This window comes from Microbacterium sp. CFBP9034, assembly GCF_034045255.1.
Lineage (GTDB): Bacteria > Actinomycetota > Actinomycetes > Actinomycetales > Microbacteriaceae > Microbacterium.
In genome coordinates this window covers 2,190,676-2,302,313 of record NZ_JAXCWC010000001.1, presented here as the reverse complement: position 1 = coordinate 2,302,313, position 111,638 = coordinate 2,190,676, and the positions used below count along the sequence as shown (strand labels likewise).

114 protein-coding genes and 1 tRNA gene (1 of these 115 running past the window's edge) are annotated in these 111,638 nt (G+C 70.2%); 76 read left to right on the top strand and 39 right to left on the bottom strand.

The annotated features are described in order from the left end of the window. Positions 1–192: 192 nt before the first annotated feature. The 4 genes from rpsA (at position 193) to SOM19_RS10605 (ending at position 5,196) form a co-directional block, all read left to right on the top strand. Positions 193–1,641: a 30S ribosomal protein S1 gene (rpsA, locus tag SOM19_RS10620; RefSeq protein WP_320486483.1), complete on the top strand. Its 1,449-nt coding sequence runs from the start codon at positions 193–195 to the stop codon at positions 1,639–1,641. Between the two features lie 123 nt (positions 1,642–1,764). Beyond that, positions 1,765–2,295: a GIY-YIG nuclease family protein gene (locus SOM19_RS10615; protein ID WP_320486711.1), complete on the top strand. Its 531-nt coding sequence runs from the start codon at positions 1,765–1,767 to the stop codon at positions 2,293–2,295. A gap of 55 nt (positions 2,296–2,350) precedes the next feature. Continuing rightward, the gene (locus SOM19_RS10610; RefSeq protein ID WP_320486482.1) at positions 2,351–4,033 is read left to right on the top strand and encodes a sensor histidine kinase; all 1,683 of its coding nucleotides are present in this window, start codon (positions 2,351–2,353) and stop codon (positions 4,031–4,033) included. After that, a complete protein-coding gene (locus SOM19_RS10605) occupies positions 4,030–5,196 on the top strand; it encodes a hypothetical protein (RefSeq protein WP_320486481.1) in 1,167 nt (388 codons plus the stop codon). Before SOM19_RS10610 ends, SOM19_RS10605 begins: the two co-directional genes overlap by 4 nt. A 17-nt stretch (positions 5,197–5,213) precedes the next feature. Here SOM19_RS10605 and SOM19_RS10600 read toward each other — a convergent pair whose 3' ends face one another. Further along, positions 5,214–6,056 carry a response regulator transcription factor gene (locus SOM19_RS10600; RefSeq protein ID WP_320486480.1) on the bottom strand — a complete coding sequence of 281 codons (843 nt, stop codon included), beginning with the start codon at positions 6,054–6,056 and terminating at the stop codon, positions 5,214–5,216. Positions 6,057–6,423: 367 nt separating this feature from the next. On the opposite strand from SOM19_RS10600, the gene coaE reads away from it, so the two are divergent. From coaE to uvrB, 3 genes are all read left to right on the top strand, one after another. Further along, positions 6,424–7,041 (top strand): dephospho-CoA kinase, encoded by a 618-nt coding sequence (coaE, locus tag SOM19_RS10595; protein WP_320486479.1) that lies wholly within the window; start codon positions 6,424–6,426, stop codon positions 7,039–7,041. A 47-nt stretch (positions 7,042–7,088) separates the two neighbouring features. Continuing rightward, entirely contained in the window at positions 7,089–7,709 is a 621-nt protein-coding gene (locus SOM19_RS10590) for a hypothetical protein (protein ID WP_320486478.1), read from the top strand. A 62-nt stretch (positions 7,710–7,771) separates the two neighbouring features. Continuing rightward, positions 7,772–9,853, top strand: coding sequence for an excinuclease ABC subunit UvrB (gene uvrB / locus SOM19_RS10585; RefSeq protein ID WP_320486477.1), 2,082 nt, complete (start codon positions 7,772–7,774; stop codon positions 9,851–9,853). Positions 9,854–9,915: 62 nt separating this feature from the next. Here the strand turns inward: uvrB and SOM19_RS10580 are convergent, their stop codons facing one another. Next, positions 9,916–10,170 (bottom strand): hypothetical protein, encoded by a 255-nt coding sequence (locus SOM19_RS10580; RefSeq protein WP_320486476.1) that lies wholly within the window; start codon positions 10,168–10,170, stop codon positions 9,916–9,918. 39 nt (positions 10,171–10,209) lie between these two features. On the opposite strand from SOM19_RS10580, the gene SOM19_RS10575 reads away from it, so the two are divergent. From SOM19_RS10575 to whiA, 6 genes are all read left to right on the top strand, one after another. Beyond that, the gene (locus tag SOM19_RS10575; RefSeq protein ID WP_320486475.1) at positions 10,210–10,659 is read left to right on the top strand and encodes a MarR family winged helix-turn-helix transcriptional regulator; all 450 of its coding nucleotides are present in this window, start codon (positions 10,210–10,212) and stop codon (positions 10,657–10,659) included. A gap of 160 nt (positions 10,660–10,819) precedes the next feature. Further along, complete coding sequence (locus tag SOM19_RS10570) at positions 10,820–13,153, top strand: 5'-nucleotidase C-terminal domain-containing protein (RefSeq protein WP_320486474.1); 2,334 nt, start codon at positions 10,820–10,822, stop codon at positions 13,151–13,153. 138 nt (positions 13,154–13,291) lie between these two features. Further along, complete coding sequence (uvrA, locus tag SOM19_RS10565) at positions 13,292–16,192, top strand: excinuclease ABC subunit UvrA (protein WP_320486473.1); 2,901 nt, start codon at positions 13,292–13,294, stop codon at positions 16,190–16,192. Between the two features lie 4 nt (positions 16,193–16,196). Further along, positions 16,197–18,104 carry an excinuclease ABC subunit UvrC gene (uvrC, locus tag SOM19_RS10560; protein WP_320486472.1) on the top strand — a complete coding sequence of 636 codons (1,908 nt, stop codon included), beginning with the start codon at positions 16,197–16,199 and terminating at the stop codon, positions 18,102–18,104. 25 nt (positions 18,105–18,129) lie between these two features. After that, positions 18,130–19,011, top strand: a complete 882-nt coding sequence (gene rapZ, locus SOM19_RS10555) for an RNase adapter RapZ (RefSeq protein WP_320486471.1) — start codon at positions 18,130–18,132, stop codon at positions 19,009–19,011. 71 nt (positions 19,012–19,082) lie between these two features. Next, a complete protein-coding gene (whiA, locus tag SOM19_RS10550) occupies positions 19,083–20,060 on the top strand; it encodes a DNA-binding protein WhiA (protein WP_320486470.1) in 978 nt (325 codons plus the stop codon). 6 nt (positions 20,061–20,066) lie between these two features. Here whiA and SOM19_RS10545 read toward each other — a convergent pair whose 3' ends face one another. Next, complete coding sequence (locus tag SOM19_RS10545; protein ID WP_320486469.1) at positions 20,067–20,906, bottom strand: PhzF family phenazine biosynthesis protein; 840 nt, start codon at positions 20,904–20,906, stop codon at positions 20,067–20,069. A 163-nt stretch (positions 20,907–21,069) separates the two neighbouring features. Here SOM19_RS10545 and SOM19_RS10540 point away from each other — a divergent pair, with 163 nt between their 5' ends. The 6 genes from SOM19_RS10540 (at position 21,070) to SOM19_RS10515 (ending at position 25,525) form a co-directional block, all read left to right on the top strand. Further along, a complete protein-coding gene (locus SOM19_RS10540) occupies positions 21,070–21,696 on the top strand; it encodes a superoxide dismutase (RefSeq protein WP_320486468.1) in 627 nt (208 codons plus the stop codon). A gap of 105 nt (positions 21,697–21,801) precedes the next feature. After that, positions 21,802–22,812: a type I glyceraldehyde-3-phosphate dehydrogenase gene (gene gap / locus SOM19_RS10535; protein WP_320486467.1), complete on the top strand. Its 1,011-nt coding sequence runs from the start codon at positions 21,802–21,804 to the stop codon at positions 22,810–22,812. A gap of 10 nt (positions 22,813–22,822) precedes the next feature. Then, a complete protein-coding gene (locus tag SOM19_RS10530; RefSeq protein WP_320486466.1) occupies positions 22,823–24,049 on the top strand; it encodes a phosphoglycerate kinase in 1,227 nt (408 codons plus the stop codon). Further along, complete coding sequence (gene tpiA / locus SOM19_RS10525) at positions 24,040–24,861, top strand: triose-phosphate isomerase (RefSeq protein ID WP_320486465.1); 822 nt, start codon at positions 24,040–24,042, stop codon at positions 24,859–24,861. Before SOM19_RS10530 ends, tpiA begins: the two co-directional genes overlap by 10 nt. Positions 24,862–24,920: 59 nt before the next feature. Then, positions 24,921–25,169, top strand: coding sequence for a preprotein translocase subunit SecG (secG, locus tag SOM19_RS10520; protein ID WP_127475335.1), 249 nt, complete (start codon positions 24,921–24,923; stop codon positions 25,167–25,169). Continuing rightward, complete coding sequence (locus tag SOM19_RS10515; RefSeq protein ID WP_320486464.1) at positions 25,169–25,525, top strand: RNA polymerase-binding protein RbpA; 357 nt, start codon at positions 25,169–25,171, stop codon at positions 25,523–25,525. Before secG ends, SOM19_RS10515 begins: the two co-directional genes overlap by 1 nt. Before the next feature lie 61 nt (positions 25,526–25,586). Here SOM19_RS10515 and pgl read toward each other — a convergent pair whose 3' ends face one another. The 6 genes from pgl to tkt are packed head-to-tail and all read right to left on the bottom strand — an operon-like array spanning position 25,587 to position 33,762. Next, positions 25,587–26,366: a 6-phosphogluconolactonase gene (gene pgl / locus SOM19_RS10510; RefSeq protein WP_320486463.1), complete on the bottom strand. Its 780-nt coding sequence runs from the start codon at positions 26,364–26,366 to the stop codon at positions 25,587–25,589. A 25-nt stretch (positions 26,367–26,391) separates the two neighbouring features. After that, positions 26,392–27,351: a glucose-6-phosphate dehydrogenase assembly protein OpcA gene (locus tag SOM19_RS10505; RefSeq protein ID WP_320486462.1), complete on the bottom strand. Its 960-nt coding sequence runs from the start codon at positions 27,349–27,351 to the stop codon at positions 26,392–26,394. Next, the gene (gene zwf / locus SOM19_RS10500; protein WP_320486461.1) at positions 27,348–28,898 is read right to left on the bottom strand and encodes a glucose-6-phosphate dehydrogenase; all 1,551 of its coding nucleotides are present in this window, start codon (positions 28,896–28,898) and stop codon (positions 27,348–27,350) included. Before zwf ends, SOM19_RS10505 begins: the two co-directional genes overlap by 4 nt. Before the next feature lie 15 nt (positions 28,899–28,913). Then, complete coding sequence (locus tag SOM19_RS10495) at positions 28,914–30,536, bottom strand: phosphoglucose isomerase-related protein (protein ID WP_320486460.1); 1,623 nt, start codon at positions 30,534–30,536, stop codon at positions 28,914–28,916. Next, entirely contained in the window at positions 30,533–31,651 is a 1,119-nt protein-coding gene (tal, locus tag SOM19_RS10490; RefSeq protein ID WP_320486459.1) for a transaldolase, read from the bottom strand. The genes SOM19_RS10495 and tal overlap by 4 nt, the downstream gene beginning before the upstream one ends. Next, entirely contained in the window at positions 31,648–33,762 is a 2,115-nt protein-coding gene (tkt, locus tag SOM19_RS10485; RefSeq protein WP_320486458.1) for a transketolase, read from the bottom strand. The genes tal and tkt overlap by 4 nt, the downstream gene beginning before the upstream one ends. Before the next feature lie 315 nt (positions 33,763–34,077). On the opposite strand from tkt, the gene SOM19_RS10480 reads away from it, so the two are divergent. After that, positions 34,078–35,019 (top strand): heme o synthase, encoded by a 942-nt coding sequence (locus SOM19_RS10480; RefSeq protein ID WP_320486457.1) that lies wholly within the window; start codon positions 34,078–34,080, stop codon positions 35,017–35,019. Positions 35,020–35,041: 22 nt separating this feature from the next. Here the strand turns inward: SOM19_RS10480 and SOM19_RS10475 are convergent, their stop codons facing one another. From SOM19_RS10475 to SOM19_RS10465, 3 genes are all read right to left on the bottom strand, one after another. Continuing rightward, entirely contained in the window at positions 35,042–36,616 is a 1,575-nt protein-coding gene (locus tag SOM19_RS10475) for a Na+/H+ antiporter (protein ID WP_320486456.1), read from the bottom strand. Between the two features lie 94 nt (positions 36,617–36,710). Continuing rightward, the gene (locus SOM19_RS10470) at positions 36,711–37,118 is read right to left on the bottom strand and encodes a dinucleotide-utilizing enzyme (protein ID WP_320486455.1); all 408 of its coding nucleotides are present in this window, start codon (positions 37,116–37,118) and stop codon (positions 36,711–36,713) included. Between the two features lie 110 nt (positions 37,119–37,228). Further along, the gene (locus SOM19_RS10465) at positions 37,229–38,248 is read right to left on the bottom strand and encodes a COX15/CtaA family protein (RefSeq protein ID WP_320486454.1); all 1,020 of its coding nucleotides are present in this window, start codon (positions 38,246–38,248) and stop codon (positions 37,229–37,231) included. Between the two features lie 254 nt (positions 38,249–38,502). Here SOM19_RS10465 and sufB point away from each other — a divergent pair, with 254 nt between their 5' ends. The 13 genes from sufB (at position 38,503) to SOM19_RS10400 (ending at position 51,839) form a co-directional block, all read left to right on the top strand. Further along, positions 38,503–39,921: a Fe-S cluster assembly protein SufB gene (gene sufB / locus SOM19_RS10460; RefSeq protein ID WP_320486453.1), complete on the top strand. Its 1,419-nt coding sequence runs from the start codon at positions 38,503–38,505 to the stop codon at positions 39,919–39,921. Next, positions 39,921–41,111: a Fe-S cluster assembly protein SufD gene (gene sufD, locus SOM19_RS10455; protein WP_320486452.1), complete on the top strand. Its 1,191-nt coding sequence runs from the start codon at positions 39,921–39,923 to the stop codon at positions 41,109–41,111. The genes sufB and sufD overlap by 1 nt, the downstream gene beginning before the upstream one ends. After that, positions 41,108–41,434, top strand: a complete 327-nt coding sequence (locus tag SOM19_RS10450) for a non-heme iron oxygenase ferredoxin subunit (protein ID WP_320486451.1) — start codon at positions 41,108–41,110, stop codon at positions 41,432–41,434. The genes sufD and SOM19_RS10450 overlap by 4 nt, the downstream gene beginning before the upstream one ends. Beyond that, complete coding sequence (gene sufC, locus SOM19_RS10445; RefSeq protein ID WP_320486450.1) at positions 41,435–42,229, top strand: Fe-S cluster assembly ATPase SufC; 795 nt, start codon at positions 41,435–41,437, stop codon at positions 42,227–42,229. 9 nt (positions 42,230–42,238) lie between these two features. Next, positions 42,239–42,568, top strand: coding sequence for a metal-sulfur cluster assembly factor (locus tag SOM19_RS10440; RefSeq protein WP_320486449.1), 330 nt, complete (start codon positions 42,239–42,241; stop codon positions 42,566–42,568). 69 nt (positions 42,569–42,637) lie between these two features. Then, the gene (locus SOM19_RS10435; RefSeq protein WP_320486448.1) at positions 42,638–43,795 is read left to right on the top strand and encodes a MalY/PatB family protein; all 1,158 of its coding nucleotides are present in this window, start codon (positions 42,638–42,640) and stop codon (positions 43,793–43,795) included. Then, complete coding sequence (locus tag SOM19_RS10430; protein ID WP_320486447.1) at positions 43,792–45,183, top strand: MFS transporter; 1,392 nt, start codon at positions 43,792–43,794, stop codon at positions 45,181–45,183. The genes SOM19_RS10435 and SOM19_RS10430 overlap by 4 nt, the downstream gene beginning before the upstream one ends. A gap of 32 nt (positions 45,184–45,215) precedes the next feature. Beyond that, positions 45,216–46,160, top strand: coding sequence for a siderophore-interacting protein (locus SOM19_RS10425; RefSeq protein WP_320486446.1), 945 nt, complete (start codon positions 45,216–45,218; stop codon positions 46,158–46,160). Continuing rightward, a complete protein-coding gene (locus SOM19_RS10420; protein ID WP_320486445.1) occupies positions 46,157–47,167 on the top strand; it encodes a FecCD family ABC transporter permease in 1,011 nt (336 codons plus the stop codon). Before SOM19_RS10425 ends, SOM19_RS10420 begins: the two co-directional genes overlap by 4 nt. After that, positions 47,164–48,183, top strand: a complete 1,020-nt coding sequence (locus tag SOM19_RS10415) for a FecCD family ABC transporter permease (RefSeq protein ID WP_320486444.1) — start codon at positions 47,164–47,166, stop codon at positions 48,181–48,183. Before SOM19_RS10420 ends, SOM19_RS10415 begins: the two co-directional genes overlap by 4 nt. Further along, positions 48,180–49,001 (top strand): ABC transporter ATP-binding protein, encoded by an 822-nt coding sequence (locus tag SOM19_RS10410; RefSeq protein WP_320486443.1) that lies wholly within the window; start codon positions 48,180–48,182, stop codon positions 48,999–49,001. Before SOM19_RS10415 ends, SOM19_RS10410 begins: the two co-directional genes overlap by 4 nt. 24 nt (positions 49,002–49,025) lie before the next feature. Continuing rightward, positions 49,026–50,066 carry an ABC transporter substrate-binding protein gene (locus SOM19_RS10405; protein WP_320486442.1) on the top strand — a complete coding sequence of 347 codons (1,041 nt, stop codon included), beginning with the start codon at positions 49,026–49,028 and terminating at the stop codon, positions 50,064–50,066. A gap of 174 nt (positions 50,067–50,240) precedes the next feature. Next, a complete protein-coding gene (locus SOM19_RS10400) occupies positions 50,241–51,839 on the top strand; it encodes an ABC-F family ATP-binding cassette domain-containing protein (RefSeq protein WP_320486441.1) in 1,599 nt (532 codons plus the stop codon). 27 nt (positions 51,840–51,866) lie between these two features. Here SOM19_RS10400 and SOM19_RS10395 read toward each other — a convergent pair whose 3' ends face one another. From SOM19_RS10395 to SOM19_RS10380, 4 genes are all read right to left on the bottom strand, one after another. Next, a complete protein-coding gene (locus SOM19_RS10395; RefSeq protein ID WP_320486440.1) occupies positions 51,867–52,748 on the bottom strand; it encodes an SURF1 family cytochrome oxidase biogenesis protein in 882 nt (293 codons plus the stop codon). Beyond that, positions 52,745–52,981 (bottom strand): hypothetical protein, encoded by a 237-nt coding sequence (locus SOM19_RS10390; RefSeq protein WP_320486439.1) that lies wholly within the window; start codon positions 52,979–52,981, stop codon positions 52,745–52,747. Before SOM19_RS10390 ends, SOM19_RS10395 begins: the two co-directional genes overlap by 4 nt. After that, positions 52,978–53,343 (bottom strand): DUF3099 domain-containing protein, encoded by a 366-nt coding sequence (locus tag SOM19_RS10385; protein ID WP_320486438.1) that lies wholly within the window; start codon positions 53,341–53,343, stop codon positions 52,978–52,980. The genes SOM19_RS10390 and SOM19_RS10385 overlap by 4 nt, the downstream gene beginning before the upstream one ends. A gap of 92 nt (positions 53,344–53,435) precedes the next feature. Next, positions 53,436–53,969 (bottom strand): DUF4190 domain-containing protein, encoded by a 534-nt coding sequence (locus SOM19_RS10380; protein ID WP_320486437.1) that lies wholly within the window; start codon positions 53,967–53,969, stop codon positions 53,436–53,438. A gap of 112 nt (positions 53,970–54,081) precedes the next feature. Here SOM19_RS10380 and fabG point away from each other — a divergent pair, with 112 nt between their 5' ends. Beyond that, positions 54,082–54,792 (top strand): 3-oxoacyl-ACP reductase FabG, encoded by a 711-nt coding sequence (gene fabG, locus SOM19_RS10375; RefSeq protein ID WP_320486436.1) that lies wholly within the window; start codon positions 54,082–54,084, stop codon positions 54,790–54,792. A 13-nt stretch (positions 54,793–54,805) separates the two neighbouring features. Here fabG and SOM19_RS10370 read toward each other — a convergent pair whose 3' ends face one another. Genes SOM19_RS10370 through SOM19_RS10360 form a run of 3 tightly spaced genes read right to left on the bottom strand, consistent with a single transcriptional unit; the run spans position 54,806 to position 57,464 of the window. After that, a complete protein-coding gene (locus SOM19_RS10370) occupies positions 54,806–55,498 on the bottom strand; it encodes an alpha/beta fold hydrolase (protein ID WP_320486435.1) in 693 nt (230 codons plus the stop codon). A 35-nt stretch (positions 55,499–55,533) separates the two neighbouring features. Continuing rightward, on the bottom strand, positions 55,534–56,175 hold the full coding sequence (gene serB, locus SOM19_RS10365) for a phosphoserine phosphatase SerB (protein ID WP_320486434.1): 642 nt from the start codon (positions 56,173–56,175) through the stop codon (positions 55,534–55,536). 44 nt (positions 56,176–56,219) lie between these two features. Further along, on the bottom strand, positions 56,220–57,464 hold the full coding sequence (locus SOM19_RS10360; RefSeq protein ID WP_320486433.1) for a glucose-1-phosphate adenylyltransferase: 1,245 nt from the start codon (positions 57,462–57,464) through the stop codon (positions 56,220–56,222). Positions 57,465–57,541: 77 nt separating this feature from the next. Between SOM19_RS10360 and glgA the strand changes: the two genes are divergently transcribed. The 3 genes from glgA to SOM19_RS10345 all read left to right on the top strand — a co-directional run bounded on the left by glgA (position 57,542) and on the right by SOM19_RS10345 (position 59,908). After that, a complete protein-coding gene (glgA, locus tag SOM19_RS10355; RefSeq protein ID WP_320486432.1) occupies positions 57,542–58,735 on the top strand; it encodes a glycogen synthase in 1,194 nt (397 codons plus the stop codon). A 10-nt stretch (positions 58,736–58,745) separates the two neighbouring features. Further along, complete coding sequence (locus tag SOM19_RS10350) at positions 58,746–59,531, top strand: ABC transporter ATP-binding protein (RefSeq protein WP_320486431.1); 786 nt, start codon at positions 58,746–58,748, stop codon at positions 59,529–59,531. Positions 59,532–59,656: 125 nt separating this feature from the next. After that, positions 59,657–59,908, top strand: a complete 252-nt coding sequence (locus tag SOM19_RS10345; RefSeq protein WP_320486430.1) for a type B 50S ribosomal protein L31 — start codon at positions 59,657–59,659, stop codon at positions 59,906–59,908. A 61-nt stretch (positions 59,909–59,969) separates the two neighbouring features. On the opposite strand, the gene SOM19_RS10340 is transcribed toward SOM19_RS10345, so the two are convergent. Continuing rightward, positions 59,970–60,701 carry an exonuclease domain-containing protein gene (locus tag SOM19_RS10340; protein ID WP_320486429.1) on the bottom strand — a complete coding sequence of 244 codons (732 nt, stop codon included), beginning with the start codon at positions 60,699–60,701 and terminating at the stop codon, positions 59,970–59,972. Positions 60,702–60,775: 74 nt separating this feature from the next. On the opposite strand from SOM19_RS10340, the gene SOM19_RS10335 reads away from it, so the two are divergent. Further along, positions 60,776–61,675 carry an alpha/beta fold hydrolase gene (locus SOM19_RS10335; protein WP_320486428.1) on the top strand — a complete coding sequence of 300 codons (900 nt, stop codon included), beginning with the start codon at positions 60,776–60,778 and terminating at the stop codon, positions 61,673–61,675. On the opposite strand, the gene SOM19_RS10330 is transcribed toward SOM19_RS10335, so the two are convergent. Then, positions 61,635–62,189, bottom strand: a complete 555-nt coding sequence (locus SOM19_RS10330) for a CGNR zinc finger domain-containing protein (protein ID WP_320486427.1) — start codon at positions 62,187–62,189, stop codon at positions 61,635–61,637. The two genes, SOM19_RS10335 and SOM19_RS10330, sit on opposite strands and share 41 nt — an antisense overlap. 74 nt (positions 62,190–62,263) lie before the next feature. Between SOM19_RS10330 and SOM19_RS10325 the strand changes: the two genes are divergently transcribed. After that, a complete protein-coding gene (locus SOM19_RS10325) occupies positions 62,264–63,301 on the top strand; it encodes an EamA family transporter (RefSeq protein WP_320486426.1) in 1,038 nt (345 codons plus the stop codon). Here the strand turns inward: SOM19_RS10325 and SOM19_RS10320 are convergent. After that, complete coding sequence (locus SOM19_RS10320) at positions 63,273–63,746, bottom strand: Lrp/AsnC family transcriptional regulator (RefSeq protein WP_320486425.1); 474 nt, start codon at positions 63,744–63,746, stop codon at positions 63,273–63,275. The genes SOM19_RS10325 and SOM19_RS10320 overlap by 29 nt on opposite strands. A 168-nt stretch (positions 63,747–63,914) precedes the next feature. Here SOM19_RS10320 and pdhA point away from each other — a divergent pair, with 168 nt between their 5' ends. From pdhA to SOM19_RS10305, 3 genes are read left to right on the top strand one after another with little or no spacing between them, the layout of a single operon-like run. Beyond that, a complete protein-coding gene (gene pdhA / locus SOM19_RS10315) occupies positions 63,915–65,048 on the top strand; it encodes a pyruvate dehydrogenase (acetyl-transferring) E1 component subunit alpha (protein ID WP_320486424.1) in 1,134 nt (377 codons plus the stop codon). After that, complete coding sequence (locus SOM19_RS10310) at positions 65,045–66,055, top strand: alpha-ketoacid dehydrogenase subunit beta (protein WP_320486423.1); 1,011 nt, start codon at positions 65,045–65,047, stop codon at positions 66,053–66,055. The genes pdhA and SOM19_RS10310 overlap by 4 nt, the downstream gene beginning before the upstream one ends. Continuing rightward, a complete protein-coding gene (locus tag SOM19_RS10305) occupies positions 66,052–67,431 on the top strand; it encodes a dihydrolipoamide acetyltransferase family protein (protein WP_320486422.1) in 1,380 nt (459 codons plus the stop codon). The genes SOM19_RS10310 and SOM19_RS10305 overlap by 4 nt, the downstream gene beginning before the upstream one ends. 65 nt (positions 67,432–67,496) lie before the next feature. Here SOM19_RS10305 and SOM19_RS10300 read toward each other — a convergent pair whose 3' ends face one another. Further along, positions 67,497–68,093: an SACE_7040 family transcriptional regulator gene (locus tag SOM19_RS10300; protein ID WP_320486421.1), complete on the bottom strand. Its 597-nt coding sequence runs from the start codon at positions 68,091–68,093 to the stop codon at positions 67,497–67,499. Positions 68,094–68,197: 104 nt separating this feature from the next. Between SOM19_RS10300 and SOM19_RS10295 the strand changes: the two genes are divergently transcribed. From SOM19_RS10295 to SOM19_RS10270, 6 genes are read left to right on the top strand one after another with little or no spacing between them, the layout of a single operon-like run. Then, complete coding sequence (locus SOM19_RS10295; protein ID WP_320486420.1) at positions 68,198–69,802, top strand: carboxyl transferase domain-containing protein; 1,605 nt, start codon at positions 68,198–68,200, stop codon at positions 69,800–69,802. A gap of 5 nt (positions 69,803–69,807) precedes the next feature. After that, positions 69,808–71,859 carry an acetyl/propionyl/methylcrotonyl-CoA carboxylase subunit alpha gene (locus SOM19_RS10290; RefSeq protein ID WP_320486419.1) on the top strand — a complete coding sequence of 684 codons (2,052 nt, stop codon included), beginning with the start codon at positions 69,808–69,810 and terminating at the stop codon, positions 71,857–71,859. 17 nt (positions 71,860–71,876) lie between these two features. Further along, positions 71,877–73,028 carry an acyl-CoA dehydrogenase family protein gene (locus SOM19_RS10285; RefSeq protein WP_320486418.1) on the top strand — a complete coding sequence of 384 codons (1,152 nt, stop codon included), beginning with the start codon at positions 71,877–71,879 and terminating at the stop codon, positions 73,026–73,028. Between the two features lie 5 nt (positions 73,029–73,033). After that, positions 73,034–73,564: a MaoC family dehydratase gene (locus tag SOM19_RS10280; protein ID WP_320486417.1), complete on the top strand. Its 531-nt coding sequence runs from the start codon at positions 73,034–73,036 to the stop codon at positions 73,562–73,564. Next, positions 73,561–74,385, top strand: a complete 825-nt coding sequence (locus SOM19_RS10275) for an HpcH/HpaI aldolase/citrate lyase family protein (RefSeq protein ID WP_320486416.1) — start codon at positions 73,561–73,563, stop codon at positions 74,383–74,385. The genes SOM19_RS10280 and SOM19_RS10275 overlap by 4 nt, the downstream gene beginning before the upstream one ends. After that, positions 74,382–74,585 carry a helix-hairpin-helix domain-containing protein gene (locus tag SOM19_RS10270; RefSeq protein ID WP_320486415.1) on the top strand — a complete coding sequence of 68 codons (204 nt, stop codon included), beginning with the start codon at positions 74,382–74,384 and terminating at the stop codon, positions 74,583–74,585. Before SOM19_RS10275 ends, SOM19_RS10270 begins: the two co-directional genes overlap by 4 nt. Here SOM19_RS10270 and SOM19_RS10265 read toward each other — a convergent pair. From SOM19_RS10265 to SOM19_RS10255, 3 genes are read right to left on the bottom strand one after another with little or no spacing between them, the layout of a single operon-like run. Continuing rightward, positions 74,561–74,935 carry an iron chaperone gene (locus SOM19_RS10265; protein ID WP_320486414.1) on the bottom strand — a complete coding sequence of 125 codons (375 nt, stop codon included), beginning with the start codon at positions 74,933–74,935 and terminating at the stop codon, positions 74,561–74,563. The genes SOM19_RS10270 and SOM19_RS10265 overlap by 25 nt on opposite strands. A gap of 10 nt (positions 74,936–74,945) precedes the next feature. Further along, positions 74,946–75,551 (bottom strand): histidine phosphatase family protein, encoded by a 606-nt coding sequence (locus tag SOM19_RS10260; protein WP_320486413.1) that lies wholly within the window; start codon positions 75,549–75,551, stop codon positions 74,946–74,948. A 26-nt stretch (positions 75,552–75,577) separates the two neighbouring features. Next, the gene (locus SOM19_RS10255) at positions 75,578–76,429 is read right to left on the bottom strand and encodes a Sir2 family NAD-dependent protein deacetylase (RefSeq protein ID WP_414683641.1); all 852 of its coding nucleotides are present in this window, start codon (positions 76,427–76,429) and stop codon (positions 75,578–75,580) included. Positions 76,430–76,488: 59 nt separating this feature from the next. Between SOM19_RS10255 and SOM19_RS10250 the strand changes: the two genes are divergently transcribed. Further along, entirely contained in the window at positions 76,489–77,304 is an 816-nt protein-coding gene (locus tag SOM19_RS10250; protein WP_320486412.1) for a TrmH family RNA methyltransferase, read from the top strand. A 2-nt stretch (positions 77,305–77,306) separates the two neighbouring features. On the opposite strand, the gene SOM19_RS10245 is transcribed toward SOM19_RS10250, so the two are convergent. Then, on the bottom strand, positions 77,307–78,167 hold the full coding sequence (locus tag SOM19_RS10245) for an SGNH/GDSL hydrolase family protein (RefSeq protein WP_320486411.1): 861 nt from the start codon (positions 78,165–78,167) through the stop codon (positions 77,307–77,309). A gap of 143 nt (positions 78,168–78,310) precedes the next feature. Here SOM19_RS10245 and SOM19_RS10240 point away from each other — a divergent pair, with 143 nt between their 5' ends. The 6 genes from SOM19_RS10240 to SOM19_RS10215 all read left to right on the top strand — a co-directional run bounded on the left by SOM19_RS10240 (position 78,311) and on the right by SOM19_RS10215 (position 84,274). Then, the gene (locus tag SOM19_RS10240; protein WP_320486410.1) at positions 78,311–80,161 is read left to right on the top strand and encodes a DEAD/DEAH box helicase; all 1,851 of its coding nucleotides are present in this window, start codon (positions 78,311–78,313) and stop codon (positions 80,159–80,161) included. 36 nt (positions 80,162–80,197) lie between these two features. Next, a complete protein-coding gene (locus tag SOM19_RS10235) occupies positions 80,198–80,695 on the top strand; it encodes an SRPBCC family protein (RefSeq protein WP_320486409.1) in 498 nt (165 codons plus the stop codon). 107 nt (positions 80,696–80,802) lie between these two features. Further along, the gene (locus SOM19_RS10230) at positions 80,803–81,891 is read left to right on the top strand and encodes a VIT1/CCC1 transporter family protein (RefSeq protein WP_320486408.1); all 1,089 of its coding nucleotides are present in this window, start codon (positions 80,803–80,805) and stop codon (positions 81,889–81,891) included. 69 nt (positions 81,892–81,960) lie between these two features. Continuing rightward, positions 81,961–82,046, top strand: a tRNA-Leu gene (locus SOM19_RS10225). 59 nt (positions 82,047–82,105) lie between these two features. After that, positions 82,106–83,407, top strand: coding sequence for a M20/M25/M40 family metallo-hydrolase (locus SOM19_RS10220; protein WP_320486407.1), 1,302 nt, complete (start codon positions 82,106–82,108; stop codon positions 83,405–83,407). A 45-nt stretch (positions 83,408–83,452) separates the two neighbouring features. Beyond that, positions 83,453–84,274 (top strand): undecaprenyl-diphosphate phosphatase, encoded by an 822-nt coding sequence (locus tag SOM19_RS10215; RefSeq protein ID WP_320486406.1) that lies wholly within the window; start codon positions 83,453–83,455, stop codon positions 84,272–84,274. A 13-nt stretch (positions 84,275–84,287) separates the two neighbouring features. On the opposite strand, the gene SOM19_RS10210 is transcribed toward SOM19_RS10215, so the two are convergent. After that, positions 84,288–85,154 (bottom strand): PAC2 family protein, encoded by an 867-nt coding sequence (locus SOM19_RS10210; RefSeq protein WP_320486405.1) that lies wholly within the window; start codon positions 85,152–85,154, stop codon positions 84,288–84,290. Between the two features lie 137 nt (positions 85,155–85,291). On the opposite strand from SOM19_RS10210, the gene SOM19_RS10205 reads away from it, so the two are divergent. The 9 genes from SOM19_RS10205 to lnt all read left to right on the top strand — a co-directional run bounded on the left by SOM19_RS10205 (position 85,292) and on the right by lnt (position 95,210). Beyond that, positions 85,292–85,975: an HAD family hydrolase gene (locus SOM19_RS10205; RefSeq protein WP_320486404.1), complete on the top strand. Its 684-nt coding sequence runs from the start codon at positions 85,292–85,294 to the stop codon at positions 85,973–85,975. Further along, on the top strand, positions 85,972–86,979 hold the full coding sequence (locus SOM19_RS10200; protein WP_320486403.1) for a tRNA (adenine-N1)-methyltransferase: 1,008 nt from the start codon (positions 85,972–85,974) through the stop codon (positions 86,977–86,979). Before SOM19_RS10205 ends, SOM19_RS10200 begins: the two co-directional genes overlap by 4 nt. 9 nt (positions 86,980–86,988) lie before the next feature. Next, the gene (locus SOM19_RS10195) at positions 86,989–87,921 is read left to right on the top strand and encodes an FKBP-type peptidyl-prolyl cis-trans isomerase (protein WP_320486402.1); all 933 of its coding nucleotides are present in this window, start codon (positions 86,989–86,991) and stop codon (positions 87,919–87,921) included. Positions 87,922–87,973: 52 nt separating this feature from the next. Beyond that, positions 87,974–88,969: a helix-turn-helix transcriptional regulator gene (locus SOM19_RS10190; protein WP_320486401.1), complete on the top strand. Its 996-nt coding sequence runs from the start codon at positions 87,974–87,976 to the stop codon at positions 88,967–88,969. Continuing rightward, positions 88,966–89,928, top strand: coding sequence for a helix-turn-helix transcriptional regulator (locus tag SOM19_RS10185; RefSeq protein ID WP_320486400.1), 963 nt, complete (start codon positions 88,966–88,968; stop codon positions 89,926–89,928). Before SOM19_RS10190 ends, SOM19_RS10185 begins: the two co-directional genes overlap by 4 nt. Before the next feature lie 90 nt (positions 89,929–90,018). Further along, on the top strand, positions 90,019–90,273 hold the full coding sequence (tatA, locus tag SOM19_RS10180) for a Sec-independent protein translocase subunit TatA (protein WP_320486399.1): 255 nt from the start codon (positions 90,019–90,021) through the stop codon (positions 90,271–90,273). A gap of 65 nt (positions 90,274–90,338) precedes the next feature. Next, complete coding sequence (tatC, locus tag SOM19_RS10175; protein ID WP_320486709.1) at positions 90,339–91,100, top strand: twin-arginine translocase subunit TatC; 762 nt, start codon at positions 90,339–90,341, stop codon at positions 91,098–91,100. Further along, entirely contained in the window at positions 91,097–93,595 is a 2,499-nt protein-coding gene (locus SOM19_RS10170) for a DEAD/DEAH box helicase (protein WP_320486398.1), read from the top strand. Before tatC ends, SOM19_RS10170 begins: the two co-directional genes overlap by 4 nt. A 37-nt stretch (positions 93,596–93,632) precedes the next feature. Further along, positions 93,633–95,210, top strand: a complete 1,578-nt coding sequence (gene lnt / locus SOM19_RS10165) for an apolipoprotein N-acyltransferase (RefSeq protein ID WP_320486397.1) — start codon at positions 93,633–93,635, stop codon at positions 95,208–95,210. A gap of 3 nt (positions 95,211–95,213) precedes the next feature. Here the strand turns inward: lnt and SOM19_RS10160 are convergent, their stop codons facing one another. The 4 genes from SOM19_RS10160 to SOM19_RS10145 all read right to left on the bottom strand — a co-directional run bounded on the left by SOM19_RS10160 (position 95,214) and on the right by SOM19_RS10145 (position 97,957). Further along, positions 95,214–95,597, bottom strand: coding sequence for an RNA polymerase-binding protein RbpA (locus SOM19_RS10160; RefSeq protein ID WP_320486396.1), 384 nt, complete (start codon positions 95,595–95,597; stop codon positions 95,214–95,216). Positions 95,598–95,733: 136 nt separating this feature from the next. Continuing rightward, on the bottom strand, positions 95,734–96,510 hold the full coding sequence (locus tag SOM19_RS10155) for a glycerophosphodiester phosphodiesterase family protein (RefSeq protein WP_320486395.1): 777 nt from the start codon (positions 96,508–96,510) through the stop codon (positions 95,734–95,736). Beyond that, the gene (locus SOM19_RS10150; RefSeq protein WP_414683649.1) at positions 96,507–97,463 is read right to left on the bottom strand and encodes an SPFH domain-containing protein; all 957 of its coding nucleotides are present in this window, start codon (positions 97,461–97,463) and stop codon (positions 96,507–96,509) included. The genes SOM19_RS10155 and SOM19_RS10150 overlap by 4 nt, the downstream gene beginning before the upstream one ends. Before the next feature lie 5 nt (positions 97,464–97,468). Then, entirely contained in the window at positions 97,469–97,957 is a 489-nt protein-coding gene (locus SOM19_RS10145; RefSeq protein ID WP_320486393.1) for an NfeD family protein, read from the bottom strand. A gap of 44 nt (positions 97,958–98,001) precedes the next feature. Here SOM19_RS10145 and SOM19_RS10140 point away from each other — a divergent pair, with 44 nt between their 5' ends. Together SOM19_RS10140 and SOM19_RS10135 are read left to right on the top strand one after the other, a co-directional pair. Beyond that, on the top strand, positions 98,002–98,775 hold the full coding sequence (locus tag SOM19_RS10140) for an SDR family oxidoreductase (protein ID WP_320486392.1): 774 nt from the start codon (positions 98,002–98,004) through the stop codon (positions 98,773–98,775). Between the two features lie 2 nt (positions 98,776–98,777). Beyond that, a complete protein-coding gene (locus SOM19_RS10135) occupies positions 98,778–100,760 on the top strand; it encodes a S9 family peptidase (protein ID WP_320486391.1) in 1,983 nt (660 codons plus the stop codon). 66 nt (positions 100,761–100,826) lie between these two features. Here SOM19_RS10135 and SOM19_RS10130 read toward each other — a convergent pair whose 3' ends face one another. After that, positions 100,827–101,387 (bottom strand): HdeD family acid-resistance protein, encoded by a 561-nt coding sequence (locus tag SOM19_RS10130; RefSeq protein ID WP_320486390.1) that lies wholly within the window; start codon positions 101,385–101,387, stop codon positions 100,827–100,829. A 185-nt stretch (positions 101,388–101,572) separates the two neighbouring features. Between SOM19_RS10130 and SOM19_RS10125 the strand changes: the two genes are divergently transcribed. From SOM19_RS10125 to SOM19_RS10115, 3 genes are read left to right on the top strand one after another with little or no spacing between them, the layout of a single operon-like run. After that, positions 101,573–102,166, top strand: coding sequence for a sulfite oxidase-like oxidoreductase (locus SOM19_RS10125; protein ID WP_320486389.1), 594 nt, complete (start codon positions 101,573–101,575; stop codon positions 102,164–102,166). Further along, positions 102,163–102,888, top strand: coding sequence for a ferredoxin reductase (locus SOM19_RS10120; RefSeq protein ID WP_320486388.1), 726 nt, complete (start codon positions 102,163–102,165; stop codon positions 102,886–102,888). Before SOM19_RS10125 ends, SOM19_RS10120 begins: the two co-directional genes overlap by 4 nt. Then, complete coding sequence (locus SOM19_RS10115) at positions 102,885–103,157, top strand: DUF6510 family protein (protein ID WP_320486387.1); 273 nt, start codon at positions 102,885–102,887, stop codon at positions 103,155–103,157. Before SOM19_RS10120 ends, SOM19_RS10115 begins: the two co-directional genes overlap by 4 nt. Positions 103,158–103,165: 8 nt before the next feature. Here SOM19_RS10115 and SOM19_RS10110 read toward each other — a convergent pair whose 3' ends face one another. Beyond that, the gene (locus tag SOM19_RS10110; protein WP_320486386.1) at positions 103,166–104,086 is read right to left on the bottom strand and encodes an AEC family transporter; all 921 of its coding nucleotides are present in this window, start codon (positions 104,084–104,086) and stop codon (positions 103,166–103,168) included. Positions 104,087–104,333: 247 nt separating this feature from the next. Here SOM19_RS10110 and SOM19_RS10105 point away from each other — a divergent pair, with 247 nt between their 5' ends. Further along, complete coding sequence (locus SOM19_RS10105) at positions 104,334–105,065, top strand: phosphotransferase (protein WP_320486385.1); 732 nt, start codon at positions 104,334–104,336, stop codon at positions 105,063–105,065. A gap of 102 nt (positions 105,066–105,167) precedes the next feature. On the opposite strand, the gene SOM19_RS10100 is transcribed toward SOM19_RS10105, so the two are convergent. Continuing rightward, positions 105,168–105,788 (bottom strand): GNAT family N-acetyltransferase, encoded by a 621-nt coding sequence (locus SOM19_RS10100; protein WP_320486384.1) that lies wholly within the window; start codon positions 105,786–105,788, stop codon positions 105,168–105,170. Positions 105,789–105,940: 152 nt separating this feature from the next. Here SOM19_RS10100 and SOM19_RS10095 point away from each other — a divergent pair, with 152 nt between their 5' ends. Both SOM19_RS10095 and SOM19_RS10090 read left to right on the top strand, forming a co-directional pair. Next, positions 105,941–106,612, top strand: a complete 672-nt coding sequence (locus tag SOM19_RS10095; protein WP_320486383.1) for a GAP family protein — start codon at positions 105,941–105,943, stop codon at positions 106,610–106,612. A 60-nt stretch (positions 106,613–106,672) separates the two neighbouring features. Beyond that, positions 106,673–107,353: a GNAT family N-acetyltransferase gene (locus tag SOM19_RS10090; RefSeq protein ID WP_320486382.1), complete on the top strand. Its 681-nt coding sequence runs from the start codon at positions 106,673–106,675 to the stop codon at positions 107,351–107,353. A 65-nt stretch (positions 107,354–107,418) separates the two neighbouring features. On the opposite strand, the gene SOM19_RS10085 is transcribed toward SOM19_RS10090, so the two are convergent. Continuing rightward, complete coding sequence (locus SOM19_RS10085) at positions 107,419–107,682, bottom strand: DUF6458 family protein (RefSeq protein WP_320486381.1); 264 nt, start codon at positions 107,680–107,682, stop codon at positions 107,419–107,421. A gap of 224 nt (positions 107,683–107,906) precedes the next feature. Here SOM19_RS10085 and SOM19_RS10080 point away from each other — a divergent pair, with 224 nt between their 5' ends. Together SOM19_RS10080 and SOM19_RS10075 are read left to right on the top strand one after the other, a co-directional pair. Beyond that, positions 107,907–108,821, top strand: a complete 915-nt coding sequence (locus SOM19_RS10080; protein WP_320486380.1) for a pseudouridine-5'-phosphate glycosidase — start codon at positions 107,907–107,909, stop codon at positions 108,819–108,821. Next, positions 108,821–109,660, top strand: coding sequence for a carbohydrate kinase family protein (locus tag SOM19_RS10075; RefSeq protein ID WP_320486379.1), 840 nt, complete (start codon positions 108,821–108,823; stop codon positions 109,658–109,660). The genes SOM19_RS10080 and SOM19_RS10075 overlap by 1 nt, the downstream gene beginning before the upstream one ends. A 4-nt stretch (positions 109,661–109,664) precedes the next feature. On the opposite strand, the gene SOM19_RS10070 is transcribed toward SOM19_RS10075, so the two are convergent. Further along, positions 109,665–110,111, bottom strand: coding sequence for an SRPBCC family protein (locus SOM19_RS10070; protein WP_320486378.1), 447 nt, complete (start codon positions 110,109–110,111; stop codon positions 109,665–109,667). Then, positions 110,104–110,469 carry an ArsR/SmtB family transcription factor gene (locus SOM19_RS10065; RefSeq protein ID WP_320486377.1) on the bottom strand — a complete coding sequence of 122 codons (366 nt, stop codon included), beginning with the start codon at positions 110,467–110,469 and terminating at the stop codon, positions 110,104–110,106. The genes SOM19_RS10070 and SOM19_RS10065 overlap by 8 nt, the downstream gene beginning before the upstream one ends. Positions 110,470–110,564: 95 nt before the next feature. Here SOM19_RS10065 and SOM19_RS10060 point away from each other — a divergent pair, with 95 nt between their 5' ends. Together SOM19_RS10060 and SOM19_RS10055 are read left to right on the top strand one after the other, a co-directional pair. Then, positions 110,565–111,122, top strand: a complete 558-nt coding sequence (locus SOM19_RS10060) for a dihydrofolate reductase family protein (RefSeq protein WP_320486376.1) — start codon at positions 110,565–110,567, stop codon at positions 111,120–111,122. Further along, positions 111,119–111,616, top strand: coding sequence for a DUF2087 domain-containing protein (locus SOM19_RS10055; RefSeq protein ID WP_320486375.1), 498 nt, complete (start codon positions 111,119–111,121; stop codon positions 111,614–111,616). Before SOM19_RS10060 ends, SOM19_RS10055 begins: the two co-directional genes overlap by 4 nt. 21 nt (positions 111,617–111,637) lie before the next feature. Here SOM19_RS10055 and SOM19_RS10050 read toward each other — a convergent pair whose 3' ends face one another. After that, a protein-coding gene (locus SOM19_RS10050) for an SGNH/GDSL hydrolase family protein (protein WP_320486374.1) crosses the window boundary here: on the bottom strand, position 111,638 shows a 1-nt sliver of it. It continues 761 nt past the right edge of the window; only 1 of the gene's 762 nt is visible here; its start codon lies beyond the right edge, outside the window; only part of the stop codon is in view: it crosses the right edge, with 1 base visible at position 111,638.

Sequence of the window (111,638 nt, the reverse complement as noted above, 5' to 3'; positions counted from 1 at the left end):
TGGTACCCTGGACTGTCACTCGTGTGGCTGTATCGCCACGCCCTGGATCCGGCACGCGCCGGACCGGGTGACAACGCACCACAACAATCCGCTCCGCTTCGGCTCGAGGCATCCGTTCGCGATTTTCGCGTGTGGAGGCCGGTCTGTACGAGCCGGGCCCGATACCCCAACCCAACAAGGACAACCCACTACATGACTACCGCAACGGCCGCTCCGGCCACCAAGCAGGTCGCGATCAATGACATCGGATCTGCTGAAGACATCCTCGCGGCGATCGAACTGACGCTCAAGTCGTTCAACGACGGAGACCTCATCGAAGGCACCGTCGTCAAGATCGACCGCGACGAGGTCCTCCTCGATGTCGGCTACAAGACCGAGGGCGTCATCCCCTCGCGCGAGCTCTCCATCAAGCACGACGTCGACCCCAACGAGGTCGTCAAGGTCGGCGACGAGGTCGAAGCTCTTGTCCTCCAGAAGGAGGACAAGGAAGGCCGCCTCATCCTGTCCAAGAAGCGCGCGCAGTACGAGCGTGCGTGGGGCGATGTCGAGAAGATCAAGGAGAACGACGGAGTCGTCACCGGATCGGTCATCGAGGTCGTCAAGGGCGGGCTCATCGTCGACATCGGCCTCCGCGGCTTCCTCCCGGCCTCGCTCATCGAGCTGCGCCGCGTCCGCGACCTCACGCCCTACCTGGGTCAGGAGATCGAGGCCAAGATCCTCGAGCTCGACAAGAACCGCAACAACGTCGTGCTCTCGCGCCGTGCGCTGCTCGAGCAGACGCAGTCGGAGTCGCGCACCACGTTCCTGAACAACCTGCACAAGGGTCAGGTCCGCAAGGGCGTCGTCTCGTCGATCGTCAACTTCGGCGCGTTCGTCGACCTGGGCGGCGTGGACGGCCTCGTGCACGTCTCGGAGCTCTCGTGGAAGCACATCGAGCACGCCTCCGAGGTCGTCGAGGTGGGTCAGGAAGTCACCGTCGAGATCCTCGAGGTCGACCTCGATCGCGAGCGCGTGTCGCTCTCGCTCAAGGCGACGCAGGAGGACCCGTGGCAGGTCTTCGCCCGCACCCACGCCATCGGCCAGGTTGCTCCGGGCAAGGTCACCAAGCTCGTTCCGTTCGGTGCATTCGTGCGCGTCGCGGACGGCATCGAGGGCCTCGTGCACATCTCGGAGCTGTCGGGCAAGCACGTCGAACTCGCCGAGCAGGTCGTGTCGGTCGGCGAAGAGGTCTTCGTCAAGATCATCGACATCGACCTCGAGCGTCGCCGCATCTCGCTCTCGCTCAAGCAGGCGAACGAGTCGGTCGACCCCAACGGCACCGAGTTCGACCCGGCCCTCTACGGCATGGTCACCGAGTACGACGAGAACGGCGAGTACAAGTACCCCGAGGGGTTCGACTCGGTGTCCGGTGTCTGGCTCGAGGGCTTCGACGCCCAGCGCGAGAAGTGGGAGCTCGAGTACGCGGCTGCCCAGGCTCGCTGGGAGCAGCACAAGGCTGCCGTCGCCAAGGCCCTCGAGGCCGAGGCGAACGCGCCGGCCGACACCGGCTCGTCCAGCTTCTCCTCCGAGAGCAGCACCGGCGGCACTCTGGCCGACGACGAGGCGCTCGCGGCTCTGCGCGAGAAGCTCTCCGGTCGTTGATCTGAGCTGAACCGTCTGGTTCGAAAGGGCCGGGACCTTCGGGTTCCGGCCCTTTCGCGTACCCGCCCGCGGCTGTCCGAGCCCGCTCGTAGACTTCGGGGCGTGTCCCGCCGGTGTCTTGTGATGAGCGGATGCCGCGGCCCGGTGCCCGACGATTCGCCCCTCCCGCTCTGCGAGTGGCATCTCGCCGTGGCGTCGGAGTGGGGCGAGCGCCATCACGGCGTCACCGACGTGCTTCCCTCCTCGTGCGTGCTGTGCGGATCGCGCGTCGGCGTGCGCTTCGCGTCCGGCTGGATCTGCGCGGTGTGCGAGTGGCCGCACGGCGACCTCGTCGACGCCGAGCTCCCGCCGCCGCGCGTCGACGTCGTGTACTACCTGCGCTACGACGACAGGGTCAAGATCGGCACGACGGCCAATCCGCGCCAGCGCCTCTCCGCCATCTGGCACGACGAGCTGCTGGCGTTCGAGCGGGGCGACCGCACGGTCGAGCGTCGCCGGCACGAGCAGTTCGCGGCCGACCGGTTCCCGCGAACGGAGTGGTTCCGCCCCTCCTCGGCCCTGATGGCGCATGTCGCCGGGCTGAGGGCCGGAGTCGACGACCCGTGGCTGCTTCACGCCCGCTGGGTGAGCGAGGCCGTCGCCCGGGCCGGCTGAGCCCGGCGTCGCGCGCCCCGCGCGCGAGCGTCGCGGCATCCGTTACCGTCACGGTATGGTCGGCGATTCGCAGGACGATCCGCGCCACCACGCGCGCGGTTCCTCCGAGCGCGCTCGTGCGGCGTGGCTGCGCGGCGACTTCGTCGATCGCACGCGCGAGCGGACCGCCACGCTCAACCAGCTCCTGCTGGCGTCGGTCGTGTTCGTCCTGGGGGTGCTGGTGGCGATCGGACCCTTCACCGGGAACGCGGCGGTCTTCTTCATGGGCGTCGTCATCGTGGTGATCGTCACGGGCGCCACCTTCGTCATCCCGTGGAATCGACTGCCGTACGGCTGGGTCGCGGTGGTTCCGGCCATCGACATCGCCGCCGTCACGCTCATGCAGCTCGCCGCACCGCGCACGGCGATGGGGCTGCTCTGGATCTTCCCGACGACGTGGCTGGCAGCCGGATTCGGGCTCCTGGGGCTGTTCGCGGTCATCGTGGCCATCGCGGGGATCATCAGCGTGCTCACGGTCGTCAGCGCCCAGCAGGTGACCTACACCACCTTCCTGCTGCCGCTTGTGCTGTTCGCGGTCGCGGCGACCAGTCACCTGACCGCGCGCCGCTCGGATGCCCAGCGCACTCTGCTCGCCAAGCAGGCCCAGCTTCTCCGCCGGGTGCTGGAGGGTTCGCGGCGCGAGGAGCAGATGGTCACCGAGGTGCTCGACGCCGTCGACTTCGGAGTCATCCGCATCGACGCCGACGGGCGCGTCGCGGTGACGAACGAGGCGCACGGCCGACTGCAGCAGGCGATCAGGGCCCAGGAGAACGACGACGTCCCCGCCTTCCGCGACGACGGCGACACGCGGCTCCCCGCCGACGAGCTGCCGGTCGAGCGGGCGCTCCGCGGCGAGGCGTTCGACGGCCAGGTGGTGTGGTTCGGCGAGGAGCCCGGACCACGGCAGGCGCTGAGCGTCACGGCGCGGCGACTCATCGATCCCGACGGCGAGGACGCCGGGGCCGTGGTCATCTCGCGCGACGTGACGGCCGAGCTCGACGCGCTGCGTGCCCGCGACGAGCTGGTCGCGTCCGTGTCGCACGAGCTGCGGACTCCGCTCACCTCGATCCTCGGCTATCTCGACCTGGCGATCGAGGACCCGGCGATCCCCGACCACGTCCGGGCGAACCTCGACATCGCCGAACGCAATGCCGAGCGACTGCTCCGGATCGTCGCCGACATCCTGGCCGCGTCGAGCTCGTCGTCGTCGTCCGTCGAGGCGACGATGGCACCTCAGTCCGTCGATGCGCGCGAGGTCGTGCGTGCGGCGGGGGAGGCGCTCACCCCTCGCGCGGCGAGTCGGGCGGTGACGATCGACACGACGGGCCTCGAACCGGCGACGGCGTGGGCGGATCCGGTGCGCCTGCGACAGGTGGTGGACAACCTCGTCGCGAACGCGATCTCGTACAACAGGGACGGCGGCACCGTCTTCCTGGGCACGACCACCGACGGCGCATCCACGTGGATCCTGGTGCGCGACACCGGCGTCGGGATCAGCGAGGCCGACCGGGCCCGGCTCTTCCAGCGGTTCTACAAGGCGGGTGCCGAACGACGCGCCGGAACCGGACTCGGCCTCGCCATCACCCGCGACATCGTGCGCGCCCACGGCGGCGAGATCGGCCTGCACAGCTCACCCGGGGTGGGGTCGACCTTCATCGTCAAACTCCCCGCGACCGCTCCCGAAGGGACCACCGCATGATCCTCGACCTCGCGAGCGTGCACGTCATGACTGCTCTCGTCGTGAACGTCAGCGGCATCCTGTTCATCGTCGAGACGATGCTGCGGCGCGACGAGGGGGCAGGTCGCGTGTGGGCGCTCGGCTTCCTGGCCGCGATGCTGACGACGCTCGCGTACATGGTCTGGGCGCAGTCTCCGGAGTCGTGGTGGGCCGTTGCCGTCGGCAACGCCTCGTTCGTCGCCGGCACCGGCTGCATGTGGCTCGGATGCCGTCGGTTCAACAGGCACCGGATGGGCTGGCCGTCGGCGCTCGTCGTGGCCGGCGTGCTCGGGGCGGGCGCCGCCGTGGTGGTCGCCGGGCCCCGCGGGGGCGACTGGGCGGGCGCCCTGTGGATGTTCGTGCCACTGATGCTCTTCGCCGGCGCCGGCGCGGTGGAATGCGTCCGCGGTGCCCTTCGCGACTCGCGTACGGCGTGGGTGCTCGCGGCGGTGCTGGGCTTCCAGTCGCTCTTCTACGTCTCCCGTACCACGGCTTTCGTGATCGCCGGGCCCGAGAGCGCGCTCTTCCAGAACGCCTTCGGCACGATCCCGACGAGCTTCCTCACCGTCATCCTCACCATCGTCGCGGTGGTGGTGACCTCGGTGCTGCGCGCCTCGCGCGCGCCCATGCGCGGCTACCTGCGGCACCCGGGCGCGGCCCCGTCCGACGACGGTGTCCTCGCGCACGACGTGTTCGACTCGGCGCTCACGGAGCTGGGTCGCCGCGCCTCATGGCGATCGGAGATCGTCGGTGTCATCGCCGTCCGCATCGACGACCTCGAGCAGATCTCGACGGCGTTCGGCAGCGAGGTCGCCCGATCCGTCACGGACGCCTGGCGCACCGCCGTGCGGCGCTACGCCCCCTCCGACGCCCTCGTCGCCGAGGACGGACCGACGGGGCTCCTCATCGCAGCGATCGTCGATTCGCCGGAACAGGCGAGGAGACAGGCGGGTGCCATCTACCGCGGGCTCTTCGACGCGCTGGGCAAGGTCGGCGGGGGAGTGATCCCCGTGGTCGGCGTCGGGGTCGCGCTCAGCGACACGTCTGGCTACGACGCCGGCGCGCTCCAGCGGGTGGCCCGCGAGGCGGCGAGCACGGCGGCGGCGAGCGTCGAGACGTCGGTGCTGATGGGCGACGCCCCGTAGGGCATCCCGACCGTCGCTCAGGGAGCGGTCAGCCGGTACCCGACGCCGCGCACCGTTTCGATCCAGCGCGGGCTGGACGGCGACTCGCCGAGCTTGCGGCGGAGGTTCGCGACGTGCACCTCGATGGCGCGCGCGTCGCTGTCGCTGACGAACTCCGCACCGGTGAACTGCTCGCCCCGCAGCATGAGGGCGAGGTCGGACTTGCCGCGGACCCGGCGCCCGGCGGCCAGCAGGTCGCCGAGGATGTCGAACTCGCTGCGCGTCAGCTCGAGGTCGATGCCGTCGATGGTGACGATGCGCATCTCGGGATTCAGCCGCAGTCCCTGGTGCTCGAGCCACACGGCGGACGAATCGGATGCCGCGACCGCGGTCGTGGCCGCCGCGATGTGGTGGCGCGGCCGCCGCAGCATGGCGTCGATCCGCGCCCGCAGCTCGCGCGGCCGGAACGGCTTCGCGACATAGTCGTCGGCGCCGGCCTCGAGTCCCTGCAGGGCGTCGATCTCCTCGGTGCGCGCGCTCAGCATGACGATGTAGGTGCCGCTCACGGCGCGGATGCGCTTGGCGGTCTCGAACCCGTCCATGCCGGGCATGTTCACGTCGAGCGTGGTGACGAGCGGCTGGTGCTCGCGCACCAGATCGAGGCCGTCCTGCCCGTTGGCGGCGCCGTGCACCTGGAAGCCGGCCTGGGCCAGCACGGTCGACAGCAGGGATCGGATGTCTTCCTCATCCTCGATCACGACCGCTACGCGTAGTTCTTCCACCGATGCACCTTCCGGCGACGGCGAATCGATCGCCGGCTCCTGGACGTCCGTCAGGATATCCCAGAACGCGGTCTGAAACAGGCGCTCGGTGTCGGCCATCAGCGGATGCTCTCGCGGCGACGCGCCGGGAGGTGCCGGGCGGCGCGGCCCGCCCCCGTGCTGTGGCGCGAGGTGGCGATCCCCCCCAGGACCGCCACCTCACCGCACCGAAGCCGGACCGCGCCGCTTGTGCGGTGCGAGCGGGTAGATGGGTGCAGGTCCGACGTCACAGCGTCACGCCGTCGCTTCACATCCCATCCTCCCCAGAGACCGCTCGCGCGGGTCCGTCATCTATCGGGTTGAGTCGACGCTAACGCCGGGCCCTCAGGCCGCCCTCAACGCCGCCTCAGGACCCGCCAAGGTTCGGCGCCGACGGCCGCGGCCTCGTGAGCGCCCGGCGGGGCACCGGGCGTGGCATCCTCGATGCATGCCACTCGTCGCCCTCACCGGAGGCATCGCCTCGGGGAAGTCCACGATCGCCCGTCGCCTCGCAGAGCACGGAGCCGTCATCGTCGATGCCGACCAGATCGTGCGCGACGTGCAGCAGCCCGGCTCCGCCGTCCTCGACGGGATCGCTGCCGCGTTCGGGACCGCGATGCTGCGCCCCGACGGCTCGCTGGACCGCGCCGCACTGGGCGCGCGGGTGTTCGGCGAACCCGAGGCGGTGGCGGAGCTCAATGCGCTGGTCCACCCGGCGGTTCGCGCGGAGTCGGCGCGGCGCTTCGCGGCCGCGTTCGCCGCCGACGTGCAGGCGGTGGTGGTCTATGACGTGCCGCTGCTGGTGGAGGCGCGCGTCGACGACCCGTGGGAGCTCATCGTGGTGGCCCATGCGCCTGCCGACGTGCGCCGGGGGCGGCTCGTGGCCCTGCGCGGCATGAGCGATGGCGACGCCGCGGCGCGCATCGCCTCGCAGGTCCCCGACGAGGCGCGCCTCGCGATCGCCGACGTCGTCATCGACACGGCGGGGACGATCGAGGACACCCTGCGGCAGACGGATGAGCTGTGGGCATCGCTTCCCGAGCGGATCGCAGCGAGGGGCGCCTAGCCCGCCGAACTCGTCGCGAGTAATCTGTGCGGTGGGGGAGGTGGACCATGGGAGTGCTCTCGATCTTCGGAAGGCGCAGGCGCCGCTCCGAGCAGGTCACCGACGAGGAGCGCATCGCGCGGTACGTGTATCTCCTCAACACGCTGCCCGCCGCCGTGATCGAGCGGGCGCACGCGGCCGCCTTCCGCGACCTCCCGGTCGAGGAACGTCGTGAGCTGTTCGAGCAGCTGCGTCCCTTCATGTCCGATGAAGAGCGCGCGGCGCCCGCGGACGACCCGACCGTGCTCGCCGCCCTCGTGCGGCGGGCTGAGGGCCGCCGCAGCCTGCGTGCCGATGCCGGCGGGGGAGACGGCGGCGATCCCCGCGATGCCGTGGACAGCCGCACGCTCCTGCTGACCAGCGGCGTCGCCGTCGTCGTCGCGCAGAACTTCCTGACCTCCGCCGCGGTGATGACCTACTTCACGGCAGGCGCGGGATCGCTAGGCCTCGCGGGGCAGCCGGCGTGGATCGGGGACTCGTTCGATCCCGGCGCGGGCGGGTACAGCGGCATCGACGGCGGAGGAGGCGACTACGGCGGTGGCGGAGGCTACGACGGCGGCGGCTTCGGCGGCGGGTTCGACGGCGGCGGGTTCGGCGGAGGAGGAGACGGCGGCGGCGGCTTCGGCTGAGCACCCGCCGTGATGTCCTGAGCGCCAGCCCTGATGTCGTCGGCCCCGCCTACGCTTGAAGGGTGCAGCCCACGCGATCCGTACGTCCCTTCGAGGTCATCAGCGAGTTCGAGCCGTCCGGAGACCAGCCGCAGGCGATCGCCGACCTCGCCGCCCGCATCAACGCGGGCGAAACCGACGTCGTGCTGCTCGGCGCTACCGGAACGGGCAAGTCCGCGACTACGGCGTGGCTCGTCGAAGCCGTGCAGCGCCCGACGCTCGTCCTCGCGCACAACAAGACCCTCGCGGCCCAGCTCGCCAACGAGTTCCGCGAGCTCATGCCCAACAACGCGGTCGAGTACTTCGTCAGCTACTACGACTACTACCAGCCCGAGGCGTACGTCCCGCAGACCGACACCTTCATCGAGAAGGACTCGTCGATCAACGCCGAGGTCGAGCGTCTCCGCCACTCCACGACGAACTCGCTGCTGAGCCGGCGCGACGTGGTCGTGGTGAGCACCGTGTCGTGCATCTACGGTCTCGGCGCCCCCGAGGAGTACATGCGCGCGATGGTGGCGCTCCAGGTGGGCGAGACCTACGACCGCGACGCGCTCATCCGCAAGTTCATCGCGATGCAGTACAACCGCAACGACGTCGACTTCTCGCGCGGCAACTTCCGGGTGCGCGGCGACACCATCGAGATCATCCCCGTGTACGAGGAGTTCGCGATCCGCATCGAGCTGTTCGGCGACGAGATCGAGGCGCTGTACATGCTGCACCCGCTCACCGGCGACGTCGTGCAGCGGCTCGACGCCGTGCCGATCTTCCCGGCGTCGCACTACGTCGCGGGCACCGAGACGGTGCACCGGGCCATCGGCACGATCGAGGAGGAGCTCGGCGGCCGGCTGAAAGAGCTCGAGTCGCAGAACAAGCTCCTCGAGGCGCAGCGGCTGCGCATGCGCACGACCTTCGACCTCGAGATGCTGCAGCAGCTCGGCTTCTGCTCGGGCATTGAGAACTACTCGCGTCATCTCGACGGTCGCTCGCCCGGAGAACCGCCGCACACGCTGCTCGACTTCTTCCCCGACGACTTCCTCATGGTGATCGACGAGTCCCACGTCACCGTCCCGCAGATCGGGGCGATGTACGAGGGAGATGCCTCGCGCAAGCGCACCCTCGTCGAGCACGGCTTCCGGCTGCCCAGTGCACTCGACAACCGGCCGCTGCGATTCGACGAGTTCAAGAACCGCATCGGCCAGACGGTCTACCTGTCGGCGACGCCGGGTCGGTACGAGATGGGCATCGCCGACGGCGTCGTGGAGCAGATCATCCGCCCGACGGGTCTCATCGACCCGCAGATCATCGTCAAGCCGTCCAAGGGCCAGATCGACGACCTGCTCGAGGAGATCCGGCTGCGCGCGGGCCGCGACGAGCGCGTGCTCGTCACGACGCTCACCAAGAAGATGGCCGAGGAGCTCACCGACTTCCTGGGGGAGCACGGCGTGCGCGTGCGCTACCTGCACTCCGATGTCGACACCCTTCGTCGGGTCGAGCTGCTCAGCGAGCTCCGCGCCGGCGTCTACGACGTGCTCGTCGGGATCAACCTGCTGCGTGAAGGTCTCGACCTTCCCGAGGTCTCCCTCGTGTCGATCCTCGACGCCGACAAGGAGGGGTTCCTCCGCAGTGGCACGTCTCTCATCCAGACGATCGGTCGCGCGGCCCGCAACGTGTCGGGCGAGGTCCACATGTACGCCGACAAGGTGACGGATTCGATGGCCAAGGCGATCGAGGAGACCGATCGGCGCCGTGAGAAGCAGGTCGCCTACAACACCGCCAACGGCATCGATCCGCAGCCGCTGCGCAAACGGATCGCCGACATCACCGAGGTGCTGGCGCGCGAGGCCTCCGACACGAACGCGATGCTCTCGCGCAAGGACTCCGCGCGGCTCAAGTCCGGCAAGGGCAAGTCGCCCACCCCGCAGCTGCGGCGCGTGGGCATCGCCGCCGAGGGCGCCGAGCAGCTCGAGGCGACGATCGGCGACCTCAGCAGCCAGATGCTCGCGGCCGCCGGAGAGCTGAAGTTCGAGCTCGCCGCGCGGCTCCGCGACGAGGTCCAGGACCTCAAGAAGGAGCTGCGCGCCATGGAGCGCGCCGGTCACGCCTGATCAGGCGCCGGTGACGCCCGATCCGGCCGCGTCTGCCATCTCTGATCCAGGGGCGTCCGGACTCACGGGCAGTGCATGAGCGGCTTCGGACCCGAGCGGTCGAAGGTGTGCTGCGTGAGGGGCTTACCGCAGAGCGGACATGCCTGCTCGGCGCGCTCGGCCGCCGTGGGCGCAGGCTCCGTCTCGTAGGGACCGACCGCCGCAGGGCCGGCTGCGCGGATCAGCGTGGCGTTGATCCACGCGTACCAGCCTCCGGCTTCGCGGACGCGAACCCGCAGGGGCGGGCGGGCGGGGGAGGAGGCATCCTGATCGGGCATGATCATTAGTGTACTAACGATTCGCGATAGGATCCGTGCGTGACCGATTCCGCCTCACTCAGCGAAGATCTGCTGGCCCTCGACAATCAGGTGTGCTTCGCTCTCGTGACCGCGGCGCGCAACGTGGTGTCGATCTATCGCCCGATCCTCGAGCCGCTCGGTCTCACGCACCCGCAGTACCTCGTGATGCTCGCGCTGTGGGAGCGGTCGCCCCGCTCGCTGCGTGATCTGTCGGACGAGCTCGCACTCGAACCGGCCACCCTCTCGCCGCTCCTGAAGCGCCTGGACGCCCAGGATCTGGTCACCCGATCCCGCCGCGAGAACGACGAGCGCGTGCTCGATGTGAAGCTCACCCCGGCGGGGGAGCGGCTCCGTGAGCGGGCTCTCGAGGTGCCGCCCCAGGTGATGGAGAGCGTCGGGACGGATGCCGCGGCACTGCTCGCGCTGCGCGACGCGCTGGCTCCGTTCGCCGGGCGTCGCCGGCCCTGATGGCGCCCCGGTCACGGGCCTGTATCGAGACAGTGAACTCTTTCTCATTCCCCTATGTGCATCGGGTTCGCGATCCTAGGCTCGGAGACGGCGTGTCCGTCGCGGTGAACCCGCGTGTCAGCGCGCCGGCAGCTCCCGACCCAGCAAGAGGAACCCATACATGCGCATCAGGTCACATCCCGACCGTTCCACCCCCCGGCGGCTGATCGCGGTCGTCACCGCGGGCGCGCTCGCGCTCGGCGGCGCGGCCTTCGTCGCCGCCCCGGCACGGGCCGCCGACGAGCCCGTCGAGATCAACCTCGTCACCGTCAACGACTTCCATGGTCGGATCGAGGCGTCCTCGCCCCCGGCCATCCCCGGAGTGCTGGGCGGCGTGGCCGCGCTGGCACAGGCGGTGAATCAGATTCGGACGGCGAACCCGAACACCGTGTTCGCCGCGGCCGGCGACCTCATCGGGGCGTCGACGTTCACGTCGTTCATCCAGGAGGACGTCCCCACCATCGAGGGCCTCAACGCTGCCGGACTCGAGGTCAGCGCCGCAGGAAACCACGAGTTCGACAAGGGCTGGGACGACCTCCGGGGCCGCGTGCAGGATCTCGCCGACTGGGAGTACATCGCGGCCAACGTCTACGAGCAGTCGACGGGCACCCCGGCCCTCGCCGAGTCGTGGGTCAAGGAGATGGACGGCATCAAGGTCGGCTTCATCGGCGCGGTCACCGAGGAGCTCCCGGCGCTCGTGAGCCCCGCGGGCATCGAGGGTCTCGAGGTCCGAGACATCGTCGACAGCGTCAACGCCGTCGCCGACACGCTCACCGACGGTGTGGCCACCACCGACAACCTCGAGGCCGACGTGCTCGTGCTCCTCATCCACGAGGGCGCCGGCAACACCTCGGAGGCAGCGGCGACCGATGCCTCGACTCCCTTCGGCTGGATCGTGAACAACGTCACTCCCAAGGTCAACGCGATCGTCTCGGGGCACACCCACCTGGCCTACAACCACGAGGTCGCCTACGCCGGCGACACCGGACTGCGTCCGGTCATCTCGTCCGGTCAGTACGGCGAGAAGTTCAGCAACATGGTCATCAAGGTCGATCCCGCCACCAAGCAGGTGCTGTCGATGGACAACGCGACGATCGACATGTGGTGGGACCACGACGCCAACCCCGCGACCGCCACGGTTCCGCGGTACACCGTGCCGGCCGATGACCCGATCGCGGCCCTGGTCGCGCAGGCCAAGGCGACGGCGGACATCGAGGGTGCGGTCCCGCTCGGCACCATCACGGGCGATCTCAACCGCGCCAAGCAGGCCAGCGGGGCCGAGAACCGCGGCGGCGAGTCGACGCTCGGCAACTTCGTCGCCGACGCGCAGCTGTGGTCGGCGAAGCGGACGGATGCCGACACCCAGATCGCCTTCATGAACCCGGGAGGTCTGCGCGCGGACATGACGGTGAGCCCCGACGGCATCCTGACCTACAAGGAGGCCGCCGAGGTCCAGTCGTTCGCGAACACGCTCGTCACGATGGACCTGACCGGCGACCAGATCCGAGCCGTGCTGGAGCAGCAGTGGCAGCCCGCGACCGCCTCGCGCCCGTTCCTGAAGCTCGGGCTCTCGGAGGGCTTCGAGTACGTCTACGACCCGGCGGCGCCGGCCGGCTCGCGGATCCTCGGCATGACGCTCGACGGCCTGGACATCGACCCGCTGGGGTCGTACCGGGTCGTCGCGAACTCGTTCCTGGCGTCCGGGGGCGACAACTTCTTCGCGCTCGGCCAGGGCACGGACAAGCGCGACACCGGCCAGGTCGACCTCGAGTCGATGGTCGCCTACATGGCCGAGATCAAGGTCGCGGCCCCGGACTACGCGCAGCGCTCGATCGGAGTGACGCTGCCCGCGGCAGGTGCTTCGGGCTATGAGGTCGGCAGCACGTTCGACGTCGCCCTCTCGTCGCTCGACTTCAGCACGACCGAGCCGCGGGTGCAGACCGTCGACGTCGCGCTCGGCGGTGAGGCTGCCGGATCCGGTGCGGTCAGTCCGTCGATCCCCGCCGCTCATGCCGACGGCAGCGGCACGGCCACCGTCGCCGTGACGGTCCCGGAGGGGATCACCGGCGACGCGCCGTCCGGAACGCCGGTCGTGGTGCCGCTCACCGTGACGACGACCCAGGGCACCGAGATCGAGATTCCGGTCACCGTGTTCGACCGTGCCGACAGCGTGACCATCGGCTTCCCCAACAAGCTGATCGCCAAGGCCAAGGCGGCGATCCAGTTCCGCACGATCGTCCTGGCCGAGGACGGCGTTCCCGTCACGGGCGAGATCACGATCTACGACGGCGGCAAGGCGATCGCCACGGCGACCCTCGACCCCGAGGATGGCGGCACCGTCAAGGTCAAGCTGCCGGCCCTCTCCAAGGGCGTGCACAAGCTGTCGGTCTCCTACGCCGGGAGCGACACGGTGAGCCCGTCCAAGAGCCCCACCGTGCCGGTGCTCGTCTGGTGATCGCACCGACCAGCTGACGGCGAGCGGATGCCGCGGGGCCACGTGCCCCGCGGCATCCGTCGTCGTCACGGCCCGTCGCAGACGTCCGCCGGCCGCGAACCCCGAGCCCATGTCCGAGGCCCCGCCTAAACTTGTCTGGTGCCCATCGTCCCTGTCGCCCTGCCCGGAAACACCAGCGGAAAACTCAGTGTCCGCGGTGCCCGCGTGCACAATCTCAAGAACGTCGACCTCGACATCCCGCGCGACTCCCTCGTCGTGTTCACGGGACTCTCCGGATCGGGCAAGTCCAGCCTCGCCTTCGACACGATCTTCGCCGAGGGCCAGCGCCGCTACGTCGAGTCGCTGAGCGCGTACGCGCGCCAGTTCCTCGGCCAGGTCGACCGTCCCGATGTCGACTTCATCGAAGGGCTCAGCCCGGCGGTGTCGATCGACCAGAAGTCGACGAACCGCAATCCGCGCTCGACCGTCGGCACGATCACCGAGATCCACGACTACATGCGCCTCCTGTGGGCGCGCATCGGCGTGCCGCACTGTCCCGAGTGCGGCGAGGTCATCCAGCGCCAGACCGTGCAGCAGATCGCGGACCAGCTCATCGAGCTGCCCGACCGCACCCGGTACCAGATCGTCGCGCCCGTCGTCACGCAGAAGAAGGGCGAGTTCGTCGACCTCTTCAAAGAGCTGTCGGCCAAGGGCTACGCCCGCGCGGTGGTCGACGGCGACCTGATCCAGCTCGCCGAGCCGCCCACGCTCAAGAAGAGCTACAAGCACGACATCGCCGTCGTGGTCGATCGCCTGGTCGCGGGTCCCGACATCCTGAGCCGCGTGACCGACTCGGTCGAGACGGCGCTGGGGCTCGCCGGCGGCGTGATGCAGGTCAACTTCGTCGACGCCTCGGGCGACGAGGCCTGGCAGTCCTTCTCCGAGAAGCTCGCCTGCCCCAACGGCCACCCGCTGCAGCTGACCGAGATCGAGCCGCGCACCTTCTCGTTCAACGCCCCGTTCGGCGCGTGCCCGGCGTGCTCCGGTCTCGGCACCCGCATGTCGGTGGACGTCGACCTCATGATCGGCGACGAGGAGCTCTCGATCCGCGAGGGCGTGCTCATCCCGTGGACGACCCAGGGCAAGGGACTCTTCCAGTACTACGAGCGCCTGCTCGAAGGACTCTCCAACGACCTCGACTTCTCGCTCGACACCCCGTGGCGCAAGCTCCGGGCCGACGTCCGCGAGGCGGTGCTCCGCGGTGAGAACTACAAGGTCACGGTCAAGTGGAAGAACCGCTACGGCCGTGAGATGCGCTACTCGTCCGGCTTCGAGGGCGTGGTGCCCTACATCGAGCGTCAGTACCTGCAGGCCGAGACCGACACGCAGCGCCAGCGGTGGTCGGAGTTCCTCCGCGAGGTGCCGTGTCCGGTCTGCGACGGCGCGCGGCTCAAGCCCGAGGTGCTCGCGGTGCTCGTCCACGGTCATTCCATCGCGGATGCCTCGCGTCTGAGCCTCGCCGACGCGCAGCAGTACTTCGCCGGCCTCCAGCTCACCGACCGCGAAGCCAAGATCGCCGCCCAGGTGCTGCGCGAGATCCGGCTGCGCCTGGACTTCCTGATCCAGGTCGGTCTCACCTACCTGAACCTCAGCCGATCGGCCGGTTCCCTCTCGGGCGGAGAGGCGCAGCGCATCAGGCTGGCGACGCAGATCGGCTCGGGGCTCACCGGCGTCCTCTACGTGCTCGACGAGCCGTCCATCGGGCTGCACCAGCGCGACAACCGCCGGCTCATCGAGACGCTGCTCACGCTGCGCGACCTCGGCAACACGCTCATCGTCGTCGAGCACGATGAGGAGACCATCCACGCCGCCGACTGGATCGTCGACATCGGACCCCGTGCCGGCGTCGACGGCGGTCGCGTCGTGCACTCCGGACCCCTCGAGCAGCTGCTGGCCGAGCGCGAATCCATCACGGGGGACTACCTCGCCGGCAGGCGCGAGATTCCCGCGCCCACCAAGCGGCGCAAGATCGACAAGAGCCGCAAGGTGACCGTCGTCGGCGCGCGCGAGAACAACCTCCAGAACGTGACGGTCGACTTCCCGCTCGGCGTGCTCACCGCCGTCACCGGCGTCAGCGGATCCGGAAAGTCCTCGCTCGTCAACGACATCCTGTACGAGGTGCTCGCGACCCGGCTGAACGGAGCTCGCCGCGTGGCGGGAAAGCACACCCGGGTCACCGGCACCGAGGAGCTCGACAAGGTCGTGCACGTCGACCAGGGGCCGATCGGCCGCACCCCGCGGTCGAACCCCGCCACCTACACGGGGGTCTTCGACCGCATCCGCACGCTCTTCAGCGAGACGCCCGAAGCCAAGGTGCGGGGCTATCAGCCCGGTCGCTTCAGCTTCAACGTCAAGGGCGGTCGCTGCGAGGCCTGCTCGGGCGACGGCACGATCAAGATCGAGATGAACTTCCTCCCCGACGTCTACGTCGACTGCGAGGTCTGCCACGGCAAGCGCTACAACCGCGACACGCTGGCGGTGCACTACAAGGGCAAGAACATCGCCGAGGTGCTCGAGATGCCGATCTCCGAGGCGGCCGAGTTCTTCGAGCCGATCCAGGCGATCCACCGGTATCTCCGCACGCTGGTCGATGTCGGCCTCGGGTATGTGCGCCTCGGGCAGTCGGCGACGACGCTGTCGGGCGGCGAGGCGCAGCGCGTCAAGCTCGCGACCGAGCTGCAGCGGCGGTCGAACGGGCGATCGATCTACGTGCTCGACGAGCCCACGACGGGTCTGCACTTCGAGGACGTGCGGCGCCTGCTCGAGGTGCTGGGCGGACTGGTCGACAAGGGCAACACGGTCATCGTGATCGAGCACAACCTGGACGTCATCAAGAGCGCCGACTGGATCATCGACCTCGGACCGGAGGGCGGCTCCGGCGGTGGCCAGGTCATCGCAACCGGCACCCCCGAGCAGGTCGCGCGCGTCGAGGCCAGTCACACCGGCGGATTCCTCGCCGAGGCGCTGGGCGTCTCCCAGGCGGTCCGCAAGGCCGGCTGACCCGATGGCCCGCTCCGCACCCACTGTCGCCTACAAGCCGAAGCCGGGGGAAATCCCCACCAACCCCGGGGTGTACCGCTTCCGTGACGCGGACGGGCGCGTGCTGTACGTCGGCAAGGCGAAGAACCTGCGTGCCCGGCTGTCGAACTACTTCGCACCGCTGCACACGCTGCACGAGCGCACCCGGCGCATGGTCACGACGGCGGCGTCGGTGGAGTGGACGGTCGTCGACAGCGACGTCGATTCGCTGCAGCTCGAGTACATGTGGATCAAGGAATTCGATCCGCCGTTCAACGTGCGCTACCGGGACGACAAGTCGTACCCGTTCATGGCGATCACCCTGGGCGACGAGGCGCCGCGCGTCATCGTGACGCGCAATCGCCGCATCCCCGGCGCGAAGTACTTCGGCCCGTACCCCAAGGTGTGGGCCGTCCACGACACGATCGACCTGATGATCAAGGTCTTCCCCATCCGCACGTGCAGCGACTCGTCGTACAAGAAGGCGATGACGTCGGGCCGCCCGTGCTTCCCGGGTCAGATCGGCCGCTGCGGCGGCCCGTGCTCCATGAAGGTGTCGATCGAGGAGCACCGCGCGATCGTCGACGACTTCGTCGCGTTCATGTCGGGCGGCGACCAGCGCTTCACCAAGGAGCTGACGGCGCGCATGCGCGAGTCGTCGGCCGCGATGGACTACGAGGCCGCGGCGCTCTACCGCGATCGGCTGCAGGCCATCGACGCGGTGCTGAACAAGAGCGCGCTCGTGCTCGCGCCCGACACCGACGCCGACCTGTTCGGAATCGCGGAGGACGAGCTCGCGGCCGCCGTGCAGCACTTCGTCATCCGCGGCGGACGCGTGCGCGGTGTGCGCGCGACCACGATCGAGAAGGAGCTCGACATCGCCGGGGGCGATCTCGTCGACCAGGTGCTGCAGCGCACCTACGGGAACGCGGCGGGCGCCGACATCCCGCGGCAGGTGCTCGTCCCGGCCATGCCCGAGGACGCCGCCGATCTCGAGGAGTGGCTCCGCGGACGACGCGGCAAGACGGTCACGATCCAGGTCGCCCAGCGCGGACGCAAGGCCGATCTGATGCGGACGGCGTCGCTCAACGCGCAGCAGGCGCTCATGCTGCACAAGACGCGGCGCACGAGCGACTACCTGGCGCGGACGCAGGCCCTCACCGACTTGCAGGAGGCCCTCGACCTCGCCGAGGCGCCCCTGCGCATCGAGTGCTTCGACGTCTCGCACCTCGGCGGCACCAACGTGGTGGCGTCGATGGTGGTCTTCGAAGACGGCCTGCCGCGAAAGGACCAGTACCGCTCGTTCGGCGTCCCCGAGACCACCGACGACACCGACTCGATCTACCAGGTGCTCCGGCGCCGGCTCGCCTACCTCGACCGTCCGGAGGAGAAGGAGCCCGAGCAGGTCGAGCCGACCGCCGACGGCGAGGTCGTCACCGAACGCCGTCGCGCGCGCTTCGCCTACCGGCCGCAGCTGCTGGTCGTGGACGGCGGCAAGCCGCAGGTCGAGGCGGCCGCCCGCGCCCTGCGCGACGCCGGGCACGAAGAGGTCGCGCTGTGCGGCATCGCGAAGCGCCTGGAAGAGGTGTGGCTTCCCGGTGAGGAGTACCCGGTCATCCTGCCGCGCACGTCCGAGGCGCTCTACCTTCTCCAGCGGCTGCGCGACGAGGCGCACCGGTTCGCGATCACGCACCAGCGCAAGCGCCGTCGCCGCGACATCCAGAGCGTGCTCGCCGAGATTCCCGGTCTGGGCGACGCGCGGATCAAGGCGCTGCTGCGCCACTTCGGCTCCGTCTCGGCGCTGAAGCAGGCCACACCCGACGAGATCGCCGCCCTCCCCGGCGTCGGTCCCAAGCTGGCTGCCGCGATCCATGGGCACCTCTCCGGTGGGTAGGGTGGTCTCGACGACGGGGGTGGTCATGACCGAGGCAGAACGCCAGGACGCAGGCGAGGTCTTGATCGTGACCGGCATGTCCGGCGCCGGCCGCTCGACGGCCGCGAATGCGCTCGAAGACCTCGGCTGGTACGTCGTCGACAACCTTCCGCCGCAGATGCTCAAGCCGCTCCTCGAGCTCACCGAGCTCGCCGCCGGGGTGCTGCCGCGTGTCGCGGTCGTCGTCGACGTGCGAGGTCGCGACCTCTTCTCCGATCTTCCCGACGCGATGCGGGCGCTCCGTGAGCGGCGCCAGATCCGGGTGATGTTCCTGGATGCCGCCGATGACGCGCTCGTGCGACGGTTCGAGGCGGTGCGGCGGCCGCACCCGCTGCAGGGCGACGGCACCATCCTCGACGGCATCCGCACCGAGCGCGGACGCCTGGCCGCGATGCGCGAGAGCGCCGACATCATCATCGACACGTCGAACTACAACATCCACCAGCTCGCGACGAACGTCAATGAGCTGTTCAGCGAGGCCAACGCCGCCCGGCACACGCTCACCATCCTGAGCTTCGGGTTCAAGTACGGGCTGCCCACCGACGCCGATCTCGTCGCCGACATGCGGTTCCTGCCGAATCCCTTCTGGAACGAGGAGCTCCGTGCCCTCACCGGCGAGGATGCGGAGGTGCGGGAGTTCGTCCTCGAGCAGCGTGGTGCCGCGGAGTTCATCGACGCCTACGCCGCCGCGCTGCGACCGGTGCTCGAGGGGTATCAGCGCGAGAACAAGCGCCATTCCGTGGTCGCGATCGGGTGCACCGGCGGGAAGCACCGCTCGGTCGCCATGTCCCACGAGCTGGCGGACCGTCTCGCCTCGGTGCCGGGGGTCAAGGTGCGCGTGAAGCACCGCGATCTCGGCCGTGAGTAGATCGCACCACGATCTGTACGACGCACGGGTAGGCTGGACCGTCGTCCCGAACCCATCCGCGAAGGAGTCCCGTGTCGTTGACCGCTGACGTGAAGGCCGAGCTGATCACCGTACGCGATCCGCGTCCGACTGCCCGGGTGGCCGAGCTCACGTCCCTGCTGCGGTTCTCGGGCGGCCTGCATTCGATCGCCAACCGCGTCGCGGTCGAGGCCGAGCTCGACTCCGACATCCTCGCCCGCCGCACGGCGCGCGACCTCATGGAGCTCTACGGGGTGCGCCCCGAGCTCGTGCACGTGCAGGGCTCCGGCGCGCGCGCCGGCAGTCACTACGCGGTCCGCGTCATCGAGGGCGGCGAGACGCTCGCCCGCCAGACCGGACTGCTCGACCAGCGGCGTCGCCCGGTACGCGGCCTCCCCAACAAGCTCACCACCGGCTCGCGCGGCGACCTGGCCGCCATCTGGCGGGGCGCGTTCCTCGCCTCCGGATCCCTCAGCGAGCCCGGCCGGTCGGCCGCCCTCGAGATCACGTGCCCGTCGCCCGAGGCCGCGATGGCTCTCGTCGGAGCGGCGCACCGCCTCGGCATCCCCGGCAAGGCCCGCGAAGTCCGCGGCGTGCCGCGCGTCGTCGTGCGCGAGGGCGAGGCGATCCGTGCGGCACTGGCTGCGATGGGCGCCGAGAAGGCCGCGGCCGAATGGGACCAGCTGCGTCAGCGGCGCGAGGTGCGCGCGGGCGTCAACCGCCTCGTGAACTTCGACGACGCCAACCTGCGGCGCTCCGCCCAGGCCGCGGTCGCGGCGTGCGCCCGCGTGCAGCGCGCGCTCGAGATCCTCGGCGACGAGGTGCCCGAGCACCTGCGCGAGGCGGGGGAGCTGCGGCTCGCCCACCGCGACGCCAGCCTCGACGAGCTCGGCCACCACGCCGACCCGCCGCTCACCAAGGACGCGGTCGCCGGTCGCATCCGGCGGCTGCTCGCGATGGCCGACAAGAAGGCCGACGTCGACGGCGTGCCCGGCACCGAGTCGGCCGTTCCCGCCGGCATGGAGGACTGAAGCCGGTCAGTCGATCGGCACGGCCCCGCCCGACACGGTGATGCCGCCCGCCGCCGGGATGTCCACCGTGAGGAGTCCGGGCCGGCCCACATGGCGGCCCTGCTCGATCACGATCCGCGCGGGCGGACCGACGGCTCCGATCGCCCGCAGGTAGGCGCCGGTGGCGGCGGCCGCGGCACCGGTCGCCGGATCCTCGGTGATCGCGCCCACGGGGAAGATGTTGCGCGCCTCCCAGCGGTCGTGCCCGAGCGCGTGGAGCACGATGATCGTGGCGGGCCAGGCCTCGGCATCCATCAGCGTCCGTGCCCCAGAGGGATCGAACGTGAACGTGTCGAACACGACGCGATCCGCCAGCACGACGAGCGGATGCCTGTTGCCGGCGTAGGCGAGGCGCGGCGGATGTGCGGGGTCGAGGTCGGCGGCATCGAGTCCGATCAGATCCAGGACCGCGCCGAGCGCGGCATCCGTCAGCGAATCGACCCAGGGCTCGACGCTCGTGAACGCGGCCGACCGGCGCCCGGACTCGGATCGCGCGACGATCTCGACCGCGCCGACCGGTGTGTCGAACGTCAGCAGCCCGTCGCCGAGGTCCCCGGCCAGCGCCACCGCCGACGCGACGGTGGCATGACCGCAGAACGGCACCTCGGCGACGGGGGAGAAATAGCGGATGCCGCGCCGGCGGCCCGTGCCGCTGATGAACGCGGTCTCGGCGTACCCAACGTCGGCGGCGATGCGCTGCATCTCGGGAGCGTCGAGCTCGTCGGCGCCGATCACCACGCCGGCGGGATTGCCGCCGTCCGGGCGGTCGGTGAAGGCCGCCCATCGCTGCACCTCGGGTCGAGTCATCCCGCGATCGTAGCGCCGGGCGAGCGGAGGCGGCCGAACCGCCTAATCGGCGTCACGAAGGGAAGCAACCCCCTCGGTGCGGTGTTGGTCCTCAGTAGGATGAACCAGTCACCCTTGCCGCGCCGGGGGAGCCTCGGCGCCGCGCCGACAGGAAGAAGAGAACATGGCGAAGTACACCTTGCCCGACCTCCCCTATGACTTCGCGGCACTCGAACCGCACATCAGCGGCAAGATCATGCAGCTGCACCACGACAAGCACCATCAGGCGTATGTCACCGGTGCGAACACCGCTCTCGACCAGCTCGCAGAGGCCCGTGAGACGGGCTCACTCGCGAACGTCAACAAGCTCGAGAAGGACCTCGCGTTCAACCTCGGCGGTCACGTCAACCACTCGATCTTCTGGACGAACCTGTCGCCCGAGGGCGGCGGCGAGCCCGAGGGCGAGCTGCGGGCTGCGATCGATGAGTTCTTCGGCGGCTTCGACAAGTTCCAGGCGCACTTCACCGCCGCGGCCACGGGCATCCAGGGCTCCGGCTGGGCGGTCCTGAGCTGGGACGTCCTCGGCGAGCAGCTCATCATCCAGCAGCTGTTCGACCAGCAGAGCAACACGGCCCAGGGCACCATCCCGGTCTTCCAGCTCGACATGTGGGAGCACGCCTTCTACCTCGACTACCTCAACGTCAAGGCCGACTACGTCAAGGCCGTCTGGAACATCGCGAACTGGCAGAACGTGGCCCAGCGCCTCGACGCCGCCCGCGAGAAGAGCACGGGCCTGCTGGTACTGTCATAGCAGGCGCGGCGTCCCGGCGGGACTGCCCGCTGGGACGCCGTTGTCCTTACGTCTGAACGCATCACACCCGCGCATTCGCGCACGACACTTCTCAGGAGAACCTCCGTGGCTGTCAAGATCGGCATCAACGGCTTCGGCCGTATCGGACGCAACTACCTCCGCGCGGCTCTCGCGCAGGGCAGCGACCTCGAAATCGTGGCGGTGAACGACCTCACCGACAACAAGTCGCTGGCTCACCTGCTCAAGTACGACTCGGTGGGCGGCCCGCTCGGCGTGGACGTCTCGTACACCGAAGACTCCATCACCGTCGGCGACAAGACCATCAAGGTCTTCGAAGAGCGCGACCCGGCCAACCTCCCCTGGGGCGAGCTCGGCGTCGACATCGTCATCGAGTCCACCGGACGCTTCACGAACGCGGCCGACGCCAAGAAGCACATCGAGGGCGGCGCGAAGAAGGTCCTCATCTCGGCACCGGCCACCGGTGACGACGTGACGATCGTCATGGGCGTCAACGAGGGCGATTACAACCCCGAGACCGACGTCATCATCTCGAACGCGTCGTGCACCACCAACTGCCTGGCGCCCCTCGCCAAGGTCTTCAATGACGCCTTCGGCATCGAGCGCGGCTTCATGATGACCGCTCACGCCTACACGGCCGACCAGAACCTGCAGGACGGCCCGCACAGCGACCTCCGCCGTGCCCGTGGTGCCGCGATCAACATCGTGCCGGCCTCGACCGGCGCCGCCAAGGCGATCGGCCACGTGCTCCCCGAGCTGAACGGCAAGCTGAGCGGCTCGTCCTACCGCGTGCCCGTCCCCACCGGCTCCATCGTCGACCTGACCATCGTCACGCCGACCGAGGGCCTCACGGTCGACCAGGTCAACGCCGCCTACAAGGCCGCGGCGGCCGAGGGTCGCCTGGCCGGCTACCTCGAGTACACCGAGGACCCGATCGTCTCGAGCGACATCCAGGGCAACCCTCACTCGTCGATCTTCGACTCGGAGCTGACCAACGTCAGCGGCAACCTGGTCAAGGTCTCGGCCTGGTACGACAACGAGTGGGGTTACTCCAACCGTCTCGTCGACCTCACCGAGTACGTGGCCGACCGCCTCTAAGCGATCACCCATGGCTCTGCGCACCCTCGACTCGCTTCAGCAGTCGGTGGGCACGCTCGCAGGCAAGCGCGTCATCGTCCGTTGTGACCTGAACGTCCCCCTCAAGGACGGCGTCATCACGGACGATGGCCGCGTGCGCGCGTCGCTGCCCACGCTCAACGCCCTGATCAACCAGGGCGCACGCGTCGTCGTCTCGTCTCACCTCGGTCGTCCCGACGGTGCGCCGGACGCGAAGTACAGCCTCGAGCCGGTCGCGCAGCGACTGTCCGAGCTGCTCGGCAAGCCGGTCGCGTTCGCCCGCGACACGGTCGGCGAATCCGCCCACGAGGCCGTCGCGGCGCTCGAGGACGGCGAGGTCGCGGTCATCGAGAACCTGCGCTTCAACCCCGGCGAGACGGCGAAGGACGAGGCCGAGCGCCGCGCCTTCGCCGAACAGCTGGCGGGGCTCGGCGACGCCCTCGTCTCGGACGGGTTCGGTGTCGTGCACCGCAAGCAGGCCTCGGTCTACGAACTGGCCGAGATCCTGCCGTCCGCGGCGGGGCTGCTCATCGCCGCAGAGCTCGACGTGCTCGACCGGCTGACCGAGAACCCGGAGCGGCCGTACACGGTCGTGCTCGGCGGGTCGAAGGTCAGCGACAAGCTCGGCGTGATCTCGCACCTGCTGCCGCGCGTCGACCGCATCCTGGTCGGGGGCGGCATGCTGTTCACCTTCCTCGCCGCGCAGGGCCACAAGGTGGGGTCCAGCCTTCTCGAGGCCGATCAGCTCGAGACGGTGTCGCAGTACATGCGCACCGCCGAGGAGACCGGCGTCGAGATCGTGCTGCCGACCGATGTCGTGGTTGCCTCGAAGTTCGGCGCCGACGCGGAGCACGTCGTCACGCCGGCGGACGGGATCGAGAGCACGCCCTTCGGCGCCTCCGGCCTCGGGCTCGACATCGGCCCCGACACGGCCGCTCGGTTCGCCGAGGCGATCCGCACGAGCCGCACGGTGTTCTGGAACGGGCCGATGGGCGTGTTCGAGCTCGCTCCGTTCGCGGCCGGCACCGAAGCCGTCGCGAAGGCGCTGACCGAGGTCGACGGCCTCTCCGTCGTCGGCGGTGGCGATTCCGCTGCGGCCGTCCGCCAGCTCGGCTTCTCCGACGACGAGTTCGGCCACATCTCAACGGGCGGGGGCGCCAGCCTCGAGTTCCTCGAAGGCAAGAAGCTCCCCGGACTGGAGGTCCTCGGATGGCAGTAGACAGCGCTGGTTCAACGGCAGCTGCGCAGACCAGGCGCACCCCGCTCATCGCAGGCAACTGGAAGATGAACCTCGACCACCTTCAGGCGGTCGCGTTCGTCCAGAAGCTGCACTGGACGCTCAAGGATGCCAAGCACGAGGACGGCTCGGTCGAGGTCGCGGTGTTCCCGCCCTTCACCGACATCCGTACGGTGCAGACGCTCCTCGACGCCGACAAGATCCCCTTCGCGCTGGGAGCGCAGGACATCTCGTCCCACGACTCCGGCGCCTACACGGGTGAGGTGTCGGGTGCGTTCCTGGCGAAGCTCGACAACCGCTACGTCATCATCGGCCACTCCGAGCGGCGTCAGTACCACGCCGAGACGGACGAGGTCGTGGGCTCGAAGGTCCAGGCGGCGCTCCGTCACGGGCTGGTGCCGGTGATCTGCGTGGGGGAGACCTCGGAGGACCTCGAGAAGTTCGGCGCGAGCGCCGTTCCCGTCTCGCAGCTCCAGGTCGCGCTGGACGGGGTCAAGGCCGATGCGGACATCGTCGTGGCGTACGAGCCCGTGTGGGCGATCGGCTCCGGCCTGGCGGCGACGCCCGAGCAGGCGCAGGACGTGTGCGCCAAGCTCCGCGACGTCATTGCCGAGAAGCTGGGGGCGGATGCCGCGGCCCGCACGCGTGTTCTCTACGGCGGATCCGTGAAGTCGACGAACATCGCGAGCTACATGCGCGAGCCGGATGTCGACGGCGCTCTGGTGGGTGGAGCGAGCCTCGTCGTGGACGAGTTCGCGGCGATCATCCGGTACCAGAAGCACGTCGGCGTCTGACCCGTATACTTGTCCCTTGTGCGATCGGCGACTGATCGCGGCGAAAGGCTTCAACGACTGTGCAGATCCTCGAGTTCGTCCTGCAGGTGCTCCTCGGAATCACGAGCCTCCTGCTGACCCTCCTCATCCTGCTCCACAAGGGGCGCGGCGGCGGCCTGTCCGACATGTTCGGCGGCGGCATGACGTCCGCGCTGGGCTCGTCCGGGCTTGCTGAGCGCAACCTCAACCGCTTCACGGTGATTCTCGCCCTGACGTGGTTCGTCGCCATCGTGGCGCTGGGGCTCATCACGAAGTTCCAGAGTCTCTGATGGCCAGCGGAGGAAACGCGATCCGCGGCACCCGTGTCGGTGCCGGGCCGATGGGCGAGCAGGACCACGGATTCCACGCCGAGCGCGTGGCCATCTCGTACTGGGACGCCTTGGGCAACGAGACCGTCCGGTACTTCGCGGCGGGCATCACCGAAGAGGAGATCCCCGACACGATCGACTCCCCGCACTCGGGGCTGCCGGCCGGTCGCGACAAGGAGAATCCTCCCGCGCTCGCCAAGACCGAGCCCTACAAGACGCATCTGGCCTACGTGAAGGAGCGCCGGACCGAGGAAGAGGCCGACGCCCTCCTCGACGACGCGCTGCAGCAGCTGCGCGACCGTCGCGGTCAGGGCTGACCACGCGTCTGAACACAGAAGAGCGGATGCCGAGGCATCCGCTCTTCTTGTGTGTACGGGGTCAGTACTCGCGGTCGATGAGCTCGGGCGGCACCTGGGCGGCCGCGGCCTCGTCGACGAAGAAGATCGTCCGCTTGCGTCCCTTGGCTCCTGCAGCGGGCACGCTCGCGTAGCTGGCGCCGGCGAGCGCCAGACCCAGAGCGGATGCCTTGTCGGCTCCGGAGAGCACCATCCAGACGCGCTGCGAGCTGTTGATGACGGGCCTCGTCATGGTGACGCGCTCGGGCGGCGGCTTGGGGGAGTTGCGCACGGGGACCACCGACCGATCGGTGATGAGGATCTCGGGGCGGTCCGGGAAGAGCGAGGCGATGTGGGCGTCGGGGCCGACGCCGAGGAAGCAGACGTCGAACGACGGCCACGGCCCGTGCTCGCCCGCGAACCCGGCGAGCTCGTCGGCGTACGCGGCGGCGGCGGCATCGAGGTCGATCCCGTCGTCACTCGCGGCCGCGGCGTGGATGTTCGCCGCCGGCAGGTCGATTGCGTCGAGGAGCGCGGCGCGCGCCTGCTTCTCGTTGCGCTCTTCGTCGGCGCGGGGCACGAACCGCTCGTCGCTCCACCAGAAGTGGACGCGCGACCAGTCGACGCGATCGAGCCGCGGGCTGCGGGCAGCGGCGGCCAGCACGGCGGATCCCATCGACCCTCCGGTCAGTGAGACGTGGGCCAGCTCACCCTGATCGACGCGCTTGGTCACGCGGTTGAGAAACCGTGCGGCGACCGACTCGGCCAGTGCCGAGGGGTCGGGCGTGATGACCACGCGCTTCTCGGCCCATCCCTCAACCATGCCGCTCACTCACCACGCGACTCACTCATGCGTCCTGCGTCTCCCTGATCGACGGCGGGTCGAGAAGCTCCCAGCCCTCGGTGATCACTCGACCATACAGGACGTCCGGATCGAGGCGACGGAGCTCCTCGGCCAGGCATTCGCGCAGGGTGCGACGGGGGAAGGCGAGCTCGTGGCTCGGCTGCCCGGGCTGGGTGAGGATCGCCGAACCGGCATTCGGCCGCTCGAGAAGCACCTCGCCGCTCTCGCGGACGAGCGTGACCGACTTGATGCCGTGCGGCCACTCCTCGGGCCCGAGGTAGGCCCAGTCGACGGGCACGCCGAGCGCGAGCCGCAGCCAGGCGGCGAGCAGCGCGGTCGACGGCGAGTCCGAGGCTCCGCGCACGCGCACCGAGAGCACCGGCTCGTACGGCGGCTGGTCGAGGATGGCGGCGAGCTGCTCGCGCCAGCGGGTGAGGCGCGTCCACGCCAGATCGGTGTCACCCGGGGCGTACTGCCCGCCGAGCGCGGCGACCCACGCCGACGGGTCGGACTTGGTCGCGGCATCCGTGATGCGTCGCTGTGCGATACGGCCGATCGACGTCTTCGACGGGTCCTGGGGTGTGCGGTTGGGCCACCAGACGACGACGGGCGCATCGGGCAGCAGCAGTCCGGTGACGAGCGACTCGAGGTTCGAGCTGCCGGCCTCGCCGGCGACACGGAGGGTGATGACCTCGCTCGCACCGGCGTCGCCGCCGACGCGGATCTGCGCGTCGAGCCGGGGGTCCGCATCCTGACCGTCGCCGATGATCAGCACGATGACGCGCATCGGGTGCTCGCGGGACGCGTCGTTGGCGGCTTCGATGACCTCCTCCATCGCGCCTTCGCGCGTGAGGATGATGAGAGTCAGCACTCGGCCGAGCGCGACCGCGCCGCCCTCTTCGCGCACGCTGACGAGCGCCCGCGAGATCTTGCTGACGGTGGTGTCGGGCAGATCGACGATCATGGGCGCCTCCAGGTACGGCCGTCGCGGGCGAGCATCTCGTCCGCGGATGCCGGGCCCCACGACCCGGATGAATACTGTTCGAGGGGTCCGCCCTGCTCCGTCCAGAACTTCTCGATCGGGTCGAGGATCTTCCAGGAGAGCTCGACCTCCTCGTGGCGGGGGAACAGCGGCGGGTCGCCGAGGAGCACGTCGAGGATGAGTCGCTCGTACGCCTCGGGGCTGGCCTCGGTGAAGGCGTGGCCGTAGCCGAAGTCCATCGTCACGTCGCGCACCTGCGCACCCGCGCCGGGCACCTTCGAGCCGAACCGGATCGTTACGCCTTCGTCGGGCTGCACGCGGATCACGAGGGCGTTCTGCCCCTGACCCGACGTCTGGCTCCGCGAGAACAGCAGCTCGGGCGCCCGCTTGAAGACGACGGCGATCTCGGTGACGCGACGCCCCAGTCGCTTGCCGGTGCGGAGATAGAACGGCACTCCGGCCCAGCGACGGGTGTTCACCTCGAGGGTGATGGCCGCATAGGTCTCGGTGGTGGACTTCGGGTTCATCCCGTCCTCTTCGAGGAAGCCGAGCACCTTCTCGCCGCCCTGCCATCCGCCGGCGTACTGACCGCGCGCCGTCGAGCGGGCGAGGTCGGCGGGCAGCGTGACCGCGGCCAGGACCTTCTCCTTCTCGGCGCGCAGCTCCTTCGCGTCGAAAGAGATGGGCTCCTCCATCGCGGTGAGCGCCATCAGCTGCAGCAGGTGGTTCTGGATGACGTCGCGTGCCGCGCCGATGCCGTCGTAGTAGCCCGCGCGACCGCCCACGCCGATGTCCTCGGCCATCGTGATCTGCACGTGGTCCACGTAGTTGCGGTTCCACAGCGGCTCGTACAGCTCGTTCGCGAAGCGCAGCGCCAGGATGTTCTGGACCGTCTCCTTGCCGAGGTAGTGGTCGATGCGGAAGATCGAGTCGGTCGGGAACGCCGAGCGTAGCGCGCTGTTGAGCGACTGCGCGGACTCCAGGTCGTGGCCGAACGGCTTCTCGATGACAACGCGGCGCCAGCGGTCGGGCTGGTCCGCGGTGTCGTCGACGAGGCCGGACGCCTTGAGCTGCTCCGCCACCAGCGGGAAGTCCTTCGGCGGGATCGACAGGTAGTAGGCGTGGTTGCCCATCGTGCCGCGCTCGGTGTCGAGCTTCTCGACGGTCTCGCGCAGGCGGCGGAACGCGTCGGGGTCGCCGAACTCGCCCGACACGAACCGGATGCCCTGCAGCAGCTGCTGCCAGGTCTCGTCGCGGAACTCGGTACGGGCGTGCTGGCGCACGGCGTCGTAGACGACCTTCGCGAAGTCCTGGTCCTCCCAGTCGCGCCGTGCGAAGCCGACGAGGGCGAACCCCGGTGGCAGCAGACCGCGGTTGGCGAGGTCGTAGACGGCGGGCATGAGCTTCTTGCGGGAGAGGTCTCCCGTCACGCCGAAGATGACGAGCGCGCTCGGACCGGCGATCCGGTTGAGGCGTCGGTCCTCGGGGTCGCGCAGCGGATTGCTTCCGCGCGAGATCTCGACAGTCATAGGGGAGCGGTTCTCCTACTGGGCGGCCTCGAAGAGCGACAGCACTTCGATCCGGGGGTCGGTGAGCGTGATCGTGACGACCGGCCGGCCGTGTCCGTCGGCGAGGACGGAGGCATCGCCTGCCGCCTGCGCCTGGATGAGCTGGCCGAACGTGAACGGACGGGCGGGGATCTCGAGATCGACATCGGTCTGCTCGAGGATCTGGAGGAACACCCCGTTCGCGGGTCCGCCCTTGTGGAACTGTCCGGTCGAGTGCAGGAACCGGGGTCCCCAGCCGAACGTCGTCGGTCGACCGGAGTCGGCGGCGACGAGCTCGCGGAGCCCCTGGAGCTGGTCGAGCTCGAGGCGGTTGACGTACGCCTGGATGGCGACGTACCCGTCCTCCGGCAGCCGTGCCCACAGGGCGTCGAGGACGCCGGCGACGGTTCCGGATGCGGCGAGTGCAGGATCGGAGACCCGCACCTCCACGCCCGCGACCGCGAAGGCCGGGGCGGTGGGCTCGGGGCGGGCGTCCAGCAGGCCACGCGTCGCGATCTTGGCCGACTCGACGTCGGGCTGATCGAAGGGGTTGATGCCGAGCATCCGGCCCGCGATCACGGTCGCGTACTCCCACACGACGAACTGCGCGCCGAGCGATCCGCTGACGAGCACCTCGTCCTCGTGGTGCTCGAAGAAGTGGAACTTCTTCGCCTCGTCGACGAGCCGCACGATCTGCAGGTCGGCGGGCCGGTTCTCCACCTCGGGCGAGACGGGGAGCAGGACGACCGGGAGGATGCCGGTGCCCTCCTTGCCCGTCGACTCGGCGACGAGCTGCTCGATCCAGTCGGGAAGCCCGACGATGTGCGTGCCGTCGGTGATGAGTCCCAGCTTGTCGCGACGCGGGTCGCCGCCGGCGATGGCCGCGGCCAGCACGAGCGCCGGGTTGTCGGGACTGTCGATCGCGACTTCGAGGAGCGTGGCCTCGGCCTCATCGAGGATCTCCGCGATGTCGACGCCCGCGAGACCGGTGGGGACCAGGCCGAACGCGGTCAGGGCCGAGTACCGCCCGCCGACGGTCGGGTCGGCGTTGAACACCGTGTAGCCGTCCGCTCGCGCGGCCTGATCCAGCGGCGAGCCGGGATCGGTCACGACGACGATCCGCTCGAGCGGATCGATGCCGAGGTCGCGGAAGGCGGCCTCGAACGCGCGCTTGGCCGAGTCGGTCTCGACGGTCGAGCCCGACTTCGACGACACCACGAGGACCGTCTTGGTGAGGTCCCCCTGCTGCGCATCGCCGTCGATCGCCGCCAGCACCTGGCCGGGCGCGGTCGAGTCGAGGATCACCAGCGGAACACCGGCGGTCTGCGCGATGACCTCGGGTGCGAGCGACGAGCCGCCCATGCCCGCGAGCACCACCCGGGTGACGCCCTTGGCGGCGAGCTGCTGGCGCAGGGCCTCGATCTGCGGGACGAGCGGGCGTGAGACGGTGACCGCCTGCACCCACCCGAGACGCTGGGATGCCTCGGCCTCGGCCTCGGGGCCCCACAGCGACCCGTCGCCTGCCGTGACGCCCGACGCCACGAGGCCGGCCACCAGGCCGGGCAGCGTCTCGTCGACGACGGACTTGACGTGGCCGCTCAGGTGGATGTCGAAGCTCATCGCGCGACCTTGGCGTTCTCCAGGGCGGTGGCGACGGTCTGCTGCAGGTCGTGCCACGAGGCGATGAACTTGTCGACGCCCTCGTCCTCGAGCACCTGGGTGACGTCGGCGAAGTCGACACCGACGGCGGCGAGGTCGGCGAAGACCTTGTGCGCGGCCTCATAGGTGCCGGTGACGGTGTCGCCCGCGACCTCGCCGTGGTCGAACGTCGCCTCGAGCGTCTTCTCCGGCATGGTGTTGACGGTGTCGGGAGCGACGAGCTCGGTCACGTAGAGCGTGTCGGGAAGCGACGGGTCCTTGACGCCGGTGGAGGCCCACAGCGGGCGCTGGCGGTTGGCGCCGGCATTCGTGAGCGCGGTGGCGCGGCTGGAGCCGAACTCCTGCTCGTAGAGCTCGTAGGCGAGACGGGCGTTGGCCACGCCGGCGAGCGACTTCAGCCCGAGAGCCTCGTCCGTTCCGATCGCGGTGAGGCGCTTGTCGACCTCGGAGTCCACGCGCGAGACGAAGAACGACGCGACCGAGTGGATCTGCGAGAGGTCGTGACCGGCGTCCTTCGCCTGTTCGATGCCGGAGAGGTACGCGTCGATGACCGCCGCGTAGCGCTCGAGGCTGAAGATCAGGGTGACGTTGACCGAGATGCCCTCGGCGAGCACCGCCGTGATGGCCGGGAGTCCCGCCTTCGTCGCGGGGATCTTGATGTGCACGTTCGGGCGGCCGACCGTGGCCCACAGCTCCTTGGCCTGGGCGATGGTGGCCGTGGTGTCGTGCGCCAGGTCGGGGGAGACCTCGATCGAGACGCGTCCGTCGACGCCCTTGGTGGCGTCGTAGACGGGACGGAAGATGTCGGCGGCGTCGCGCACGTCGTCGGTGGTCGCGGCGAAGATCGCCTCGTCGACGCTTGCGCCGCTGCTCGCCAGCTCGGCGATCTGAGCGTCGTAGGAATCTCCGCCGCCGCCGATCGCGCCCTGGAAGATGGTCGGGTTCGTCGTCACGCCGCTGACGTTGCGGGTGCTGATGAGCTCCGTCAGGTTGCCGGACGTGATGCGCTGGCGCGACAGGTCGTCGAGCCAGATGCTGACGCCCTGGGCGGCGAGCTGTTCGGTGGGGGTGCTCATGCGTTCTCCTTGAGGGTCTCGCGCGCCGCCTGGACGACGGCCTCGGCAGTGATGCCGAACTTCTGGAAGAGGGTCTTGTAATCGGCGGATGCGCCGAAGTGCTCGATCGACACCGAGCGACCGCGATCGCCGACGATGTCGCGCCAGGTGAGGCCTATGCCGGCCTCCACCGACACGCGGGCCGTCACGGCCTTGGGCAGCACCGACTCGCGGTATGCCTCGTCCTGCTCGGCGAACCACTCCAGCGAGGGCGCCGACACGACGCGGGCGTTGACGCCCTCGGCCGCGAGGGTCTCGCGCGCGGCCACCGCGAGCTGCACCTCGGAGCCGGTGGCGACGAGGATCACATCCGGCGTGCCGTTCGGAGCCTCGGCGAGGACGTAGGCGCCCTTGGCGACGAACTCTGCCGACGCGAAGGTGTCTCCGGATGCCTCGCCACCGTTTTCGTCATCGGCACTGGCGCGCGGGAACACCGGGATGTTCTGGCGGGTCAGCGCGATGCCGGCGGGTCCGCCGTTGCGGCGGAGGATCTCGAGCCACGCGACCGCGGTCTCATTGGCGTCCGCGGGGCGGACGACGTTGAAGTTGGGGATGGCGCGCAGGGTCGCGAGCTGCTCGATCGGCTGGTGCGTGGGGCCGTCCTCGCCGAGCGCGACGGAGTCGTGCGTCCACACGAAGATCGACGGGATGTCCATCAGCGCGGCCAGACGCACCGACGGGCGCATGTAGTCGCTGAAGATGAGGAACGTGCCGCCGAACGCCCGCGTCGGGCCGTGGAGCACGATGCCGTTGACGATCGCGCCCATGGCGTGCTCGCGGATGCCGAAGTGCAGCACACGGCCGTAGGGGTCGCCGGACCACTCGTGCGTCGACCACTCGGACGGGATGAACGAGCTGGAGTCCTTGATCGTGGTGAGGTTCGACTCGGCGAGGTCGGCGGAGCCGCCCCACAGCTCGGGGAGCTCGGCGGCGAGGGCGTTGATGACCACACCGGATGCAGCGCGCGTGGACACCTCCTTGCCCGCCTCGAACGTCGGCAGCGCCTCGGCGATGCCTTCGGGCAGCTCGCGAGCGGCGAGCCGGTCGAACAGCGCCTTGCGCTCCGGGTTCGCGGCGGCCCAGGCGTCGAACTGCTCCTGCCAGGCCGCGTGGGCCTCGGCCGCGCGGTCCTTGAGGCTCCGCGAGTGGGCGAGGACGTCGTCGGCGACGACGAAGCTCTGCTCGGGGTCGAAGCCGAGAACCTTCTTGGTGGCGGCGAGCTCATCGGCGCCGAGCGCCGAGCCGTGGATCTTTCCGGTGTTCTGCTTGCCGGGGGACGGCCAGCCGATGATGGTGCGCAGCACGATCAGGGACGGCTTGGACGTCTCGCCCTTGGCCGCCTCGATGGCGGCGTGGAGCTCGGCGACGTCCTCGACGTACTCGCCGGTCTTCTTCCAGTCCACCGTCTGCACGTGCCAGCCGTAGGACTCGTAGCGCTTCGCGACATCCTCGGTGAAGGCGACGTTGGTGTCGTCCTCGATCGAGATCTGATTGGAGTCGTAGATCGCGATGAGGTTGCCGAGCTGCTGGTGGCCGGCGAGCGAGGACGCCTCGCTCGTGATGCCCTCCTGCAGGTCGCCGTCGCCGGCGATCACGTAGATGTGGTGGTCGAACGGCGACTCGCCGGCCGCGGCATCCGGATCGAAGAGACCGCGCTCGTAGCGGGCGGCGTAGGCGAAGCCGACCGACGAGGCGAGCCCCTGGCCCAGGGGGCCGGTGGTGATCTCGACGCCGTCGGTGTGTCCGAACTCGGGGTGACCCGGTGTCAGCGAACCCCACGTGCGGAGTGCCTTGAGGTCATCGAGCTCGAGCCCGAAGCCGCCCAGGTACAGCTGCACGTACTGCGTCAGCGAGGAGTGCCCCGCCGAGAGGATGAACCGGTCTCGCCCCGGCCAGTGCACATCCGACGGATCGTGGCGGAGCACGTGCTGGTAGAGCAGGTAGGCCGCGGGGGCGAGGCTCATGGCCGTGCCCGGGTGGCCGTTGCCCACCTTCTCCACGGCGTCTGCTGCCAGCACGCGAGCGGTGTCCACCGCGCGCCGATCGATCTCATCCCAACGCAGTTCCGACACGGGACCGCCTCTCTCATGAAGGTGCGCCCAGACAGGGCCGGTCCGCGTCCTTGTCCGGATGGAGAAGGGGGTCGGCTCGGGGCGCGCGTGTGTTTTCAGCATAGCGAAGGGGCATGCCACCCCGGCCATGTGAGCCGCTGTGTGACAGAGTCTTGCGGAGCTCCGCTCGGGTTCCGTGTCAGCCCCGTGTCGCCGGGGTGACGTTCTGCTCACGCGCGGGCGAACGGGATTGTGAGCGGTATACGGCGCGCCCCGGGCGGCCGGCGCCGATGCCATAGACTTAAGCGATTTCTGAACGCGGCGATAGCGGGGGCGATGGACATCACGACGACAGCACGGGCCGGGGCAACCGCTCAGGCGACCGGCGGGTCCCGCCAGCCGTTCGGCCGCACTGTCCGGGCCTACATCGCGCTCATGAAGCCGCGGGTGCTCGAGCTGCTGCTCGTGACGACCGTCCCGGTGATGATCCTCGCGCAGGGCGGCCTGCCCGACCTGTGGCTCGTGCTCGCCACGGTGATCGGCGGAACGGCCAGCGCCGGATCGGCCGCGGCGTTCAACATGTACCTCGATCGCGACATCGACGCGCACATGCAGCGCACCGTCAACCGGCCGCTCGTCACGGGTGAGGTGTCGCCCCGCGGCGCACTGATCTTCGCGTGGTCCCTCGCGGTGGGATCGACCGTCTGGCTGTGGCTCACGACGAACTGGCTCGCGGCCACGCTGTCGGCGGCCGCGATCTTCTTCTACGTCGTGATCTACACGATGATCCTCAAGCGCCGCACCGAGCAGAACATCGTGTGGGGCGGCATCGCGGGGTGCTTCCCGGTGCTCATCGGCTGGACCGCCGTGACCGGCTCCCTCGCCTGGCCGCCGGTGATCCTCTTCGCCCTCGTCTTCCTCTGGACGCCGCCGCACTACTGGCCGCTCTCGATGAAGTACAAGGAGCAGTACGAAGAGGTCAACGTCCCGATGCTCGGCGCCACCCGCAACGGGTCGCAGGTCGGCCTCCAGGTCATCCTCTACGCGTGGGCGACCGTCGCGTGCTCGCTGCTGCTGATCCCCGTCGCCGACATGGGGCTCGTCTACATCGTGTCGGCCGTCGTCTTCGGCGGGTGGTTCATCTACGAGTCGCACCGCCTGTACAACCGCGCCGTGCGGGGCACCGAGCCGCGCCCCATGCGCGTGTTCCACGCGTCGATCACGTACCTCACGCTCATCTTCGTCGCGATCGCCGTCGACCCGCTGCTGCCCTTCTGAGCCCGGCCGGCTCGCGGCCGGCTCACTCCGCCCGAGGGTACTGAGCTCGCAGCGCGGTCTCCTCGGCGTCGATCGCCTGTAGCGCGGCCACGATCGCGGGCTCCTGGTAGCGACCCTCCCGGCGCGCCAGCAGCACCGCGCCGCGCTCGGCCTCGAGCATGGCCCGGCGCAGCCGGAGCTTCGACTCGAGCTGGGGGATCGAGGCATCCGGCCCGTACAGCTCGAGCGTCTCGCCGAGGAACCCCGCCTCGGTGCGGAGCAGCTCGACGATGCGGGGCTCGTCCGAGGCGGTGACCTCGTCGTCGAGCGTGCGAAGCCCAGCCCGGCGCGCTTCCGCCATGAGCAGGCGGCGCTCGGTGAGCTCCTGCATGCGACTCGGCCGCGGCAGGTGCAGGCGCCGGATGATCCAGGGCAGCGCCAGGCCGCCGATCAGGCTCGCCACGACCACCACGAACGCGAGGAACTGGAGGTACTCGCGCTCGGGCGTCTCGGGCGGCAGCAGGAACACGGCGGCGAGGGTGACCACGCCTCGCACTCCTGCGGATGACACGGCGATGCCGTTTCCCCACGCCCAGCTGCGCTCTCGCAGGCGCTGCGGGCCCTTGCGGTAGAGGAGCGTGGTCGCCATCACCCAGGCGAACCGCGACACGACGAGCACGAGCAGGATGCCGAGGCATATGACCACGGTCTGCCAGACGCCCGGTCCGGTGCGGACCGCGCCGGCGAGGATCCCGCTGAGGTTCAGGCCGATGAACAGGAACACGGCGTTCTCGAGGAGGAACTGGATCGTCTTCCAGTTCACCCGCTCGGCCACCCGAGCCTCGGCGGAGGCCACCGACGGCGCGCGGAACCCCATGTAGAGACCGGCGACGACCACGGCGAGCACGCCGGACCCGTGGACGAGCTCGGCGAGCAGGAAGGTCGCGAACGGCGTGACCAGGATGAGGCTCGTGTCGAGCACCGGGGAGTGCAGCTGCGCCCGCACGAGCGAGACGAGCCAGCCGACGCCGAACCCGATGGCGACCCCGGCCAGCACCGCCACGACGAACTCGATCGCGATGTCGGCAGGAGTGACGACGCTCACGATCGCGGCGATCGACGCGTTGAGGGCGACGAGCGCCGTCGCGTCGTTGAGCAGGCTCTCGCCCTCGAGGATCGTGACGACCCGGCGCGGGAGGCCCAGCCGCCCGGCGATCGCGGTGACGGCGATGGCGTCGGTCGGCGCCACGACGGCGGCGAAGGCGAACGCGGCCGCAAGCGTGATCGCCGGCACCAGGAGGTACGTGGCGAACCCGACGGTGACGACCGTGAACGCGACCAGTCCCACCGAGAGGAGCAGGATGCTGTCGCGGCGAGCCCGCACGTCGATCACGGACGTGCGGATCGCCGCGGCGAACAGCAGCGGCGGCAGGATGCCGTAGAGGATCAGGTCCGGCTCGACGGTCACCTGCGGGATGCCGGGGACGAAGGAGACGATTCCGCCGACCGCGACGAGTGCGACGGGCGCCGACCAGCCCATGCGGCCGACCAGGCCGGTGACGGTCACGGTGGTCAGGACGAAGAGGACGATCCAGGTGATCGATGCGACAGGGTCCACGGAGTCAGTATCGGGCCTTCCGCACGCAGAAGGCCCGCTCCCCGCACGATCGGATGATCGGGCGGGGGAGCGGGCCTGTGTCAGCGCGCGGGGATCAGCGGGCCGGAGCGACGCCCGGCTCGGCGGCGGCGGGCTCGTCGACAGCGGGGGCAACGACGGCGGGCGCGTCGACGGGGGCGACGTCGTCCTGCACGTCGGCCTCGGTCCAGTCGAGGGGCTCGACGACCTCGACGGGCGCGTGCGGGCGGAGCGTGGACACGGCCGCGACTGCGAGCGCCAGCAGTACGCCGATCACGCCGGCGCCGAGCAGGATGCCGCCGACGATGGCGGTCGTCTGGCCGACGTAAACGGTCACGTTCGTCGCGGTGCCGTCGGTGAGCTCGGTGGTCATGGTCCCGAGCTTGTCGACGAGGAGGAAGGCTCCGGTGGCGGCGGTCGCCGCCGATCCGGCCAGGAGCGCCCAGAACGGGATGCTGCGGACGAGGCTGGGGCGGGTGTTCATGTGAGATGACTCCTCGGTTGGGTGGCCGGTGCGGCCGGGGCATCCATCACCCTCGCAACGTGTTCCGTGCGAGACCGATGGCTGGGCTATGGATCTCCTGTGTGCCGGCGTCAGGCCCGGCGGGCGTCCGCCGCAGGAGCGATGTGCGGGTCGAGGGGCGCCGAGACCGGTGCCTTCAGGTTCATCACCACGACGGTCATCGCGGCGACGAGCATCACCGCCAGGACCATGTGGATGTTCACCAGCCAGATCGGGAGGCCGGTGCGCGCCTGCCAGAGGCCCACCACGATCTGCGTCAGCTCGACGGCGAGGAGGAGCCCGGTCCACAGTCGGAGACGCAGGACCGGGTCGGTGCGCTGCGCGCCGACGACCAGCGCGATCGTGAGCGCGAAGGTGATGTAGGCGGGCCACGAGTGCACGTGCTGCATGAACTCCGGGTTCAGCCCGTTGCGTGCGGCGCCCCCGTCGCCGGCGTGCGGACCGGATCCGGTGACCAGAATGCCCACGACGACCGTCACGAGGACGAGCGCCGTCGTGACGTGCGTGGTGACCGCGTACCACCGCGGGACGGCCAGCTCGCGCGGCCCGGGCGTCGCGTAGACGCGGACGACCAGGACCGCCGCGAGGGCCACCAGGACGACGGACGCGAAGTAGTGCAGCCCCACGACGTACGGGTTGAGGTTCGTGAGGACCGTGATGCCGCCGATGATCGCCTGCAGCGGCACGTACAGGCCGATCGCGAGGGAGAGCCAGAACAGGTCGGGGCGCTCCCGGCGCATGCGCACCACGAACAGGAACATGAGGATCGCGACGGCGACCAGCACGAACGTCAGCAGGCGGTTGCCGAACTCGATGACACCGTGGATGCCCATCTCCGGCGTGTTGACGAGCGAACCGGGCGTGCACTGGGGCCAGGTCGGGCAGCCGAGCCCCGATCCGGTGAGGCGCACCAGCCCGCCCGTTCCGACGATGCCGATCTGCACGACGAGCGTCGCCCACGCCAGCGCGACGACGCGGCGATCGATCGTCGCCGGCAGCCAGTTCCAGAAGCGACGCCACAGCGCGGCTCCGTAACGGGCGGCACGCTGCCCGAATCCCGTGTCGGCGGTGGTCGTCGGTGGCACGGACATGCGGGGGGTCGCCTCCTGGGGCCGGTTCCGCACGCCAGGGCCGCGACATGCGGGGCCCGGTGCCGGGGTGGAACCTGTAGAATCAAGGGGTCGGTTGCGCGCGCCCTCGGCGCTGCGCACCACTGACAGTCTAGGCGCGATGGCCAGCGCCACTTGAGAGGGCCCACGAGCGGCATTCCCCCTCCGGTAACTCCACCGGAGGAGCCGGAATGCCGGGGCGGATGAACCGCCAGGACCCGGAGGAGAACGTGACGATGTCTGATGTGCTGATCGATCGCCCAGAGCTGAACAGCCTGGGTGTGTACGAGTTCGGGTGGCATGACGCCGATGCCGCGGGTGCCGTCGCCAAACGAGGCATCGACGAGGGCGTCGTGCGCGGCATCTCCGCGCTCAAGAGCGAGCCCGAATGGATGCTGAAGACGCGCCTCAAGGGCCATCAGCTCTTCGGCCGCAAGCCGATGCCGACGTGGGGCGCCGACCTCAGCGAGATCGACTTCGACAACATCAAGTACTTCGTGCGGTCCACCGAGAAGCAGGCGGGCTCGTGGGAGGAACTCCCCGAGGACATCCGCAACACGTACGAGCGTCTCGGCATCCCCGAGGCCGAGCGCCAGCGTCTCGTCTCCGGCGTCGCCGCGCAGTACGAGTCCGAGGTCGTGTACCACCAGATCAACGAGCAGCTCGAGGCTCAGGGCGTCATCTTCATGGACACCGACACCGCGCTGCGCGAGCACCCCGAGTTCTTCGAGGAGTACTTCGGCACGGTCATCCCGGCCGGCGACAACAAGTTCGCGGCGCTCAACACCGCCGTCTGGTCGGGCGGCTCCTTCGTCTACGTGCCCCCGGGCGTGCACGTCGAGATCCCGCTGCAGGCCTACTTCCGCATCAACACCGAGAACATGGGCCAGTTCGAGCGGACGCTCATCATCGCCGACGAGGGCTCGTACGTGCACTACATCGAGGGCTGCACGGCTCCCATCTACAAGAGCGACTCGCTGCACTCCGCGGTCGTCGAGATCATCGTCAAGAAGAACGCCCGCGTGCGCTACACGACGATCCAGAACTGGTCGAACAACGTCTACAACCTGGTCACCAAGCGGGCCATCGCCCACGAGGGCGCCACCATGGAGTGGATCGACGGCAACATCGGATCCAAGGTCACGATGAAGTACCCGTCGATCTTCCTCGTCGGCGAGCACGCCAAGGGCGAGACCCTGTCCGTGGCGTTCGCCGGTCCCGGCCAGCACCAGGACGCGGGCGCCAAGATGGTCCACATGGCGCCGTACACCCAGTCGTCGATCGTCTCGAAGTCGATCGCGCGGGGCGGCGGCCGTGCCGGGTACCGCGGCGAGGTGAGGGTGGAGGCCAATGCGCACCACTCCGCCAACACCGTGCGGTGCGACGCGCTGCTGGTCGACTCGATCTCACGGTCCGACACGTATCCCGCGATCGACATCCGCGTCGACGACGTGCAGCTCGGTCACGAGGCCACTGTCTCCAAGGTCAGCGAAGAGCAGCTCTTCTACCTCCAGTCCCGCGGCATGCCCGAGGACGAGGCGATGGCCATGATCGTGCGCGGCTTCATCGAGCCGATCGCCCGGGAGCTGCCGATGGAGTACGCGCTCGAACTCAACAAGCTCATCGAGATGGGCATGGAAGGATCCGTCGGCTAGTGAGCTCCGTGACTCAGGCCCCCGCCACCATTCCCGGAGCGAAGGGCCACACCGACGGTGCCGGCGCCTTCGTGCCGGTGCAGACCCGTGACGAGCGACTCCGCTCGTACGATCCCTCCGACTTCGACGCCCCGACGGGTCGCGAGGTCAACTGGAAGCACACGCCGATCGACAAGCTCGCGGCTCTCTTCGTCGACGAGGCCGGTCCGCACGGCGTGATCGAGGTCGACGTGCACGCTCCCGACGGGCTCGTGCAGCAGCGGCTCACCGCAGGCACCGCCCCGCGGGGGGAGGTGTTCCAGCCCGACGATCTCGCCAGTGCCATCGCCTGGAAGCAGGAGACCGAGGCGCCCCTGCTCCGGATCCCGGCCGGTGCCGAGTTCGCCGAGCCGATCGTGGTGAACCTCAAGGGCACGGGCGGCCTGGCGCATGCCCACGTCGTGATCGAGGCCGAGGCGAACGCGCATGCGACCGTGGTCCTTCGCCATGCCGGTGCCGCGATCCACGCGCAGAACGTCGAGATCATCGTGCGCGACGGCGCTCACCTCACGGTGGTGTCGGTGCAGAACTGGGACGACGAGTCCGTGCACGCGGCATCCCATCAGGCACGCGTCGCGCGCGATGCGACCCTTCGCCATGTCGTGGTCAGCTTCGGCGGCGGCGTCGTGCGCGTGAATCCCAGTGTCGAGCTCGCCGGCACCGGCTCACGCGCCGAGCTCTACGGTCTCAGCTACTCCGACGCCGGCCAGCACCTCGAGAGCCAGGTGTACCTGCACCACAAGGGCACCGACACCACCGGCGACGTGCTCTACAAGGGCGCCCTGCAGGGCGCGGGGGCTCGAAGCGTCTGGATCGGCGACGTGCTCATCGGACCGGATGCCGTGGGCACCGACTCGTACGAGGCGAACCGCAACCTCGTCCTCACCGACGGCGCCCGCGCCGAGTCGATCCCGAACCTCGAGATCCAGACCGGCGACATCCGCGGCGCCGGCCACGCGAGCGCGACGGGTCGCTTCGATGACGAGCAGCTCTTCTACCTGCAGGCCCGGGGTATCGAGGAGGCGGAGGCGCGACGCCTCGTGGTCCTCGGCTTCCTGGCCGAGATCGTGCAGAAGATCGGCGTTCCCTCGCTCGAGGCGGAGCTCTTCGCCGCCATCGAGGACGAGCTCGCCCGGGAGGTCGCCCGATGAGCGCCCAGCGCGTCTGCGCGCTCAGCGAGCTCGAGCAGGACACGGCCATCCGCGTGGAAGTCGACGGCGTGCCGATGGCCGTCGTGCTCGACTCGGCCGGCGAGGTGCACGCGATCGGCGACACCTGCACGCACGGCGACATCTCCCTCGCCGAGGGCTTCGTCGACGGCGACACGCTGGAATGCTGGGCCCACGGGTCGGCGTTCTCGCTGAGCACCGGCAAGCCCCTCAATCTCCCCGCGTACGAGCCGGTCCCGGTGTTCGCGGTCACCATCGACGGCGATGACGTTCTCATCGATCCCGCCATCAAGAAGGAAGTCTGAATGCCTGTCCTCGAGATCCGCGACCTGCACGTGACGGTCGAGACGGATGCCGGAACCACTCCCATCCTCAACGGTGTGACGCTCACGATCCGCACCGGTGAGACCCACGCCATCATGGGCCCCAACGGCTCGGGCAAGTCGACGCTCGCGTACACGATCGCCGGCCACCCGAAGTACACGGTGACCAGCGGTTCGATCTCGCTCGACGGCGAGGACGTCCTGGCGATGACCGTCGACGAGCGCGCTCGGGCAGGCCTCTTCCTGGCGATGCAGTATCCGGTGGAGATCCCCGGCGTCACGGTCACCAACTTCCTGCGCACCGCGAAGACTGCGATCGAGGGCGAAGCCCCGCCGATCCGCACGTGGACGAAGGATGTCAAGCAGTCCATGAAGAACCTGCGGATGGACCCGAAGTTCGCGCAGCGCAACGTCAACGAGGGCTTCTCGGGCGGTGAGAAGAAGCGTCACGAGATCCTTCAGCTCGAACTGCTGCGTCCGCAGCTGGCCATTCTCGACGAGACGGACTCCGGCCTCGATGTCGACGCGCTCAAGATCGTCTCCGAGGGCGTCAACCGCGCCAAGGAGCAGACCGATCTGGGCGTGCTCCTCATCACGCACTACACGCGCATCCTCCGCTACATCCGTCCCGACTACGTCCACGTCATGGTGGGCGGTCGCATCGTCGAGGAAGGCGGCCCCGAACTCGCCGACCGCCTCGAGGACGAGGGCTACGACCGCTACCTCCCCTCGGGTGAGGAAGAGCCCGCTGATGCCCCCGTCGGCAGCGAAGCGTAGAATCGTTACATGACCGCAACGCTCACACCCGAGAAGTACGACGAGGTCACCGAAGCTCTCAAGGACGTGATGGACCCCGAGCTCGGGATCAACGTCGTCGACCTCGGCCTCATCTACGATCTCGGCTGGGACGATGAGAACGACGCGCTGGTCATCCACATGACCCTCACGTCCGCGGGGTGCCCGCTCACCGACGTGCTCGAGGAGCAGACCGCTCAGTCGCTCGACGAGGTCGTGGACCGCTTCCGCATCAACTGGGTCTGGATGCCGCCGTGGGGCCCGGAGCGCATCACCGACGACGGACGCGACATGATGCGCGCCCTCGGCTTCGCGATCTGACCACCGGCTCTCATGTCGTCCGGTGACGCCGGACACGAGTCGCCGAGGCCGTATGGCTAGGCTCGTCGAGTGAGCGTCGTCCCCCTTCAGGCCCTTCCGATCGAGCAGCTGAGACAGCGTTCCAGCACGAAGTGGCGCAAGTACGGGGACGACGTGCTCCCGTTCTTCGTGGCCGAGACCGACTATCCCGCGGCGCCCGCGATCGCCGCGGCGCTGTCGCGCGCGGTCGACCTCGGCGACACCGGCTACACGCCCCCCGACCCCGGAGTCGCAGACGCCTACGCCGGGTTCGCCGCGCGTCGCTTCGGCTGGGAGGTGGATCCCGCCCGGATCCGGACGACGTGCGACGTGATGATGGCGATCGTCGAGATCCTGCGCCGGGTGACCGAGCCGGCGGATCGCGTCATCGTCACCACGCCGGTCTATCCGCCGTTCTTCGAGTGCATCCCGGAGGCGGGCGCCGTCGTCGAGCGCGTGCCCCTGGTCGACACGGGCACCGGCTGGGAGCTCGATCTCCTGGGCATCGAAGCAGCGCTTGCGGGCGGGGCACGAGCGGTCCTGCTGTGCAACCCGCACAATCCGACCGGCACGGTGCACTCACGCGAAACCCTCGCCGCCCTCGCGGACCTCGCGGCCGCATTCGGCGCGGTGGTCATCAGCGACGAGATCCACGCACCGCTCATCCATCGTGGGGCGACCTTCACGCCGTTCCTCGATGCTTCCCCGGTCGCCGCCCGCGTGGGCTACGCGGTGGTGAGCGCGAGCAAGGCTTTCAACCTCGCCGGCCTCAAGTGCGCGCTGATGGTGACGGCCGACGACCACACCTCGAAGGTCGTGCGGTCGCTTCCGGCGGAGGTGGAGTGGCGCACCGGCCTGTTCGGGGCGATCGCGGCGGTGGCGGCGTTCTCTGCGGAGAGCGACGCGTGGCTGGATGCCCAGCTGGCGGCCCTCGACGAGAACCGCGTGCTGCTGGGTGCCCTGCTCGCCGAGCATGTCCCTGCCGCGCGCTATCGCGTCCCGGACGCCGGGTTCCTCGCCTGGGTCGACCTGTCCGAGCTGGGCTGGGGCGACAATCCCGCGGTGAGGATCCGGCGGGAGGTCGACGTCGCGTTCCACCTCGGGCCGTACTTCGGCGAGGAAGGCCGCGGCCATGTCCGGATCAACTTCGGCTGCTCGCCCGAGCTGCTGACCGAGGCCGTTCGCCGGGTGGGTAGCCTGGTCGGATGAGCACCACACCCGTCGACTCCACGACGGGGATCTGGCAGTCCCGCTACGTCTGGGTCACGGTCGGTGCCGTCGCCCTGATCTTCCTTGCGGCGATGCAGTCGCTCGCTGTGACCACGGTGATGCCCGTCGTGAGCGCCGACCTCGACGGCGACGCCCTCTACGCCGTCGCCTTCGCCGGCACGCTGGCCACGAGCGTCATCGGCATGGTCGCCGTCGGCGCCTGGTGCGACCGCGGGGGAGTCCTCGCTCCGCTGACGGCCGCGGTCCTGCTCTTCGTGATCGGTCTCGTGATCGCGGGCTTCGCGGCGAGCATGCCCGTCCTGGTGGTCGGCCGGCTCGTGCAGGGACTGGGCACCGGCGGCCAGACCGTCGCCCTCTACGTCGTCGTCGCCCGCGTCTATCCGGCGGCTCTGCACGGCCGGGTGTTCGCGGCCTTCTCCGCCGCCTGGGTGGTTCCGTCGCTCATCGGGCCCTTCCTCGCCGGCGCCGTCACCGAGTTCCTGCACTGGCGGTGGGTGTTCCTCGGCGTCGCGGGACTCACCGTCGTCGCCTTCACCATGGTCGTCGTACGACTGCACGGTCTCCCGCTGCACACCGATGAGCCCGCCACCGGCCGCATCCTGCCGCGCCTGGCCTGCGCGTTCGCGGTGGCGGCCGGAGCGCTCGCCCTGAGCCTCGCCGGGGGACTCGGCCCGTACGCGTGGGTGGTGGTGGCGGCATCCGCTCTGGTGATCGGCCTCGCGTCGCGACCGCTCCTGCCCCGGGGCACGCTGCGGGCCGCCCGCGGCCTGCCCAGCGTGGTGCTGATGCGCGGCCTGATCGCGGGATCGCTGTTCGGCGCCGAGATCTACGTGCCCTACCTGCTGATCGACCACTACGACTTCTCGCCGACTTGGGCCGGGCTGGGGCTCACCGCCGCAGCGATCGCCTGGGCGGTCGCGGCCGACGTGCAGGGGCGATTCGGCGACCGGCTGGGCAATGCCCGCATCACGGTGATCGGGACGACGCTGCTCGTGACCTCGACTGTCGTGGCCGGTCTCACCGCCGCGTTCGGCCTGCCTCCGGCCGTGCTCATCGCGGGCTGGGCCTTCGCGGGCGGAGGAATGGGCCTCATGTACCCGCGCCTCACGGTGCTCACGCTCGCGTATTCGACCCCGCAGAACCAGGGGTTCAACTCGTCTGCGCTGTCGATCTCGGATTCCGTGGGTGCGGCCACGGCGATCGCCGCGATGGGACTGGTCTTCACCGCGCTGGTGGGGACGGATGCCGCGTTCCCCGCCGTGTTCGCCATCGCCACCGCTCTCGCCCTGCTGGCGCTCGTTCCCGGGCTGCGGCTCGGACACGCCCACGAGGACCCGGCGACAACCCACACGCGGGCGTCGATTTGAGGTCCGAGGGCAGGTAAGGCTAGCCTAACTGTGTGAGTTCTTCGACTGCCGTTCGCACGCGCCCCGCGTACCGCCCCTATGCCGCGACCGTGGCTGATGTGCATCGGCTGTCGCCTCACTTCGTCCGCGTGACCTTCACCGGACCGGACTTCGATGTGTTCGGCACGGCCGGCCTCGACCAGCGGATCAAGCTGATTCTCCCGCTGCCGGACGGCACGCTCAGCGACATCGGCCAGCACGACGACGAGGCGATCGACGCCGGGGACTGGTTCACGACGTGGCGCGAGCTCCCGTCGGAGGTGCGCAGCCCGCTTCGCACCTACACCGTCCGCCGCGTCGAGCCCTCCGCGCGCCGGCTCGTCGTGGACTTCGTGGTGCACCACGACGCCGGTCCCGCCGGCAGCTGGGCCGAGGCTGCCGCCGTGGGCCAGGAGATCGTCGTGGTCGGGCCCGATCAGCGCAGCGAAGGCTTCCGCCTCGGACTGGACTGGCACCCGGGCACCGCCCGTCGGCTCTTCCTGGCGGGCGATGAGACCGCCGCGCCCGCGATCTGCGCGATCCTCGAGTCGCTCGACGACTCGTACGAGGTCGACGCCTTCATCGAAGTGCCGACCGCGGCGGATCGCCTCACCCTCGACCTGCCGGAGTCGTTCCGGGTCTCCTGGGTGGCGCGCGAAGACGCAGACCACGGCGCGACGCTGGCCCACGCGGTCACCGCCTGGACCTCCACCGCCGGCGAGGTGCTCGCCCGCGCCGCCGCGCCGCGGCGCCAGGAGCTCGCCGACATCGACGTCGACACCGACATGCTGTGGGACAGCCCGGAGGACTCCGACGGCGAGTTCTACGCGTGGATCGCCGGCGAGTCTGCGATGGTCAAGGGACTCCGCCGTCACTTCGTGCAGGGATGCGGCGTCGATCGCAAGCGCGTGGCGTTCATGGGGTACTGGCGGCTCGGACAGTCCGAGCGCGAGGAATGACGACCGCGCGCGACCGGCGCGGGCGTCTGCTGCTGGTCCTCGCGTTCGCCCTGCTGCTGGTCATGATCGTGGTGAGCCTCATGATCGGGGCGCGGCCGGTCTCTCCGTGGGTCGTCATCGACGCTCTCCTGCGCCCGGACATGTCCATCGCCGATCACAGCGTCATCGTCACCCAGCGGGTGCCGCGCACGATCATCGGCATCGTGGCGGGCGCTGCGCTGGCACTGGCCGGCACCCTGATGCAGGGCCTCACGCGCAACCCACTGGCGGACCCCGGACTGCTGGGCGTCAACGCGGGCGCGTCGGTCGCCGTGCTGGCGGCGATCACGCTCTGGGGCATCACGTCGCCGTCGGGCTTCGTCTGGTTCGCCTTCGCCGGGGCGGCGATCGCCTCCGTCGTGGTCGCGATCATCGGAACCCGCGGACCTGACGGGTCGAATCCCGCGAAGCTGGCGCTGACGGGCGCCGCGATCACCGCCGGACTCACCGCGGTGACGACCCTGATCCTCACCACGTCCATCACCGCGTTCGACGTGTTCCGGTACTGGCAGGTCGGCGGCCTCACCGCTCGCGGGCTCGACACCATCGCCGTCGTCATCGTGCCCATCGCCGTCGGCGCGGTCATCGCGCTCACCTCGGCGCGCGGGCTCGACCTCATGGCGCTCGGGGAGGACACCGCCACCGGGCTCGGGCACAGCGTGGCCCGCACCCGCGCGCTCGGCATCGTGGCGACCGTGCTCCTGTGCGGCGGCGCGACGGCCATCGCCGGTCCGATCGTGTTCCTCGGGCTGCTGGTGCCGCACGCGCTCCGGGCGCTCGTGGGCGGCGACTACCGCTGGCTGCTCGCCATCGGCGCCCCGGTCGGCGCCATCGTGCTCCTCGCCGCGGACGTGCTCGGTCGCGTGATCGCTCCTCCCGGCGAGATCCAGGCCGGACTGGTCGTCGCGTTCGTGGGTGCGCCCGTGCTCATCTCACTCGTCCTGCGCCGAGGGAGGGTGACGCTGTGACCTCGTCGGTCCTCGAGATCCGCTCGCGCGTGGGCCGCCGTCGCACACTCGTCGTCACGGCGGCATTGATCGGCGCCCTGGCGATCGCGATCGTCTCCCTGTCGGTCGGCGACTATCCGATCGCCCTCCCCGACCTGTGGCGCACGCTCTGGGGCGGGGGAGATCGCGCACAGTCGTACGTCGTGTTCCAGGTGCGCGCACCCCGTCTCGCGATGGCTCTCCTGGTCGGCGCCTCGCTCGGCGCGGCCGGCGCTCTGCTGCAGTCCCTGCTCGGGAATCCGCTCGCGAGCCCCGATCTGCTGGGCATCAGCGGCGGAGCCGGCGCCGCTGCGGTGTTCGCGATCCTCGTCCTCGGCACGAGCGGTCCGCTGCTCGCCATCGCCGCCTTCGCCGGAGGGCTGGTCGTGGCCGCGTTCCTCCTGCTCGCCGGCCGGCATCGTGCCGACGGCGGCTACCGGCTCATCCTCGCCGGTGTCGGCGTCGCCTTCCTCTGCGTCGCCGTGACGAACTACCTGATGGTGCGTGCCCAGGTCGAGCTGGCTCAGTCCGCGCTGATCTGGCTGACCGGCAGCCTCGCGTCGACCCCGTGGTGGAACGTCGTGACGGTGCTCGTCGTGGCCATCGCCGCCTCACCCTTCGTGTTCGCCAGCGCCAGGTGGCTGCCGTTGACCCAGATGGGGGCGCCGACGGCCGCGTCGCTCGGCGTGCGTTTCTCCATCGTGCGCCTCGTGACCGTGCTCACCGCGGTGCTCCTCACCGCGGTGACCTGCGCCTTCGTCGGTCCCATCGCCTTCATCGCGCTGTGCGCGCCCGCGATCGCCCGTCCGCTGCTCGGCCACGGCGCGATCGGCATCGGCACGAGCGCGGTGATCGGAGCGGTGCTGCTGGCGGCGTCCGACCTGGTCGCTCAGTTCGCGCTGCCGGGACTGTCCGTCCCTGTCGGCGTGGTCACCGGCGCCGTTGGCGCGGTCTTCCTCCTGTGGCTCCTCGCGACGTCGAAAGGACGACACCTGTGACCTCCGCCTCCGCACCCCGCCTGACGGCGCGCGGCCTCGCCGCCGGCTATCCCGGCCGGCGGGTGATCGAGGACCTCGACCTCGACTTCGCGCCCGGCCGGATGACGATGATCATCGGGGCGAACGCCTGCGGCAAGTCCACGCTGCTGAGCGTCCTCGCCCGGGTCAACGATCCGCTCGCCGGCCGCGTCGAGCTGGACGGCACCGACATCGCCACTCTGCCGCGCCGACGCTTCGCGCAGACCGTGGGGCTGCTGCCGCAGCATCCCACCGCTCCCGACGGCCTCACCGTCGCCGAGCTCGTCTCGCGAGGTCGCCACCCCCACCGGGGCGTCTTCCAGCGATGGAGCGCCTCCGACACCGCGCGCGTCGACGACGCCATGGCGAAGACCGGCGTCGCAGCACTCGCCGACCGGCCCGTCGGAGACCTCTCCGGAGGCCAGCGCCAGCGCGTGTGGATCGCGATGGCGCTCGCCCAGGAGCCCCGCGTGCTGCTCCTCGACGAGCCCACGACGTTCCTCGACCTGAGCCACCAGATCGAGGTGCTGGACCTCCTGCGCACTCTCAATCGGACCGACGGCACGACGATCGTCGTCGTCCTGCACGAGCTCAACCTCGCGGCCCGGTACGCCGACGACCTCATCGTCATGAGCGGCGGCCGCGTCGTCGCGCACGGTGCGCCCACCGACGTGCTGACACGCGAGGTCGTGTCCCAGGCGTTCGACCTCGAGGCGCTCGTCATCCCCGACCCCCTCACCTCCACCCCCCTCGTCATCCCCGTCCCGGGCGGCGCCCACGCCGCCGCGGACGAGGCCTGACGCGACCGAAAGGAAACACCCCGCATGTCCGCACTGCACTCCCGCCTCAGCGCGCTCGTCGCGCTGACGGTGGCCGGCGGCCTCGTGCTGTCCGGCTGCGCCGGCGCCGCCGAGCCCGAGACGTCCGGATCGGGCGCCGCCGGCTCCGGCTCGGCCGAGAGCCTCCCCGTCACGTTCGAGCACATCTACGGTGAGACCACCCTGGAGACCGTCCCCGAGCGGGTCGCCACGTGGGGCTGGGGCGCCACCGACGCCGTGCTCGCCCTCGGTATCGTGCCGGTCGCGATCCCGTCGTCCGAGTACGGCGGCGGCGACAACCTCATCACCCCCTGGGTCGAAGAGGCGATCGCGGAATCGGGCGGCGAAGAGCCCGTCATCCTCGACAACGCGAGCTACGAGCTCTCCGTCGAGGAGCTGCTGGCGACCGACCCCGATGTCCTCATCGCCTCCTACTCGGGGCTCACGCAGGAGGAGTACGACGCCGTGACCGGCGCCGGCATCCCGGTGCTCGCACCGGCGGAGGAGGTGTGGTCCACGCCGTGGCGCGATGTGATCTCCGACACCGGCGCGGCACTGGGCCTCGACGCGGAGGCCGAGCAGCTGCTCGCGGACCTCGACGCGCAGGTCGCCGACGCCGCAGCCGAGCACCCCGAGTTCGAGGGCACCTCGATCGCGTACGCGGCCGACGACGTCGACACCTTCTACCTGTATCTGCCGGCCGATCCGCGCGTCGAGATCCTCGAGGACCTGGGCTTCGTGAGCGCCGAGGCGGTCACCGCCCTGGACACGGGGGAGTCCCCGTTCTACACGACCGTGAGCGGCGAGAACCTCGATCAGATCGACGCCGAGGTGATCTTCACCCAGGTCGACACCCAGGAGCAGCTCGACACGTTCCTCACGTCGGCGCGCACGCAGCTGATCCCGGGCGTCGCCGCGGGTGCGGTGGGTGCGATCGTCGGCGAGGAGAACGTCGCCGCGATCACGCCGACGGCTCTCACGCTGCCCTGGATCCTGCCCGACATGGTCGACCAGCTCGCCACCGCGACGGCGGCCGCGAAGGGCTGACCAGCTGTAACGCCCACGAGAGCCCCGGCCATCGGCCGGGGCTCTCTTGTGCTCCGGCGACATCGGGGTCTCACAAGGGCAGGCGCACGACCGACGCACAGGGTCGCGGACCTATACTGGGAGGCTGGCCGTTCGGCCACTCTCTCACTCCACCGAAGGAACGGACGTTTCGCTGTGCTCGCCGTGCACGACCTCGAGATCCGCGTGGGCGCCCGCGTGCTCATGTCCGACGTGTCGTTCCGCGTCTCCGCCGGCGACAAGGTCGGCCTGGTCGGCCGCAACGGCGCCGGCAAGACGACGCTGACGAAGGTGCTGGCCGGCGATCTGCCCCCCGCCGACGGCAAGGTCGAGCGCACCGGCGAGCTGGGCTATCTGCCGCAGGACCCGCGCAGCGGGGACCCGGCCATGCTCGCCCGCACCCGCATCCTCGACGCCCGCGGACTCGGCACCCTCGCGATCGAGATGAACGACGCGGCCACGGCGATGGGTGACGAGGACGAGAAGGTCGCCGCAAAGGCGATGAAGCGCTACTCCCACCTCACCGAGCGGTTCGAATCGCTCGGCGGCTACACCGCCGAGGCGGAGGCGGCGACGATCTCGCACAACCTGTCGCTGCCCGACCGTCTGCTCGACCAGCCGCTGAGCACCCTCTCCGGCGGACAGCGCCGTCGCATCGAGCTCGCGCGCATCCTCTTCTCGAACGCGGACTCGATGATCCTCGACGAGCCCACCAACCACCTGGACGCGGACAGCGTCGTGTGGCTGCGGGAGTTCCTGAAGAACTACAAGGGCGGGCTGATCGTGATCAGCCACGATGTGGAGCTCGTCGGCGAAACGGTCAACCGCGTGTTCTACCTGGATGCCAACCGTCAGGTCATCGACACCTACAACATGAACTGGAAGAACTACCTGCGCCAGCGGGTCGCCGACGAGGAGCGCCGCAAGAAGGAGCGCGCCGGAGTCGAGAAGAAGGCGACGCAGCTGCAGATGCAGGCCGCACGGTTCGGCGCGAAGGCATCCAAGGCCGCGGCCGCGCATCAGATGGTCGCCCGCGCCGAGAAGATGCTCTCCGGGCTCGACGACGTGCGTCAGGAGGAGCGCGTCGCGAAGCTCCGGTTCCCGAAGCCGGCACCCTGCGGCAAGACGCCGCTCATGGCATCGGGCCTGTCGAAGTCGTACGGATCCCTGGAGATCTTCACCGACGTCGACCTCGCGATCGATCGCGGATCGAAGGTCGTGATCCTCGGCTTCAACGGAGCCGGCAAGACGACGCTGCTGCGCATCCTCGCGGGCGTCGACCAGCCCGACACGGGGCAGCTCGAGCCCGGCCACGGCTTGAAGATCGGCTATTACGCGCAGGAGCACGAGAACCTCGACGTCAATCGGTCCGTTCTCGAGAACATGATGTCGGCGGCTCCGGACATCACCGCGACCGAGGCCCGCAAGGTGCTCGGATCGTTCCTCTTCACCGGTGACGACGTGCTCAAGCCCGCGGGCGTTCTCTCCGGCGGCGAGAAGACGCGCCTCTCGCTCGCGACGCTCGTCGTCTCGAGCGCCAACATGCTGCTGCTCGACGAGCCGACCAACAACCTCGACCCGGCGTCACGCGAGGAGATCCTCGGTGCGCTCTCGCACTACGAGGGTGCCGTGGTGCTCGTCTCGCACGACGAGGGCGCCGTCGAGGCCCTCAATCCCGAGCGTGTGCTCATCCTCCCCGACGGCGTCGAAGACATCTGGGGCCGCGACTACGCGGACCTGATCACGCTCGCCTGAGTCGTACCGCAGCGCGCCTGGTGCGCCTCAGCGGCCGGCGGCGTCGAGCAGGGCGTCCTCGTCCTCGGCGTCGCGATCGCGACGGCGGGATGCCGCGGCTGGCGCGGGCGCGGCATCCGCTCCGTCCTCGTCCTCCGCGTCTTCGCGGCGATGGCGCCGCTCGGTGCGGATGACGTAGCCGATGAAGATGAACCCCATCAGGGCGAAGAGGATCCACTGGATCGCGTACGAGAGGTGCGGGCCGGGGTCCTCGGACGGCGATTCGAGCGCTCCGGGCCGGGAGGCGGGCGCCGGGTCCTCCGACACCATCACCCCGTAGGCGCTCAGCTCGAGCGCACTGCCCGCCTCCGTCGAGACCGTCTCGGCGATCAGGGGCAGGTTGATCGTGGGCACCTGCCCGTCGGGCGCCGATCGACCGGAAGAGGGGAGCTGCTCGCCCGGCTTGAGCCGCGCAACCACGGTGACCTCGCCCTCGGGCGGGGCCGGGACGGCGTCGGGCTCCGGGCGATCCTCGCCGGGAGGCACCCAGCCGCGGTTGATCAGCACCACGCGGCCGTCCTCGAGCCGGAACGGCACCAGCACCTCGAAGGCCGCTGTGCCGCCGTGTGGGCGGTTGCGGACGAGGAGCTCGTCGTCGCCGACGTACTGCCCGACCAGGCGCACCGGATGCCACTGGTCGGCGGGGTCGAGCGCATCGCCGGCGGGAATCAGCTCCGCCAGCGGCACCGGGGCGGCGTCGTAGTTGGCGTCGACGAGCGCGAGCTGCGCGGAGCGCTCCTCGTTGCGGGTGAACTGCCAGTTCGACAGAAAGGCGCAGGCGATCGCGAAGACGACTGCCAGGGCGATGTAGATGCCCCAGCGCCCCGCACGTGGCAGGTTCTGCATGCTGACCTCGCGCCGCGCGCTCATCCCGGCGTCTCCGATGGTGCGATGGTCAGGGGCGACACCGTGACGGGGAAGTCACGCGCGGCGAGGTAGTCGTGGAGGTAGTCGCGGTGCTCGTCGCAGGCCACCCAGGTCTTGGTCCGATCCGCCGAGTGGATGCGGGGGTTCCGCCAGTCCACGCGCCACGAGGCCGGGGCGCGGCATCCTGCGCGGGAGCACGTCGCGTCGGCGACACGCTCGTCGTCCGAGGAGATCATGCAGGCCCGTCCGTGCCGCGATCGTCCTCGATGCTGTGCGTCTCGTCGATGCGGATCACCTCGGTGGGGTGCCCGAGTGGCGTCTGGGGGAGAGCAGGCAGAGCGGGCTCCGGGTCTTCCCGGCGATTGCGTCGGGCCTCCTGCCCGACATTGGCCAGGACGACCGCGATATAGGGCAGCACGATGGCGGCGGCGCCGAAAACCCACGTGTACCAGCCGTAGGGGGTGATGACGACCATGAGGATGAAGCATGCGATGCGAACGGCCATCGTGACCAGATATCGCGTCGAGCGCGCCTCGGCGTCGTCACGCGGCGCCCGGGGCAGCGACGTGGCGGACTGTGCCCGACTGGAACTCTTCACGGTCCTTCAAGACTACGCCGCGCGGCCCCTCCGAGGGTCCTGAGAAAGAGTCCGGAGGGGCCGTACCGACGTCAGCCGCGAGCGGCGGGTGATCAGTATCCGTACGTCGACGACATGGAGGCGACGAACCCGAAGAAGGCGATGAGGGCGATGATTCCCACGATCGCGAGCCCGATGCCGACCCAGCCGGCGATCGTGCCGCCCAGTGCCATGCCTCGACCCTGCTCGCCGCTGGTCTTGAGCTGGCTGAGCGCGATGTGTCCGGTGATCACGCCGACGATCGAACCGATGAACGGGAGGATCAGGAAGCCCGAGATCGAGGCGATCAGCGACACGATCGCGAGCGTGTTCGTCTTCGCGGGCGCCCCGTATCCGTAGGCCGGCGCGGCGCCGTACTGGGGCGCGGTGCCATACGGGGCTGCGGCGCCGTACTGCGGCGCGGCGCCGTACTGGGGCGCGCTGCCATACGGGGCGGCCGCGCCGTAGGCGGGGGGAGCGTCGTAGGCCGGCGGGGCGGGGGCCGGGGGCGGCGCGGAGGCGTCCGGATACGGCTGGGTCGGGTACGCGTCGGGCACCGGCTGCGCGGGCGAGTCGGGGGCGGGCGCGTCGGGGGTGTTGTCGCTCACGAGGGGGCCTTTCGTCAGGAGAGGGTCCCAGCGTTCCAGCGAGCGGCGCGGGGTGTCAAACGCCGCGCCGGTAGGCTGGTGCGGATCCGTCACACACCCCGGGAGCACCAGCATGTCCAGCGATCGTGTCGTCCTCGTCACCGGCGGAAACCGCGGCATCGGCCGCGCCATCGCAGAGCGCTTCGTCGCGCAGGGTTACAAGGTGGCGGTGACCGCCCGCTCCGGCGAGGGCCCCGAGGGCACGCTGACGGTGCGCGCGGATGTGACGGATGCCGCGGCCGTCGACGCCGCGTTCACCGAGGTCGAGAACACGCTCGGGCCGGTCGGGATCGTCGTCGCGAACGCCGGCGTGACCAAGGACACCCTGCTGCTGCGGATGAGCGAGGACGACTTCGACAGCGTCGTCGCCACCAATCTCGGCGGTGCCTTCCGCGTGGTCAAGCGCGCGTCGAAGGGCATGCTCCGGGCCAGGTGGGGCCGCGTCATCCTCATCTCGAGCGTCGTCGGGCTGTACGGCTCGGCGGGACAGATCAACTACGCCGCGTCGAAGAGCGGTCTGGTCGGCTTCGCCCGGTCGCTCACGCGCGAGCTCGGCGGCCGGGGGATCACCGCGAACGTCGTCGCCCCCGGGTTCATCGAGACCGACATGACCGCGGCCCTCGCCGACGAGACCCAGGCCGAGTACAAGAAGAACATCCCTGCCGGGCGCTTCGCCACGGCGGATGAGGTGGCCGGCGTCGTCGCCTGGATGGCCTCGGACGACGCGGCGTACATCTCCGGCGCCGTGATCCCGGTCGACGGCGGCCTCGGGATGGGCCACTAGCGCCCGACGCACCTCAGCGGATCGCGGCCACCAGCGCGCGCGACAGGTTGTCGGGCTGAGAGAACTGCGGCCAGTGACCGGAGTCGAGGTGCACCACTTCGGAGTCCGCGATCGCGTCGAACTCCGTGCCGTATCGGCCCCACTGGGAGACGGCCGCGCGGAACGCCTCATCGTCGAGCTGACCCATCAAGAGGGTCACCGGCACCGTGTACCGCGCCGTGCCGTCGAGCCGGACGGGGTCTGTCGGGACCTTGGCCGGCACCGTACGCGTCCGCAACGCTGCGGTCGCCCGCGTCTGCTCGTCGAGATCGGCCACTTCTGGCGCGTCGAACGAGTCCCAGCCGGGGAACGGTATGACGCCGTCGACGATCTCGAACTCGGAGATCTGCCCGCCGTCCGGCGGCGGCACGGTGTCGACCAGGATGACGCGCCGCACGCGCTCGGACCTGGCTTCGGCGGCGCCCCACACGACGTTGCCGCCGCCGCTGTGACCCACGAGCACCACGGGTCCGGGAATGGCGTCGATCTCCGAGACGACGGCGTCGACCCAGTCCTGGATGCCGATCCCGGCCGATTGCGACGCCGGCGCTCCGACGCCGGGCAGCGTGATCGGATGCGCCGTGTGACCGGCCTTCTCCAGCGCCGGGAGCACGGGCTCCCACGACGACGCATCGAGCCACAGACCGGGTACCAGGATGATGTCCATGAGCCGACGCTACCGAGGGCCCCGGACATCGGCGCTCAGGGCAGCAGCGCGATGACCTCGCCGAGATCCACGGGCGCCACCACGACGTCTGCGAGTGCGCGGACGGCCGGCTTGGCGTTGAACGCGACGCCGAGTCCCGCGACCGCCATCATGCGGAGGTCGTTCGCCCCGTCGCCGATCGCGATGGTCCGGGCCAGCGGAACCCCGGACTCGGCGGCCCATTCGCGGAGCGCCGCGGCCTTGCCCTCGGCATCCACGATGTCGCCGTCGACGACTCCGCTGAGCGCCCCGTCGACCGTCGCCAGCCGGTTCGCGCGCCAGACGTCCACCCCCAGCTCGGGGGCGATCGTGTCGAGGATCTCGTGGAAGCCGCCCGAGACGACGCCGACGGCGCCACCACGCTCGTGGACCGCGGCGATCAGGTCGCGGACCCCGGGTGTGGGCTCGACGCGCGCCAGCACCCGGGCGAACGCGGAGACCGGGACGCCGGCGAGCACCGCGACGCGGGCGCGCAGGCTCGAGGCGAAGTCGACCTCTCCGCGCATCGCGGCCTCGGTCGCCGCGGCGACCTCCGGGCCGCGCCCGGCCTCATCGGCGATGAGCTCGATGACCTCGTTGCGGATGAGGGTCGAGTCGGCGTCGAGCACGACGAGGAACCGGGCGGCGCGGGCGGGCATCCTCCCACGCTAGCGGGGACGGATGCCGCGGCCCCAACCGGCGGTCACCGTTCGACGTGGATGCCCTTGCCGACCACCGTGATGCCGCTGTCGGTCACGGTGAAGCCCCGGGCGAGGTCCTTGTCGCGGTCGACGCCCACCGTCGCGCCCTCGGCGAGCACCACGTTCTTGTCGAGGATCGCCCGATGGATGCGTGCGCCGGCGCCGACGTGCACGTGGTCGAACAGCACGGAGTCGGTGATGGTCGATCCGCCGCCCGCGAGGGTCCACGGGCCGACGACGCTGCGCTCGAGGTGGGTGCCCGACAGCACGGATCCGAGCGACACGATCGAGTCGATCGAGTTGCCGATCCGGCCGACCGAGTCCCGCACGAACTTGGCCGGCGGCGAGTTGACGGCCTGCGAGTGGATCGGCCAGTCCATGTTGTACAGGTTGAAGATCGGCAGCGTCGAGATGAGGTCGCGGTGCGCGTCGAAGAACGAGTCGATCGTCCCGACGTCGCGCCAGTAGTACCGGTCGCGGTCGGTCGACCCCGGGACGTCGTTGCGGTTCATGTCGTACACGCCCGCCTCGCCGCGACCGACGAAGTACGGGACGATGTCGCCGCCCATGTCGTGGTTGGACGTCGGCATCTCGCCGTCGGCCTCGACGGCCTCGATGAGGGCGTCGGTGTCGAAGATGTAGTTGCCCATCGAGGCGAGCACCTCGCCCGGGGAGTCGGACAGCCCGGTCGGATTCTGCGGCTTCTCGAGGAACTCGTTGATCCTGCCCGGGTCGTCCTTGTCGACGTCGATGACGCCGAACTGGTTGGCGAGCGAGATCGGCTGGCGGATGCCGGCGACCGTCGCCCGCGCGCCGGACTCGATGTGCGCCGCCAGCATCTGGCGGAAGTCCATGCGGTAGACGTGATCCGCGCCGATCACGACGACGATGTCGGGCTGCTCGTCGTTGATCAGATTGAGGCTCTGCAGGATGGCATCGGCCGATCCCGAGAACCAGCGCTTGCCCAGGCGCTGCTGCGCGGGCACCGAGGCCACGTAGGAGTCCAGGAGTGCCGACATCCGCCACGTCTGCGAGATGTGGCGATCGAGGCTGTGCGACTTGTACTGGGTCAGCACGACGACCTGGCGGAGCCCCGAGTTGATGAGGTTCGAGATGGCGAAATCGATCAGCCGGTACTGCCCTCCGAAGGGCACGGCGGGTTTCGCGCGATCCGCCGTCAGGGGCATCAGACGCTTTCCCTCGCCGCCGGCGAGGATGATTCCGAAGACCTTCGGCGCTGCTGGCATGGCACTACCCTAGGGCCCGCGATCGAGCCCGGGGTAGCGGCTACCCGCGGGGCGTCACGTGTACTAAGTTGCGATCCATGCGCGTCGACATCGTCACCAAGGAGTACCCGCCCGAGATCTACGGCGGGGCCGGCGTGCACGTCACAGAGCTCGTCAAGGCGCTTCGCGCCGGCATGGACGTGCGCGTGCGCGCCTTCGGGGCCGAGCGGGACGAAGAGGGCACGACGGCCTACCGCGTCCCGGCCGAGCTGTCCGCGGCGAACGCCGCCGTGCAGACGCTGGGCACCGACCTCGAGATCGTGACGGACGTCGCGGGAGCCGACGTCGTGCACAGCCACACCTGGTACGCCAACTTCGCGGGGCACCTCGCCTCGTTGCTGCACGGCATCCCGCACATCGTCACGGCTCACAGCCTGGAGCCGCTGCGCCCGTGGAAGGCCGAGCAGCTGGGCGGCGGCTACGCCGTGTCCAGCTGGATCGAGAAGACGGCGTACGAGGGTGCCGCAGCCATCGTCGCGGTCAGCGAGGGCATGCGCCAGGACATCCTGCGCAGCTATCCCGCTCTCGACCCCGACCGCGTGCGGGTGGTCTACAACGGCATCGACGTCGAGGCGTGGCATCCGGTGGACGATCCCGCGCTGCTCGCCGAACTCGGCGTGGACGCCTCGAAGCCGTCGGTCGTCTTCGTCGGGCGGATCACGCGCCAGAAGGGCCTGCCGTACTTCCTGCGCGCGGCCGAGCGGCTCCCCGAGGACGTGCAGGTGATCCTGTGCGCGGGAGCCCCCGACACGCCGCAGATCATGGCCGAGGTCGAGGCACTCGTGCGCGGTCTGCAGCAGACGCGCGCGGGGGTGGTGTGGATCGATCGGATGCTGTCGCGCCACGAGCTGTCCACGATCCTGAGCGCTGCCACCACCTTCGTCTGCCCCTCGGTGTACGAGCCGCTCGGCATCGTGAATCTCGAGGCCATGGCGTGCGGCGCCGCGGTGGTGGGAACCGCCACGGGCGGCATCCCCGAGGTTGTCGTCGACGGCGTCACGGGCCGCCTCGTGCCGATCGAGCAGGCGCAGGACGGCACCGGCACGCCGGTCGACCCGGAGCGCTTCGTCGCCGACCTCGCGCGGGTGCTCACCGAGGTCGTCGCCGATCCGGAGCGCGCGAGGGCGTACGGCGCCGCGGGGCGCGAGCGGGCCACGAACGACTTCTCGTGGCAGAGCATCGCCGACCAGACGGCGGCGCTGTACGCGGAGGTCGCCGCCGACGGCCGATAGGCTGGACGACATGCCGCAGGTGCTCGAATTCTCCGACGTCGTCGTCCGCAGGAACGCCAGGGATATCGTCGATCACCTCGACTGGAGCGTGAGCGACGACGAGCGCTGGGTGATCCTCGGCCCCAACGGGGCGGGCAAGACGACCGTGCTCCAGCTCGCCGACACTCTCATGCACCCCACGGCCGGCACCGTCTCCATCCTCGGCGAGCGCCTGGGCCGCACCGACGTCTTCGAGCTGCGACCCCGGATCGGATTCGCCTCCTCGGCCATGGCGCGCCGCGTCCCGCCGGAGGAGACCGTGATCAACGTCGTCCTCACGGCTGCCTACTCGGTGCTCGGGCGCTGGCGCGAGGATTACGAGGACATCGATGAGCGCCGCGCGCTGCGCGTGCTCGCCGAATGGAAGCTCGACCACCTCGCCGATCGCACCTTCGGCACGCTCAGCGACGGCGAGCAGAAGCGCGTGCAGATCGCCCGAGCCGTGATGACCGACCCCGAGCTGCTGCTGCTCGACGAGCCGACCGCGAGCCTCGACCTCGGCGCCCGCGAAGAGCTGCTCACGCTGCTCGGCGGCTACGCGCAGGCACCGAGCACGCCCGCCATGATCATGGTGACGCACCACGTCGAGGAGATCCCGGTGGGGTTCACCCACGTGCTGCTGCTGGCCGACGGCCGTGCCGTGGCATCCGGTCCGCTGCGTGAGACCCTCACCGCCGAGGCGCTCACCGAGGCCTTCGGCGTGCCCATCCACCTGACCGAGGACGGCGGCCGGTACACCGCGCGCGCGGCCCACTGACCGCGCGGGCAGGCCGATTCCACGACTGGGTCCAGAGGCTGATAGAATCTCCCTTTGGTGCGCATGCACCGCAGACTTTGACCGTCCTGGCAAAATCCAGGACACCACTCCTCAAAGGACTTCCCATGAAGACTGACACTCACCCCGACTACCAGGCCATCGTGTTCCGCGACCTCGGCTCGGGCGAAACCTTCCTCACCCGTTCCACGGTGTCGAGCGACAAGACGATCGAGCTCGACGGCGTCGAGTACCCCGTCATCGACGTCGAGATCTCGTCGGCGTCGCACCCGTTCTACACGGGCAAGCAGCGCATCATGGACTCGGCCGGTCGCGTCGAGAAGTTCAACCAGCGCTTCAAGAACTTCGGCTCCAAGTAAGCAGCCACCGTGCAAGGCCCCGCTTCGGCGGGGCCTTCCGCGTTTCCGGGGCCGCTTCCGGTCACCGGATGGGCCAGCTGCCGTCGAGCCGCTCCTCGGGCTCGATCCGGCCGATCTGGATGAAGTAGTCGGTCAGGCTCGCGGCCTGCGCGCGAGCCCACGCGATCTGCCGCGTGTGGAGCTCCTGCACGGTGCCCGGCAGCCAGGGCGCGAAGCGCTCGGCGAGCGCCTGGGCGACGCGCCCGGCCGCGACCGCGTCGGCCGACGCCTCGTGCGCGCCGTCCAGGCGCACGGCGTAGTGCTCGGCGACGACCGCAAGGGTGCGCTTGCCGCGCCGCCAGCGGTCATATGCCTTGTCGACCACCAGAGGGTCGATGACGGGGGAGGGATCGACGATCGGCGGCACGCCGTGGCGCTGCGCCTCGTACTTGAGCAGGGAGAAGTCGTAGGGCGCGTTGTACGCGACGACCGGGATCCCGGCGTCGAGCAGGGCGCGCACCGCTTCGACCACCTCGGCGACCACCTCGACCGCCGGGCGACCGTGGGCGCGGGCGTGCGCGGTGGTGATGCCGTGGACGGCCGTCGCACCCTCGGGGATGGGGATGCCGGGATCGGCGATCCAGTCACGGGCGCGGATCACCGTGCCCGACGCGTCCAGCAGCCCGACGTGCGCGGTGACGATCCGGTCGGTCGCGACGTCGACCCCCGTCGTCTCGAGGTCGAACACGCCGACGACCTGGATCCACTCCGGCGTCGAGAAGAGCGAGAGGGGCTCGGCCCGCCACTGGTCCATGCCGCTCACGGTATGCGTCGCATCCGACATCCGCGTCGAGGCGCTCCGCGCGACAGCCCTCGTAGACTCGGGTGGTGGCCACCCCGAACCCGTATGCAGCGCTCCTCGACGAGATCCCGGTCGAGCGGCACGAGGCGACCGTCCTCGGCGGGACGACGGCGTACTGGGTCTACGGGCCCGAGAGCGCCGAGACCACCGTTCTCGCCGTCCACGGCTTCCGCGGCGAGCACCACGGCCTCGAGCCGGTGGTCGCACACCTCCCCGGTGTGCGGGTCATCTCTCCCGACCTTCCCGGGTTCGGCGAGTCCGGGCCGCTGCCGGATGTGCGCCATGACATCCACGGATACGCGCGCTGGCTTCGTGAGTTCGCGGCCGCCGTCGCGCCGGGTGCGGTCATCCTCGGCCACTCGTTCGGCTCGATCGTCGTCGCGGCGGCGGTCGCGGGCGGGCTCGACACGCCGCGGGTGATCCTCGTGAACCCGATCGGGGCGCCCGCCCTCGAGGGACCCCGAGGAGTGCTGACGCGGCTGGCGGTGTTCTACTACTGGGCCGGCGCGCGGCTTCCGAAGGCCCCGGGGGAAGCGCTGCTGCGCAACGGCCTCGTGGTACGGGCGATGAGCGAGTCGATGGCCAAGACCAAGGACGCCGACCTCCGCCGCTTCATCCACGACCAGCACGACACGTACTTCTCACGGTTCGCGGACCGCGATGTGCTCCACGACGCCTTCCTCGCGTCCGTGTCGAACGACGTGCGCGCGTATGCACCGGAGATCGCGCAGCCCACCCTGCTGATCGCGGCGGTCCGCGACGACATCACGCCGATCGAGGCGGAGCGCCATCTCGCGACGCTGTTCCCCTCGGCGGAGCTGGTCGAGATCCCGGACGTCGGCCACCTGATCCACTACGAGACGCCGGCTCCGGCCGCGGAGGCGATCAGGCGGTTTCTCGTGCCTTCCGCGCCCGGTACGCGTTGACGTTCATGCGGTTGCCGCAGTTCCCGGTGTCGCAGTAGCGCTTGGAGCCGTTCTTCGAGTAGTCGATGTAGACGGAGTCGCAGTCGTCCGCGGCGCATACGCGGATGCGGTCGTACTCGTCTGAGCGGATGACGTCGACGAAGGCCATCGCGGCCTCCACGAGCATGCGCGTCGCGAGGGGCGAGTCGTCCGACGTCGCGTGGATGTGCCAGTCGTACTCGTCGTGGATGACGAGCCGGGGGAGTGCCTCGCCGTCGGCGAGCATCCGGTTGACGATCGGCACGGCTCCGGCGCGGTCCACCTGCCACAGCTCGCGAAGACGCCCACGCACGTCTCGCACCGCGGCGACCTCCTCGAGATCGCACCGGATCGTGCCGGTGTAGGGGTTCGTGACCAGGAATCGCGCCAGGTCGTCCGGAGTCTGGAGCGTGTCCTCGCCGTCATAGCCCTGGAGGGTGTTGACCAGATCCACCACCATCATCAGGGTGCGTTTCGTGTCATGGATGAAGACCATGTTGACTCCTGACATTCCGTTCGATAGCGTCACCAGTGTAAGCACACTTCACCCCTGACAGTCGGATGTCGCCCATGACCGTTCCCACCGCGTCCCTCCCGGTCGTCGGCCCGCTCGCGGCATCCTCGCGACTGCGGACCACGGGTCTGCTGATGGCGGTGGGATCCGCCCTGGCGTTCTCCTCGAGCGGGCCGTTCATCAAGCCGCTCCTCGAGGCGGGCTGGTCGCTCGGCGCCGCACTCCTCGTGCGCATGGGGATCGCGGGGCTGATCCTCTCGCCCGCCCTGTTCCTCGCGATCCGGCGGCAGCGAGGCTTCCTCCGCCGGCACTGGCGGCTGATCCTCGGCTTCGGACTCATGCCGGTGCTCGGGTGCCAGCTCTTCTTCTTCTCCGCGATGCAGCGGATGCCGGTGGCCGTGGCGCTGCTCATCCAGTACCTCGCTCCCGTCATGCTGGTCGGTTTCGTCTGGCTCCGCACCCGACGGGCACCCTCGGCGCTCGTGCTGTGGGGGTCTGCGGTCGCGGTCGTCGGCCTGATCCTCGTCGTCGACATCTCGGGCGCATCGTTCGACCTGATCGGCACCCTGCTCGCCCTCGCCGCCGCCGTGTGCGTGTGCGCGTATTTCGTCATCTCGGAGCGCGCCGGCGACGACCTGCCCCCGCTCGCCCTCGCGGCGAGCGGACTGCTGGCCGGGGCGATCATGATGGCCATCCTGTGCGTCAGCGGCATCATGCCGTTCGAGGCGCCCGCGGTGACGGTCGTGCTCGCCGGAGCCGCCGTGCCGTGGTTCGTCCCGCTCATCTGGGTCGCCGCCATCGCGACCACGCTCGGATACGCCTTCGGCGTCATGGCCGTGCCGCGCATCGGCTCCCGGGTCGCCTCGTTCGTGGGGCTGTCCGAGGTGCTCTTCGCCCTCGGGTTCGCCTGGGTCTTCCTGGCGGAGGTGCCCGCCCCGATCCAGTTCGTCGGCGGAGCGCTGATCCTCGCCGGCGTCGTGCTCGTCAAGGTGGACGACCTGCGCCGAGGCTCCGTCCCGGCGCTCACCGTCGTGGTTCCGGACGCGATTGCGGTGGGCGAGCCCGTCAGGAGTCCCGTCGCGCCAGCTCCATGAGCGGCATGACGCGGTGGGGGATGACCTCTCCCATGACGAGCGAGGTCTCGGTGCGCTCGACGCCCTCGATCGCCAGGATGCGGGCATCGGTGTCGAAGAGGTGCTGCGTGTCGCGACACGCCACGCGCACGAGCAGATCGACCTGGCCGGACAGCCCGTGGGCCTGCACGATCTCGGGGACGCGGGCCAGCTCGACCGTGATCCGCGGCAGATCCGCCTGGCGCACGATGACGCTGATGAACGCCTCGATCGGGTAGCCGAGCGACGAGGACGAGATCGCCCGCTCGTACGACAGGAAGACCCCCGAGCGCTCCAGGCGGGCCATGCGCGCCTGCACCGTGTTGCGCGACAGTCCGAGCCTCTCGGCGAGGGCGACGACGGTCGCGCGGGGATCGGCGGAGAGGGCTGCCAGGAGCTCGAGGTCGACGTGATCGAGGGCACTCATAATGCGAAACGTTAGCACGGTCTGCCCGGCCTTCGGTTGTCAACATGCTCAAGAGGACTGCAGATGGTTGAGCGAGGTGCGATACAGACGTATCCTCGGCCCATACCGGCGACGCTGCCGGTATGCCACGACGCCCCTCCTCACGAGGGAGGGTTGCACCGAGGAGTGATGACAATGACGCACACCCTGACACCGACGGCCGAACTGGCCGCAGACACCGACGACGTCGCACGGCTGCTGACGCCGGACGGCCGGCGGATCTCCGATCCCGAGCTCGACCGATGGGTCGCGGACATCGACACCGCCACCCTGCAGAGCCTGTACCGCGACATGATGCTGGTCCGCCGCATCGACATCGAGGGCGTCGCCCTGCAGCGTCAGGGCCAGCTCGGCCTGTGGGCGCCCTGTCAGGGCCAGGAGGGTGTGCAGGTGGGCACCGCTCGGGCCTTCCGCGCCGACGACTTCGTCTTCCCCAGCTACCGCGAGATCGGCGTCAACTACGTGCGCGGCGCCAAGCCCGCCGACTTCGTCATCGCCTGGCGGGGCGAGGAGCACTCCACCTACAACCCGTACGACATCAACACGGCCACGCCGCAGATCATCATCGGCGCGCAGGCGCTGCACGCAGTCGGCTACGCGATGGGCATCCAGCGCGACGGCACTGACCAGGCGTCCGCGGCCTACTTCGGCGACGGGGCGTCGAGCCAGGGCGACGTGAACGAGGCGATGGTCTTCGCATCCTCGTTCCGCTCGCCCGTCGTGTTCGTGTGCACCAACAACCAGTGGGCGATCTCGGAGCCGGTGACGGTGCAGGCGAAGTTCCCGATCGCCGGGCGCGCGCCGGGCTTCGGCATCCCGAGCATGCGCGTGGACGGCAACGATGTGCTCGCGTGCCTCGCCGCCATGCGCTGGGCGCTCGACATCGCCCGCACCGGGAAAGGGCCGGCCTTCATCGAGGCCGTGACCTACCGGATGGGCCCGCACACCACGTCGGACGACCCGACCCGCTACCGCGACAAGGAGGAGGTCGAGCTCTGGAAGGGCCGCGACCCCATCGCTCGCGTCGAGGCGCTCCTGCGCACGGAGGATGCGTTCACGGACGAGTTCGCCGCCCAGGTGGCCGCCGACGCAGACGAGCTCGGCGCACAGGTCCGCGCCGCCGCACTGGGGGCGACCAGCCGGGAGCCGATCGGCGTGCTCGATCACGTGTACGCCGAGCCGCACTCGGGGCTCGAGGAGCAGCGTGCCTGGTTCGGCGCCTACCTCGACGGCTTCTCCTCGGGCGAGGAGGCCGGACGATGACGCAGCTCACCATGGCGAAGGCCATCAACGAGGGACTCCGCCGCGCGATGGCGGACGACCCCAAGGTGCTCCTCATGGGCGAGGACATCGGCAAGCTCGGCGGCGTCTTCCGCATCACCGACGGCCTGCTCGACCAGTTCGGCGCGCAGCGCGTGGTCGATACCCCGCTCGCCGAGGCGGGCATCATGGGCGCCGCCGTCGGGCTCGCGTTCCGCGGCTATCGCCCCGTGGTGGAGATCCAGTTCGACGGGTTCGTCTACCCCGCGTTCGACCAGATCGTGTGCCAGGTCGCCAAGCTCCACTACCGCACGCGCGGCAACGTGACGATGCCCATCACGATCCGCATTCCCTGGGCCGGCGGCGTCGGGGCGGCCGAGCACCACTCCGAGTCGCCCGAGGCCTACTTCGTGCATACGTCCGGGCTGCGCGTGGTCGCGGTGTCGAACCCGCAGGACGCGTACGTCATGCTGCGTCAGGCCATCGCGTCGAACGACCCCGTGGTCTTCTTCGAGCCGAAGAAGCTCTATCACTCCAAGGGCGAGGTCGACCTGGACGTCGACCTGGCCGACGCGCCGCCGATGGGCCTGGCCCGCGTCGCGCGGGAGGGCAGCGATGTCACTCTGCTCACGTACGGCTCGCAGGTGATGACGGCGTTGGATGCCGCGACCGCCGCCGAGGACGACGGCGTCTCGATCGAGGTCATCGACCTGCGCTCGATCTCGCCGGTGGACTACCGCACCGTGACCGCCTCCGTCCGCAAGACGGGACGCGTCGTCGTGACGCATGAAGCCGCGCGCGAGGCGGGAGTGGGGGCCGAGCTCATCGCGAGCGTCACCGAGCGCTGCTTCAACTACCTCGAGTCGGCGCCGCAGCGGGTCACCGGCCACGACATCCCGTACCCGCCGGCCAAGCTCGAGAAGCACCACCTGCCCGACCTCGACCGGATCCTGGACGCCGTGGACCGCGTCATGGACCGGCCGAACAGCCTGACGGGAGTGGAGCTGTGATCCAGGACTTCACGCTGCCCGACCTGGGTGAGGGCCTTCCCGAGGCCGAACTGGTGCAGTGGATGGTCGCCGAGGGCGACACGGTCACCCTGAACCAGACGATCGCGGAAGTGGAGACCGCCAAGGCCGTGGTGGAGCTCCCGTCCCCGTACGCGGGAAGGATCTCTGCGCTCCACGCCGCCGCGGGAGACGTCGTGGCGGTGGGCTCCGTGCTCATCTCCTACGACCTCGGCGGCGACGCCGCGCCCGCCGAGGCGCCCGCTCCGGCAGCTCAGAGCGTCGAGGAGCCGGCCAAGGCCGAGCCCAACCTCGTCGGCTACGGTGCCGCGCCGCGCGGCAGCGCGCGGCCTCAGCGTCGCACCCGGTCAGCCGGCGGTCGTCCGGCCGTGTCCGACACCGCCGTGCTCGAGGCGGCTCCGCACGACGTCATCCACGCCAGCGAGGTCGTCGAGCGGCCGACGGAGCGTCCGCGGTCCACGCCCCCGGTGCGGCTGTTCGCGAAGCAGCTCGGTGTGGACCTGGCCCTGGTCGAGGCGACCGGCGCGTCCGGCGTGATCACGCGTGCCGACGTCGAGGCCTATGCCGAACGCGTCGGGGCCACGAAGACGTCGACGACGCCGACTCCGCCTGTCCGCGAGACCGTGAGCGACTTCCCGCCCTCGGCCGCCCAGGGGGAGCGCACCACACGCACGCCGATCCGCGGTGTGCGCAAGCACACGGCCGAGGCGATGGTCCGCAGCGCCTTCACAGCCCCGCACGTGACGACGTTCCTGACCGTCGACGTCACCGCGACGACCGAGCTGATCGCGTCGTTGAAGGCGGACCGCTCGCTGCAGGAGCACAAGATCGGCGTGATGGCGGTCGCGGCCAAAGCCGTGTGCCTCGCGCTCGCCCGGCACACCGGACTCAACTCGCGCTGGGACGACGCCGCCGGCGAGATCGTGGAGCACCACTACGTCAACCTCGGGATCGCCGCGGCGACCGGGCGCGGGCTGGTGGTGCCGAACATCCGCGATGCGCAGGATCTCACGCTCGTCGAGCTGGCGGACGCCATTCGCGGCCTCGCCGAGACGGCGCGCTCGGGAAAGACGTCGCCCGCCGAGATGATGGGCGGCACATTCTCGATCACGAACGTCGGCGTCTTCGGCGTCGATGCGGGCACGCCGATCCTGAACCCCGGCGAAGCCGGCATCCTCGCACTCGGGGCCGTGCGTCGCCAGCCGTGGGAGCACCGCGGCGAGATCGCCCTCCGCGACGTCATGACGCTCGCCCTGTCGTTCGATCACCGACTCGTCGACGGCGAGCAGGGGTCGCGGTTCCTGGTGGACGTCGCCGACATCCTGCGTGAGCCCGGACGGGCGATGCTCCTCCGCTGAACGGCTGTGCACCGGCGCCCGGGGCGCGTGAGGACGGCGTCCTCGCGTTCCGGGCGCCGCGCCGTTCAGTCGGTCAGGGCCGCCAGCGCCATCGACTCGAGGATGCTCCGGACGGTGCCGTCGCTCGGATGCGCGCGCAGAGCGCGGACGCTGTGCGGGGTGGAGTTGATCAGGCCGAAGCAGGCATGCGCGCGCACACGCAGCTCGGTCTCGGCGCGGTCGGGATGCACGGCGGAGAGGATCCCGATCCACACCTCCACGTACTCGCGCTGCAGGCGGCGGACGGTGTGCCGGTCGTCGTCGGCCAGGCTGGCCAGGTCGCGGTCCTGCACGCGGATCACATCGGCGTCGCTGAGCGCGAAATCGACGTGGAAGGCGATGATCGCCTCGAGCTGCTCGACGGGGGTGCCGCCGTCGGCGATGACGCGCCGGCCGCCGGCGAGCAGACGCTCGCTGACCCCGATCAGGATCGCGCCGAGCAGGGCCTGCTTGTTGGCGAAGTGCCGGTACAGCGCCGGGCCGCTCACGCCCACGGCGCCACCGAGGTCCTCCAGGCTGACGCCGCTGAAGCCCCGCTCGGCGAAGAGGCGGGCCGCCTCGTGGAGGATGGCGGCCTGACGGTCCGCCTTCGCGCGGTCGCGCTCCGTGACACCGGTTGTCATTTCAGTTAATCCTCGCTAACCTGGTCCCCAGTTAGTGAACACTAACCAATTCGCTCGCGTCCGGACAACGGATGTGACCCGATCGTGACGTCGATGGAGATGACATGGGTGCACTGACGACCGCCGTCGCGCGTGACGAGTCGTTCGCCCGCACTCAGGACACGCAAGCAGGCCTCGCCGCACAGTTGAGGGAGCGACTGGCCGTGGTCGCGCTGGGCGGTCCCGAGGCGTCGCGCGCACGGCACGTCGCCCGCGGCAAGCTGCTCCCGAGGGATCGCGTCGCGCGGCTGCTCGACGAGGGAAGTCCGTTCCTCGAGGTGGCGCCGCTGGCCGCGGAAGGGCTGTACGGCGGGGACGCTCCCGCCGCCGGCGTGATCGCCGGCATCGGACTGGTCCACGGCCGCCAGGTGATGGTCGTGTGCAACGACGCGACGGTCAAGGGCGGCACCTACTATCCCCTCACCGTGAAGAAGCATCTGCGCGCGCAGGAGATCGCGGTCGAGAACCGGCTGCCCTGCGTCTACCTGGTCGACTCCGGCGGCGCGTTCCTGCCGATGCAGGACGAGGTGTTCCCGGACCGCGACCACTTCGGCCGCATCTTCTTCAACCAGGCCCGGCTCTCGGCTGCCGGGATCCCGCAGATCGCGGCCGTCCTCGGCTCGTGCACCGCGGGCGGCGCCTACGTGCCGGCGATGAGCGATGAGACGGTCATCGTCCGCAACCAGGGAACGATCTTCCTGGGCGGTCCTCCGCTCGTGAAGGCCGCCATCGGCGAGATCGTGACGGCCGAGGAACTGGGCGGGGGAGAGCTGCACGCTCGCCGTTCGGGCGTCGTCGACCACCTCGCCGAAGACGACGAGCACGCGCTCGAGATCGTCCGCGACATCGTGGCGACCCTGCCGGCGCCCGCGGCCCCCGCGTGGGGTGTCGCCCCGGCGGTGCCGCCCGCCGTCGATCCTTCCGACCTCTACGGTGTGGTGCCGGTCGACGTGAACCAGCCGTACGACGTGCGCGAGGTGATCGCGCGGCTCGTCGACGCCAGCGAGTTCCACGAGTTCAAGCGCGAGTACGGCGACACGCTCGTCACCGGCTTCGCCCGTATCCACGGTCACCCCGTCGGCATCGTCGCCAACAACGGCGTGCTGTTCAGCGAGTCGGCCCAGAAGGGCGCCCACTTCATCGAGCTGTGCGACCAGCGCGGCACTCCTCTGCTCTTCCTCCAGAACATCTCCGGGTTCATGGTCGGACGCGACGCTGAAGCGGGCGGCATCGCGAAGGACGGCGCCAAGATGGTCACCGCCGTCGCGACCACTCGTGTGCCGAAGCTCACCGTCGTGATCGGCGGGTCCTTCGGCGCCGGCAACTACTCGATGTGCGGGCGCGCCTACTCGCCGCGGTTCCTGTGGTCGTGGCCCGCGAGCCGCATCTCGGTCATGGGCGGACCGCAGGCTGCATCCGTGCTCTCCACGGTGAAGCGCGATCAGCTCGAGGCTCGGGGCGACGAGTGGACCGCCGACGAGCAGGCGGCCTTCGAAGCGCCGATCCGAGCCCAGTACGACGAGCAGGGCAGTCCTTACTACGCCACCGCGCGACTCTGGGACGACGGGATCGTCGACCCGCTCGACACCCGCGACCTGCTCGGGCTGGCGCTCGACGTCGTCTCCCGCACACCCCTCCCCGAACCTCGCTTCGGCGTCTTCCGGATGTGACCGCCATGACCGACCCTCAGACACCGCCGTTCACGACCGTGCTCGTCGCTAACCGCGGCGAGATCGCGCGCCGCGTGATCCGGACGCTCCGGCGCCTCGGCATCCGCTCCGTCGCCGTCTACAGCGATGCCGATGCCGACGCACCGCACGTGCACGAGGCCGACGAGGCGGTGCGGATCGGGCCCGCCGCGGCATCCGCGTCGTATCTCGACATCGAAGCAGTGATCGCGGCGGCGCGCGAGACCGGTGCCGAGGCCGTTCACCCCGGCTACGGCTTCCTCTCGGAGAACGTCGAGTTCGCCCGGGCCTGCGCCGCGGCGGGAGTCGTGTTCATCGGGCCCGGGGAGCGCGCGCTGGACGTCATGGGCGACAAGATCCGGTCCAAGGTCCAGGTCACCGCCCACGGTGTCCCGACGGTCCCCGGCTTCAGCGCGGCGGGCATGACGGATGCCGCGATCGCCCTGGCCGCGGAGGAGACCGGCTACCCGCTCCTGGTCAAGCCCTCGGCCGGCGGCGGCGGCAAGGGCATGCAGATCGTCCGCGGCGCCGCGGAGCTGCCCGAGGCGCTCGCGACGGCGCGGCGCGTCGCGGCCGCCGCGTTCGGCGACGACACGCTCCTCCTCGAGCGGCTGATCGAACGCCCCCGTCACATCGAGGTGCAGATCCTCGCCGATGCGCACGGCGCCGTGATCCACCTCGGCGAGCGCGAGTGCACGCTGCAGCGCCGCCACCAGAAGGTCGTCGAGGAGGCGCCGTCGCCGGTCGTGGATGCCGCGACCCGTGCCCGTCTCGGAGCCGCGGCCTGCGCCGCCGCCGCGAGTGTCGACTACCGCGGCGCCGGCACCGTCGAGTTCCTCGTGGCGGGCGATCGTCCCGACGAGTTCTTCTTCATCGAGATGAACACGCGACTGCAGGTCGAGCATCCCGTCACCGAGCTCGTCACGGGCGTCGACCTCGTCGAGCAGCAGCTGCTCGTCGCGGCAGGACGGCCGCTGGCGCTGTCGCAGGACGACATCCGGCTCGAGGGCCACGCGATCGAGGCGCGGGTCTACGCCGAGAGCCCGGAGCGCGGATTCCTGCCGGCGACGGGCGAAGTGCTCCGCTGGACTCCTGCGTCGGCCGCCCGGACGGATGCGGCGGTCGAGACCGGCAGCGTCGTCACGGCGGATTACGACCCGATGATCGCGAAGGTCATCGCTCACGGCGCCGATCGCGCGGAGGCGATCGAGCGTCTCGATGCGGCCCTGGCGCAGACCGTGCTGTTCGGCGTCGACACCAACATCGCGTTCCTGCGGACGCTCCTGGCCGACCCGGGTGTGCGCGCCGGAGCGATGGACACCGGACTCATCGACCGGATGCCGCCGTTCGTCGCTTCACCGGCGGGCACGGCCGCCCTCGGCGCCGTCGCGGCGCTCCGCCGGCAGTCGGACGAGCTCCTCGCCTCGGCGACGCGCGACGCCGGCGCCGGGGCCGGCGCTCTCTGGACCGCCCGCTCGGGCTGGCGCGCCGGCTCCGCGCCGGTGGCGCCGGGCATCGCCATCGAGGCCGAGGGCGGCGAGGTCGTCACGGTCCCGGCTCCCCAGCTCTCGGCGCTGCCCGTCGTCTCCGCCGGGGCCCGTCCCCGCAGCGCCCGAGCGCTCGGTCGCAGCCTGAGGGCGGGCGTCACCGTCGCGGAGGACGGCGACGGCTGGCTCTGGGTCCACGCCGACGGGGCGACGCATCGGCTGCGCCCGCTCACGCGTCGCGCGGCGATGGAGAGGCGCCTGGCGGCTCGCGAGCGCGACGCCGCCGCGACCGATCCCGAGCTGCGCGCGCCGATGCCCGGCGCGGTCGTGGCCCTGCACGTCGTCGACGGCGCGGCGGTGGCCACCGGCGACCGCATCGTCACGATCGAGGCCATGAAGATGGAGCACCCCGTCGTCGCCCCGCACGGCGGGGTGGTGCGGCTCGACGTCACCGTGGGCGACCAGGTGCGTCGCGACCAGGTGCTCGCCCACGTCGCGGCCGACGCAGAACCCGCCCACGAGGCATCCGGAACATCCGAAACCCGCTCCTGACCACCCCGAGGAGAGACATGGACCACTTCAACCTGACCGAGGACGAGCGTGAGCTCGCCCGGATGGTGCGCGAGTTCGCCGACGAGGTCGTCGCCCCGCGCTCGTACGAGGCCGACCGCACCAAGACCCTGCCGATGGATGTCGTCGCGCAGATGGGAGAGCTCGGGCTGTTCGGGCTGCCGTTCCCCGAGGAGTACGGCGGGCAGGGCGGCGACTACTTCGCGCTGTGCCTGGCGATCGAGGGTCTCGGACGCGTCGATCAGTCGATCGCGATCACCCTCGAGGCCGGTGTCAGCCTCGGCGCCATGCCGGTGTTCCGCTTCGGAACCGAGGCGCAGAAGCAGGAGCTGCTTCCCGACCTCCTCGCGGGCCGCGCCCTCGCCGGCTTCGGCCTGACGGAGCCCGAAGCCGGCTCCGATGCGGGCGCCACCCGCACCACCGCCCGGCTCGACGGCGGCGAATGGGTCATCAACGGGTCGAAGCAGTTCATCACCAACTCGGGCACCGACATCACCCGGTTCGTGACCGTCACGGCCGTCACCGGCGAGCAGGACGGCCGCAAGCAGATCTCGACGATCATCGTGCCGCACGGCACCCCGGGGTTCACCGTCGAGCCCGGCTACGACAAGGTGGGCTGGCACGCCTCCGACACCCACCCGCTGACGTTCCAGGACGCCCGCGTGCCCGAGGCGAACCTTCTCGGCGAGCAGGGTCGCGGGTTCGCGAACTTCCTGCACATCCTCGACGAGGGCCGCATCGCCATCGCGGCGCTGTCGACCGGCGCCGCCGAGGGCTGCCTCGAGGCCGCCGTCGACTACGCGAAGAAGCGGACCGTGTTCGGCGATGCGCTCTCCACGCGTCAGGGGATCCAGTTCCTGCTCGCCCGCATGCAGCTGCGCGTCCACAACGCCCGCCTGGCGTGGCATCACGCGGCGCGGCTGCGCGACGCCGGCAAGCCGTTCAAGACCGAGGCCGCGATCGCGAAGCTCACGGCCAGCGATGCGGCGATGGACAACGCCCGGGACGCGACGCAGGTGTTCGGCGGCAACGGATTCATGAACGAATACCCGGTCGCGCGCCACTACCGCGACTCGAAGATCCTCGAGATCGGCGAGGGCACGAACGAGGTGCAGCTGCTCGTCATCGCTCGATCCCTCGGGGTAGCGTGACACACGTGGAAGACACCGGCGGAGCGAAGGCGATCGTGCAGCGCGGGCTGTACTACGACGAGCTCGCGGTCGGCGCGCGGTATCTGCATCGCCCCGGCCGCACCGCCACCGAGGCGGACAACGTCCTCTTCTCGTCGCTCACGATGAACACCCAGGCGCTGCACCTCGATGCGGCGTTCGCCGCGAGCCAGCCCTTCGGCCAGCGTCTCATGAACTCCATGTGGACGCTGGCGACGATGGTCGGGGCATCCGTCGGCCAGCTCACCCAGGGCACCCTCGTCGCGCAGCTCGGCCTCAGCGACATCGGCTTCCCGGCACCGCTCTTCCACGGCGACACGCTGTACACCGAGACCGAGGTCGTCGACAAGCGACTGTCGTCGTCGCGACCCGGTCAGGGAATCGTGACCCTGCGGCACACCGGTCGCAACCAGCGCGGCGAGGTCGTCGCCACTGCGACCCGGGTCGCCCTCCTGTGGTGCGCTCCCGAGGACGAGCATGCTCCGGATGCCGCACCCGCCGTCGAAGGAGAGTCATGACCACGTCCCGCGACAGGTTCCGGCTCGGCCCCGCGCTGCTGTTCTGCCCGGCTGACCGGCCCGAGCGCTTCGCGAAGGCGTTCGAGCGCGCCGACGCCGTCATCATCGATCTCGAGGACGCCGTCGCCCCGGCGGCGAAGGCGGCCGCGCGCGGCGCGCTGATCGAGTCCGAGCTCGACCCCACCCGCGTCATCGTGCGGGTCAACCCTCCCGGGACCACCGACTTCGCGTCGGACCTCGCGACGCTGTCGCAGACGGACTACCGCCGGATCGTGGTCGCCAAGTCGGAGTCGGTCAAGCGGCTGCAGAAGCTCGATCCGCGCTTCGAGATCATCGCCCTGTGCGAGACGGCCAAGGGCGTCGCGCAGGCCGACCGCATCGCGGCGCTCGGGAACGTGAGCGCCTTGATGTGGGGGGCCGAGGACCTCGTCGCGAGCATCGGCGGAACGTCGAGCCGCAAGCCGAACGGCCGGTACCGCGACATCGCGCGCTACGCGCGGGCCCGGGTGCTGCTCGCTGCGGGGGCGCGCGGCAAGGCCGCCATCGACGCCGTCCATCTCGACATCGACGACACCAAGCGCCTGTCGATCGAGGCGGCGGATGCCGCGGCATCCGGCTTCGCGGCCACCGCCTGCATCCACCCGAGCCAGGTCGCGGTCATCCGCGACGCGTATCGCCCGAGTGCCAAGGTGCTCGCCTGGGCCGAGGGTGTCCTCGAGGCTGCGAAGAGCGAGCGAGGCGTCTTCACCTTCGACGGCCGGATGGTCGACGAGCCCGTGCTCCGCCACGCGCGCGCCGTCCTGCGCCGCGCGGAGCGATGACCGGCGCCCAGGGGTTCACGCCCCGCATCGGCAAGGTCGCGGCGCGCGAGCTCGCGGGGCACGGTCTCACGACCTACGAGCAGCTGACGGCGCGCACCGAGAAGGAGCTGCTCGCCATCCACGGCGTCGGACCCAAGGCGGTGCAGATCCTCGCCGAGGAGCTCGCCGCGCGGGGTCAGTCGTTCGCCGCCGCCCGCTGAGCCGAGATCTCCCGCGCCAGGCGCCCGATGAGCTCGTACGGCACCGGCTCGGCGTGGGGGAACACGACGGAGTCCTTCTCCGCTCGGAAGGGCGCGACCTCGTCCTCGAGCGGCCGGGGGAGCGAGGGCACCGGGTAGAGCCCGATGTGCTTCTTCCACCCCGCGAAGTGCAGCGCGTAGCGCCCGCCCAGCATGACGGCGGCGATGCCGTAGCGCATCTTCTCCTCAGGCTGCTGCCCGGAGACATCGGCGACCGCGCCGACGATCTCGGTCCTGATGCGGGTCAATCGTTCGGCGACCTCGGGCGGAAACCCCGCGATGTACTCGTCGACGGTGGCGGCACTCGGCATGGCGCCGAGCCTATGCCACGGAAACGGCCGAGGACACCAGGCGGATGCGGTCGCGTTCGAAGAGCAGGTCGTGCGCCGATCCGTTCACGAGGCGGACGCCGACTCCGGGGAGCTCGCCGCCGGAGGCGTGGCCGATCAGCTCGCGGATGAGCGCGCCGTGCGCGACGACGATCAGGGTCGCTTCGCCCGGCCCGGTCGCCCGACGGTGGTCCCGCACCGCCTGGCGGAGCGCGCCGAGCGCACGCTCACGGAGGACCGGGCGGGGCTCGGCGCCGGGAACGTCGGCGCTGTGCCAGTCGCCCCAGCGCCGGAAGAACTCGTCGGCCTCGACTCCCTCGGCCTCTCCGTATGCGCGCTCGCGCAGACCGGGATAGAGGCGCGGGGCGTCCGCGCCGAGCGCGGCGGCGATGATCTCGGCGGTCTCGCGGGCGCGGGACAGATCGCTCGCGGCGACGGTGACCGGAGTCGCGGCGTCGAGGCGCTCGCGCAGGAGCCTGCCGGCTTCGCGTGCCTGCTCGCGGCCGGTGTCGTTGAGGGGGATGTCTGTCGACCCCTGGATCCGTCGATCGCGGTTCCAGTCGGTCTCGCCGTGGCGGATCAGGGTCAGCGCAGTCACCCGTCGAGCCTACGGGGGTCGCGCTGTCAGCCGGCTGTGGGAAGGGCGTCGGCGAGTGCGCGCAGCACTTCGCTGGTGCCGCCGTCGATCTTGACGGTCGCGCGGGCGTCGGCACGGGTCTCGCCACGGTTGACGATGACGACCGGCAGTCGCCGCCGCCGGGCACGCTCCAGCAGACGGATGCCGGAGTTGACCACGAGTGAGGAGCCGGCGATCACGAGCCCCTGGCTGGTGTGCACCAGCTGCTCCGCCTCGCGGAACTTCTCGGTCGGGATGAACTCCCCGAAGAAGACGACATCGGGTTTCAGCATCCCGCCGCAGACCGTGCATTCGGGGATGACGAAGCCCGTCGTGCTCTCGGGAAGCACGTCGCCGTCGGGTCCGAGGGCGACGTTCTCGGGAACGGTGATCCAGGGGTTGTCGTGCTCGACGCGCCGGGCGAGGTCACGCCGATCGAACACCTGTCCGCAGTGGGTGCAGAAGACCCGGCGCATGGTGCCGTGCAGCTCGACCACCCGGCGGCTCCCGGCGCGGACGTGGAGCCCGTCGACGTTCTGGGTGATCACCCCCGTCGCGATCCCGCGCTGCTCGAGGTCCGCGAGAGCGCGGTGGCCGGCGTTCGGCTGGGCGGCGGCGAACGCCTGCCAGCCCAGGTGACTGCCGACCCAGTACCGGCGACGGGCGTCGTCGTTCGCGAGGAACTGCTCGACGGTCATCGGCGTGCGCACCGGAGCGCCCTTGCCGCGGTAGTCGGGGATGCCGGAGTCGGTCGAGACGCCGGCGCCGGTGAGCACCGCGATGCGGCGTCCGGCCAGCGCTGCGACGGCCTCCGAGACGGCAGTCGCCGTCGCGGCGTCGAGTTCGGCCACCGTCGTCACGCGCCCAGTGTAGGCGTCCCGGTTTACCGGCATGTTTCCGACTCTGCGAGAGTGGACCGGTGCCTATCGAGCGGATCACGTCGGCGGACGACCCACGCCTTGCCGATTACCGCGACCTCACCGACGTCGCGCTGCGGCGTGTGCTGGAGCCTGCCGGCGGCCTCTACATCGCGGAGTCCGCGAAGGTGATCGCCCGTGCGGTGGCCGCCGGTCACCGGCCGCGCTCGGTGCTGGTGCAGGAGAAGTGGCTGCCCGACCTGGAGCCGCTCCTGGCGGAGCACCCCGACACGCCGGTGCTCGTCGTCGACGCCGAGGTCGCGGAGCAGCTCACGGGGTACGCCGTGCATCGCGGGGCGCTGGCGGCCATGCACCGCCCCGACCTTCCCTCCATCGAGGAGGTGATCGCCGACGCCCGGCTGCTCGTCGTGCTCGAGGACATCGTGGATCACACCAACGTCGGCGCGATCTTCCGGGCCGCAGCGGGGCTCGGCGCCGATGCGGTGCTCGTCAGCCGGCGATGCGCCGACCCGCTGTACCGCCGGAGCGTGCGGGTGAGCATGGGCACGGTCTTCCAGGTGCCGTGGACACGCCTGCCGGCCTGGCCGGCGGCACGGGGCATCCTGCACGATGCGTCGTTCCATCTCGCGGCACTCGCCCTCTCGGACGACGCGGTGCCGCTCGATGACTTCCGGGCGATCGGCCACCCGCGGGTCGCGCTCCTTCTCGGCGCCGAAGGTGATGGACTCAGCCGTGCCGCCCTGGACGCCTCCGACACCGTGATCACGATTCCGATGGCCGGGCGCGTCGACTCGCTCAACGTCGCCGCCGCCAGCGCCGTGGCCCTGTGGGAGCTCCGGCGCCCGGCGGTGGCCTGAGCTCAGCCGTCGGTGCCCGGCGTGTCCGGGGCATCCGCCTCGGGAGTCCACCTCAGCATCGGGAGGACCTCGGGGCGCTTGGCGGTGACCTGGTCGCCCGACGACTGATGCCGCAGACGTCGCAGCACCCAGGGCACCAGGTGCTCGCGCGCCCACACCAGGTCGACGGTTCGTGCCTCGCGCCAGGTGCGCGTGGGGAAGGGATCCGGCTGCATCGGCAGGAGGTCGTTGGGGACGTTGAGCGTGCGCAGCACCATGCGGGCGACCTCGTGGTGGCCGAGCGCGTTCATGTGGAGGCGATCGTCGTCGAAGAACCGGAGGTCCTGGATCTCTTTGAGCGCCCACTGGTCGGCGACGAGGAGGTCGTACCGGTCGGCGATCGCGCGGATGTTCTCGTTGTAGATCGCGATCTTGCCGCGGATGCCGCGGAACACCGGCGTGAAGTTCGTGTCGATCCCGGTGAAGACCACCACGGTGGCGCCGTCGCTTGCGAGGCGCACCACGGCGTCTTCGAAGCGCTGCGCGACGGCATCGGGGTCGGCCCCCGGACGGATCACGTCGTTGCCGCCGGCGGAGAACGTGACGAGGTCGGGCTTGAGCGCGAGCGCGGGCTCGACCTGCTCCTCGACGATCTGAGCGATCAGCCGGCCGCGGATCGCCAGGTTCGCGTAGGCGAAGTCGTCCACCTGCTCCGACAGCACCTGCGCGACGCGGTCGGCCCAGCCGCGGTGGCGACCGGGCGTCGACGGGTCGGGATCTCCGATGCCCTCGGTGAAGGAGTCGCCGATGGCGACATAGCGCCGCCAGGGGTGCGGCTGCGCGTTGGGGATGTAAGGGGTGCGATGGTCGTCGCTCGTCGTCATGGCTTCCTCGGTTCGTGGCCAGAGTCAGGGTATCGCGGCGCCGGGACACCCACGGATACGGCCGATCCGACCCCCGAGCACCTTGGTGTCGCCGCGCTCGTTTAGGGTGGTGACTCGTTGTTCGCGGCAGTCGGGGAGGTGCGATGGACGACGAGTTGGTCCTCGACACGGCCCGTGAGGCGGCGCACATCGGCAGCTTCGCGGCCGAGCACCTGTCGCCGTCGTACCCGCAGCGAGCGCCCTGGGGAACGGCTCAGCGCCTGCGCGCGTGGCAGGCCGAGGCGCTCGACCAGTACTTCGAGCTCGACGGTCCGGACGGCCCGGGCGGCGGTCCGCGGGACTTCCTCGCGGCGGCGACCCCCGGCGCCGGCAAGACGACGTTCGCGCTGCGGCTCGCCAGTGAGCTGCTGCGGCGTCGGATCATCGACCGGATCGTGGTGGTCGCCCCCACGGAGCACCTCAAGACGCAGTGGGCGGATGCCGCGGCCCGCGTGTCGATCCGCCTCGATCCCGCCTTCAGCAACCGGCACGTGGCACCGGCACGGCACTACCACGGAGTGGCGGTGACCTACGCGCAGGTCGCGGTCAAGGCATCCGTCCATCAGCGGCTCGTCATGGATGCCCGCACCCTGGTGATCCTCGACGAAGTCCACCACGGCGGGGACGCGCTGAGCTGGGGCGACGCGCTGCGCGAGGCGTACGCGCGGGCCACCCGGCGCCTGCTGCTGTCGGGCACGCCGTTCCGCAGCGACACCGCGCCCATCCCGTTCGTGGAATACCACCCCGACCGCAACGGCATCCGCCTCTCGCGCACCGACTACGCGTACGGCTACCGTCGCGCGCTCGAGGACGGCGTCGTGCGCCCCGTGATCTTCATGGTCTACGCCGGGCAGATGCGATGGCGCACGAAGACCGGCGACGAGATGGAGGCCCAGCTCGGCCAGGACAACACGAAGGACATCACCTCGCAGGCCTGGCGCACCGCTCTCGACCCGGCCGGGGAGTGGATCCCGGCGGTCCTCCGGTCGGCCGACCGGCGCCTGACCGAGGTCCGCGAGCAGGTCCCCGATGCCGGCGGCCTGGTGATCGCGACGGACCAGACCGCCGCACGCGCCTATGCCGACATCCTCCGCGAGATCACCGGCGAGGCGCCCACGGTGGTGCTGTCCGACGAGACCGAGGCCTCGTCGCGCATCGAGCGGTTCTCCGGCGACTCGAGCCGCTGGATGGTCGCCGTCCGCATGGTGTCAGAGGGGGTCGACGTGCCGCGGCTCGCCGTCGGCGTGTACGCGACCTCGGCCTCGACGCCCCTGTTCTTCGCTCAGGCGATCGGCCGCTTCGTGCGTGCGCGCCGTCGCGGCGAGACCGCCAGCGTGTTCCTCCCGAACGTTCCGCAGCTGCTCGCCCTCGCCAACGAGATGGAGCGGCAGCGCGACCACGCGCTGGATCGAGACGGCGACGGTGACGAGTGGGACGCCGAGGAAGACCTGATGGATGCCGCGGAGCGTGAGGACAAGGCATCCGACGCGCTCACCGAGGAGTTCGAGTACCAGGCGCTCGGCTCGCTCGCGCACTTCGACCGGGTGCTGTTCGACGGCAAGGAGTTCGGCCAGCTCGCGGTGCCGGGAACGCCCGAGGAGGAGGAGTTCCTGGGGCTGCCCGGGTTGCTCGAGCCGGAGCACGTGCACGAGCTGCTGATGCAGCGTCAGGCGCGGCAAGGACGCCACCGGAACGTCCGCGAAGCCCGCGAGGCGCAGAGCCCGCCGGGTGAGGGCGCGGAACGCGCGCTGCCGCAGGCGCTGCATCGGTCGCTGAAGGAGCAGCGGCAGCTGCTCAACAGCCTGGTGGGACTCTACGCTCGGCAGTCTGGTGAGGCGCACGGCCAGGTGCACGCCGAGCTCCGGCGCATCTGCGGCGGTCCGGCGGTGTCGCATGCGACGGTCGCCCAGCTGCAGTCGCGCATCGACGTGCTGCGCAAGCGCGTCCACTCCTGACCCCTGGCCAGACGAGCCACGACCTAGACTCCGGGCATGCTCGCCGAGTACTCCTTCGTGTCGCGGTGGCAGCTGCCCGTGGCCTCCGGCCGGGCGTGGGCGGAGATCGAGCGGATGATCACGGCGGGGGCACCCGAACCGACGTCCGCTCGGGTCGCTGCCACGACGTGGTGGCCCGCCGTCACGATCGCCGTGCCCCTCGCGGCCCTGGACGCCGGTGGGCGTCTCGACCTCGTCGTGCGCAGTCCGCTCGGCTATCGGCTGCGCGTCCGGCTCACCGTCGACGGCGTCGAGCCCGGACGAGCGCTCAGCGCGCGGAGCGACGGTGACCTGCGGGGGAGCGGGCGGATCGTGGTCGACCCGGTCGGGGACGCGGCATCCGTGGTCACCTTCCACTGGGATGTCGCGACCCGGAGGCCGTGGATGAACGCCACGGCGTGGCTGCTCCGGCCGGTCTTCGAACGCGCGCACGCCCGCGTGATGCACGACGGCGAGCGAGGGATGCGGGCGGCCCTGGAGGCGCGGCCGGGCTGACCGGTTCGGAACGCCGAAATGCTGTCAATGCGCGATTTCCGGGCGGCCGGGCGTGCGGCGGTGGCTACCGTGGAGAGGTCCCCTGAACCCCCGCCCGGAGGCCTTCTGTGAGCGTGCCCGCCGCCCCGACCGCCCGCGACCGACGTCGCTGGGGGCGCTATCTCGTCAACGAGCGCGCGGAGGCGCGGGTGTACCGCGAGCTCGCCGCCCGCCGAGACGGGGAGGAGCGCGAGATCCTGCTCGCCCTCGCCGAGGCCGAGGGCCGCCACGAAGAGCACTGGCTGGCACTGCTGGGCGGAGAGCCCGGGCGGCTTCCGCGCCCCGACACCCGCACTGTGCTGCTCGGCTCGATGGCGAAGCGCTTCGGCTCGATCTTCGTGCTTGCGCTCGCGCAGAAGGCCGAGGCGCGTTCCCCGTACGACGACGAGCCCTTCGCCACCCCGGCCATGGCCGCCGACGAGAAGGTCCACCACGAGGTCGTCCGGGGCTTGGCGGCGCGGGGACGCCGGCGCCTGTCGGGAACGTTCCGCGCGGCGGTGTTCGGCGCGAACGACGGCCTGGTCTCGAACCTCGCGCTGGTTCTCGGCGTGGGCGCGACCGGCGTCTCGTCGCAGTTCGTGCTTTTCAGCGGCATCGCGGGGCTCCTCGCCGGGGCGCTCTCGATGGGCGCGGGCGAGTTCGTCTCGGTGCGGTCGCAGCGCGAACTGCTCGCGGCGACCGAGCCGAGCGACTATGCCGATCACGTCCTGCATAACCTCGACCTCGACGCGAACGAGCTCGCCCTGGTCTATCGCACGCGCGGGATGCCGGAGGCCGACGCGCTCGCACGGGCCCGCCGGATCGTGGCGGCGGCCCAGGCGGCCGACCCGGCCGAGCCGTACCGGGCGCCCGTCGAGGCGTCGAACGAGCACGAGGTCGTCGGCGGAGCGTGGGGCGCCGCGCTCTCGAGCTTCCTGTTCTTCGCGTCGGGCGCGATCATCCCGGTGCTGCCCTGGATCTTCGGCCTCTCGGGCCTCACCGCGGTCCTGGTCGCTCTCGTGCTCGTGGGCCTCGCCCTGCTCGCGACCGGCGCCGCCGTCGGCCTCCTCTCCGGGGGTCCGCCGCTCCGCCGGGCCCTGCGTCAGCTCGCGATCGGCTACGGTGCCGCGCTCATCACATATGCGCTGGGACTGCTGTTCGGAGTGTCGATCGGGTGAGGCCTCGGTTCGAGGTGACGCCCGGAGCATGGTAATGTCGTTCCTCGGTTGCGAAACCGAAATCCACCTGCGCGGGTGGCGGAATAGGTAGACGCGCTAGCTTGAGGTGCTAGTGCCCTTTAACGGGCGTGGGGGTTCAAGTCCCCCCTCGCGCACAGTACGAAGAAGGCCCCCGAAAGGGGGCCTTCTTCGTTGAGACGATAGGTTGGTCCGCATGCCTTCTCCCGATGCCGCGCTGCCGGAAGTCGCCGCCGTCGCCCGAGATCTGATCAGGTTCGACACCACCAATCACGGCGGAGGGCGAGCCGCGGGGGAGAGGGAGGCGGCCGAGTACGTCGGCGCCTACCTGGCCGGACTGGGCCTGTCGCCCGAGTATCACGAGCCGATTCCGCGCCGCACCAACGTGATGGCGCGCGTCCCGGGACGGAACCGCGACAAGCCGGCCCTGGTGCTGCACGGACACCTCGACGTCGTGCCCGCGATCGCGGCGGACTGGACCGTCGACCCCTTCGAGGGCGTCGTCCGCGACGGCATGCTGTGGGGCCGTGGCGCGGTCGACATGAAGGACATGGACGCCATGATCCTCACCTCCGTGGCCGACATCCTGCGCGGGGGCGAGCAGCCCGAGCGGGACCTGATCCTCGCGTTCTTCGCGGACGAGGAGAACGGCGGCGTCGAGGGCTCGGCCCTCGTGGTGCAGGACAAGCCGGAATGGTTCGACGGCGCGACCGAGGCGATCAGCGAGGTCGGCGGCTACTCCATCGCCGTCGGCGACCGCCGGGCATACCTGCTGCAGGTCGGGGAGAAGGCGCTGATCTGGATCCGCCTGGTCGCGCGCGGGCGCGCGGCCCACGGCTCGAGCCATCACGCCGACAACGCCGTCACAAAGCTCGCAGGGGCCGTCGCCGCGCTCGGGCGCACCGACTGGCCGATCACGCTCACCGACACCACGCGGGAGATGGCGGCACGGCTCGCCGACCTGACCGGTGCGGGCGGCGACGACCCCGACGCCATCGCCGCGGCGACGGGTGCGGCATCCGGATTCCTCCGCTCCACGCTGCGGACGACCACGAACCCCACGGGACTCACAGCGGGCTACAAGCACAACGTCATCCCCGACCGCGCCGAAGCGCTCATCGACGTGCGCGTGCTGCCCGGCACGGAGGACGCGGCCCTCGCCGACATCCGCCGCATCGTCGGCGACGACGTCGACGTCGAGATCGTCCACCAGGACATCGGCCTCGAGGTGCCGTTCGGCGGAGACCTCGTCGACGCCATGGTGGCGGCGCTCGGCCGCCACGACCCGGGCATCCCCGTCATCCCGTACCTGCTGGGCGGAGGCACCGACAACAAGGCGCTCGCCTCGCTCGGGATCGCCGGCTACGGGTTCGCCCCGCTGCGACTGCCCGCCGATCTCGATTTCACGGGCATGTTCCACGGGGTCGACGAGCGAGTGCCGATCGACGCCCTGGTGTTCGGGCAGCGCGTCCTCACCGATCTCCTCCGCACCTACTGAAGACCAGCGGATGCCGCGCCCGGCATCCCGCACTGAAAGGCGCCCATGCTCCTCGAGGCGATCATCCTCGGCTTCGTCCAGGGACTGACCGAGTTCCTGCCCATCTCCTCCAGCGCGCACCTGCGCATCCTGGGTGAGCTCCTGCCGTCGGCGCAGGATCCGGGAGCGGCGTTCACCGCGATCACCCAGATCGGCACCGAGGCGGCCGTCGTGCTGTTCTTCTGGCGCGACATCGTGAGGATCATCGGCAACTGGTTCCGCGCCCTGGCGGGTCGCATCCCGCGCAACGACCCCGACGCGAAGATGGGCTGGCTGATCATCGTCGGCAGCATCCCGATCGTGGTGCTGGGACTGCTGTTCCAGGATCAGATCGAGACGACGTTCCGGTCGCTGTGGCTCATCGCCGGGATGCTCATCTTCTTCGGCGTGCTGCTCGGCATCGCCGACCATGTCGGCGCCAAGAAGCGTCAGCTCAAGGACCTCACGATCGGGCACGGCGTGATCTACGGCTTCGCGCAGGCGCTCGCCCTGATCCCCGGCGTGTCACGGTCGGGCGGCACCATCACCGCCGGTCTCTTCATGGGCTACGAGCGGTCGGCGGCTGCGCGCTACGCGTTCCTCCTGGCGATCCCGGCCGTGTTCGGCAGCGGCTTCTACCAGCTCTTCAAGAGCTGGGACGAGCCCGGCGTGTTCACGCTCGGGGAGACGGCGGTCGCCACGATCGTCGCGTTCTTCGTCGCCCTCGGAGTGATCGCGTTCTTCATGAACTGGATCTCCAAGCACAGCTTCCTGCCGTTCGTGCTGTACCGCGTGGCGCTCGGCACGACGCTGCTGGTGCTGCTGAGCACGGGCGTCATCACCGCGTAGCGGCAGTGGCGGCTCAGCGGCGCGGGTCGTCGCGGCCCGGCTTGGTCGGGCCGTCGCCGCGCCGGCGGAGGTAGCGCTCGAACTCCTGTGCGATGGCGTCTCCCGAGGCCTCGGGGGAGTCCCACGTGTCGCGCGTGCGCTCGAGCTGGCGGATGTACTCCGTCATCTCCTCGTCATCCGCCGCGGCAGCGTCGATCGACGCCTCCCACGCCGCGGCCTCGGTGGCCAGATCGCCGCGGGGCACGGCTGCGCCGGTGAGGTCCTCGAGACGGTCGAGCAGTGCGAGGGTCGCTTTGGGCGAGGGGGTGTGGCCGGCGACGTAGTGCGGCACGCTGGCCCACAGGCTCGCGGACGGGATGCCGGCGGCGTCGGCCGCGTGACCGAGCACGCTCAGGATGCCGACGGGACCCTCGTACGTGCTGCGCTCGAGTTCGAGGGCGGTGCGCAGATAGTCGCTGTCACTGCCGGCGAACACGGAGATCGGCCGGGTGTGCGGCACATCCGACATCATCGAGCCCATCGAGATGAAGCCCGTGATGTCCTCGCGCAGCGCGATGTCGATGAACTCGGCCGCGAACGCCTTCCACGCCCGTGCGGGCTCGACGCCGGTCAGCAGCCACAGCTGGGTCCCGCCCCGGGTGGTCTTCGTGGGACGCAGGAGCGCGGCCTCGGGCCACTTCAGCGTCCGCGCGCCCTCGCCGTCGGTCTCGATCTGCGGGCGCGTGTACTGATAGTCGAAGTACAGCTCGGGGTCGACGGAGAACACGCTTTCGTACGCGCCGCCCTCGCGCAGCTGCGCGACAGCCGACGACGCGGCTTCCCCGGCATCGTTCCACCCGTCGAATGCGGCGACGAGCACCCGGCGTCCCAGTCCGTCCACGAGACCTCCTCCACCCGGTGTGCGGGTTCCCTCCAGGATATGCCCGGCGCGGCGATGAGGGTCGAGCCGCGTGCGCGCGCCACCGCACCGCTCGCCGCGCGGCGGGGGCGCGGCCGCCCGCTCGGTAGCATGGAGCAGTGAGCGCCCCTGCACTTTCCGCCGTCCTGTGGGACATGGACGGAACCCTCGTCGACACCGAGCCGTACTGGATGGCCGCCGAGACCCCGCTGGTCGAGCGCTTCGGCGGAACCTGGTCGCACGAGCAGGCGCTCGGGCTCGTCGGCATGGGGCTCGAGGACTCCGCCCGCATCTTCCAGGCGGCCGGCGTGAGAATGGGCGTCCACGACATCATCGACCACCTCACGGACGACGTCATGCGCCAGCTGGCGACGACCGGGGTCCCTTTCCGCCCCGGCGCCCGCGAACTCCTCGCGAGCCTCCGTGAGGCCGGCATCAAGACCGGGCTCGTCACGATGTCGCTGCGCCGGATGGCCGACACGGTGGTCGACCTCATCGACTTCCCGGCGTTCGACGTCGTGATCGCCGGCGACGAGTCCACCCGGCCCAAGCCGTTCCCCGACCCGTACCTCCAGGCGTGCGAGGCGCTCGGAGTGACCCCCGCCGAGACCGTCGCCATCGAGGACTCGCCCAACGGGCTGCGCTCCGCGGTCGCCTCGGGCGCCGCGGTGATCGGCGTGCCGCTCATGGTCTCGATCGCCGGTGCGGGTGCGCACGCGGTGTGGCCGACCCTCGAAGGGCGCACCGCCCAGGACGTGGCGTCCTTCCACGCCGAACACCGTGCCAAGGAGGCCACCCGATGACCGAGCGACCCAGCGGACCGTTCCGCCTCGGAGACCGGGTGCAGCTGACCGGCCCCAAGGGCCGGATGCACACCATCACCCTCCGCGAGGACGGCGAGCTGCACACCCACCACGGCGTGCTGAAGCACTCGGCGCTCGTCGGCCAGCCCGACGGCTCGGTGCTCGCCAACAGCGGCGGCCACGAGTACCTCGCCCTGCGCCCGCTGCTGCGCGACTTCGTGATGTCGATGCCGCGCGGCGCGGCCATCATCTACCCCAAGGACGCCGCGCAGATCATCGCCGAGGCGGACGTCTTCCCCGGGTCGGTCGTGGTCGAGGCCGGCGTCGGGTCCGGAGCCCTGTCGCTGTGGCTGCTGCGCGCGATGGGCGCGGAGGGGCGCCTGGTCTCGTTCGAGCGTCGCGCGGAGTTCGCCGAGGTCGCCCGGGCCAACGTCGAGACGTACCTCGGCGAAGCACCCGCGAACTGGAGCGTCGTCGTCGGCGATCTCGTGGAGGCACTCCCGGAGACGGTGGCTCCGGCATCCGTCGATCGCGTCGTGCTCGACATGCTGGCGCCCTGGGAGTGCATCGACGTCGTGGCCGACGCGCTCACGCCCGGCGGCGTGGTGCTCTGCTACATCGCCACGGCCACGCAGCTCAGCCGCGTCGCCGAGTACATCCGCGTCACGGGGCTGTTCACCGAGCCGGAGGCCAGCGAGACCATGGTGCGCGGGTGGCACGTCGAGGGGCTCTCGGTGCGGCCCGACCACCGGATGGTCGCCCACACCGGCTTCCTGCTGTGGGCCCGGCGCCTCGCACCGGGAGCGGTGCCGCCCGAGGTCAAGCGCCGCGCCTCGAAGTCGAGCTACGGCGACGAGGACGTCGAGCTGTGGACGCCCGGCGCGGTCGGCGACCGGGAGATCACCGACAAGAACCTGCGCAAGCGCGTCCGAGAGGCCCAGCGCGCCGCCGAGGGCGCCCGTCAGGCATCGGGCGCGACGGGCGAGGCCGGTGCTTCCGCCTAGACTGTTGCGGTGCGCAAGATCCCCGCTGCCCTCGCGATCCTCGGACTCGCGACCGTCGGCCTCGCCGGCTGCTCGCTTCCCGGCTCCTCCTCCGACTGCCCCCGCTCCGCCTCCGACGACGAGGTTCTGAGCCTCGTCGAGGTCACCGGATCGACGGATGCCGCGCCCGACGTCGAGGTGTACACCCCGTTCCACACCGACTCCGCCGCCTTCGGCGACGTCGAGCAGGGCGACGGCGTCGTGATCACCTCCGACGACCAGCTCGTCGTCGTGGACGTCACGCTCGTCTCGGGCGAGACCGGCGAGACCCTGGTCGCCACCCCCTACGACGGCGACCTGACGCGCGCCTACCCGCTGTCGCAGTGGACGCAGACGTTCCCCTCCTTCGCCGAGGCCCTCGACTGCACCGCCGAGGGCTCGCGCGTCGTCATCGCGCTCGCCCCGGGCGACGTCGAACCCGAGACGGCCGCCAGCCTCGGGCTGGCGGAGGACGAGTCCGCGATCGCCGTCGTCGATGTGCGCAAGGTCTACCTCGCCGCGGCTGATGGCACCAACCAGTTCAACAGCGGCAACGGCCTTCCCACCGTCGTGCGCGCCCCCGACGGGCGCCCCGGCCTGATCGTTCCCGACGGCTCTGCGCCGGAGGAGATCGTCGTCGAGACCATCAAGAAGGGCGACGGTCCCGAGATCACGGGCGACGTGCCCGTGCGCGCCCACATGCTCGCTGTGTCCTGGGACGACAAGGAGCAGGTCAAGACGACGTGGGACACGCAGCCCGAGTCCCTGCCGCTCGCGGGCGACCCCGTCCTCGCCGAGGCGCTCGTGGGACAGACCGTCGGATCGCAGGTCATGGTCGTCGTGCCGGCCGATCAGGGCGGCACGGATCAGGCCACGGTGTTCGTGTTCGACCTCCTGGGCCTCGACCCGGCTGCCACGCAGTAGAGAGGTCTCCGGGAGCGCGGACACGCCGTCCTGGCGACCCTAGGATGAGGGAGTGCCTGCGAACGCCCCTGCGAAGAACCCGCCTGAGGAGCGACTGGTCAATCTGGTCGTCGCCCTCATGGCGACCGACCAGGGCCTGACGAAGGACACCATCCTCACCTCGGTCGCCGGATACCGCGAGCAGGGTGCGGCCGGTGCCTCCAAGGACGCGCTCGAGAAGATGTTCGAGCGCGACAAGGAGAGCCTCCGGGGCCTCGGGGTGCCGATCGAGACGATCGGCGACTGGGCCGACCCCGACGACCTGCGTGAAGCCCGCTACCGCGTGCCCACCACGGAGTACGAGCTCCCCGAGGACATCGAGTTCACGCCGGCCGAGCTGGCGCTGCTGAACCTCGCGGGCGGGGTGTGGAGCGAGAGCTCGATGTCGGACGACGCCCGCAGCGGACTGCGCAAGATCAAGGCGCTCGGCATCCCGGTCGATGAGCCGATCATCGGCTACTCGCCACGCATCAGCCTGCGCGACCCCTCGTTCCCGCTCCTCCAGCAGGCGATCGAGCAGAGCAGGGTCGTGACGTTCTCCTACCTGAAGCCGGGGGAGGAGTCCCCTCGCACGCGTCGGGTGCGGCCGCTGGCCCTGGTGGAGTACGAGGCCCGCTGGCACGTCTTCGGAATCGACGTCGACGCCGCGGGTGATCGGACGTTCCTCCTCACCCGGATCGTCGGGCCCGTGACTGTCACACGCGAGTCGTTCGACCCGGCACTGCGGGAGGGCGCCGGCGATCGCGCGCTCCGCGGACTCGAGGACGTCGCCGCGCACCACTCCTCCCTGCTCGAGGTGAATCCCGGCACGGAGGCCGCCCTGCGCCTCGCCCGCCGCGCGACTCCCGCGGAGCAGGGCATCCGCGTGCCGTACGTCGACATCCACGTGTTCGCCGAGGAGCTCGCGTCCTACGGTCCGGAGGTCCGCGTGGTGGAGCCGGCCGAGCTCCGCGACCAGGTGATCGCCCGGCTGGCCGCCGCCCGCGACCTGAACGGAGCAGGCTCATGACCGCCCGGCGCTCCCTCGTCGCGACCGACCGCGCGGCGCTCATGCTCCAGCTCGTGCCGTACCTCATCGGCAAGGGCGAGGTCTCGATCGCCGAAGCCGCGGACGAGTTCGACGTGACCCCGGCTCAGATGCGCGCGATGGTCGAGCGGCTCACCGTCATCGGCCTGCCCGGAGACGGCGGGTACTGGCAGATGGCCAACGACCTGTTCGACATCGACTGGGACCTGCTCGACCAGCAGGAGCTCATCGTCATCACGAACACCGTGGGCCTCGAGCGCTCGCCCAAGCTGACCGCGCGCGAGGCGGCGGCGCTGCTCGCCGGTCTGCAGCTGGCGCGCACCATCCCCGGTGTGGGCGACACCGAGCTGTTCGCCGGGCTGCTCGCGAAGCTCTCTCGCGGAGCCTCCAGCACGCCCGCCGAGGTCATCGTCGCCCCGGGGCCGGTCGACACGGTGCGCGATGCCGTCGCTGCGGCGCTCCGGCGTCGTGTCGCGGTCTCGTTCACGTACAAGGCACCCGATGCCCCACCTACGACGCGCACGGTCGACCCGGTCAAGGTGCACATCGCCGACGGCCAGTGGTACCTGCAGGGGTGGTGCCACCTGCGCGAGGCGATGCGCACCTTCCACCTCGACCGGGTCAGCGACTTGGAGCTGACGGACATCGCGATCACCCACGCGGGCGAGCCGGCGCCGAACTGGTTCGAACCCGACGACGCCGATCTGGTCGCCCGTATCCGCTTCCCCGAGACCGTCGCCCCGCTTCTCGGCGACTACCTCGACCGTGCGGCGCTCGAGACGGTGAACGGGGTCACGGTGGCCACGATGCGGGTTCCCGACGAGGTCAACCTGCGCCGCCTGGCGGCCCGCCGCGGCGGCGAGGTGGAGATCCTCGAGCCCGCAGCCGCCCGCCGCGCCGCCGCCGAGTGGGCCGACGCCGGCCTCGCGCAGTACCGCTGACACGACCCGCCTCTCGGCATCCCGCGCGGAGCTCGCGCGACGCGCGTGAGGGTTAGTATGGGACCGGACCCGAACGACGAGGAGAATGTTATGGGCAACCTACAGGGATGGCACCTGCTGATCATCCTCGCCGTCATCCTGCTTCTGTTCGGTGCGGCGAAGCTGCCGGCGCTGGCGAAGAGCATGGGGCAGTCTGCCCGCGTGTTCAAGGGCGAGATGAAGGCCATGAAGGATGAGGACAAGCCCGCCGAGACCACGGTGCAGTCCGTCGCTCCGACGGCCGACGTCGTGACCCCGTCGGATCCGTCCGCGGGTCCGGGCGGAGCCTCCGACCCGAAGCCGTAGCGGTCGTGGTGACGACCGACCCGCCGCTGACCGGAGAAGCCGACCGTCCGCGGCGCGAGAAGCGCATGTCGCTCGGCCAGCACCTGGTCGAGCTGCGCAAGCGTCTGGTAATCGCCGCCATCGCGCTCGTCGTCGGCATGGTGGTGGCGTTCTTCGTCACGGACTGGGTGATCTGGCTGATCACCGAGCCGTTGCGGGTGATCGCCGAGACCGAGGGCGAGAGAGCCAAGGTCGAGCTGATGTTCAGCACGGTCACGTCGGCATTCGATCTCCGGATCCGGATGTCGTTCGCGATCGGCCTGCTGATCTCCGCGCCGATCTGGCTGTGGCAGATCTGGGCGTTCATCATGCCCGGGCTCACCCGCAAGGAGGTGCGCTACACCTTCGGCTTCCTGGCGGCCGCGATCCCGCTCTTCTTCGCCGGCTGCTACGTGGGTCTCGTCGTCATGCCTCACGTCGTCGAGATCATGGCGTCGTTCGTCCCGGAGGGCGGGGCGTCGTTCTTCGAGGCCGGCTACTACTACGACTTCGTCTTCAAGCTCATGATCGTGATCGGCGTCGCGTTCGTCCTTCCGGTCTTCCTCGTCGCGATGAACCTCGCGGGCATCATGTCGGGGATGGCCATCCTGAAGGGCTGGCGCGTCGCGGTGCTCGTCGCCACGGTGTTCGCGGGTCTCGCGACGCCCGCGGCCGACGTCGTGAGCATGCTCATGCTGGCCGGGATCCTGATCGTCCTCTTCTTCGCCGCTGCCGGGCTGTCACTGCTGTTCGATCGCCGGAAGGCCAAGCGAGCATCGATCATCCTCCCGCCCGAAGCGAGCGCATGAGCGACCCCGCTCCGGCCGAGCGGTACGCGCGAGCGCGCGAGTCCGCGGAGCTCGACCGGAGCCACCCGATCACGGCGTCGTTCGCCGCGTCGCAGCGGTTCACGCTCGACCCCTTCCAGCTGGCCGGATGCCGCGCCCTCGAGGAGGGCCGGAGCGTCCTGGTCGCCGCCCCGACGGGTGCAGGCAAGACCATCGTCGGGGAGTTCGCAGTCCACCTCGCGATGCGGGAGCCGAGCGACAAGGCGTTCTACACGACACCGATCAAGGCGCTGTCGAACCAGAAGTTCCGCGAGCTGCAGGACGTCTACGGCGTCGACGAGGTGGGGCTGCTCACCGGTGACACGAACATCAACGGCAATGCGCGCATCGTCGTGATGACCACCGAGGTGCTCCGCAACATGCTCTACGCCGATTCTCCGGCGCTGCGCGGTCTGAGGTACGTCGTGATGGACGAGGTCCACTACCTCGCCGACCGCTTCCGCGGGGCGGTGTGGGAGGAGATCATCATCCACCTGCCGCCGAGCGTGAAGCTGATCTCGCTGTCGGCGACCGTGTCCAATGCCGAGGAGTTCGGCGATTGGCTCGACACCGTGCGGGGCGACACCGAGGTGATCGTGTCGGAGACCCGGCCGGTCCCGCTCGAGCAGCATGTCCTGGTGCGCGGCGACCTGCTCCCGCTCTTCGACGACCGGGCCGGCATCGCGACCGCGCAGGTCAACCAGGAGCTCATGCGCATCCGGTCGGTCAAGGGCCCGAACTTCGAGAACAACCGCCGCGCACAGGAGATGAGCAGTGCGCGCAACCGCGGGTACGAGGCACCCCGTCGCCGCCCGAACCGGGGAGGCAAGCGCCCGGTGCGCTCGGCGAACGTGCAGCGGATCGAGCGCTTGGACCGCCCCGATGTCGTCGAGCTGCTGGCACGGGCCAACCTGCTGCCCGCGATCTTCTTCATCTTCAGCCGCGTCGGCTGCGACGCCGCCGTGCAGCAGGTGCGCCGGGCGGGCGTGCGCCTCACCTCGCAGGAGGAGCGGCTCGAGATCCGCGCGATCGTCGAGCACCGCACCCGGACGCTCATGGACGAGGACCTCGCGGTGCTCGGCTACTGGGACTGGCTCGAGAACCTCGAGCGGGGCGTCGCGTCCCACCACGCCGGGCTGCTTCCCGCATTCAAGGAGGTCGTCGAGGAGCTGTTCCAGCGCAAGCTCGTGAAGGCGGTGTTCGCCACCGAGACCCTCGCACTCGGGATCAACATGCCGGCCCGCACCGTCGTGCTCGAGAAGCTCGAGAAGTTCAACGGCGAGGCGCGCGTCGCCATCACCTCGGGGGAGTACACCCAGCTGACCGGACGAGCCGGACGGCGCGGGATCGACGTCGAGGGTCACGCCGTCATCCAGTGGACCGAGGGGCTCGATCCCCAGGCCGTCGCGGCCCTCGCCTCGCGACGCACCTACCCGCTGAACTCCAGCTTCCGGCCGACGTACAACATGGCCGTGAACCTGATCGACCAGTTCGGCCGCCCGCGGTCCCGCCAGATCCTGGAGTCGTCGTTCGCGCAGTTCCAGGCCGACCGCTCCGTCGTCGGGCTCGCCCGCCAGGTGCGCGAGCAGGAGGAGTCGCTGTCGGGCTACGAGAAGGCCATGACGTGCGACCGCGGCGACTTCACGGAGTACTCGGCGATCCGCCGCGACCTCAGTGATCTCGAGAAGCTCAACCGCAAGGATGCGAACGCCTCACGGTCGACACGGGACAAGCGACACCGCGAGATCGACGCCCTGCGGCGACGGATGCTGCGGCATCCGTGTCATCAGTGCCCCGACCGGGAGAACCACGCCCGGTGGGCCGAGCGCTACTGGAGGCTCAAGCGCACCATCGACAAGATGCGCCAGCAGATCGAGGCCCGCACCGGGACCGTGGCCCGCATCTTCGACCGCGTCGTGGATGTGCTCACCGAGCTCGACTACGTCCGCGTGGACGAGGACGGCGCGACGACGCTGACCCCTGCCGGGCGCACGATGCGCCGGATCTACGGCGAGCGCGACCTGCTCGTCGCCGAGTCGCTGCGCCGCGAGCTCTGGAAGGACCTGGATGCCGCGTCGCTGGCGGCGCTCGCCTGCTGCATCGTCTACGAGCCCCGCCGCGACGATGGCGGCCCGAGCGAGCGGAACCTTCCGCGCGGCGCTTTCCGCACCGCGTTCTCCGACACCCTGGAGCTGTGGCAGCGCCTCGACGACCTCGAGCGCGCACATCACCTGCCCGGTTCCGAGCCGGTGGCGGCCGGCCTCGCGCAGGCGATGAGCTCGTGGGCGCGGGGAGCGACGCTCGACCGTGTGCTCGACGAGGCGGACATGGCCGCGGGCGACTTCGTGCGGTGGTCCAAGCAGACGATCGATCTGCTGGATCAGCTGTCGATCGTCGCGGACGCCCCTGTCGCCTCGACGGCCCGCAAGGCGCTCGAAGCGGTCCGCCGCGGCATCGTGGCGTACTCGGCCGTCTGACAGCCGCCGCCCAGTTCCCGACATCTAGGGTTGTCTCGTGCCTCTCGCTGCTGCGCCGCGTCCGCTGCTTCCACTGTGGGCAGCCGTCCTCGCCGCCGTCCTCGGCGGGGCCGTCCTCGACCTCGCATACCCCTCGGTGGGATGGTGGCCGCTGGCGTTCGTGGGGGTTGCGCTCGCTCTCGTGTCACTCATCGGCCGCTCGGTGTGGGGAGCGCTCCTGGTCGGCGCCGTGTTCGGGGCCACGTTCTATCTCATCCACATCATGTGGATCACCCGGTACCTGGGCGAGGTGCCGTGGTTCGCCCTCGCCGGCCTGGAGACGGTCTTCATGGCCGTGGGGTCCATCCCGCTGGCGTTGGCGTACCGGTGGATGCCCCGGCTCTTCCCGTCACGGTGGGCGAGCCTGATCGCGCTCCCGCTGCTCGTGGGCGGCGTGTGGACGGCGCGTGAGCTGTTCATGGGTTCCTGGCCCTACACCGGGTTCCCCTGGGCTCGGATCGGGATGAGCCAGTCCGAGAGCCCGCTGGCGCACATCGCCTCGTGGACCGGCGTCGCCGGGCTCACGTTCCTCATGGTGGCGTTCACGGCGGCCGTCATCGAGTGGGCGCGCGTCGCCCGGTTCCGCGACCTTCGCACGGCACTGCCGGCGGTCGGCATGGCGGCGCTCCTGCTCCTCGTCCCCGCGTTCCCGACGACGCCCTCCGGGACGCTGCGCGTCGGCAGCGCACAGGGCAACGGCCCGTCCGGGTACTTCGACGAACGCACCCGCAACGCGGTGCTCAACGCCCAGCTGGAGGCATCCGCTCCGCTCTTCGGGGAGGACCTCGACGTCCTGCTGTGGCCGGAGGGGGGCATCGACTCCGACCCGCTGACGAACGAGAGCACCGCCGCCGTGCTCGACGCCCTCTCAGAGCGCGTCGAGGCTCCGCTGATCGTCAACGCGGCGACGACGCGCGGCGACGACACCTTCAACACCTCGATGCTCTGGGTCGCCGGCGAGGGAGCGGTGCAGCTGCACGACAAGACCAACCCCGTGCCGATGGGGGAGTACGTCCCCGACCGGTGGTTCTTCGAGCCACTGGCGCCCGATCTCATCGGACTCATCCAGCGCGAGTACACGCCGGGGACGAATCCGCCGTTCTTCGATCTCAACGGCGTCGGCGTCGGCCTCGCGATCTGCTTCGACGTCATCTACGACGAGGTCATCTGGCGCGGCGCCGAGGACGGCGCGCAGGTCTACATGTTCCAGACCAACAACGCCGACTTCCGCGACACCGACGAGAACCTGCAGCAGCTCGCGTTCGCCCGCATGCGGGCCATCGAGACGGGCCGGTCGGTCGTCAACCTGTCGACCGTCGGCACCAGTCAGGTGCTGGCCCCCGACGGGACGATGATCGACGGTCTCCCCGAGGGCGAGCCCGGGCACATGCTCACGGAGGTGCCCCTGCGCACCGGGCTGACGCCCGCGGTGCTCCTCGGACCCTGGATCAAGATTCTGCTCGGCTGGGGGAGCCTGGCAGCCGTCGTCGCGCTCGGTGTCGGTGTGACCGTGGCCACGCGCCGGGACGCGAAAACGCCGGCCCCCGCGGGGACCGGCGTCGCGCTGAATGGATGAGCGTCAGGCGCTGATCTTGTCGACCACGACATCTTCGCCGGCGCCGCGACGGGCGCGGACGTAGGCGAGACGCTCTTCGAGGAGCTCTTCGAGCTCGGGAAGGGTGCGGCGCTCGAGCAGCATGTCCCAGTGACTGCGGGGGACCTTGTCGCCCGAGTGGTCGACGGTCGCGGTGCCCTCGCCGACACGGAGGAGAGCCTCTGCACCACAGGTGCGGCACTCCCACGCCGGGGGAACCTCGGCGTCGGCCGCGAAGGTCAGGTTCGTGTCACGTCCGCAGGACGTGCAGGAATAGATGTGCTGTGCACGCTCATGGAAAACGACGCCCTCTTCGCTCTGTAGGCTCTGGGCGCCGAGCCGGATGCCGCGCAAGCTGCGGTCTGCCATTTTGTGGTCCTCTCGTCGCTGTATAGGTATAACGAAGCCACCTGGGCGGATCATCCGAACCGGCCTCACTCTGGCACCATTCACAGTGGATGCACAGGGGGCTTGACGTACCCGCGTGCGCGCGGGTGAGTGCTGTTCACTGCACGGTGCGCCGCGCGATGTCGGCGCGGTCCGTTACGATCCCGTCGGCCCCGAGAGCGACGATCCGGCGCATGTCCGAAGGATCGTTCACCGTCCACACGTGGACCTCGACGCCGTGCCGGTGTGCGGCGTCGATCAGGCGCCTCGTGACGATCCGCAGTCGGCCGTGGCGCTCGGGCACCTGGAGCGCGTCGACCCCCTCGAGAGCCCGCCGGACGAGACGATCCGACCGCACCGCCAGCGCCGTGAGCAGGCGCGCGATCGTCCTGGTTCCCGCGGAGGTGGCAGGACGGATGCCGCGCCCGGCCGACGCAGCCGCCTCCAGCGCCGCCAGCCGGCGCTCATCCGAGAAGCTGGTGAGCAGCACCCGGGCGCCGTGGGGCGCGACCGTCGTTCCGACGGCGGACGCCGCTCCCGGGGCCTTCACATCGAAGTTGAATCGCATCGTCGAGAACGCGTCGAGCGCCTGCTCGAGCGTGATGAGCCCGCCCCGGTCCGACATGAGCTCCGCCAACTCGGCCGCGCTGACCGACGCCACGGGCCGAGGATCGCCGGTGACACGCGACAGATCGTCGTCATGGAAGAGCACCACCACCCCGTCGGAGGTCAGATGGCAGTCCGACTCGACGTACTCGGCGCCGGCGGAGTGGGCGGCCGCCACGGCGGCGAAGGAGTTCTCCACGACGCCGTGCGCGGCATCTTCGGGCGTCACAAGGCCCCGGTGTGCGAGGACGCGCGGAGTGCGCGCGCCCTCGAACCACGGATGCGTCACGAAGCGGACGGCTCTGCGCCGGCGCGCGGCTCCACGGTGCGAGCCGCAGGAGCGGCCCCGTCGACGGCGCCGCCGAGGAACGATCCGCTGAGGCCTTTGAGCGCCTCGGTGAACTCGGTCGGGATGATCCAGAGCTTGCTCGACGCGCTGTCGGCGATCTTCGGCAGGGTCTGCAGGTACTGGTACGCGAGCAGCTTGTCGTCGGCGTCGCCGGCGTGAATGGCCTGGAACACCGTCGCGATCGCCTCGGCCTCGCCCTGTGCGCGGAGGACGGCGGCCTGCTTGTCGCCCTCGGCCTTGAGGATCTCGGCCTGGCGCTGACCCTCGGCGGTGAGGATCGCGGACTGCTTCGTGCCCTCCGCCGTCAGGATGAGCGCGCGGCGGTCGCGCTCGGCGCGCATCTGCTTCTCCATGGAGTCCTGGATGCTGTGGGGCGGGTCGATCGCCTTGAGCTCGACGCGTCCGACGCGGATGCCCCATTTGCCCGTTGCCTCGTCGAGGACCAGGCGGAGCTGCCCGTTGATGTTGTCGCGGCTCGTCAGCGCCTCTTCGAGGTTCAGGCCGCCGACGACGTTGCGGAGCGTCGTGGTGGTGAGCTGCTCGACCGCGCCGAGGTAGTTCGCGATCTCATAGGTCGCGGCGCGGGCGTCGGTGACCTGGAAGTACACGACCGTGTCGATCGACACCACGAGGTTGTCCTCGGTGATGACGGGCTGCGGCGGGAAGGAGACGACCTGCTCGCGCATGTCGATGAGCGGCCGCAGGCGGTCGACGAAGGGGACCAGGAGGTTGAGGCCCGGCGAGAGGGTCTTGTGATAGCGGCCGAGGCGCTCGACGACGCCGGCGCTCGCCTGCGGGATGATCCGGATGGACCGGACGATCACCACCAGGACGAAGATGAAGACCGCGAGGGCGAGAAGCCACGCGATGGTCGTGGGGATGATGGCGTCGATGTCGTTCACGGGCGGGGTTCCTCCGTCGGGGCGGTGGTCGGGTCTGTCGGGCGCACCACCGCGGTCGCGCCGTCGATGCGGCTGACGTTGACGAGCGTGCCGGGCTGCAGCACGCCGACGTCGGTGCGGGCGGTCCAGGTGTCGCCGTTCGCGAGCTTGACCTGACCGCCATGCGCATCGACGGTGGAGACGACGCGCCCGTTGATCGCGATCAGAGCCTCGACGTTGGACGGCGTGGTGTCCTCTCCTCGTCGCAGTCGGCGCAGCAGCGGCGGGCGGAGAAGAAGGACGAGCACGGCCGCGACGACGCCCGCGATGATGACCTGGAGCCAGAGCGGCGCACCGAGGATGCTGGAGCCGAGGCCCGCGAGGCCGCCGATGCTCAGCATGAGAAAGGTGAAGTCGAGGGTGAGCATCTCGATGACGAGAAAGGCGAGGATGAGGACGAGCCATCCGATCCACGCCCACTGCTCGATGGTCTGGATGAGCTCCACGTTGCGCCTCCTTTTCCTTCGAACCTAGCAGGTAGGGTCGAGGCGTGAACGAGACATCCTCCCCGCTTCCCACCGGCTCGCTGAGCGGCAAGACCGCCCTCGTGACAGGCTCCTCGCGCGGCATCGGCGCAGACACCGTGCGGTATCTCGCCGAGGCCGGCGCGAACGTCGTCATCAACTTCCGCAACAAGGCGCCGCGTGCCGAGAAGCTGGGCGCGGAGCTGCGCGAACTGGGTGTCGAGGCGCTCGTCGTCGGGGCCGATCTGACGGACGCCGAGTCGGTGCAGGCGCTGTTCGACGAGGTGGAGCGCACCTTCGGCGGGCTCGACATCCTCGTCCTCAACGCCTCGGGCGGCATGGAGTCCGGCATGGCGGCCGACTACGCGCTGCAGCTGAACCGCGACGCGCAGGTGCGGGTGCTGGAGACGGCGCTTCCGCTGCTCGGCGAGGGATCGCGCGTGGTGTTCGTCACCAGCCATCAGGCGCACTTCATCCGCACGACGCCGACCATGCCCGAGTACGAGCCGGTGGCGCTGTCCAAGCGCGCGGGCGAGGACGCTCTTCGCGAGCGCATCCCCGTCCTCGCAGAGCGGGGGATCGACTTCGTGGTCGTGTCGGGCGACATGATCGAGGGCACCATCACGGCCACGCTGCTCGAGCGCGCCAATCCAGGTGCGATCGCCACGCGCCGCGAGTCGGCCGGAAAGCTCTACAACGTGTCCGAGTTCGCCGCCGAGGTGGCCGCAGCGGCTCTCGAGCCGGTGCCCGCCGACAACACGCGGCTGGTCGGCGACACGGGCTCCTTCGCGGGGGAATGACGGTGCGCGCACACGACATCGAGAAGCTCGTCTCGGTGGGGCGCCCCACCATCGCGCCCGACGGCTCCTTCGCCGTCTTCGCGACCTCGCGCCCCGACCTCGCGGCGAACCGGGCAGTCGGCCAGCTCTGGCGCGTCGACCTTCCCGACGGCACGCCGCGCCGCCTCACGCGCGGCACCGCCGACACATCGCCCCGCCTGGCATCGGACGGCGGGACCCTCGCCTTCCTCCGCGGCGACGCCAAGGGCCGGCCGCAGGTCTGGGTGGTCCCGGCCACGGGCGGTGAGCCGACTCAGGCGACCGATGCGCCGCTCGGCGTCGAGGGCTTCGCGTGGTCGCCGGACGCGGCATCCATCGGCTACCTCGCTCGCGTGCCCGAGAGCGGCCGCTACGGCAGCGTCGAGGGACTGGATGCGGCGGCCGAGGCGCCGCGGCACATCACCGGGATCCGCTGGCACGCCAACGGCCTCGGGTACGTCGGCGACCGACCCGCCCACCTCTTCGTGATCGCGGCGCCGTCCACGGAGGCGGAGCCGTTCTACGAGCCGGCCCCCGCGGTGCGCCCCGACGGCGAGACGCCGCCGAAGAAGACCCTGATCGCGGCGGAAGCCCGACAGCTCACCGAGGGCGAGGCCTCGCACGGCGGCCTGGTGTTCACCGCCGACGGCACCGAGATCCTCACGGTCGTCGACGAGCTCGAGTCGGATCGCCGCGACCTGCGCTCTCGGCTGGTGGCCGTGGCCGCCGACGGGTCGGGGGAGCGCGACGTGCTCGCACGTGACGCGGCGCTGGCCCTGTCCGGCCTGGAGGTCGCCGACGACGGCACGATCGCCGTCCTGGCGCACGAGGTGGGCCCGGACGGAGTGGACTTCGTCGCTCCCGGCGTGGGCCTCTGGCTGCTCGAAGCCGACGGCCCTCGCCGCCTCACCGATGCGGAGAGCATCCAGTTCGGCGAGGGCCACATCACCCCCGTGGGCGACGATTTCCTCGTCCAGGACCTGACCCGCGGGCGTTCCCGGCTGCTGCGCGTCTCGCGGTCCGGCGAGCTGACCGAGGTGCTCGGCGGCGACGTCGAGGTGTCGGGCCACGACGCCGCCGGTGGCCGCATCGTCGCGTCGATCGCGAAGGCCGAATCGTTCGGCGAACTCGTGGTGATCGAGGACGGAGCGTCGCGCGAGCTGACGGCATTCGGCTCGGCGGCCGCGGCATCCGGCATCGCCCTTCCCCGAGAGCTCACGGTCGACGGACGCGACGGGTACCCCGTGCACGGGTGGCTCGCGACGCCGGAGGGCGAGGGTCCGTTCCCCGTCATCCTGCAGATCCACGGCGGACCGTACGCCTCCTACGGCATCCACCTCTTCGACGAGACGCAGGTGCTCGTCGACGCCGGCTACGCGGTCGTCTACAGCAACCCGCGCGGTTCTGCGGGGTACGGGCGGGCGCACGGTCGCAGCATCCGTCAGGCGATGGGGACGGTCGATTTCGCCGACGTCATCGACTTCTTCGAGGGCGCGATCGCCTCCGACGCCCGCCTGGACGGCGATCGGGTGGGCGTCATGGGCGGGTCGTACGGGGGATACCTCACGGCGTGGGTCATCGCGCATGACCACCGGTTCGCCGGCGCGATCGTCGAGCGCGGGTTCCTCGACCCGGTCTCCTTCCAGGGCACGAGCGATATCGGCACCTTCTTCGGGGACGAGTACGTGGGGATCTCACCCGACGACATCGCGCGTCAGAGTCCTCTCGCCGTGGCCGGGCAGGTGACCACTCCCACCCTGGTGATCCACTCCGAGCTCGACTTCCGGTGTCCGCTGGAGCAGGCGACCCGCTACTACGCGGCGCTCAAGCGGAACGGGACCGAGGCGGAGATGCTCGTCTTCCCGGGCGAGAACCATGAGCTCACCCGCTCCGGGCAGCCCCGCCACCGCGTGCAGCGCTTCGAGGCGGCGCTGGACTGGTGGAGCCGCAAGCTGCCCGTCGGCTGACCCGAGGGAACGCACGAGAAAGGGCCCCGGGAGATCCCGGGGCCCTTTCTGTCATGCGCTACGCGTTCAGAGGTCCTTCTTGCCGAACGTGAAGGCGCGCACGATGTTGATGATGCCGAGCACGACGAGTGCGATGCCGAGCAGCCACCAGAGCACGACGGCTCCCCACAGCGGGGAGAACACGAGGTACAGACCGGCGATGATGCTGATGATCGCGAAGAAGATCGACCACCCCTTCGACGCGGCGTCACCGAGGGTCGACAGTGCGACGATTCCCTCGACGATCCACATGATGCCGACGAGGATGGCGACGAAGATCGCGAGCCACGCGGTCGCCTGCTGGAGGTTGACCAGGGCGACGATTCCGGCGATGACGAAAAGGATTCCGAGGGCGATGTGGCCGAGTCGGGCCCAGCCTCCCTTGTCCTTCGAGAAGATGCCGAGGCCGGCGTACACCAGTCCCGCCGCGATCGCGTAGATCGCGATGATGACGGTGACGACGAACGCGGCCTCCTGCGGCTGGAAGACCACGAAAAGGCCGGCGATGACGGCGAGCACGCCGCCGATGCCGAGCGCGGTGCGGATGCCGTTGATGGCCGACTTCTCGGCCGGGGATGCTGTGGACATGCGAATGTCCTTTCTGGGAGTTTCCTGTAAAGGTGCGGGTAAAGACTAGACCCGAACGGGAACTTCGGCGTACTGAACAGCGTGTGTCGCGAGACTGGCCGCACGGGGGCGCGCTGCGGACTCGCGTCGGAGGGCGGCGGCGCGTTACGGTGAGCGTGCCCGAGTCCGACCGTGGGAGGCACACGATGGCAGTCTTCTCCAGAGGCTTCGGCGCTCGGCGCCGCGAGACCAACCCCGATGTCCCTCCGGGGCAGTACCTCACCGACGACTTCCCTGTCCTGTCAGCGGGCCCGACGCCCCGCATCGACACGGGGGAGTGGTCGTTCGAGGTGCGGACCCAGACGGGCGAACTCACGTCGTGGACGTGGGACGAGTTCCTGGCCCTCCCGATCGAGGACGTCACGACCGACATCCACTGCGTGACGCGGTGGTCGAAGCTCGGCACGTCGTGGCGAGGAGTATCGCTGGACACCGTGTTCGATCACGTCGAAGCGGACGCCGAGTTCGCGATGGCTCATTCGTACGGCGGCTACACCACGAACATCCCGATGGAGGACCTCCTGGGCGGCAAGGCCTGGGTCGCGTTCGAGTTCGACGGCGAGCCGCTCGATCCCGAGCACGGCGGGCCTGCACGGCTGCTGGTCCCGCACCTGTACTTCTGGAAGAGCGCCAAGTGGGTGCACGGCCTCACCCTGATGAACGAGGACGAGCCCGGGTTCTGGGAGCAGAACGGCTACAACATGCACGGCGACCCGTGGACCGAGGAGCGGTATTGGTGACCGTGGGCGGATGGCGGCCCGCCCGCGTCGCGGCGGTCGCCGAGGCGACGCCGACCGCTCGGGTGCTGCACCTCGCCGTCCCCGGGTGGCCGGGGAACGATGCGGGGCAGCACGTCGATGTGCGCCTGACCGCCGAGGACGGCTACCAGGCGGAGCGGTCGTACTCGCTGGGCTCGTACGGGCCCGGGGAGACCATCGAGCTCGCCGTCGATGAGATCCCCGAGGGCGAGGTGTCGCCCTACCTCGTGCACGACGTCCTCCCGGGCGACGAGCTCGAGGTGAAGGGTCCGCTGGGCGGCTACTTCGTCTGGCGCCCCGGGGGAGAGGGGCCCGTGCAGCTCGTCGCGGGCGGGTCGGGGATCGTGCCGCTGATGGCCATGGTGCGAGCGGCGACGGATGCCTCGGCCGCGGCATCCGTTCGGCTCCTCTATTCGGTCAGGACACCCGAGAACGCGATATATCGCGATGAGCTCGCGCGCACGGGCGCCGACGGGGGAGTGGCCGTCACGTGGGCCTATACGCGGCACGCCCCGCAGGGCTGGTCGGGGGGAGTCGGACGGCTCGATGAGGATGCCATCCGCGCGGCGGTCTGGGAGCCCGAGCGCGAGCCCACCGTCTACGTGTGCGGGCCGACAGGCTTCGTGGAGCACGTCGCGGACGCGCTGGTGCGGCTCGGACATCCGCCGCAGCGGATCAGGACCGAACGATTCGGAGGGGCATGATGCGCGCAGAGAACGCGTCGGCGACGGTCGACGGCAACGCCTTGGCCGGTCTGCTGTCGGACGCCTTCGCGGGGGAGAGCACCCTGCTCGTCGGCGTGTGCGGGGGCTGCGGTTCGTCCGCCCCGCTCGCGGAGACCGTGGTCGAGCTCGACGACACGGCGGCGATCGTGCGGTGCCGATCCTGCACGCACACCCTGTTCACGGTGCTGCGCGACGACAGTGGTGTCCGTGTCGTGTTCGCGATGCTCCGGGAGCTGCGCTCGTCCTGAGTCGCGTCTCAGCCCAGCAGCAGGGTGATCGCGATGAGCACCGGGAGGCAGCCGATCGTGGTGAGGAACACCGTATCGCGCGAGATGGTCTCGCCGACGTCGTAGCGCTGCGAGTAGTTGAAGACGTTCTGCGCGGTGGGAAGCGCCGCCAGCACGACGACGATGAGCACGTCCTTCTCGCTCAGTCCGAACACGAACTCCGCGACCGTCCAGGCGATGAGCGGCATGACGAAGAGCTTCAGGGCCGTAGCGAGGAGCACATCGCGGCGACGGCCGGACGGTGCGAGTACCCGCTGTCCCACCAGCGACATCCCGTAGCTGATCAGCAGCACCGGCACACAGGCGTTCGCGAGGAGCACCGCGGGCTCCATCACGACGGGAGGCAGCTCGAGCCCGGTCACCGAGACGATCGTGCCGAGCACCGAGCCGAGCACGATGGGGTTCGTCGCGGTACGGACGATCGAGCGCCAGAGCGTCGCGCGGCCGAAGGTCACGGCATCCAGGATCGCCATGGTGATGGGTGTGAACACCAGGAGCTGGAGCAGGATCACCGGGGCGGGGTACGCGGCGCTTCCCAGCAGGTAGAGCGACAGCGGGATGCCGATGTTGTTGGAGTTGACCTGCCCGGCGCTCAGGGCGCCGATCACGGTCTCGCCGGTCGAGCGTTTCCACGCGAACCGGGCGATGAGGGCGTACCCGCCGATGATCGCCACGGCGGCGATCGCCGAGACCGGCAGGAGGGCCGAGAAGAGCGTGCGCACGTCGGCCTGCGCCAGCACGACGAACAGCAGGAACGGCGAGAGGACGAAGAACGTCAGTCGCGCCAGCACCGGCCGGCCGTGCTCGCCCAGCAGATCGATGCGGCCGATGATCCAGCCCACGATGATCGCAACGCCCACCACGACGAACCCGGTGAGCGACTCCAGCATTGTTCGAGCCTAGGGACGTCGGGCGGCGGGCTCCAATCGCGCGTGTTCGTCCGACTCACTCGATGGAACGCGCGTGGTCGGTCGCCTGCCGCTCGGGGAGTGCTGCTGGATTCGGACTGGAAGGACGGATTCGGATGCCGCGGGCCGAGGCATCCGATTCCAGCCTGGTATTCCGACGTCATGCGGCCGAACGGGCCGAGCGAGACTGGCGCCGGTGCCGGAGTGGCCGTGCGGCAGGATGTGAGGCGTGGAAGAGGCGCTCAGCGGCGGCAACATGGACCCGGTCGTGCGGTCGGGGGACACTGTTCGGCGCGTCGCGGGCCCCTGGACCGAGGCCGTTCACGCCCTGCTCGACGTGCTGCAGGCGTCCGGTGTCGCCGGGGCACCGCGTGCCCTGGGGCTCGACGAACGTGGCCGCGAGGTGCTGACCTATCTGCCGGGGGATGTCCTCGCCGATGCGCCTCCGGACGTCCAGTGGTCCGAGAACGCCCTGCACGACGCCGGCAGGCTGCTTCGACGCATCCACGACGCGAGCGTCGAGCTGGTGGGTGCCGGAGACCTGGCGTGGCGATCGCCTCGTCGTGAGCCCGCAGAGGTCATCTGCCACAACGACTTCGCGAACTACAACCTCATCGTCCGCGACGGCGTGCTCGTCGGCGTCATCGACTTCGACTTCGCCGGGCCCGGGTCGCGGGTGTGGGATCTGGCGTACCTCGCGTACCGGCTGGTGCCGTTCGCCGAAGACGCGGCCGATGCCGTGGCGCTCGATCGCGGCCATCGACTGCAGGCGCTCATCGATGCCTACGGCGTCGCGTACGCACCGCAGGACGTGCTGGCCGTCGCGGCCGACCGGCTCGACGACCTGGCGGAGTTCACCCGTGGTCGCGCTGCCGACACCGGACGCCGCGACTTCCTCGATCACGCCGACATGTACGACCGGAATGCCGCACACCTTCGCCAGAGGGCGGCGCATCGGTAATAGCCGATAATGCACATTATGTCAGCTCGAATCGAGAAGGGCCGTGGCGGCGCCACGATCTCCCCTTCCCCGCTGACGGCTCGCCGCCGGCCGAACCGGTCGTCAGCTGCCCGCCGGCGGAACCGTCTTGCGCATCACGGTCTTGCTCTTGCCGATGTGTCGCTCGAATGTGAACCCGGCCTTCTCGAACATCGCCCTCGTGCCGTTGTGAAGGAATGACGACGACGTCTTCTTGCCGGGCACGAGCTCGTTCGGGAACGAGACCACCTCGCCGCCACCGGCCGCGGCGATCAGCTCGAGCGCGCCGTCCAGGGCCTCCCGTGCCACTCCCGAACGACGGTGGTCGCGATCGACGAAGAAGCAGGTGATGCGCCACGGTGCCGGATTGGCCTCGCCCGCGTCGTATTGCTTGCGGTGGTAGATCCCCGGCAGCTCGGCCGGGCTCCCGTACTCGCACCACGCGATCGCGTCGTCGCCGTCGAAGACGAGCGCAGCGTGCGCGACGCCTTCGTCCACGAGTCGCTGCTTGAACGTCGCCCGGTCGTACTCGCTCTTGACGGTGTGCTCCGTGTCGTCGTGGAAGTACGAGCAGTAGCAGCCGCCCCAGACGCCGTTGTGCTTCTGGGCGAGCGCCAGCCACGCCGGGAACGTCTCCGGCGTGAGCGGCCTGATCACGTGCGACGTCGCCAGACCGACGCGGGTCGGATCGTCCTGATCGGCCACAGCAGACTCCTCGCGTCGGAGATGCCAGTCTGCCCAGTGGCTCCGACACCCCACAAGGCCGAGGGTCGCGCCGTGGTGAATCCGCAGGAGTGCCCGGCGGTCGTGAGAGGGTAGCCGAGCCGGTCCGACACGCCGGCGGATCCGGAGAAGACGTGGAAACGGCAATCGGCGAAGTGCTCCCCCTCGCGCTCGGCGTGGCGATCAGCCCCATCCCGATCATCGCCGCCATCCTGATGCTCCTGGCCCCCGGTGCGCGGGGCCGGTCGGTCGGATTCCTCGTCGGCTGGGTGCTTGGCATCGTCGTCGCGGTCGTGCTCTTCACGCTTCTGGCCACGGTGATCCCGCCGTCGGACCCGAATGACTCCGCACCTGTCGCCGGTGTCGTCAAGATCGCGCTCGGTGTGCTCCTGCTCCTGCTGGCGGTGAAGCAGTGGCGCGGCCGCCCCCACGGCGACGAGGAGCCTGCCCTTCCGAAGTGGATGGCCGCGATCGACTCGCTGACCGCCGTCCGCGCGGTCGGGCTGGGGTTCCTGCTGTCGGCGGTGAATCCCAAGAACCTGCTGATGGCCGCGTCGGCCGGCGTGATCGTCGGAACCGCGGGGCTGACCGCCGGTGAGATCACCCTCACACTCGCCGTCTACGTGCTCATCGCGGCGAGCACGGTGCTGATCCCCGTCCTGGGCTATCTCGTGGCATCCCGCCGGCTGGCGGCGCCCCTGGAGCGGCTGCGAGGCTGGCTGGTCCACAACAACGCCACGGTCATGGCCGTCCTCCTCCTGGTGATCGGCGTCGCCGTCATCGGCAAGGGCATCGCGAGCTTCTGACCCCGGAGCCGCCGGGAACGCCCCTCGTGCGGCATCCTCTGTCTCTGGCAGACTGCCGGGATGCCGCGCTCCCCCGCCCTCGAGACCTACTGGCCGGCGGCCGCTCTGCGGGTTCGCGCCGGAGACCTCGAACTGCGATGGATCGACGATGACCTGCTCGTCGACCTCGCCGCGCTGGCGGCGCGCGGCATCCATGAGCCGGACGCCATGCCGTTCGAGCACCCGTGGACACGCGGGACCCCCGACGAGGTCGCCCGGAGCGTGCTGTCCTACCAGTGGAACGCTCGGCCGCAGGTGTCGCCCACGCGGTTCGTGCTCGAGCTCGGCGTGCTCGTGGCTGGCGTGCCGGTCGGCATCCAGGGGCTCGTCGCCGAGGACTGGCAGGTGCTGCAGAGTGTGCAGACGGGGTCCTGGCTGGGCCGGGCCCATCAGGGAGTCGGCATCGGCCGCCGGATGCGTGCGCTCGCCCTTCACCTGGCCTTCGAGGGGCTCGGCGCTAGGGAGGCCACGTCGGGGGCGTTCGCCGACAACCCGGCCTCGAACGCCGTCTCCCGGCGACTCGGGTACGAGTCGAACGGATCGGTGCAGGTGGCCCGAGAGGGCGTTGGTCAGCTCCACCACAACTATCGGATGGACCGGGCGAGGTGGCTCACTCTCCGCGATGCTCACGCCGGCGTGCTGGAAGCCCCTGTGCAACTCGCCGGCATCGACCGGCTCCGGAGTCAGCTGGCGGCAGGTTGACCGTCCGAGCAGAACGAGGCGGGGCCGCCGTGGCCCCGCCTCGCTGTCTGTGTGTCTGTGTGTCGTCAGAGTCCGACGGTGTCGTCCGTCGAGCTGGTGCTCTGGCGCGTGACGCGCTCGTTCATCGCGGGGTCGACTGCACTCCGCGTGACCGTGTCCGAACGGCGGCGACGTGCCATGAGCACGAGGCCGATGATGAAGATGACGGCTCCGGCGCCCATCAGGATGTAGCCGATCATGTTGAGGTTGACCCACTCGACCTCGACGTTGACGGCGAAAGCGAGAATGGCTCCGATCGCGAATAGCGCGATACCTGCTCCGATACTCATGCGAGGTTCCTTTCCGGGGCGCGACGATCGGCCCTCCCCTGTGTGCGGGACGCAGTCGTCCCGGTACATAGGCTGTCGTGCCCCTCGCTCAGGGTGAAGGGGCTTGACAATGGGCGATCGATCCCCCGGATGAGTGGTAAGCGTATTCCGGCCGCGATCTCTCGTGGAGATGGGCCGGATGGTCTCGCGGTGCGTAGTGTGGCGCCAGGAACGAGAGGATGCCGATGGCAGAGCTGATCCGGATCTCCGACGAGGTGCGCTCGGCGGTGGCAGCCGGCACACCGGTGCTGGCGCTGGAGTCGACCATCTTCACCCACGGACTCCCCCGGCCGCGCAACCTCGCGGTGGCCCTGGAGGCAGAAGCCCGCGTGCGCGAGCTCGGTGTCACGCCGGCGACGATCGGCGTGGTGGACGGCCGGCCGACGGTCGGGCTGAGCGCCGATGAGATCGAGCAGCTGTCGCAGTCGGACGGCGTGGTGAAGGCGAGTCTGCGGGACGTGCCCGTCATCGCCGCGAAAGGGCTGAGCGCGGGCACCACGGTGGCAGCCACCGCGCATCTCGCGCACCATGCCGGCGTGCGCGTGTTCTCCACCGGCGGCCTCGGCGGCGTGCACCGGGACGCGCAGCAGACGTTCGACGAGTCCGCCGACCTCGGCACGCTGGCCGCGCTTCCGCTCGTCGTGGTCAGTGCGGGCGTGAAGTCGATCCTCGACATCCCGCTCACCCTCGAACGTCTCGAGACGCTCAGCCTCGCTGTGGTGGGTTATCGCACCACCGACTACCCCGGGTTCTACATCGCCGACTCTGGCCACGACATCGAGTACGCGGTGGACTCCCCCGCCGAGATCGCGCGCATCGCGGCCGCGCGGGACGCCCTCGGCATCTCCTCCACTCTCCTGGTCGCCAATCCGGTCGCCGCGGGCAGCGAGCTCGATCCCGGGCTGCACGCCGACGTGCTCGCACGCGCCCTCGCCGCCGCCGCTCGGGCCGGGATCTCGGGGCACGACACCACGCCCTTCCTGCTCGACTTCATGCAGCGTGAGACCGGGGGCCGCAGCCTGGATGTGAACGTCGAGGTCTATCGCGGCAACGTCGCGCTCGGCGCACGGATCGCCCTGGCCCTCGCGGACCTCGCCTGATGCTCGTCGTGATCGGCGACCTCGTCGCCGACCTGATCGTGCTCGGCGGCGCGGCGCTCGAGCGCGGCACCGACAACCCGGCCGAGGTGCGCCTCACGCGAGGGGGAAGTGCGGCGAACGTCGCGGTGGCGGCGGCACCGAGGCATCCGGTCCGCTTCATCGGTCGGGTCGGAGACGACACCATCGGCCGCGCGCTCGTCGGCGAGCTCGAGGCTGCGGGCGTCGACGTGAAGGTGCAGCGGGGCGGCCGGACCGGCGCGATCGTGGTGCTCGTGGACGCGGTGGGCGAACGGACGATGATCACCGACCGGGGTGCTGCGGCCGAGCTCGAGGGGATCGACGCCGCGTGGCTCTCGACGGCGCGCTGGCTGCACCTGCCGCTCTACGGCTTTGCGACGCCGGCATCCGGGGAAGCCGTGACGGATGCCGCGGCCGCCGTCACCCGGGCCGGGGCGCCGGTGAGCCTCGACCTCTCGAGCGTCGCGACACTGCGCGCGCTGGGTGCGGAGCGGCTCGCGGCGCTCGTTCGCAGCGTGGCGCCCGCCGTGGTCTTCGCCAACGAGGATGAGGCCCGGGTCGCGAACGAGCTCGATCTCGATGTGAGCGGGTCCGTCTACGTCGTGAAGCGAGGTGGCGAGGCGGTGCTCGTGACGTCCGGCGGCGTAACCCGGGAGGTGGCGGTGCAGCGCGTCGACGACGTTCTCGACTCGACCGGGGCGGGCGATGCGTTCGCCGCCGGCTACATCACGGCGGCCCTCGGCGGAGCCGACCCGCAGCAGAGCGCCCACGCCGGCAGCGAGCTCGCGATGAGCGCACTGCGCCGCGCGGGCGCCCTCTGAGGGATCAGACGGACTGCAGCTTCGCGAGCACCCGCTCGATGTCGTCGACGAACGCGTTGTAGCCCGCGATCGTGGCCGCGACCTGCTCGTCGCTGAAGTCGGAGCGGTCCTGGCTGATGGTGAGCCGGGTACCTTCGTCGATCTCCTCCAGATCGAACAGCACAGGGAGACCCCTGTCGTCGCCCGGCTGGTCGCTCAGGGTCATGGCGAGGTGCGACGGCGGGTCGACCACCTGGTACTCCCCCGACCAGTCGATCCGGTTGCCGTCGGGCAGCAGCATCACGGCACGGAACGCGCCGCCCGGGCGCACGTCCATCGTGAGGGACTCCTGCGGCACCTCCACCGCGGCGGTGCCGAACCACACGGCGAAGTGCTCGGGCTTGGTGATGGCCTCGAAGACGAGCGAGCGCGGGGCCCGGAGCGTGCGGGTGACGGTGAAGTAGTCAGTCATGGTGGGTCTCCTTGTCGGTGGGGGTGGGTTCGCTGAACTGCTGCAGCACGGAGAGGTAGTGATCGAGGGCGTCGGCGCTGTCCTCCCAGAACTGCGCGTAGTCGCCGATCCAGCGGGATGCCGCGGCCAGCGGCCGAGCGTCCAGCCGGGCCGGGCGGTATTGCGCGTCCTTGCCGCGGGTGATGAGCCCTGCCCGTTCGAGCACCCGGAGGTGCTTCGAGACGGCGGCGAAGGTCATATCGAAGGGTGCGGCGAGCTCGCCGACCGTCGCCTCTCCCCCGCTGAGGCGCGTGAGGATCGCCCGGCGGGTGGGATCGGCCAGAGCGGAGAATGTGCGGCTGAGCCGGTCGGTCGACATCCCGGTGCTCCCTTCGTATTCAACTGATAGGTACAGTACCAGGTGGTTGAATAACGATCAAGCCCATGTCGGCAGCCGGTTGTACGGTGAGCGTCATGCCACGCGTCATCTTCAACACCGCCACCACACTCAACGGATTCCTGGCAGACACCGAGGACTCGCTCTCGTGGCTCTTCGTGGTCCCGGGCGCCGAAGGCGCCGAGAACGACTTCGGTCGGTTCCTCGAAGGCGTCGGCGCCCTGATCATGGGCTCGACGACGTACGAGTGGATCGTCGAGCACGAGAAGCTGCTCGATCACCCCGAGAAGTGGCCCTACGCCGGCAAGGCGTCCTTCGTGCTCAGTTCGCGCTCCCTGCCGGCCGTCGCGGGCGCGGATGTGCGCTTCCGCTCCGGCGACGTGCGCGGCGTCTGGGACGAGCTGCGCGACGCCGCCGGCAATCAGGACATCTGGCTGGTCGGCGGCGGAGATCTCGTCGGCCAGTTCGCCGACGCCGGACTCCTCGATGAGATCCGCGTATCTGTCGCCCCGGTGACCCTCGAGGCCGGCCGCCCGCTGCTGCCCCGGCGACTCGAGAGCGACCGCCTTCGCCTGGAGAAGGTCACTCAGGCCGGACAGTTCGCCGAGCTGGTCTACTCCGTGCGGCCGGCATGAGCGATCGCTGGCGGGGCGTGCTCGCCGCGCTCCTGAACCCCGACCTGCGAGCGGTGCTCGCCGAGGCCATGAGCGATGATCCTGCGCCGACGCCGCTCACGGCCGCGCGGCGCGGCCGCGCCATCGACCGCCTGCAGGAACTCGGGCTGGTCCGGCTCGACGGCGACGTCCTGCGGTTCGACGAGGCCGCGGTGCGCGGCATCCTGAACGAGACTCCCGTCGTGAAGCCCGCGGGGGCGGCCGCGCGGTACCTCGACGGCCAGGGCCGCATCGACCGCATGCCGGTCCGGGAGACCGACCGCAGGGAGCTGCTGGAATGGGTGGCCGCCCGTGCGTTCCGCGTCGGCGAGACACTCGACGAGCGCGCCGTGAACGAGCGGCTCGCCGTCTTCACCGGCGATGCCGCGGCGCTCCGGCGTCACCTCGTGGACGCCGCTCTCCTCGAGCGGACGCCTTCCGGGTCGGAGTACGCCCTCGTGGGCGACAGCGGCTGACACCACCGTCGCCGATGCCTGT

Excerpts from the sequence above, each read along its gene's own strand:
- SOM19_RS10235 (WP_320486409.1), top strand. The coding sequence starts at position 80,198 with ATGCTCGCCGAGTACTCCTTCGTGTCGCGGTGGCAGCTGCCCGTGGCC.
- SOM19_RS10215 (WP_320486406.1), top strand. The coding sequence starts at position 83,453 with ATGCTCCTCGAGGCGATCATCCTCGGCTTCGTCCAGGGACTGACCGAG.
- SOM19_RS10075 (WP_320486379.1), top strand. The coding sequence starts at position 108,821 with ATGCTCGTCGTGATCGGCGACCTCGTCGCCGACCTGATCGTGCTCGGC.
- SOM19_RS10360 (WP_320486433.1), bottom strand. The coding sequence starts at position 57,464 with ATGCCAGCAGCGCCGAAGGTCTTCGGAATCATCCTCGCCGGCGGCGAG.
- SOM19_RS10070 (WP_320486378.1), bottom strand. The coding sequence starts at position 110,111 with ATGACTGACTACTTCACCGTCACCCGCACGCTCCGGGCCCCGCGCTCG.
- SOM19_RS10495 (WP_320486460.1), bottom strand. The coding sequence starts at position 30,536 with ATGAGCTTCGACATCCACCTGAGCGGCCACGTCAAGTCCGTCGTCGAC.
- SOM19_RS10505 (WP_320486462.1), bottom strand. The coding sequence starts at position 27,351 with ATGATCGTCGATCTGCCCGACACCACCGTCAGCAAGATCTCGCGGGCG.
- sufB (WP_320486453.1), top strand. The coding sequence starts at position 38,503 with ATGTCTGATGTGCTGATCGATCGCCCAGAGCTGAACAGCCTGGGTGTG.
- SOM19_RS10115 (WP_320486387.1), top strand. The coding sequence starts at position 102,885 with ATGATGCGCGCAGAGAACGCGTCGGCGACGGTCGACGGCAACGCCTTG.
- SOM19_RS10600 (WP_320486480.1), bottom strand. The coding sequence starts at position 6,056 with ATGGCCGACACCGAGCGCCTGTTTCAGACCGCGTTCTGGGATATCCTG.
- SOM19_RS10240 (WP_320486410.1), top strand. The coding sequence starts at position 78,311 with ATGGACGACGAGTTGGTCCTCGACACGGCCCGTGAGGCGGCGCACATC.
- SOM19_RS10440 (WP_320486449.1), top strand. The coding sequence starts at position 42,239 with ATGACCGCAACGCTCACACCCGAGAAGTACGACGAGGTCACCGAAGCT.
- tatA (WP_320486399.1), top strand. The coding sequence starts at position 90,019 with ATGGGCAACCTACAGGGATGGCACCTGCTGATCATCCTCGCCGTCATC.
- SOM19_RS10480 (WP_320486457.1), top strand. The coding sequence starts at position 34,078 with ATGGACATCACGACGACAGCACGGGCCGGGGCAACCGCTCAGGCGACC.
- fabG (WP_320486436.1), top strand. The coding sequence starts at position 54,082 with ATGTCCAGCGATCGTGTCGTCCTCGTCACCGGCGGAAACCGCGGCATC.
- SOM19_RS10420 (WP_320486445.1), top strand. The coding sequence starts at position 46,157 with ATGACGACCGCGCGCGACCGGCGCGGGCGTCTGCTGCTGGTCCTCGCG.
- tpiA (WP_320486465.1), top strand. The coding sequence starts at position 24,040 with ATGGCAGTAGACAGCGCTGGTTCAACGGCAGCTGCGCAGACCAGGCGC.
- coaE (WP_320486479.1), top strand. The coding sequence starts at position 6,424 with ATGCCACTCGTCGCCCTCACCGGAGGCATCGCCTCGGGGAAGTCCACG.
- SOM19_RS10540 (WP_320486468.1), top strand. The coding sequence starts at position 21,070 with ATGGCGAAGTACACCTTGCCCGACCTCCCCTATGACTTCGCGGCACTC.
- SOM19_RS10200 (WP_320486403.1), top strand. The coding sequence starts at position 85,972 with ATGACCGAGCGACCCAGCGGACCGTTCCGCCTCGGAGACCGGGTGCAG.
- serB (WP_320486434.1), bottom strand. The coding sequence starts at position 56,175 with ATGCCCGCCCGCGCCGCCCGGTTCCTCGTCGTGCTCGACGCCGACTCG.
- SOM19_RS10055 (WP_320486375.1), top strand. The coding sequence starts at position 111,119 with ATGAGCGATCGCTGGCGGGGCGTGCTCGCCGCGCTCCTGAACCCCGAC.
- SOM19_RS10570 (WP_320486474.1), top strand. The coding sequence starts at position 10,820 with ATGCGCATCAGGTCACATCCCGACCGTTCCACCCCCCGGCGGCTGATC.
- SOM19_RS10405 (WP_320486442.1), top strand. The coding sequence starts at position 49,026 with ATGTCCGCACTGCACTCCCGCCTCAGCGCGCTCGTCGCGCTGACGGTG.
- SOM19_RS10605 (WP_320486481.1), top strand. The coding sequence starts at position 4,030 with ATGATCCTCGACCTCGCGAGCGTGCACGTCATGACTGCTCTCGTCGTG.
- SOM19_RS10610 (WP_320486482.1), top strand. The coding sequence starts at position 2,351 with ATGGTCGGCGATTCGCAGGACGATCCGCGCCACCACGCGCGCGGTTCC.
- SOM19_RS10325 (WP_320486426.1), top strand. The coding sequence starts at position 62,264 with ATGACCGTTCCCACCGCGTCCCTCCCGGTCGTCGGCCCGCTCGCGGCA.
- SOM19_RS10080 (WP_320486380.1), top strand. The coding sequence starts at position 107,907 with ATGGCAGAGCTGATCCGGATCTCCGACGAGGTGCGCTCGGCGGTGGCA.
- SOM19_RS10130 (WP_320486390.1), bottom strand. The coding sequence starts at position 101,387 with ATGTCCACAGCATCCCCGGCCGAGAAGTCGGCCATCAACGGCATCCGC.
- SOM19_RS10395 (WP_320486440.1), bottom strand. The coding sequence starts at position 52,748 with ATGAGCGCGCGGCGCGAGGTCAGCATGCAGAACCTGCCACGTGCGGGG.
- sufC (WP_320486450.1), top strand. The coding sequence starts at position 41,435 with ATGCCTGTCCTCGAGATCCGCGACCTGCACGTGACGGTCGAGACGGAT.
- SOM19_RS10450 (WP_320486451.1), top strand. The coding sequence starts at position 41,108 with ATGAGCGCCCAGCGCGTCTGCGCGCTCAGCGAGCTCGAGCAGGACACG.
- SOM19_RS10110 (WP_320486386.1), bottom strand. The coding sequence starts at position 104,086 with ATGCTGGAGTCGCTCACCGGGTTCGTCGTGGTGGGCGTTGCGATCATC.
- SOM19_RS10530 (WP_320486466.1), top strand. The coding sequence starts at position 22,823 with ATGGCTCTGCGCACCCTCGACTCGCTTCAGCAGTCGGTGGGCACGCTC.
- SOM19_RS10085 (WP_320486381.1), bottom strand. The coding sequence starts at position 107,682 with ATGAGTATCGGAGCAGGTATCGCGCTATTCGCGATCGGAGCCATTCTC.
- SOM19_RS10545 (WP_320486469.1), bottom strand. The coding sequence starts at position 20,906 with ATGACTCGACCCGAGGTGCAGCGATGGGCGGCCTTCACCGACCGCCCG.
- SOM19_RS10065 (WP_320486377.1), bottom strand. The coding sequence starts at position 110,469 with ATGTCGACCGACCGGCTCAGCCGCACATTCTCCGCTCTGGCCGATCCC.
- SOM19_RS10090 (WP_320486382.1), top strand. The coding sequence starts at position 106,673 with ATGCCGCGCTCCCCCGCCCTCGAGACCTACTGGCCGGCGGCCGCTCTG.
- tal (WP_320486459.1), bottom strand. The coding sequence starts at position 31,651 with ATGAGCACCCCCACCGAACAGCTCGCCGCCCAGGGCGTCAGCATCTGG.
- SOM19_RS10160 (WP_320486396.1), bottom strand. The coding sequence starts at position 95,597 with ATGGCAGACCGCAGCTTGCGCGGCATCCGGCTCGGCGCCCAGAGCCTA.
- glgA (WP_320486432.1), top strand. The coding sequence starts at position 57,542 with ATGCGCGTCGACATCGTCACCAAGGAGTACCCGCCCGAGATCTACGGC.
- SOM19_RS10330 (WP_320486427.1), bottom strand. The coding sequence starts at position 62,189 with ATGGTCTTCATCCATGACACGAAACGCACCCTGATGATGGTGGTGGAT.
- SOM19_RS10060 (WP_320486376.1), top strand. The coding sequence starts at position 110,565 with ATGCCACGCGTCATCTTCAACACCGCCACCACACTCAACGGATTCCTG.
- SOM19_RS10220 (WP_320486407.1), top strand. The coding sequence starts at position 82,106 with ATGCCTTCTCCCGATGCCGCGCTGCCGGAAGTCGCCGCCGTCGCCCGA.
- SOM19_RS10465 (WP_320486454.1), bottom strand. The coding sequence starts at position 38,248 with ATGTCCGTGCCACCGACGACCACCGCCGACACGGGATTCGGGCAGCGT.
- SOM19_RS10370 (WP_320486435.1), bottom strand. The coding sequence starts at position 55,498 with ATGGACATCATCCTGGTACCCGGTCTGTGGCTCGATGCGTCGTCGTGG.
- SOM19_RS10275 (WP_320486416.1), top strand. The coding sequence starts at position 73,561 with ATGACCACGTCCCGCGACAGGTTCCGGCTCGGCCCCGCGCTGCTGTTC.
- SOM19_RS10430 (WP_320486447.1), top strand. The coding sequence starts at position 43,792 with ATGAGCACCACACCCGTCGACTCCACGACGGGGATCTGGCAGTCCCGC.
- SOM19_RS10590 (WP_320486478.1), top strand. The coding sequence starts at position 7,089 with ATGGGAGTGCTCTCGATCTTCGGAAGGCGCAGGCGCCGCTCCGAGCAG.
- rpsA (WP_320486483.1), top strand. The coding sequence starts at position 193 with ATGACTACCGCAACGGCCGCTCCGGCCACCAAGCAGGTCGCGATCAAT.
- SOM19_RS10285 (WP_320486418.1), top strand. The coding sequence starts at position 71,877 with ATGGACCACTTCAACCTGACCGAGGACGAGCGTGAGCTCGCCCGGATG.
- SOM19_RS10295 (WP_320486420.1), top strand. The coding sequence starts at position 68,198 with ATGGGTGCACTGACGACCGCCGTCGCGCGTGACGAGTCGTTCGCCCGC.
- zwf (WP_320486461.1), bottom strand. The coding sequence starts at position 28,898 with ATGACTGTCGAGATCTCGCGCGGAAGCAATCCGCTGCGCGACCCCGAG.
- SOM19_RS10185 (WP_320486400.1), top strand. The coding sequence starts at position 88,966 with ATGACCGCCCGGCGCTCCCTCGTCGCGACCGACCGCGCGGCGCTCATG.
- SOM19_RS10310 (WP_320486423.1), top strand. The coding sequence starts at position 65,045 with ATGACGCAGCTCACCATGGCGAAGGCCATCAACGAGGGACTCCGCCGC.
- SOM19_RS10245 (WP_320486411.1), bottom strand. The coding sequence starts at position 78,167 with ATGACGACGAGCGACGACCATCGCACCCCTTACATCCCCAACGCGCAG.
- SOM19_RS10270 (WP_320486415.1), top strand. The coding sequence starts at position 74,382 with ATGACCGGCGCCCAGGGGTTCACGCCCCGCATCGGCAAGGTCGCGGCG.
- SOM19_RS10470 (WP_320486455.1), bottom strand. The coding sequence starts at position 37,118 with ATGAACACCCGCCCCAGCCTCGTCCGCAGCATCCCGTTCTGGGCGCTC.
- SOM19_RS10345 (WP_320486430.1), top strand. The coding sequence starts at position 59,657 with ATGAAGACTGACACTCACCCCGACTACCAGGCCATCGTGTTCCGCGAC.
- SOM19_RS10125 (WP_320486389.1), top strand. The coding sequence starts at position 101,573 with ATGGCAGTCTTCTCCAGAGGCTTCGGCGCTCGGCGCCGCGAGACCAAC.
- SOM19_RS10515 (WP_320486464.1), top strand. The coding sequence starts at position 25,169 with ATGGCCAGCGGAGGAAACGCGATCCGCGGCACCCGTGTCGGTGCCGGG.
- SOM19_RS10390 (WP_320486439.1), bottom strand. The coding sequence starts at position 52,981 with ATGATCTCCTCGGACGACGAGCGTGTCGCCGACGCGACGTGCTCCCGC.
- pdhA (WP_320486424.1), top strand. The coding sequence starts at position 63,915 with ATGACAATGACGCACACCCTGACACCGACGGCCGAACTGGCCGCAGAC.
- SOM19_RS10300 (WP_320486421.1), bottom strand. The coding sequence starts at position 68,093 with ATGACAACCGGTGTCACGGAGCGCGACCGCGCGAAGGCGGACCGTCAG.
- SOM19_RS10170 (WP_320486398.1), top strand. The coding sequence starts at position 91,097 with ATGAGCGACCCCGCTCCGGCCGAGCGGTACGCGCGAGCGCGCGAGTCC.
- SOM19_RS10615 (WP_320486711.1), top strand. The coding sequence starts at position 1,765 with ATGAGCGGATGCCGCGGCCCGGTGCCCGACGATTCGCCCCTCCCGCTC.
- uvrC (WP_320486472.1), top strand. The coding sequence starts at position 16,197 with ATGGCCCGCTCCGCACCCACTGTCGCCTACAAGCCGAAGCCGGGGGAA.
- SOM19_RS10340 (WP_320486429.1), bottom strand. The coding sequence starts at position 60,701 with ATGGACCAGTGGCGGGCCGAGCCCCTCTCGCTCTTCTCGACGCCGGAG.
- SOM19_RS10265 (WP_320486414.1), bottom strand. The coding sequence starts at position 74,935 with ATGCCGAGTGCCGCCACCGTCGACGAGTACATCGCGGGGTTTCCGCCC.
- SOM19_RS10320 (WP_320486425.1), bottom strand. The coding sequence starts at position 63,746 with ATGAGTGCCCTCGATCACGTCGACCTCGAGCTCCTGGCAGCCCTCTCC.
- pgl (WP_320486463.1), bottom strand. The coding sequence starts at position 26,366 with ATGGTTGAGGGATGGGCCGAGAAGCGCGTGGTCATCACGCCCGACCCC.
- SOM19_RS10350 (WP_320486431.1), top strand. The coding sequence starts at position 58,746 with ATGCCGCAGGTGCTCGAATTCTCCGACGTCGTCGTCCGCAGGAACGCC.
- SOM19_RS10580 (WP_320486476.1), bottom strand. The coding sequence starts at position 10,170 with ATGCCCGATCAGGATGCCTCCTCCCCCGCCCGCCCGCCCCTGCGGGTT.
- tatC (WP_320486709.1), top strand. The coding sequence starts at position 90,339 with ATGTCGCTCGGCCAGCACCTGGTCGAGCTGCGCAAGCGTCTGGTAATC.
- rapZ (WP_320486471.1), top strand. The coding sequence starts at position 18,130 with ATGACCGAGGCAGAACGCCAGGACGCAGGCGAGGTCTTGATCGTGACC.
- SOM19_RS10290 (WP_320486419.1), top strand. The coding sequence starts at position 69,808 with ATGACCGACCCTCAGACACCGCCGTTCACGACCGTGCTCGTCGCTAAC.